We start from the raw sequence: 99,225 nt of genomic DNA, 5'->3' as shown, positions 1-99,225 counted from the left end.
TCATCGTCAGCTCTCTATTCTGAAATATCCCCCGACTAGTTATCTAGCCGGGGGATTTTCTTTGGCTGTGGGTTTTTATGTTACTTATCCTTGTTATATAATTTTTAAACCTTTAGTATTTCGATGCTCAATATGACAAGGAATAATTTGCTATGTTTTTAGATTGTTCAACATTCGACACAGCATTATCTTCTATATGTGAAATATTTGATGTAAGAGAAGATATAGTTTTAACAGCTCTCTCTAAGGCTATAGAATGACGAAGAAAAAGATATTGGAGTAATCCTATCTCATTTATTTTTCAGTAATAAATGAGATAGGATTACCGAACAATACTTTCGAAGTTTTGTGGTTTCATGATACACGTGTAAGAGATATAAATTCATTTTATGAATGTGGAATACTAACTAAAAAAGAAATATATCCCAAACTTTATTTACTGCTAAAGTCTCTATCAGATGGCCTTGAGACTTCAGGAAATTATATTAATGATAGTTCTGTATCTGCTAAATTTAATATAAACGATGAAGGTCCTTTTGCTTTTATGATTAGATGTTTAGCAATAGAAGCTCCTAATTCATATCATAATTATACCAAAGCACCTGAGTTAGTTGAGGACATTGCAGGTAGTCTACTTGGAGAAAACTATCACCAATTAGTTTCACGTTTTCAAGAAAGTACGATTCCTTGCTTAGTTTCATTTACTGCTAAACCAATAGGTAGTGAACTTTCAAGAACATTATTTTTTTTGAAGTTGATTCAAGATGGTAAAAGCGAAATTGAAGCTGGCTCAATTGTAAATATATTTCTAGATTCATGCGGAAAGTCAATAACAGTAGATAGGATTGTAAACATTGAAAAGTTGTGAAAAATGAATAATAACTTCATTCAATGACTTGTACTAGAACCTGCAGTCATATTATTCAGTCGTCTACTAAAACAACTCCCCAATCTCAATCACTTCCTCAAAATCAAACCCCAACTGCTCGCCCTTACGCTGTCTCATTTGCTCTATACGCAGCTTACGTCCTGCGATAAGCCTTAGCACCTCGCGTTGCTGCTCTGTCGTCATATCATGCCATCGCTGGCGCTCCGTTCGACTGCGCAGGCAACCAAAGCAATAGCCTTTTTTATTGCTTTGGCAAAGACCAATGCATGGATTTGCAATCTCAAACAGCTCAAACTGTTGGTTCATGGCGACTCCATGGCTATTATCGTCATTCCTTTGACTTGCATAAAACTATTATGGCAACATTATTATGTCGCAAATACTGACTAATGGTGTGCCGTTTTATTGTTATTATTTTTGTTTGGCGGGTGCTATGCTTAGCGTCACTAGCCTATATAAGATAATCATAACAAAATTAATAAGTGAGATGATACGTGAACTTGATTTATATCCATGGACTGGACAGTGATGCGAACTCTACCAAGGGAATGCTATTAGAAAAATACTGCCAGCATCATCATCCTGATATCAATGTACTGCGTCCCGATTTGAATAAATCGCCACAAGACGTGTTCGATAAATTGATAAGTCTAGTTGAGGAATGGGGCAGAGACTCAAAAGTTGTATTCGTTGGTAGCTCATTGGGTGGCTATTTTTCTACCTTGGTGAGCAATCATACAGGCTGTGCGGCTTTACTATTAAATCCTAGTACTCAGCCACATGTGACATTACAGCGCTTTGCTCATGACTTACTGCTAAATAACGATAGTAATGAAGGTCAAGGCGAAGATAAATTGCCAAAGAATCAAATTCTCTATACGACCACTGGCGGTTGGGATATTACTTCTGCGGATTTGCAATGGTTTGCAGATCATCAGTTATCAGAAATTCATTATCCTAAAAAAATTGCTGTATTTATCAAAGAAGGCGATGAGTTATTAAATCCTGAATTGTCTAAAGCCTTTTATCAACAGCAAGGGAGTACTGTTATTTTACAAGCGGGTGGCGATCATCGGTTTAGTGACTTTGGTGAGCAGTTGCCGATGGTGATAAATATGCTACAAGATTTAGTACGAGTCTAAACAGGCGACATTATATGACGTAAGCGATGGACTATTAACCTTAACGTCGCTATTTTTGGTTATAATGGTTGAATAGAATTAATCAGACATGAATCGTTAAGGATGCATTTGTGAGTCAATATAATGCGCAATCGTTAGAAGTTTTAGAAGGGCTTGAGCCAGTACGTCGTCGTCCAGGTATGTATACCGATACCACGCGCCCCAATCATTTGGCGCAAGAGGTTATCGATAACTCAGTTGATGAAGCGTTGGCGGGTTATGCTAAAACCATCAAGGTGCAACTGCATAGTGATGGCTCGTTGTCTGTCGAAGATGATGGGCGTGGTATGCCGACTGATATTCATCCTGAATTTAATCAATCGGGTATTGAGCTGATTTTAACTCGTTTGCATGCCGGTGGGAAGTTTTCGACTTCTAATTATGAAGTGTCAGGCGGTCTGCATGGGGTAGGTATCTCTGTCGTCAATGCGTTATCAACACGTGTTGAGGTGACGGTATGGCGTGATAGTACACAGTTTGATATGGCGTTTGAAAATGGCGCACCAGTTACGCCGTTGACTGAAGCAATCAGCTCAAACAAACGCAAACGTGGTACCAGAGTGCATTTTTGGGCAGATGGTCGCTTTTTTGATACGCCTAAATTTAATGTAAAACAGCTCAAGCACAATCTAAAAGCTAAAGCAGTGTTGGCAGCTGGGCTGACGATTGAATTTGTCGATGATATTAATAATGAAAAGGTAGTTTGGCAGTTTACTGATGGAGTGGTCGAATATCTAAGCGAACAGTTGGATGGTTTAGAAACCTTACCTGAAGCACCGTTTTATTATAATTACGATGCGAAAGCGGGCGAACGTGCTGCTATTACCTTTGCCTTGTCTTGGTTGCCTGATGGTGGCACGCCGATTCAAGAAAGTTATGTGAACCTTATCCCGACGGCTCAGGGCGGTACGCACGTCAATGGTCTGCGTACTGGTATCTTAGAGGCGTTGCGTGAATTCTGTGATATTCATAATTTACTACCACGGAGTGTCAAGCTAACGGCAGAAGATGTCTGGGATGGGGTGAACTATATTCTGTCGCTTAAATTTTCTGAGCCGCAATTTTCTGGACAGACCAAAGAGCGCTTATCTAGCCGCGAAGCTGCTGGGGCAGTACAGACATTGGCAAAAGATGCTTTTAGTCTGTGGTTAAATCAGCATGCCGATATGGGTACTCAAATCGCAGAGCTGGCGATTAATAAAGCTGGACGTCGTCTCAAGTCTGCCAAAAAAGTCGCCCGTAAGAAAATCACGCAAGGTCCTGCATTGCCGGGTAAGTTGGCAGATTGTCGTGGTGATTTGCGTGATGGTGCTGAGCTATTTTTGGTGGAAGGGGATTCTGCGGGTGGTAGTGCTAAGCAAGCACGCGATCGTCATTATCAGGCGATTTTACCGTTGCGTGGGAAAATTCTAAATACGTGGGAGGTGTCATCAGATACGGTATTGTCAAGCCAAGAAATTCATGATATCGCTATTGCTATCGGTGTCGATCCGGCATCTGATGATTTGTCTGAGCTGCGTTATGATAAGGTATGTATCTTAGCGGATGCGGATTCTGATGGTCTGCATATCGCCACGCTCATCTGCGCCCTATTTGTTAAGCATTTCCCTGCGCTAGTGGATGCGGGTCATTTATTTGTCGCCATGCCGCCGTTATATCGAGTAGACGTGGGCAAAGAGGTGCATTATGCGTTAGATGAGCCTGAGCTTCAGCATATTTTGGCCAATGTGCCGGGCAATAAAAAAGCGCAGATTACCCGTTTTAAAGGCTTGGGTGAAATGAGTGCAGAGCAGTTACGTGAGACGACCATGAACCGTGATACTCGGCGTTTAGTTCAGCTAGATATGGATGACATGGTGTTGACTAATAGCGTGATGGATATGCTGTTGGCTAAAAAACGTGCTGCTGATCGCAAGGTTTGGCTTGAGAATAAAGGCAATTTGGCTGACATATCCTAATGGGCTTGATGGGTATGTCCGTCAATAGCTATATATTTATATAAGTTTATAAACCGGTAAGCTGGCAAGCAATAAAAGCCTATAAAATTCAATTTAGTTGTATAAGCTTAATGTTATTATGTAGGTATCTTTTATTATGTGGTGCCGTCATGACATCAAAGTTATTTAATCGCTCAAAAGCTGCTGCTTCTCAGTCTGTAAACTCTAAAATATTGCCCAAGCTTAGTAAAAAGCAGCTGGGTAGTTTAGTCCCGAAACGCGGTAATAAAATTGCGCCAGTGATTGCCTCAGCTATGCTAAAAGCTGCGGGTTGGCGTACGGTTGGAGAGATTCCAAATATTTCACAAGCTGTAGTTTTAGCGCTGCCGCATACTTCGAATATTGATGGGGTTTATGCGATACCCAGTTTATTCGCCTTAGATTTAAAAATCAGTATTATGGGTAAGCATACGTTATTTAAAGTGCCCGTATTTGCTCAGCTATTAAGCTGGATAGGGGTGATTCCCATTGATCGTAGTGATAAAGGCTCCGTATTACAGGCCAGTATTGATAAGTTCAAAACAGGTAAGCCACTATTTTTGGGTTTAGCACCGGAAGGTACTCGTCAATATACTGAAACTTGGAAATCAGGCTTCTATTATTTAGCAGTGGGCGCTGGTGTACCTATTTTGCCAGTAGCGATGGATTACAAAACCAAAGAAATACGCTTTATGTCGTTGGTTTATCCTAGTGGTGATATCGAAGCAGATTTACCAAAAATTTATGCTCAGTATAAAGGGGTGGTACCAAGACATCCTGAGCGCTTATCTCAACCATTACAAGATATCAATCATTCAGCTGAATAAAGTTTTTAAATGAGTTATGAGTATCTGTATTATATTAAGACCCCCTGACAGATTAATGTCAGGGGGTCTTTTGTTTGTGAGGATGAATCTTAAGAATGGCTAAAAAACTAAGCATTGAGTTAGCTGTTGAACGTACTAACCCCGCCATCAACAGGTAAATTCATGCCAGTAATGATGGCAGCATCATCACTGGCTAAAAACATCACAGCGGCGGTTACATCAAACGGTGTCGCTGTCTTCCCTAGTGGAGAGTGGCTAATAAATGGATTTGGACTGATATCCGTTGCCACCAATCCAGCAGATACGGCATTAATACGTACATTATTTGGTATATTCTCTAATGCCAGCTTCTTTGTAACATCAGTCAAATCCCTTTGCCTAGCTTTATAGGTCTCTATATTCCAGTCTGCTGATATCTCCGTTAGCGTTGATACATTAACGATATTGCCTTGTGTTTTTATCAGTTCTGGAATAACTGACTGATGAATGCCGACCGCAGTATCTATGTTGACCATCACATCAATATGTTTATATTTATCGCGTACATGCTTTATTAATCTTGCCGTTTGGGTCAGATCATTAATGTCACTGGTTACGGTAAGGTGGTTACCTGTATTGATCCATGTATGATCCTGTGGCAGGTCCTCGTAGATGTATTCTAAAATATCGTTATTAATACCAACGATTATACAATTCGCCCCTTCTTGTGCAAATCTAAGCGCCGTTGCACGACCAATATCAGAATCTGCACCTGTTATAATGACAGTTTTCTCTTTAAAGCGCTTCATAACGTTCAATCCTTTTTATTATATGATGGTCATTAAATAATTTTAATAAATGTCTCTAAAAAATGTAATCAAAGGCAGCCCATAAGCGATAAGTTTGACTGCAAATCATGCTACTTTGCTATTATCATAACAACTCATCGCCCTGAAAGCGACTGCATTTAATAAGGCTTATTTTGTTAAGTTTTTCGTTGGTAGCCTGTCGTTATAGTAAAAGAATTTGCGAATATTAAACATGCTCTAGTGTTATGCTCATCAATAGCAACTTACTATACAACGTGTCCATTCGATAATAAAAGGTTAACACTGTGTCTGACTCATCTATTACCCTATCTGATAATGATTGTCTTGTTAATGAGTTGACCTGCTATTTGCAGAAAGATGCTGTAGATATTGCTTTGACCAATATGCAGCATCTTGAGCATAAATATGACGCGTGTTACCGTGCTCAGCAATATCATTATCAATTGCCACTGGGTAACCTCTCATTACTTGAGCTCATATTGTATTTGCCTGCTAAAAGTAGTCTGGTCGATATTAAAGCTGCGCGTATGGCGGTAGTAAAGGCCGCGCTCATATGGCACAAGACATATCTTGCTCAGCATAAAAATAACGACAACATGAGCCATAATATTTTAGTTTTTGATATTCAGCGCACCGATAAAGCTGAAGAAATCAATAAAATTAAGATAAATGACCAGCAACGACAATCCCTAAAACGGCTCACTCATGGTTTTGGTGTCCGCTATTTTATGGAAGATTTGGTGGTGGATATGAGCGACAGTATGCAGCAGCTACAAGTTTTTAGCTGGCATGACTGGCAGGCGATATTAGCAAGCCTACAAGCACCATGCGAGTTATGGCGGTTTTTGCATTATCGTTTAGGGCAATTACAGTATTCAGCCAGTAATCATGTCGCTAGCTTTGAATCAGAAGCAGGTCTAGTCACTCAGTTTTTACATAGCCCAACTTTATTTACGGACGCTATCGCAATAGATAATGCACTCATCAAATACGAGGTGCAAGATGAGCCCAATCCTGCATTAGTCGCTATGACACTTGCCTACAAAAACAAAAGCACGACTGCGCAGATGTATCATCAGCATATGGAGCAAGCGGCAGCTCTGTGGTCGCAGCTAAGTACCCAAATGATAGAGATGCTCGATGAAGAAGTACTAGACAATGCTGATAAAGAGACACTAGGAACAAAACGCTGTTATTGGCAACAGCAGCTATCGGACGAGTCTTTATTTTCGCGCCATGAGCTGGTTCGAACTCTATATAGGCATCCTAAACAAGCACATGGTCTGCAAAAAGAAGGTTATGTCGTCCATCAGCACTCTTATGAAAGCTTGGGACGGCATTATGTATTGATCTTCTATGGGCAAGATGTTGAGAGCCAGCACAGTAAACAGGCTATTCAGCCAAACTTAGCAAAGATTGCACAGGATGTTGCGAGCCGCCTGCCAATAGCCGAGCTGCATCATGTAATTGTGTTGGGCATTGATTTTATTGACGAGTCTAATGACACCTTTATTGATATAGATTTATGGATTCAACCGGTTGATCCGATGACCCAGCGTGAGCGGCAGCTGACCAAGCAACTACAGCGCTTAAACCAACAGCATAAAAAGCAAACGAAAAATAACTTATGAGCAAGTAATTTATCAGCAAGTAAAAATGAGCCAATGCGAATGCAATTAAATTTGAATATACCTGCACGGAAGACCAAGTCCTGAGTATGATTTTGTAGCGAGTCTTTCATAGAAACTAAATTTACGCCATAAAAAAAGACAGCCTAGGCTGTCTTTTTTATTCAAACTATATCGTGAACGATGACTTATTTTAAGTCATTATTATCAATATCAGTAAAGCCTTTATTACTTGGCGCTAGATTTGAACCAGTGTCGATATCGTCATCACTTGTTTCAACGTGAGTGATATCTACATGACCCGTACTAAGATTGTTGGTATCGACAGTGCTAGTAGGTAAGTCACTAGTCATTGTACCTGAAGCAGTAGGAGTGTTTTCTCGAACTGAGTCAGCAACTTTTTCTTGTGTACTTGAGCTAGCATGAAGAGCAGATTTCGCTTTAGCTTCTTCACGTTCTTTGTCCATTTTATCCTGCATTTTACGTAGGAAACGTGCAGCGGCTTCTTGACCACCAAGACCAAATGAAAGGGCAAAGGCTACCGCTACGGCACCTAGTGTTAGACCAAAGGCTAGGTTAACGATAGAGTCAGCAATACCCATCGCTTTTAGACCCATGGCAAGTACTAAACCCATGATTAATACACGGACGATGTTTGCTAAGAATTGTGAGCCTTGCTCAGAACGCTCAACGACACCTGCAATGATATTGGCAAGCCAGAAGCCAATAAATAGGATAATTGCGCCCAAGATAATGTTGGCACCAAACGCAATAAACATGGCGATAATGGCTGAGATAGGCTCAAAACCTAGCAAGTCAGCGGCGGCAATTGAGGCAAATAACATCGCAAAGAAGATAATCGCATAACCAACAAGGTCAGAGACTCTCTTATCGCCCATCGTTTCTTGTAAACCAACTTTCGCAGGCAATTGATTAATCTCAGTGTTTTCGATCAAACCTTTGATGATATTGGCAACCATACGTACCACATAGAAGGTCACGACTAAAATCGCAACCGCCATAAAGATATTTGGCAGTGCTTCCATGATTTTGTTCAGCATGTTTGTCGCAGGACGAGCAATCACTTCAATTTTTAATGCGTTCAATGCAGCAATAATAGTTGGAATGATCACTACTAAAAATGCCAATGAACCAGCGATATTAGGCAAACTGTTTTTTTCGCTTAAGCCTGCTTTTGTAGCCAATTCTTGAACATTAAAAGTAGACACAAGATTGGTCACAATGCCGCGCACCACTTTGGCAATGATATAACCGACGACAAAGACGACACCTGCAATGAGGATGTTAGGGATAAAGCTAAAGATTTTATCAACCATATTCGTCAATGGAGCAAATAAACCATCAAGCTCTAATTTACCCAATACCATCGTCAAAACAACCAACAAGATGAACCAATAAACCATATCGGCAATCGTGCTGCTCATCGGTTTTACACCTGCCTGAGCACTTAAACGCTCATCCATCGACGTTTTCGCCAATGCCGCGTTGATAGCTGTGCGTGCAACGGTAGCCAAGACCCAACCAATAATACCCACCGCGATAGCACCGATAAGATTAGGGATAAAGGCTAAGACTTGATTGACCATATTTGCAAACGGTGTCGAGATTGAGTTCAAATTCAATTGATTCAGCGCCCCAGAAATCGCGATGATAAAGATGAACCAAAATACAATCTTAGAGATAATACCTTCTAAATCGTAGGTCTTACCCGTTGAAGAGTTCATACGTTGGTTCAGATTGACTCTAGATAATACATTACGAACCAGTGCCGCGATACCCAGTGCCACTAGCCAACCAATAATAAATATTAAAATAGCACCAATAATAGAGCCGATCGGCCCACCAAGATAACCGTTAAAAGATGTGTACATTGGATTCATCTTATCCTCCTTTAATCATCATACGAAAGCCACTCAACAATATCATCAGTACAGCTATTGTTGAGCGAAACCAATACATAGATGGTTATAATTAATAGTATTTTTAAAGTAAGTTATGCGGTGATATTATAATTTTTGAGTAGGTAACCTTATCAAAAAACGTTGGTTTCCCTCGTGTTAATTACCTTACTGCCAATGTTAATCATCCATGATAAAGACGTACACTCGGTTACTTATCACCTTAACTAATTTAGCTTAGCTGATGTATTAGTGGATTTAAAGATAGAAAGCTTAACGTGTTACTGTATTTGTGTGATAACTTGTTATTATGATGAGAAATATTAACATAGACTGTACATTCGCCCGATAATTTGACGGCAAACATGGTTCCTAAAACTAAGATTTGTTATTATAGGAACATGTGACATCTCGCCACTATCCTTACAATTTGAGAGTACTTTATGAAAAAAATCACTACTTTAAGCGTTGGTGCACTTGCTAGTGCTATGTTGTTGGTAACAGGCTGTAGCACAAATAACGGTAACCAAGAGACAGCTGCTAAAAGCGTTTCAATCACCGAGCAAAGCTCAGCAAATGAAAAAGTAGGTTATAGCTTAGGCTTCATGATGGCTGAAGGTAACAAAGAAGCGGTCGGTGACCTGAATCTTGATACCTTTGAAAAAGGCTTCCGTGATGGTTATGAAGGCAACGAATCAGCATTGACTCAAGAACAAATGCAGGAAGTGTTGACGACTTATCAAAAAGAGCAAGAAGAAAAGTTCGTTAAAGACATGGAAACAAAAGCTGAAGAAAACAAAACTAAAGGCGCTGCATTCTTAGCAGAAAACGCTAAAAAAGAAGGCGTCAAAGAAACGGCTTCTGGCTTACAGTACAAAGTCATCACCGCAGGTACGGGTAAATCACCAAAATCGACTGACGTGGTTGAAGTAAACTACGAAGGTAAGTTAATCGATGGTACGGTATTTGATAGCTCTTATGAGCGCGGTGAGCCAATTGAGTTTCCATTGAACCAAGTCATCGCTGGCTGGACAGAAGGTCTACAGCTGATGAAAGAGGGCGGTAAATACGAGTTTTATATCCCATCAGATATTGCTTATGGCGAAGCGGGTAACGCAGGTATCGAGCCTAACAGCACGCTTATCTTTACGGTTGAGCTGTTAAAAGTAAAATAATACTTAGTACACACCCTAGTGAACAGTGTTAAAAAATAAAGTCATAAAAAAGCCCTCATAATATTATGAGGGCTTTTTTATGATTAGAAATTGAGGATCTAAAGAGTTTTTTGAAAGACTTTAGAATTACGACCGTTATGGTATTTTTCTTGACGCGATGCAGGTAGCGCGCTGGCCTCGACTTCGGCAAAGCCTTGTTCGACGAACCAATGTGCCGTCCGTGTCGTTAATACAAACAACTTGTGCAGACCATGACTGCGCGCTTGTTGCTCTAAAAATGCCAGTAAGTCCGCACCGCGACTACCGCTACGATAATCGGGATGTACGGCGACACAGGCAACTTCTGCTGATTCTGTATCCAATGGATATAGCGCTGCGCAGCCCAAAATCATACCATCACGCTCGATGACACTATAATTATCAATCTCTTGCTCTAAGCGTTCGCGTGAGCGGCTGACTAATATGCCTTGCTCTTCTAGCGGTGATAATAGCTCAATCAGTCCGACCACATCGTCAATATTGGCACGACGAATCTCTTCGTAAGGGTCATGGCTGATAAGAGTACCAGAGCCATCGCGAGTGAATAACTCTTCTAATAAGGCACCGTCTTTGGCATACGAGATAATATGGGTGCGATGGACGCCTTGGCGGCAAGCCAAACTGGCGCAATTTAAGAAATAATTGATCTCGCAATTTAAATCACGATCACGTAAGAAGCGATCGACTTCATTAGGAATCATCTCCCTTAATAAGCGATCATCGTCATTGATGCCTGCTTCTTCACCTAAGAAGATAAGCTTATCAGCACCCAGTGCCACAGCTGCACTGAGCGCCACGTCTTCAGCTAGCAAATTAAAGACTTCACCAGTCGCTGAATAACCCATTGAGCCTAAAATCACAATATGGTCGTGTAGCAGGTTGTTTTTGATGGCCTCAACATCGATAGAGCGCACTTCGCCAGTCATTTGGTAATCGATACCATCACGAATACCGTAAGGACGTGCGGTCACAAAATTGCCTGAAATGGCATCGATGCGTGAACCATACATAGGTGAATTGGCCAGTCCCATCGACAGCTGCGCTTCGAGTTGCAGGCGAATAGCCCCTACCGCTTGTAAAATAGCAGGCATCGCCACGCGCGGTGTAATTCGAATGTCTTGATGCAGTGGGGATGTAATGTCAGCATCTTTCAAGTTCTTTTCGATTTGCGGTCGCGCTCCATGTACCAATACCAGCTTGATACCTAAGCTATGCAGTAGCGCAAAATCATGAATAAGGGTGCTGAAATTTGGATGATTGACCGCCTCACCACCAAACATAATCACGAACGTTTTGCCGCGATGGGTATTGATGTAGGGGGCAGAGTTACGGAACCAATGGACGTATTCAGGGTTGATTTGGGGCATGGCGCTAGTAGTCATAATAAGGGCAATAGTAGTGAGAATAAGAAAAGGGGCGTAGCAAAAAATGCCTATCGCTAAAGAATTACCATAGCAAAAAACGCCGTTATGAGCTATCTTTTATTTCAGTAGTATCAATCAATTTTTATCACGGATGGACGATATACACAACCTCAACACGGGGTTAGTGTACGTACAAACACTTTTTGCTATGCTAAGCGCTATTGCTTTACAGGCGATGAACGAAGATAATCAATAAAAATAAGAATTTTATACGCTAAGCTTACTAGCTATGACAAGATAGACGCCAGCAGCATAGACGCATGCAGCGCTTGCCATTAGCTGTCACTACAATCAGCAGCGATACTAGGTCTGCCAATACTATAACAGTCGACCATTTATAATGAGTCATGTTTCTTATAACATGTTTCTTATAAGTGGGTATGTTCCGTCTAAATTGTGCTGCCTGTAGACGATTCAATATATACCAAAAGTCATTCAAGTTTTACCAGCTGCGTTTTACCGACATATTAACTAGGGATAATGAAAACCATGAAAAAAAGTAACCAATTTGCTAGCCCATTTAGTGCTTGGAGCGGACATCGCCTATTCCACGTTGTGGCTGGTACGCTCATCGGTGCGATGGTAGTGACGCAAGCCTCGGCAATGCTACCGACGCCAGAACAAGCCGTTGATAGTTCGGCAGCTGTACAGACCAATGCTACTAAAAGCAGTAACTCGAGTGCACAAGCTGTCAATAGTAAAATTACCGCGTCATTGATTAGTGTTGATGCAAACGGTCAAGAGGTTTTAGCTCCGGTGAATGCTAGTACGCGCCTGCAATCAGGTAATGTCTTGGAGTATCAAGGCTATTTTACCAATACCAATGCAGATCGCGTCCGTAAAATGACTGTGACGATGAGTATCCCTGAGCAGGTAGAGTTATTGCGTACAGTATCACCTGAATTTCCATACGGCAGTGCGGACGGCAATACTTTTGCCCGTATGCCATTACGTGGAAAAGTGGATAATCAACTACAAGAAATTCCATTAAAGTATTATAAAGCGGTACGCTGGGATCTAGAGGGTGTTGGTCTTAATGACACCGTAGTGGTTAAATACCGTGCACGTGTGAAATAAGCCAGTCATTTAATATTAAGTATTTTATCAGTGTGATTTCTTTAATACCTGCTTAATATTCGTTTAATCACAAAAAGCATCACGGCTCGTTGCTGTGATGCTTTTTTATGGGTTGTTAACAAGAAATTTTGGTACGTCGTTGCAAAGTGCTTAAAGCGTCGCGTATTTCTGGTTAGATTTTTCTTTGAGTAATTGCTTGATGGCAGCCATTTGTGCGGTAGTGGCTTGCGAGCCTGCAGCTATGAGAGCACGGCGATGGCTGGTATCTAGTGAGCTGATATGACTGACCGCAGGCGTAATCAGCACATCAGCACGATTTCGTTCACGCTGCATCGATGAGGCACGATTGGCGCTTGGCGGGGCTACAACATTACTCTCCAAAAATCCCCAAAAGCTGCTTAATCCGTTGAGGTTTAATTTTTTATCAAGTGTAGACACACCGCTAGTATCGTTAATACTAGTATCTGTCACATCAATGGCAATAACAATATCAGCACCCAAGTCATGAGCGCTATCGACAGGTACTAGGCTGACCACGCCACCGTCGATATATTTTTTACCGACCTTTTCGGGAATACGCGGCGCAATAAAAATATTCGGTACGCTACAGGACGCTTGAACGGCAAGCCCCGCATCACCAGTGGTAAAAATGGCTTTTTTCAAAGTATGCTTCTCCGCCGCGACTGCTGCAAAGCGGATAGGGAAATCCTCTATTACTCGTCCATCGACTTTATCGTTGATAAAGTTCTTGAGTTTGATACCCTCGATGACACCTTGATTGGATAAGACAAAATCTGTCAATTCGCTATCTGTAGTGGTCAGTGCCAGTTGCTCAAGCTGTACTGGTGTGTAACCGCTCGCATATAGGCCACCAACCAAGCTGCCGACGCTGGTGCCAACGATAAGTGTGGGCTTAATGCCATTTGCTTCTAGTGCTTTAATCACCCCAACATGGGCGAAGCCTTTGGCACCGCCGCCGCCCAATACTAACGCCACATTAAGTGGCGCTATTTTTGGTGTTTCAGGTAACGGCTGCGCTGGCGTTAGAGAGCTACAAGCGCTGATAGATAATCCGAGTACGGCAATTAAGCTGATGCATAGCATTCTCATACTATGTCGCACTCTTAGGCTATGAAGAGGTTGTCGGTACTGGGCAGGAGGGAACATAAAAACACCTTATAAAATGACCATAATACGGAAAATAAGACATCAGTTATTGATATGATACAAATGAGCCGTTTGACTTTCAGGCTTTTTGACGCAGTATTACTAAATAGCTGAGCATAAGCAATTGTATTGTCAGCTATAATGAAATGAGTCGGTGTTTTGATGTGTCCTGTTGATGACAGCTGTTTTATAAAAAATATCATCATCTACGGTATATTGAAAATACTTGAATGAGTATATGAAAATTAAAAATAATATCGTTAGGATCTTTGATGTCAGTATCAGTGAACGCTTCTTTAACCAGCCCAACAGACCATATAAGGTCTGAGCTGCCACTCTCAGCGCTAGATATGCCAGTGACGGCACTAGCGGGTGTGGGATTAAAAGTCGCAGAACAGTTGGCACAATTGAATATTAAACGAATATTTGATTTATTACTGCATCTGCCACGTGATTATGAAGATCGTAGCCGATTGCTGTCTATAGCAGAGGTGGGGCACGGGCAGTCTGCGTTGATTACTGGGCGTGTGGTGCACGTCGACACCAAGCGCAGCGGTATGACGGTCGTGGTAGATGATGATACGGGCACCATATCGCTACGGTTTTTTAAGGTTTATCGTGGTCTTGCACAAACCATGAGCTTAGGGACGCAACTGCAATTATTTGGCGAAGTAAAGGTGAGTCGTTATGGTAAGCAAATCCACCATCCTGAATATCAAGTTATCAGTAGTAATGAGACGGTAGTAAATACTGGTTTGCAGCCTATTTATCCAAGTGTTAAAGGTTTGCACCAAAATAAGCTGCGTACCTTAATTAAGCTGGCATTACAGACGGTTCGCAGTGAAGGCTTACCAATGACGCTGTTTACTCCTACAGACTTTGCAGTCGTGGCTGACTTGCCATTAGCACCTTTTGAACCAGCTAAAATACCGATAACAGAGGCAGAGTATCCAGAAGATATATTCTCGACACTGGCGCGTAGTGTGCCAGATAATACGATTGCTCATAGCGTTAGTAGTGTCAATAAAGCCAATGTCTATGATGCCAATAATAATACAAACAGTGATATCCATACAGTCGCTAATAGAACAGTTAATAACAACGTCTATAATCTGACGATATTTGAAGCCTTAGTATTGCTGCATACACCGCCGACTTATACTGACTCCGGACGACAATATCAGCTACTTACCCAATTAAGTGCCCGTACTCATGCGGCATGCCAGCGTTTAATTATTGAAGAATTAACCGCCCATCAGCTCAGCTTGTTATATCGTCGTCAGCAATTACATCAGCATAAAGCGCCCAAATGTGCCATGCAAAGTCCATTGGCTGATAAGCTATTTGCCGCATTACCATTTGATTTAACGGGTGCCCAGCAACGAGTCATGAAAGATATTACGGCTGATATGGCGACTTCTATCCCAATGCTGCGGTTGGTGCAGGGCGATGTTGGTGCGGGTAAAACCTTGGTTGCAGCAGGTGCGGCGGGTTATGCGTTAGATAGTGGTTGGCAAGTGGCTGTTATGGCACCCACAGAAATTTTAGCAGAGCAGCATTTGGTCAATTTTAAACAATGGTTTGAACCGTTAGGTATCGGTGTCGGCTGGCTTGCTGGTAAACAAACGGCGAAGCAGCGCCGCGAAGCATTGGAAGCAGTCGCAGAAAACACGGTGCAAGTGGTCGTCGGTACTCATGCACTGTTTCAAGAGCAGGTACAGTTTGCCAAATTGGGCTTAGTTATTATCGATGAACAGCATCGCTTTGGTGTTGAGCAGCGTATGGCACTGACCAATAAAGGTGTGGCGAATAGCACGCCGCATCAGCTGATTATGACCGCTACCCCGATTCCGCGCACGCTGGCGATGAGCGTTTACGGTGATATGGATACCTCGATTATCGATGAATTGCCACCGGGGCGTACGCCAATTACTACGGTGACCATTGACCGTAATCGACGCGATGAAGTCATTGAGCGGATTGCGATTAATTGTGAAGCGGGTAGGCAAGCGTACTGGGTTTGCTCGTTGGTGGAAGCGTCTAGTGTGCTAGATGCGCAAGCCGCTGAAGCCACTTATGAGGATTTAAATGAGCGCTTGAATATTCGTATTGGTCTTGTTCATGGCAAGATGAAATCCGTTGATAAACAAGCCATTATGCAGGCATTTAAAGCAGGTCAGCTCGACTTGCTAATTGCCACAACCGTCATTGAAGTCGGTGTCGATGTCCCTAATGCGTCGTTAATGGTCATCGAAAATGCCGAACGATTAGGTCTATCGCAATTACATCAGCTGCGCGGGCGAGTCGGGCGTGGCTCAACCAAAAGCTATTGCGTACTGTTATACCAAAAGCCATTATCAGAGACAGGTACAGAGCGCTTAAATGTCCTGCGTGATAGCACTGACGGTTTTGTCATTGCCCAAAAAGACTTGGAGCTGCGCGGTCCCGGCGAGTTATTGGGCAAACGTCAAACGGGTAACGTCGGTTATTATTTGGCTGATCTGATACGTGACGAGCAACTGTTTGCCATTGCTCAGCGTTTAGCCAAACATTTAATTGCAGATCCTACGCGCAAGGCAGATGTCAGCCAACTGATTCACCGCTGGATGCCTGAGGCGAGTCGTTATACCAATGCCTAAGGGGTGTCCTCAATTCAATCGATTATCCTCTAAATGGGCTAAAATGGCTAAATTAATAGCAAAAAAGAGGACAGCCAACGCTATCCTCTTCTATTCTTTGACGTAACGCTATCCTCTTCTATTCTTTGACGTAAAGCCATCATCTCGAAATAAAGCTATTTGGCTTTTTTCGACTTTTTCAATGACTTCTTAAGTTCTTTGAGATCTTTCTTTTTCTGCTTAATTTTTGCTTTGGTGTCTTTAATTTCTTGCTTAAGCTTCTTTACGTCTGATTTATTAGCCATGATGGATTCCTTTATTAGTAGAGTTATCTTAATAATGACAAATTACCCCATAAATACAAGTCTAAACTGTAGGGCGTATGTATCATTAATTTTTACGAGTGATTGTTCCAACTATAATGGTCGCATCTTAATGCATTCAATATGACAGCATATTTTTTCATTGGCTGAATAAGTTTTAAGCAAGGGATTTTGGTGAAGAAGACTTATGCAATGAACTGGGACTGAGCTAGGAATAGGCTGTCTTTTGTCTTTACTTATCGTTCACTTTATAATCTTTGCTACTAATAATCTTTATTAAGTTCAATGTCTTACTACGTCTTGATTATTATATCTTGATTACTATCAACAATTGACTATGTAGATACTTAACATAATTGACCCAATGACGAGATAGTCTACAATGATAAAAGACTATTTTGATAAGCTCTGCCTGTATCATTTTGTTTCCCTTATACTTTTTACGGCGTTAGTACCGTGCTTATTTATAGAGACCGACTATGAGTGATTTTGAACACCCTAATAATAAGCAAGCACCGACTAGCGAGCAAGAAACCAACATTGAGCCACCTCAACCATCTGAGCTACCACCGTATCGCCAGTCTGATAATTTGTCTAAAAAAACCGCTTCAAAACTACCATTATGGTTGTTACCCGTATTGGCAGCCGTGCTTATCATTGGTGTGCTACTTGGAAAGTATTGGGGCGGTAGTGATAAAGCCGCGACCGATGAATCACCAGCTTCTAGTCGTACTTCAAGTGATGGTGCCACTGCAAGCGCTACGAGCACTGAGCAGGCGGTATTATCAGTAGAAACGGTCAGCCCAAGCCAAGATGATATTGGTAATACACTCAGTGCTGATGGCACCATTGATGCCAAAGATACGGCGAATGTCAGTGCCAAAGTAAACGGTGTTGCTATCGAGCGTATATTGGTCGAAGAAGGTGATCGCGTCAAAGCGGGTCAAGTATTGGCGATATTTGACACCGATGCTATGGAGCAGCAAGTCTTGCAAGCAGAGGCAGATGTTGCCGAAGCAGAAGCGACGCTTGCCAATGCCAGCGCTGATGCTGCCCGTGTATTGCCATTGATAGATATTGATGCCATTAGCAAACAAGAAGCCGATCGCTATCGCACTGCAAAACTTCAAGCGCAGGCTGCGCTACAAGCCTCCAAAGCGCGTCTGAGCACTCAGCGCTTGAGTGTAGATAATGCAACAGTGGTCGCACCAGTCAGCGGTGTCATCAGCGAGAAAATGGCGGAGGTCGGTATGGTTGCTGGTGGCGAGCCATTATTTACTATCATTAAAGGTGGTGTTTTGGAATGGCGTGCAGATATTGATCCCAAGCTCGTCGGTGAAGTCAGTGTCGGGACGCCAGTACGGGTGAGCTTACCAGATGGTGATACGGTAATGGGGAAAGTGAGCCGCATAGCACCAACGGCGGACAACAACCGGCAGATTACCATCTATGCGAGCTTGGCAGCCAATGCAAAAGTACGGGCAGGTATGTATCAAACGGGTGAGTTCCTATTAGGCAGTGCCAGTACGCAAACGGTACCCAATAGCGCTATCGTCAGCAACGATGGCTATGATTATGTGATGCTAGTAACCAATGTGACCACTCAAGATGGTCAGACCATGGGTCGTATCAAGCAACAACGAGTGACATTGGGCGAGCGACTTGGCGAAAACGTGGCAGTGCTAGAGCCATTGCCTAGTGACAGTCAAATTGTCAAACAAGGCGGCAGCTTTTTAAATGATGGAGATTTGGTGCGTATCGTTGATGGTGTTAGCCAAACGAGTACAGCAGCGCAGGCACAACCATGAGTTTAAATGTTTCTGCTTACTCGATAAAAAATCCTTTAGTTGCCATTTTGCTATTCATATTACTGACGTTAGGCGGTATTTATGGTTTTATGAAAATGAAGGTGCAGCAGTTTCCTGATATTGACTTACCTGCAGTCGTGGTCACGGTGACTTTACCGGGTGCCGCGCCATCACAGCTCGAAAACGACATCGCAAAAAAGATAGAAAACAAGCTTACGAGTATTGAGGGTATCAAGCATATTCGCACCACGTTACAAACGGGTGCTGCCACCATGGTCACAGAGTTTGTGTTAGAAAAGGATATTCAAGAAGCGGTCGATGATGTGCGCTCGGCAGTAGGCGAGGTACGCGGTGATTTGCCTGCCGCTGCCAATGACCCTATTATCACTAAAGTTTCAACCGCAGGATTCCCCGTTGTCACTTATTCTGTGGCTTCTGAAAACATGAATGTGGAAGACTTGTCTTGGTTCGTCGATGATATGGTCACCAAGCGTCTTTCTGACATACCGGGTGTCAGTACGGTTAGCCGTATTGGTGGTTTGCAGCGTGAGATTACCGTCGCAGCTGACCCGATTACCTTGAGTGGTCTTAAGCTTCCTATCACACAACTATCCAATCAAATCACGGGTATTCAGCAGGACAGCTCTGGTGGTGAAGCAGAAGTGGGCAAAACTACCCAGACGATTCGTGTCCTTGGTGCGGTGGAGCGGGCAAGTGAGCTCAATGATTTACAAGTGGCAATCCCAGCAGGTGGCACGCAAGCGCTTGGACGTATGGCACAAATCACAGATGGCGCGGCTGACCCAAGCTCTATTGCTAAGCTTGACGGGCAAACGGTGGTGGCATTTAACATCACCCGCTCGCGTGGTGCCAGTGAAGTTGAGGTCATGGAGCTGGTTGATGCAGAGCTTGCCAAGCTTTCAGCCGATGTAGGGAATATCACTATTGAAAAGGTCTATGATCGGGCAACGCCGATTGCGGAAGATTATCAAGCTTCTTTACGGATGCTGATCGAAGGTGGTCTGTTAGCAGTCGTCGTCGTATTCTTATTTTTGCGTAATATTCGGGCGACTATAGTTGCTGCTGTCGCCTTGCCATTATCAGTGATTCCCACCTTTTTAGGTATGTACTTATTTGGCTTTAGCCTTAATATTATATCTTTGTTGGCATTGTCGTTAGTGATCGGTGTATTGGTTGATGATGCGATCGTCGAGGTCGAAAATATCATACGGCATTTACGCATGGGCAAGACACCGTATGAAGCGGCGATGGAAGCGGCTGACGAGATTGGCTTGGCGGTAGTCGCGACCACCTTTACTTTGATTGCCGTGTTTTTACCCACCGCCTTTATGGGCGGTATCGTTGGACAGTTTTTCCGTCAGTTTGGCTGGACAGCTGCATTATCGATTTTTGCGTCTTTGATGGTCGCGCGTCTTATCACACCGATGATGGCAGCGTATATATTGCGACCAGAGAAAAAACACGTTGAGAAGCAAAGCGCGCTGATGGGTTGGTATCTCAAAATAGTGGCATGGACACTGCATCATCGCTGGCTGACGATGGGTGCAACTTTAGTATTATTCGTGGCGTCACTGATGCTTGTCAAATTACTACCAACATCGTTTATTCCTGATAATGACATTGACCAAACTCGTGTGGCAATTGAGTTGACACCTGACGTTGCGCTGGAAGACACAGAGCGCGTTGCTGCGCTGGCAAGTGAGCGTATTTTAGCAATGCCTGAAGTCACCAATATTTTTACCTCAGTCGGTGAGGCTCAGGCTAGCATGGACTCAAACTCTAGTGGTGGCAAGGCCGAAAATATAGCAGGTCTAGATATCGTGCTAGCACCGCGTGCAGAGCGCGGCTCTAAGCAAGAGATTGAGCGTCAAATAAGTAGTTTGTTGGCAGAAGTACCAGGTGCGCGCTTTACCGTCGGTTTGTCGAGTGGTGGAGAGAGTGGTTACAACTTCTCTATGACCAGTACCAATCCGCAATTGCTTGAACAAACCGCTCAGCAAATCATGTCAGAGATTCGAGGGCTGCCCAGTGCTGGCTCCGTGACCAGTGACCGCAGTTTACCGCGTCAAGAGTTAACGGTGACGCCAGACAGGCTGGCGATGGCGGATAAAGGAGTGACCACGCAAGACATCGCTACGACGTTACGAGTGGCGACGGTGGGTGACTATGAGCAGCGTTTATCCAAGCTCAATTTGGATACGCGGCAGATTCCTATCGTCATTCGTCTACCAGATGGTGCCAAACAAAATGTCAGTCAATTAGAAGGTCTATATGTACCGAGCTCGTTACCCGCAGGACAGGGCGTACGTGTGGGTGAAGTCGCGTCATTAGACTTTGGCACTGGGCCTGCGCAGATTAGCAGGCTCGATCGGGAGCGCGCCATCAGTATCACGGTGCAACCTGCGAGTGGTGAGCTTGGAGATTTGGTACAAGCGGTTAAATCAGTACCTGCCATGCAACAACTGCCGCCTTCTATTACCGTTATTGATCAAGGTCAAGCAGAAAACATGGCTGAGCTATTCAGCGGTTTTGTGATTGCGATGTCGGTCGGTGTAGTTTGTATTTTAGGCGTACTTATTTTATTGTTTGGGCGTATATTGCAGCCTTTTACCATTTTGATGGCATTGCCTTTATCGATAGGCGGCGCTTTTGTGGGCTTGGTTATTACCAATAGCAGTCTTTCTATGCCGTCGATGATCGGCTTTATTATGCTAATGGGTATTGCCACCAAAAACTCTATCTTATTGGTCGATTATGCACTGATTGCACAGCGACGAGGTTTAGCGCGTTTTGAGGCTATTATCGATGCTTGCCGCAAGCGGGCGCGTCCTATTATCATGACTACTATTGCGATGGGGGCGGGTATGTTGCCCTTAGTCTTCGGTTGGGGTGATGCTGATCCAACCTTCCGTCGTCCGATGGCCGCTGCGGTACTGGGTGGTCTGGTGACTTCGACGTTATTAAGCCTTGTGGTGATTCCAGTGGTTTATACTTTGATGGATGATTTGTCAGGATGGTTTGCTAAATGGCTCGTACCTAGTGGCAAAGAGCAGACAACGACAGATGGTAAAGTATGATTTAATGGATTTATTTGATCATATCTATGACGTAGCGTTAGCAGTGAGAATGCTATGTCTAAAATAGACAAGCCCATACTTATTGATTAAGTATGGGCTTGTTGTCATTATATAAGAGAGCAATTATAAGAGCAGAATCACAAGCACAGTCACAAAGGATGTGATTGCTCTATCATTTATACAGCAAAGGAATGTTACTATGAATCAAATGTCCCTCTCGACAGTCATACTGTCCTCTCGAAAGCCGCTACTAGCCTTATGCCTAATCATGTTAGGTATCGCCAGCAGTCAGGCGATGACTTACGATATTGATCCCACCCATACCAATGTACGCTTTGCTATTGACCATTTTAATACCTCTACCAACACAGGTGGCTTTTATAATATCACTGGGCAGCTAGATTATGACCCAGCGGCTAAGACCGGTAATATCTCGTTAGTAATTCCTCTGAATAGCTTAAATACAGGCAATACAGCATTTGATATTACGTTAAAAAGCGCAGATTTTTTCGATATTGAGCAGTTTCCACTGGCGCAATTTGAGTCTACCAAATGGTATTTTACGACTGATGGTAGTGGCTCAAATGTCAGCAAAGTCGATGGTATGTTGACACTACACGGCAAGACTAATCCCATTACGCTGACGGCTACCAAGTTCAATTGCTACCTAAACCCAATATTGAAAAAGCCAGTTTGCGGTGGGGATTTTACAACGACCATTGATCGAACGAAATGGGGCATTAGCAAATATACATTATTGGGTATTACTGAAAAAGTTCAGCTAAATATTCAGATTGAAGCGGCAAGGTAGTAGTTTGACCGCGTTGAAGTTGAAGAAGTCTTAAGAATGTTTATCGCTAATAAAATCAATAGAAAGCAATTTTCTATTTATATTATCAAAAAAAGGGCTGAGACTTAGAAAATAAGTTTCGGCTTTTTTAATGAGAGAATCCTTAGATTCGTTAGTTAATTTATCGAAATTTTCTTTATGCTTTCTTTAGCGTAGCTCATTTTTCTACAGGCTTATTTTTTGCTCAATGATCCTATCGAGTAAGTCGTACAGTCTCCGCTATCCAATCTCATGTCATACCATAATTTAATTAACATGAATTATATTCATCTTATATTTAAATAGTATCGTTTTTATTCATGTAATAGTTTAGGTATGATTCACCTCATACACAAATTTGGTTTTATCTCAAATAATGAGAGTAGATTAGGGTAGCGGATTATCATGAGTAAAGAATTTAGTTGTGCAATTAAGCGCATTCGTTTTGATGAAAACTATCATCCTGCAAATAGCACGCGTCTGACGACGAACTTTGCGAATTTGGCGCGTGGCGAGCATCGTCAAGAGAACTTAAGCAAAACGTTAAGAATGATCAATAATCGTTTTAATGCCTTGGCACATTGGGATAATCCCACCGCAGATCGTTATTCTGTTGAGGTTGATATTATTTCTGTCGACATGGATGTTGCAGGAAATGGCGATACTTTCCCTATCATCGAGATGCTGCAAACAACGATTGTGGATCATAAAGAGAACACCCGTATTGACGGTATGATTGGTAATAGTTTCTCATCTTATGTGCGCGATTATGACTTTAGCGTGGTCTTATTAGACCATTTCGATAAACATCCATCATCTGCGCCACCAGTAGATTTCGGTGACTTACATGGCAAACTGTTTCAGTATTTATTGAATTCAGACGCTTACCAAGCTAATTTCACCAAGAAGCCTGTGATTTGCTTGAGTGTTTCCACCAGTAAAACCTATCAACGTACGACCAATCAGCATCCTGTATTGGGCGTTGAATACAAACAAGATGGCTGCTCTTTGAACAAAGGATCACTAACCGATGAGTACTTTTCCAAAATGGGCTTAACCGTTCGCTACTTTATGCCTACGGGTAGCGCCGCGCCATTAGCGTTTTATTTTGCGGGTGACTTGCTGAGCGATTACACCGATCTTGAGCTGATCAGTGCGATTAGTACCATGGAGACGTTTCAAAAAATCTACCGACCTGAGATTTATAATGCCAATTCGGCAGCGGGTCAAGTGTATCAACCGAGTTTGAAGTACCAAGATTATTCCCTAACGCAAATCGTCTATGATCGTGCAGAGCGTAGTCAGATGGCAGTGACACAAGGTAAATTTACCGAAGAGCAGTTCATCAAGCCATACCAAACCATTCTTAGTGAGTGGGCAGCAAGCTATGATGTAAATGAGCACGCGGCAGAAGCATGTACGAATAAAGAATACGCTGCCTAAACACGCTCAATCTGTCTGAAATGAGAATACCAATAAATAAGAAGATGAATCGTATGACAATATTATTACCGACACAAAAATTACTACCGACGTCAACGGCTGGCAGTTTACCGAAACCTACTTGGCTTGCAGAACCTGAAAAAATCTGGTCACCATGGGCATTAGAAGGTGAGCAACTGCTTGAAGCCAAACAAGACGCACTACGTTTGACATTGCAAGAGCAAGTGCATGCAGGCATCGATATTGTCAGTGATGGCGAGCAAACTCGTCAGCACTTTGTGACCACCTTTATTGAACATCTGGATGGCGTCGATTTTGAGAAACGCGAGACCGTGCGCATTCGTAATCGTTATGATGCCAGTGTGCCGTCAGTTGTGGGCGCGGTAAGCCGTCAAAAGCCTGTATTTGTTGATGATGCTAAGTTTTTACGTGCGCAAACCGATCAGCCGATCAAATGGGCACTGCCTGGTCCGATGACCATGATTGATACCTTATATGATGGTCATTATAAAAGCCGTGAAAAATTGGCGTGGGAATTTGCTAAAATCTTAAATCAAGAAGCCAGAGAGTTAGAGGCTGCCGGCGTGGATATTATCCAATTCGATGAGCCTGCATTTAATGTGTTCTTTGATGACGTCAACGACTGGGGTATTGCCACGTTAGAGCGTGCCATTGAAGGTCTAAAATGTGAAACAGCGGTGCATATATGCTACGGCTACGGCATCAAAGCCAATACCGATTGGAAAAAGACACTGGGTTCAGAGTGGCGTCAATACGAGCAAGCATTCCCTAAATTGCAACAGTCGAATATCGATATTGTCTCTTTAGAATGTCAAAACTCACATGTTCCCATGGATTTGATTGAATTGATCCGCGGTAAAAAAGTGATGATTGGTGCCATTGATGTGGCAACCAATACCATTGAAACCCCTGACGAAGTGGCAAATACGCTACGCAAAGCATTGCAATTCGTCGATGCGGATAAGCTGTATCCTTCGACCAACTGCGGTATGGCACCGTTGTCTCGACAAGTGGCGCGAGGTAAGCTGCAAGCGTTAAGTGCTGGCGCAGCAATCGTGCGTCAAGAACTGACTGCTTAGGGTTCATTGACTAAACTGATGCAAAATTTAGCTTTTATAGGTTGGGTTTTTAACCCCGCCTATACTAGCTTGTTTAAACTCATGAGTGACCTCAGTTATCAATGAACTTAAAGATTTAAAATTTAGGAGTTAAGTCATGATTGAAGCCACCGATTTTAGAGACGGTATGTCTTTGTTAACAACAGCGGTCAATGTTATTACTACAGAAGGCAGCGCTGGTACTCATGGATTTACCGCATCTGCGGTGTGTAGCGTCACCGATACACCGCCAACCTTGCTGGTTTGCATGAATCAGACATCTCGCTCACATGCCCATTTTATTGAAAATAAAACGTTAAGTGTCAATGTTTTAGGCGCACAGCATGAATCAATATCTAATGCTTTTGCGTCCAAATTGAGTTCACAAGAGCGATTTGAATATGGCTCTTGGTCACCGCTTAAAACAGGCGCTCCCGTTTTAGAAGATGCATTGGTCAGTTTTGATTGTGAGATTGAGGACATTCAGCAAGTGGGCACGCACAGTGTTTTCATGTGCCGAGTGGTCGCCATTAGACAAAGTGAGCAAGAGGAGAGTTTGGTGTATTTTAATCGTGCCTATTCTCGGGTTGGTCAAGTGGATCAAGCAGAAATCGCCTAAGTTGGCTTTTTAACTGATTGATTGTCACTGAACTAAAATAACCATCGTACTAACTCTACATAAGAAGTAAATATCCCTTGGAATTAATCATTTTTTTAATCATAGGCGCGCTAGCAGGATTTGCTGCAGGGCTATTTGGTGTGGGCGGTGGCACAATTATCGTGCCATTATTATTCATCGTCTTTACGCAAATGGGTTACAGCCCTGACAATATCATGCATTTGGCATTGGGGACGTCATTGGCGACCATCATTGTCACCTCTATCAGCTCGTTAATGGCACACAATAAAAAAGGCGCAGTCATGTGGCCTGTCTTTAAAAATCTGGCACCAGGCTTAGCGATTGGTTGCTTTTTAGGGGCAGGGATTGCAGGGCAGATATCTGGGCTGTATCTTCAACTCATTGTTGGGGTGTTTTTGCTGTGGGTCGCCTACAAGATGTTTTTCGGTGGCAAAAAACAGGTTGCTAATCCTGCTAGCAATTCTAGTAGTGCCGACGATGCTAATACACAACTGCCTTCAAAACCTAGGCAATTAGCAGCAGGTGGGGTTATCGGTATCGCTTCTGCCATTTTCGGTATTGGCGGTGGTAGCTTAACCGTGCCTTATCTCACGCGTTATGGTGTGGTCATGCAAAAAGCCGTTGGCACCTCAGCAGCTTGTGGTCTGCCGATTGCTATTGCTGGAGCATTCGGTTTTATGTTCTTTGGGATGCAGCAACGAATTGATGTGCCTAACACTATTGGCTTTGTGCATATTTATGCCTTTTTAGGGATCAGCATCATGAGCTTTTTTACCGCCAAGCTAGGCGCGAAAGTTGCTCATATACTATCACCAGAGCTTTTAAAGAAGTGCTTTTCGGTGTTATTAACGGTTGTGGGGTGTTATTTTCTTTATAAGGGGTTGGTTTAAGTATTTATATTAGCGCGTTTACACTGCAACGTTTAGGTCGTTCAAAAGTCTATTTTGAGTGGTTCTCTTATATCAGTCTGTTTTAGGTGGTCTATTAATGGGTCTAAAGGGTGAAGTATCTGGGTTCTGTTGGGGTATACTCTTTTGTTTTTCAGAATGATCTTTGGAAAGAGAAAATCATTTGTCTTAGAGTCTGATAGCAACTTAGAGGTTAGCAGTACAAGTGCTGGTAGGTTGTTCAAAGAAGGTTTGCTAACCTCCCTTTCTAACCCAAAACTTATCTTATTTTTTATGGCTGTATTTCCGCAATTTATCGATACTGAGCAAACCTATCTTTCTCAATTTCTGATTTTAGCTTCAACTTTTTGCCTATTGGTTTTACTGATCCATTTTTGCTACGCAGAAGCATTTGCTTTAGCCAGTCGATATCTATGGAAAGCTCAAGATAACCTATAGTTAATTACAAAAATAGGCGGTGCAGCATTAATGCTCATTGCCGTTCTATTGTGTGTAAGTGTAGTACTCACTCTCTAAAAGCCTCCTATGGTTAATACGAGATTGTCATAAAATTTTTAAATATAATAATCAGCCATAACTTCCTAGGCCAACTACATGACTCCTATATACACTGCATTGGCTGTACTGGTTACTTTTATTTGGGGTGTAAACTTTACCTTTATTGCATGGGGACTTGAAAGCTTTCCACCGCTAATGCTCACCGCCCTGCGTTTTTTCTTTACCGCTGTGCCACTGGTTTTTTTTCTAAAACCGCCCAAATTTAACCGTACATTACTTATCTATGCTATCGGTACGTTTGTCATGCAGTATGCTTTTGTATTTACTGCCATGCACTTAGGGGCATCAGCAGGATTGACGGCATTATTGCTACAAATTCAAATTTTTATTACCGTATTGTTGGCGTATTTTATACTGGGTGAGGCAGTGAGTCGCATGCAAATCATCGGTATGCTGGTCGGTGTGCTAGGGCTTAGCGTCATCGCGTTGAACCTTGGTGGTGATATGCCTCTGGCTGGGTTTGTCTGTATCTTGATTGCTGCCATAGGCTGGAGCTTTGGTAACATTGCTTCAAAACAGGCGTCAACACAAGCGACGCAGCAAAGATCAGACGGAGCTATTATTCCGTCTAACACTGGAAGGAGTAAGGCATCCGCGTTGTCTGCTCTCGCTCTCGTGGTTTGGGGTGGTCTGATCGCTTGCGTGATTTTAACGCTATCTTCTCTCATATTTGAGACCGAGGCATGGCAGCTGGCGACGTTTACCGAGGCATCGCTTAAGTCTTGGTTATCACTTGGGTTTATCGTGTATGTCTCAACGCTGATAGGATTTGGACTGTGGGCGCATCTGCTTAGTCAAAATACGGCTTCTAAGGTTATGCCGTTTGCTCTATTGGTGCCAGTATTCGGTATGACAACCTCAGTGCTACTTACAGGAGAGGTCGTGACATGGTGGAAAATGCTGGCAATGATATTGATATTGTCGGGGTTGGTGCTAGCGAATATAAAAATGAAACTGGGAAGAAAGCGCCAGCCAATATGATGTTAGCTGTTCTTATTCCTATAACAGCGCTTACGGGAAATAAAAATAAAAATCTAAAAGCTCATAGCCGAAGGTTCAAGTCCTCACTAGGGTACCGAACCTTCATATCTAGTATCAGTATGTCGACTTCTTTGATATGACTATCTAGGATAAACCCTACGCTGTTTAATCTTTAGCGCTGTCTACCCAAGAAAACTCTTCTAAGATACGCATCCATTGGTCGTCTAATTTAGCTTTTAGCAATAATGGCTCACCAGTGACAGGGTGGCTGAGCGCTAAAGTCTGAGCATGCAGCAGCATACGCGTACAATCATAGTGAGTACGAAAAAATCGTGTGTGCCGTATATCACCGTGGCTGGTATCACCCACGATATGATGGAATACATGTCGCATGTGCCGACGCAGCTGATGCTTACGCCCAGTCTCGGGTGTCAAGCGCACAAGACTATAGCGGCTCGTGTCATGCTTTTTTGATACGGCAAATGGTAGCTCGATTTGTGCCAAACTTTGCCAATGGGTCACCGCCTCTTGAGCGGGTTTGTCCAAATCGGCAAACTTATCGGCGATGGCATCGGGCTGAAAGCTCAACGCATAATCAACGGTGCCTTGTTCTGGCATATAGCCGCGCACCACGGCTAAATACTGCTTGGTAACTTTGTGTTCAGTAAAAGCCTCGCCAAGGCTGCGCGCCACGGCTGAGCTCTTGGCAAACAATAATACGCCTGACGTAGGCTTGTCTAACCGATGCACTGGAAACACGTGGCAACCTACCGCATCACGAGTGAGTTGCATGGCAAAGCGCGTCTCGCCTTTATCCAGCCAACTGCGATGCACCAATAGACCAGCCTCTTTATTAATTGCCACCAGAAATTCATCTTCATAGATTATTTCTATTTGACTAGCGATTTGATTGGCGGTGCCGCTTTCGATATCCATGTTCTCATTGTCCATACTGTAGATACTATAATTATATAAGTGACTGATATTTTTCTATTTTGTTATTCACAAAAAATCCTTCGCTATCTTATTCGTACCAGATAGCGAAGGACTAGGTGTAAAAAGCAATTTATTGATAATAAAATCAAATACTTATATTACTCAACAGTCACTGATTTAGCAAGGTTACGCGGCTGATCGACGTCTGTACCGCGCATTACTGCGACATGGTATGACAATAGCTGTACGGGTACGCTATAGACGATAGGGGCAAGCGTCTCGCACACATCAGGCACATAAACCACGTGCATTCTATCTTCTGCAACCATCTTGCTTTCTTCACTGGCAAATACAAACAGCTCACCGTGGCGCGCGTGTACCTCTTGCATGTTGGCTTTTAGCTTATCAAACATGCTGTCTTTTGGCGCTAGTACGACGATGGGCATGTCTTTATCGACCAATGCCAATGGACCGTGTTTCAGCTCGCCTGCGGCATAACCTTCGGCGTGGATATAAGAGATTTCTTTCAGCTTTAACGCACCTTCCAAGGCAATAGGGAACTGCAAACCACGACCTAAGAACAAGCAGCTCTTTTTATACTCAAAATGCTCACTCATGGCTTTGATAGGTGCATCGAGGTTTAAGCTGGCATATAGTTGACCACGTAGCTCTTGTAACTGACCAAGCAAGGTACTCAAATTTTCGCCAGTCATGCGCTCCTGAACGACACCCACTTTTAAGACCAATAGCATTAAAGCGGCAAGCTGAGTGGTGAATGCTTTGGTAGAAGCAACGCCAATCTCTGGACCGGCAAGCGTTGGTAAAAATATATCCGTCTCACGTACCAAAGATGATGTTGGTACATTACATAGTGCTAAGCTGACTAGACCTGCTGGTGTGCTCTTTTGAATATCACGTAGCGCCGATAATGTATCTGCCGTTTCGCCAGATTGAGAAATACAAATGACGAGTGTGTTATCGACGACGACAGGATTGCGATAGCGGAATTCACTAGCGACTTCAACTGAACAAGGCACACGAATAAGGCTCTCAAACCAATATTTTGCGACCAAGCCTGAGTGGTAACTGGTACCACAAGCGATAACTTGGACGTGCTTAACGCCTTTTAATTGCGCTTCGTGACGCTGTAAAAAATCATCGCGTAGTTTAGACGGCTCATCGCTATCTACAGCCATCTCAACAGTACGGGCGACCGCGTCTGGCTGTTCATAGATTTCTTTGAGCATATAATGCTTAAATTCACCTTTATCCGCATTATGTTGGGCCGCGTCAATTTCATGTATCTGACGTTTTACTTCGACACCATCGGCATAAACCTGAATGCTACTACGCGTCAATTTGGCAATATCGCCTTCTTCTAGATACATAAAGCGATTGGTGACCGGCAGGAGGGCTAGTTGATCAGAAGCAATAAAGTTCTCACCGATACCCACTCCAATCACCAATGGAGAGCCTAAACGAACAGTAATTAGCTCTTCTGGGCAGTCGATATGCAGAATACCCAGGGCAAAGGCGCCATGTAATAAAGGAATAACAGCACGAACGGCTTCTAGTAAATCAGGCGTTGTTTTGTAGATATCATTAATTAAATGAGCGACGACCTCAGTATCGGTTTGCGAAGTAAATACGTAACCTTTAGCGATCAATGCTTCTTTTAACTCGGCATAGTTTTCAACGATACCGTTATGTACCACAGCAATCTTGCCTGAGACATGCGGATGGGCGTTACGCTGAGCCGGCTCGCCATGCGTTGCCCAACGTGTATGCGCAATACCAATATGACCATCGAAAAATTCAGGATTGACTGCCACAGCATCGACCAACGCTTGCACTTTACCCACTTGGCGCTCGCGATGAAGTTCGCCATCACGAATGACGGTCAGACCGGCAGAATCATAACCGCGGTATTCTAAACGTTTAAGACCCTCAAGTAAGATATTGGCGATATTACGCTCAGCGACTGCTCCAACGATTCCACACATAACTATTCCTTAAATTCGATGTTTTATGTTTTGATTTTTGACAGCTTCAATGCTTAACAGATCAAATGCTTTGAGAGGCGATAATGTTCAGTCAATAAATAATAGAAATTCATACTATGATAGCTTTTATATTAACAATTTTGACGTTATAAATATAAGGAAGCAGCATCACAAAAATTGTCATGCTGCTTAGTATTACTTCAATAGATACTTTTCAAAATGCTTGTGATTGACCATTGCTATTTTGACTTTTTAGTCGGACGCGGAAAGTCGTTTTTCTGAGTCTGTCGCGCCCGTCCAAAGGCTAATGCTTTACTGTCGACGTTTTCGGTAATCACTGACCCTGCGGCAACTGTTGCGCTATCACCAATGGTTACTGGCGCGACCAGACTGGCGTTAGAGCCAATAAAAGCGTTATCTTCGATGATGGTTTGTGATTTATTGACACCATCATAATTACAAGTAATGACGCCTGCACCGACATTGACATCTGTACCAATGGTCGCATCACCGATATAACTCAAGTGATTAACCTTGCTACCATGGCCGACAGTTGATTTTTTAATCTCGACGAAATTACCGACTTTACTGTTGTTAGCCAATACGGTTTCAGGACGCAAATGGGCGAAAGGACCAACATCAACACCTGCCCCAATCTCAGCGCGATCAATCACGCAATAAGGTTTTATGTGGCAGGCATTACCAATGTGGGCGTTTTTAATGACACAGCCCGCTTCGATATACACATTATCACCTAAGATACAATCGCCCTCAAATACCACACCTACATCGACAAACACGTCCTGACCCGCAGTCAAGGTACCGCGAATATCAACGCGAGTAGGGTCAGCAAACTGCACGCCCGCTTCTTGCAAGTCGGCAACCAGTTTGCTTTGCCAAGTGCGCTCTAAGCTAGCAAGCTGTTGGCGATTATTGACGCCTTCAATCTCAAAGGTATGCTCAGGCTCAATCGCGACAATATTAATGCCTTCAGCGACCGCCATTTTAACGATATCCGTCAGGTAATATTCTTGCTGCGCATTATCATTAGAAAGCTTTGGCAGATATTTATGCAATAACGCATTATCGACGCAGTAAATACCGCTATTAATCTCTTGGATTTTCTGCTCATCGGCGCTGGCATCTTTTTGCTCGACGATGGCTTCGATGTTGCCGTCTTTGTCACGTTTGATACGACCGAGACCAAAAGGATTGTCTACGGTCAAGGTCAACATCGACATGCCGTCAGTATTAGCCGCTTGTAGCGTTGCTAATGTCTGGCAGCTGACTAATGGCACATCACCATAGAGAATCAGGCTTTGCCCTTCTTTGGGTAATTCCGATAGGGTCACTTTAACCGCATGTCCAGTACCTAATTGCTCAGTCTGAGCAACCCAAGTAATAGGCAAGTGCGCATATTGAGCATTGATATCTGCTTGGACTTGCTCGCCACCAAAACCATGAACAATAATGGTGTCGTCAACCGTTAATTGATGACAAGTATCAAGGACATGACCCAATAACGACTTACCAGCCAATGTCTGTAGCACTTTTGGCTTAGCCGACTGCATACGCGTGCCTTTGCCAGCAGCGAGAATGATTACCGAGAGGGGAGTTGTCATAATAGCCTACAAATGTAACAAAATATAATTTAGAATTATAGCGCAAACCGTCATTTAACTAAAACGCTATGTCGTGACATCTTTGTAACTTACGTTGCTTGTCATGGGCTTACCATTTACTGGTAGCTTGCTGATAAATTGGCTATCGTCACAAACGCATTACTAAAAAAGTGGACGAGTCAAAAAAAATGATGGACTATAAACGACAATCGGTTATGAAAGACCGTCGCTTATATAAAAGCGAGGCTAATTTAACAGCTAAAGGATGGTGGTATAAATAATGATCCAGACGGCTGCTGCCATGACCCCTGCGATGATGTCATCAAGCATGATACCTAGGCCGCCCGCGACTTTTTTATCTGCCCAGCCAATCGGTGGTGGCTTAATAATGTCAAAAAAGCGGAACAATATAAAGGCGATAATAATGGCAACAATAGAAGAGGTTTGAGCAATATTTTGCCAAAAATTACCGTCAGCGATATCCATATAAGATAACGGCAGTAGGGTAAGCCACATGCCTGCCCATTCATCCCAAACGATATGCGGGTTATCATGACCACCCATTAGCTCTGAGGTACGACCGCATATCCAACTACCAATCACACAAGAGAGAATGGTAATAATCAAAAATGGTACGAATCCTAAGCTTAGCAATGGTATTGCGACGATTAAGCCACCAACCGTGCCCCAAGTACCGGGTGCACGGCGAGGCAGACCACTACCTAAACCCAACCCAAGCCAATAAACTACGCGGTCAAGCATACTGGCATTGGCGGGTAGCGGCGGGCAGTCATTGGCTTTACGGATATCAGGCTTAGATAGGTTGTGATCAATCATGGGTTAACCTGCAAAATGTTGGTAACCCGTCAGATTGGGCCAAGTAGTAAAGGGGGCGGGATGGGTAGGTGTGATTGGCTGTCCTTGATAAAAAAGCTCTGGTCGTAAACTCTTGGTAGCATCTGGCTCATTTACGGTTATGACTTCGCCGATACAGGTAACAGGCGTGTTGCTACTGTCATTAACAGGTGGTTCAATATGAGCAGGCAAAGTAAAAGCCAATTCATAATCATCACCGCCAGCCAGCTGGCACAACAAGCGCTCGGTTAACTCAGCGTTTGCCAATGCTTTGCTAGTAGGTAGCTGATCAAGATGAATGCGCATACTAACGCTGCTTTGTTGGCAGATATGTCCAATGTCTTGATACAGACCATCAGAGATATCTATCATCGCCGTCGCACCGATTTTTGCCAATGCTGAACCCAGTGCAATACGTGGCGTTGGCATATGTAGGCGATGCGCAAGCTCAATACCGATAGCAGTATCAGGATGCTGTAGCGCATAAGCGGCATCTCCAAGCGACCCTGAGACATAAAGTTTGTCGCCAACTTGCGCGCCTGAACGGTAGACGGCTAGCGTCTCTTTGGTGAGTAACCCTTGCGCGCTGACACTCAGCACTAAATTGTCGCTGCGCGTGGTATCACCACCAATCAGCGTCACCCCAAATAGCTGGCAAGCATGAAATAAGCCTTTAGCAAATTCACTTAACCAGTGCTCATTTGCCAAGCGCTCAGGCAAAGCTAACGCCAATAGAATACTATGCGGAGTTGCACCCATAGCAGCAATATCTGAGACGTTCACTGCCACGGCTTTATAACCGATGGTAAATGCCAGCTTATTTACTTGCTCCCAGTCAGCACTAAAGTGTCGACCTTGAACCAGCGTATCAATACAGCTGACTAATCGCGCGCCTGCAGGCAAGCTCATCACTGCGGCATCATCACCAATGCCTTTTTCAACACTGCCTTTGTCGACACTGCTAGACAATGACTGCGTAGCTTGCATTTGGGAGAATATACGCTCAATCAGCTCAAACTCATTCATGATTAGTCTTTGCTGTCTGCATCAGTGCGGTCTGTTTCAATCGCTTTTTTGCTCGCTTTAAAGTCACTAATATTGGCAGTAGCCTTACTAGCGCTATTGCGTTTGACAGTAGCATTATTGGCACTGATACGAGGCTTGTTTGAAGCAGTTGATTTTTCTTCAATGGCAGCTGTATCAGCACTATCTTCTATATCGGCATTATTTTCTGCATTGGTATCCGCTTTTATTGCAGGTTTAGCAGCCGCTTTTTGTGAGGTGCGTAAATTGGCTTTGCTATCTGCTTCTACTTCAATAGCACGTAGCTCTACCGCCATTTTATCAAGGACGGCATTAATCAATTTATGTGCGTCAGTAGCGCCAAAGTGATTATTCAGCTTCATCGCTTCATCAAGTACCACTTTATAAGGGATTTCTAAGCGGTTTTGTAGCTCGTAAGCACCAATTAAAAGAATAGCGTGTTCAACGGTATCCAATTTATCGATTTCACGGTCAAGATGCTGAGAGATAAGGACATCTAGCGCCTCGATTTGCTCCGGGATGTCACGCATCATTTCATGATAATAGCCAATATGTACGGTATGCATGGCATTGGTCGCGCGTGTACGAGCGGCGATATCATGTGGGGCATTGTCTTTCCAGCCAAGCTTACCATCGATATCGAAGCGGCGGTCAGTGACGAGCCATTCGTATAGACCTTGCATCGCGAAGCGTCGCGCTTTACGGATAGCGGTGTGACTGGTCTTGTAAGAAGACTCACTCATATCGAAGATTTGATCACCCGCACTGCTGCTCGCGATGCGCGTGGCTTCAGCTTGTTTATCATTGGTTTGGGCGGTTTTCGCAGCGCTGATAGCGCGCTTGAGTTGGTCAGTCATAGGGGGTCTATACCTAGTTGCTAAGATAAAAAGTTTTTAAGATAAAAGTTTTAAAATAAAATGTTAAATAGTAGTTAGCTGGCAGGCTTTGCCAGTCGAGTTTTGTAGCGTACTTGGTAACAGTCTTTGTAACACTGACGCTGTGGTCTCGATAAAAACGAAAGCTCATAAGAACCACAGCGCTCATTAAATAACAAACAGCCTATCAAATGACGGCTTGATTAAGCATCTTCACTGTCATCTTCAATATCTAACTGTGATAGTACCGCAAGCATTTCTAGTACAACCATCGCCGCTTCTGAGCCTTTGTTACCCGCTTTCGTGCCAGCACGCTCAATCGCTTGCTCAATACTATCAGTGGTCAATACGCCGTTTGCGACTGGAATGTTGTAATCCATCGCTACCGCGCTTAAGCCTTTTGCAGATTCGCTTGCAACGAAATCAAAATGCGGCGTGCTACCACGGATAATCGCACCTAAAGCAACGATGGCATCAAAGCGATCAGACTCAGCGGCGCGCTGTGCAACCAATGGCAATTCAAAAGCACCAGGCACGCGGATAACGGTAATGTTGCTACCCAATACACCATGACGTAGTAGCGCATCAATTGCACCATCTACCAATGATTCAACCACAAAACCATTAAAACGACCGACGACGATACCAATACGAACATCTTTGTTTTGATGTAAATTACCATCGATGTGAGTCACGTCATTGCGCTGCTGTTGTAGATTTGACATAAAAAATCCTTTGCCGAATGGGCTTTTAATTAAAATGTAGGAATAAATAATGAGCTAAATATATTGCTAGGTTCAAATGGCTTATTATCCGTTAGATAATCAGTTAAATGAACTAAAATAAGTGGTTAGCGCTATGATAACATTTTTTTCTGTTTTATTTGTATTTTACGAGCGTACTATAAGCGCATTTGTATCCCTTGCGCTGCCATATATGCTTTGGCTTCTTGAACTGTATACTCACCAAAATGGAAGATGCTGGCGGCAAGTACGGCATCGACGCCACCTTCTAACACCCCTTCGGCTAAATGTTGCAAATTACCGACGCCGCCTGACGCGATAACGGGCACATTGACGCGGTTAGTGATTTGCTTCATCAATGCCAAATCATAGCCTTTTTTGGTGCCATCGCCATCCATCGAGGTGACTAGTAATTCGCCAGCGCCAAACTCAGCCATTTTGCTCGCCCAAGCCACGGCATCAATGCCCGTTGGTTTGCGACCACCATGGGTAAAAATCTCCCAACGCGGCATAACAATCCCATCAACTTCAATATCTGCAACGCGTTTGGCATCGATAGCAACGACGATACATTGATTACCAAATTTTTGTGCCGCTTCACCAACGAACTCAGGGGTAAATACCGCCGCAGAATTGATCGCTACTTTATCCGCACCAGCATTCAACAGATTACGAATATCAGCGATTTTACGCACGCCGCCGCCAACTGTGAGTGGGACAAATACGGTTTCAGCCATACGCTCAACAGTATGATAGGTAGTATCGCGCTCATCATTGGTGGCAGTAATGTCCAAAAAAGTAATTTCATCAGCGCCTTGTTCGTTGTAGCGTTTCGCTACTTCGACAGGGTCTCCTGCATCTTTGATATCGACAAACTGCACACCTTTGACCACACGGCCATTATCAACGTCCAAACAAGGAATGATACGCTTTGCTAACATAGGGTCTTTCACCTTATAATCAATTCATTCTATAAGCGCTAGTCTAGCAAAATCACTGCCGTATCAGGCAGGTTTTTTGAGCTAGATCGTATTATATGAGGTTCGTATTTCTTCAATTTTTTCGATAATGCCTTGTTTGCTATGTTCTAATGAGGAAGCAATATCCATAAGTTTTATAAGAATAGTTTCGAGTTCATGTAGACTCAAATCTGAGTTACCATTATTAGTATGTAGTTTAGCGACTAGATCCCTATTTGTTTTTTCTATACGACTTAAAGTTTCGGTAGGAAACTTAAGCCACTCTCTGAAGGTATAGTCAAATTCTGGCATCGGATCGTCTAGCTTAAAACCTCTACTTTGCAATAATTTGCTAAATTCTATTTCAAAATCATCAAAGTCTTTTCTTAGCTTGAAGATGTCCTTTTTACAACTATAAGCTAAATCTAAAATTGAGACGGTTAGTCTATGCCTTGATAGCCGTATTTCATCTTCTCTCAGTTGCTGAGCGATTGCTATTTGTTTTTTCGCATATAATGCAGCGATAGTTGCTAGTACAATCACAATCAAGTTCAAGACAACTTGGATTTGTCCAGAATTAATTCCTAAACAGTCCCAAAACATAATAAATTTATTCATTACTATTTGTTCCACTTAAATCCACCTTCCTTAGAAGCCAATGCAGGTTGAATTTAGTTATAATAAGCTAAAATATACTTTTATTTATTCTTTAATTACGATAAGTGAGATGTCATGTCCGTCTATACCCAGTTAACCGATGACCAGTTTGCCACTTTTTGCCACCGTTTTGGCGTAGCGTTCGCGCGTGCCATTCCGATTACCCAAGGTATCAAAAACTCTAACTGGTTTATTCAGACGACTGACGATGTAGATGGCGCACACTCTTATGTCTTTACCTTATTTGAAGAACGTCCACCAGAAGACATCGAGAAGATGGCCGTCATCCTCAATCAACTGCACGGTAAATTACCGGTCGCTGCGCCGTTAGCATTGCTTGATTTAGGCGCTGATAGCGCAGAAAAATGCTATGTCATACGCTATGACAATAAAGCAATTACCTTAGTGCCATGCCTAGCAGGCTCGCATCCACAGCAAACCACACAAGCGATGTGTCATGAAATTGGCGCCGCTTTAGCGATGCTGCATGAGACATTGCAAGCATTACAACCTGCGGAAGAATATGGCGTGCCTTTATACCCATGGAGCGAGGTGCGCGATCGTGAAATGCAGTTTATGCCAGCTGACGAAGCCAAATTGATGAGTGATATTTGGCAGTCTTATACGGATTTGCCGCTTGCCAGCTTGCCAAAAGGCTTATGTCATTTAGATATGTTTGCTGATAACACGCTATGGAACTTATCGTTAAATAATAGCCAAAAAGGTGAAGCGCGTCTGACTGGGTTGTTAGACTTTACCGAAGTTAGCGTCGAGCACTATGTGATGGATATTGCCATTACGATTAATGACTTTTGTACCACGTGGGGCGATGCTGAGCAGGGCGAGTCGGTGAATTTTGATCGCAGTAAAATGGCGGCTTTTTTGCAAGGCTATGAGTCGAAACGCATGCTCGGTGAAGATGAAAAACGTGCCTTACCAGTGATGCTTGCAAAAGCGGCGGTGATTTTTTGGCTATTACGTCTCAACGTTATTCACTACAACCGTACCGAAGGGCGTACGGGCGATAACATCATGGTCAAAAATCCTGACCTGATGAAACGCCTTGCCGCTTATCATTGGTCACATGTTGAAAAAGCGCAAAGTACCGTATTTGTACTAGAGCATGCACGTTATAAAGACGATGATAAAAATAACGATGTCGAAGATTTTAAGATAATCGGTGTGTTTGCGACTGAGCAACAAGCACAAGCTGCTATTGAGCAATTAAAATCACAATCTGGCTTTAAAGATTATCCAAACGGTTTCCATATTGATGCTTATCCGTTAAATCAAATTAATTGGTCACAAGGTTTCGGTTGCTAATAGAATGATAGCAACGAGTTATATTTATAAATATTTAAAAGGAATTTATCATGACCGATCAAGTTGATAACTGGCACAAGCTGGCACGCTACGACACCAATATGCAAGGTGAACTGCATGCCAATCTGCTTCGTAACAATGGTATTACCGTTTCTCTGCAACCGCTGAGTGCGATGCCCGGTATGAATTCTGGGATTGTGCTGTGGGTACAGGATACTGATTTGGCGCATGCACAGCGCATTTTGGCAAATATTGACACCGATGGGGCAACGCCTTATGAGGTGTTTGATGAAACGTCTGCAGCCAAAATTAACCCTACTTTAAATCCTGCACAAGACGACAATAACGGCGGTGAAGTATAAATGTGTCAACTCCTAGGAATGAACTGTAATACCCCAACCGATATTGGTTTTAGCTTTGCAGGGTTTCGTCGTCGCGGCGGCATGACCGATAGTCATGAAGATGGCTTTGGTATTGCGTTTTTTGAGCGTAGTGAGTGCGACTCAGAGAATGCTTCAACTGGTTTGCGTCTTTTCCATGATAATAAACCAAGTCATTTATCACCCGTTGCTGATTTGGTCAATAATTATCCGATTAAAGCCATGAACGTCATTGCCCATATCCGTAAAGCGACCCAAGGGCAGAATTGTTTGGCAAACACCCATCCCTTTGTCCGTGAAGTGTGGGGCGAGCAGTGGGTGTTTGCGCACAATGGGCAAATGAATAGCGAATTTATCAAACGCTGTCAGCGCTTGCAAGACAACGGCAACGCCTCACATTGCCAGCCAGTTGGTTCAACTGATTCTGAAATGGCGTTTTGCTACCTTGTTAATCGCCTAAAAAGCAGCTTTAAAACTCGCCCTGATGACCAAACGCTGTTTAAATTTTTGACCACCCAATGTCGTTATTTATCCGCCAATGGCTTGTTTAACTGCTTGATATCAAACGGTAGCTGGCAATTGGCTTATGCGGGGAGTTTATTGTTTTATCTCACGCGTCAAGCACCATTTGGCGAGGCGAAATTGGCAGATGATGATTTAGCCATTAACTTTGGCGATGTGACGACAGATACGGATAAAGTGACTATCTTAGTCACTGTTCCGCTCACTGAAAATGAGAAATGGCAGCAGTTGGCCGTCAATGAGTGCTTAATATTCCAAGATGGTGATGTTATTTATAGAGACAGCCCAAGCCAGCGAAAATTTTTGACGATTGATGAAGGCATTGCGGTGGCACGAGCGGTTGGGGCGAGTGTTTAGGGGGTGATATGAACCATGATGAGCTTTTAGAGTTACTCGATACTCTTATTGAATGTTGGGAAAATGAAGTTGTCGAATTTAAGCGCGGTAAAAGAGAGTTCTCTTTATCTGATATCGGGAAGTATTTCTCAGCTATATCTAACGAAGCCAATTTGCGAGGGCAAAGTTTTGGCTGGCTAGTATTTGGTATTGATGATAAAACCCGACAAGTTATTGGCACAGACTACAAAGCTAAGAGTTCTGAACGTATACAAGCAGTGAGTCAGCAGATTTCTCAAGATACGCAACCAACAATTACATTTAGAAATATTTTTGAATTGCAACATCCTAAAGGGGGTGTTGTTATGTTTCAAATTCCAGCAGCACCTAAAGGTTCGCCAATATCTTACAACGGGCATTACTACGCTAGAGCTGGTGAAAGCTTGGTAGCACTAGGATTGGATAAGTTAAATGAGATTAATCAACAAGAAAAATGGATAGATTGGTCAGCACAAATAGTATCAGAAGCGACTATAAATGACCTAGATCCCGATGCATTAAATAAAGCAAAGCAAGGTTTTGCTAGAAAAATGGGTCAAAGGCTTGAAAATGAAACAGTGCTTGAGCTAGACGATTTAGATTTTCTAAACAAAGCTAGATTAACTGAAAATGGCAAAATTACTAGATCTACACTTTTACTTCTTGGAAAACCAGAGTCAGCTAGATTTCTTTCACCGCACCCTGCGGCTATGGTATGGAGCTTAGAAGCGGAAGAAAGAGCTTACGAACACTTCTATCCACCTTTTTTATTAACATCAACACAGCTATACCAGAAGATACGTAACTTCCAAATACGAATTTTACCTGATGATGAGCTCATTCCTGTTGAAATCGATAAATATAATCAACGTGTCGTTTTAGAAGCTTTGCATAACTGTATAGCCCATCAGGACTATACTAAAAACTCTAGAATTATCGTGTCTGAAAAAATAGATCGTTTAATCTTTGAAAGTGAAGGAAGCTTTTTCGAAGGCAAACCTGTGGATTATGTAACAGAAGAGAGAAGACCAAAAAAGTATCGTAATTATAAGCTTGCGCAAGCTATGGTTCAGCTCAATATGATTGACACGATGGGTTATGGAATCCATGAAATGTACGAAAAACAAGCGAAGCGCTATCTGCCGTTACCTGATTACGATTTGACTATGCCACAGGCTGTTAAGTTAATTATATATGGTGATGTTGTAGACCCTGCATATAGCAAGTTATTAATTAAAAACACAGATTTATCAATAATGGAGATTATAGCTTTAGATAGAGTTCAAAAAGGTCAGAATATTTCTAAGGGTATGGCTAGAGAGTTACAACGGAAGAACCTTATCGAGGGACGAAGACCGAACTACTATGTATCATCATCAGTAGCAGAAGCCACTAACAAAAAAGCTAAATACATACGTAATAGAATTCAAGATGATACTTTTTATATGCAACTTATTTTAGACTATATAGACAAATATGAATGTGCTACAAGGCCTGATATCGACAGTTTGCTAATACCAACACTTAGTGAAGTTCTTGATGAAAAACAGAAAATCACTAAAATAGGTCATTTATTAACTAAACTTAGAAAAATAGAAAAAATAGAAAACGTTGGGGTGGGTCGGTACTCTAAGTGGGTTATGAAGTGATAGAAGCATTTTAATTGAGAGAGGTTTGAGAGAGAAAAGGCCCAAATGAGAGAGAGAAAGAGCGGTAGTGTTTTTAAGGGTTTGATATATATAGCTTTTATAAAACGAATAATTATAAGTAAACTAGTAATTTGAGAGAGAAACACCAAAAATTGAGAGAGAAACTAACCCAAATAAACCCCACAACACCGCTTAAACTTCTCACCCGACGCACAAATACACGGTTGCTTTTGGCTGACAGTCATCGCAACCGTCGGATCTAAAAAGTACCAGCGCGCATCGTTATTAACTTTGTCTTTTACTCTCACAAAGGCAGACAATTCATGATGCGCCTGCACTTTCTCTTCTAAATTACTTGCATTATTAGTTGGCTTGAAATAAGCCTTAAACTCAACCTTCGCATGGCGTTTGCCTAGCTTTGGCGTATGCGCTACGATTGCTAGTCCTGCCCAATTCGTCTCTTTTGCCCACGATTCAATCGCGTTAATATCAAGCAAGTCTTGCTGCGCGGGTAGCGTAGTCTTGACGATATAGTCTGGCTTAATCAACACAAAGGCACTATAGCGCGTGCGCATGAGACGTTCGGCTGTCTCCGCTTTTATACCCTCTGCTTTGCCAACCTCACCATTATAAAGAGCATCATTATAAACAGCCTCATGATAAGGCTGACAGCAATCTTTATACAGTAGTGGTGAGCTGATAGCGCTTGATGATGGATGAATTTGGCAAGGGCAAACGTGTAGATTAGGTTGCATGTTTCATTCTCATTTTCGTTTGGATTTTACTGCTTTACCGTATCTTTATCGCAGCATGCTTTTTATCAGTTCTGGCAATATGCCAACTTTTAGCTGTGCCCATGGTGCTGGGTCGCGCAGCTGCTGCCAAAACGCATCAAACGGCGGGGCAAAATAGACCAACATGGCGAGCAGTGTATATAGCAATAAATACCACCACTTATCTTTAGGCTGATAAAACTTCATCGCTGTCCCTGATGAGCGCTTCATTTTCATATTCGATAAGTTAACACTATATAGCTCGTCCAATGTCAAATGCACTAGCGCTCCACCGAATAAAAATAAACCGTAAAACCAGCTTGCCGTTAATGGGAGGTGCAAGACATAGTAGCTTAAATAAGTCAGCCCCAAACCCAAAATTGCCATATAGGGCACGGAGTGAATCACGCCGCGATGCACGGTCATGTTGGTAAAAATAGAGAAAACCACATAACGCATAAAGCCGTAGCCTGCTAGCCATAATGCAATCAGGGCGAGCAAACTCAGCTCACTGCGCCAATGCATGACCAAACCAAAGGCAAAAATAAATGAGGTGATATTGAAGCCAAGTTTAATCGGTGTGGAGTTATCAGAATCCAAATCAGGAAGTAGCCCACCGATGGTGCCAAGCGCCACGCAAACTAAAAACCCCGAATCATCAATCAATCCCGCTTTATAAACCGTCAAACTGAGCGTACCACTGACCATGAATGCAACATTCAGGTGGGTGTTAAAATTTGCCATAAAAACTCATCAATAAGTAGCGCGCGAAACGATTGTTTCGAGGCGTTTGCCTAGCGGTAAAAAAGCGCACCATAATAGCATAGCGCAGCCAAACGTCTAAGAGATAAGGCTCGTATGCTGCGACTGGTTTACCCACTACCTTTGATTCTAATATTTTTCTGGAAGATATATTGATACTCAATAATAGAACGTTAACCCCTTGTTACGTTTACGATTATGCCACGATTTGACAACGTCTAGACGTTAACAAAGCGCCGCCGTTTTGTTATGGTAAAAGAGCGTTATTGTTAAGTCCTAAAGAGTCGCTTAGCTATTTTGTTAACTCAACTTTATATTCTATTGTGTCAAATAATAATGATTTTGAATACAACTCGTACAATCATCTATCTAGCCACCAATCCTCAGCATAAACCTATAACCGTTTGGGCTTAGGATCTATAACAACGATAAGGAAGCTACCATGAGTGATATTTTTAATGTAAAAGACACCATTACGGTCGATGGCAAGGAACATGCCTATTACAGTTTGCCAAAGCTGACCGAAACTTTTGAGCACATCAGCAAATTGCCATTTTGCATGAAAATCGTCTTAGAAAACCTATTACGTAACGAAGATGATGGTCAATCTGTCGGCAAAAATCATATCGAAGCCGTTGCCAACTGGGATGCAGGCGCAGAAGCGTCAAAAGAGATTGCCTTTATGCCAGCGCGTGTAGTCCTGCAAGACTTTACTGGTGTGCCGTCAGTTGTCGATTTGGCAGCCATGCGTGATGCCGTGGTTGAGCTTGGCGGTAAAGCTGAGCAAATTAACCCCTTTATCCCAAGTGAATTGGTTGTCGATCACTCTGTACAAGTCGATGCTTATGGCCGAGAAGATGCACTAGACTTGAACGAAAAAATTGAATTTAAACGTAACAATGAACGTTATGAATTCCTGCATTGGGGTCGTAATGCGTTTAAAAACTTTGTGGTCGTACCACCAGCGACGGGTATTGTGCATCAAGTTAACCTTGAATACTTAGCTCGTGTTGTAATGGCTGCTGATGTCAATGTTGATGGTAAAAGCGAGTTGACGGCTTATCCTGATACGGTATTTGGTACTGACAGTCACACGACGATGATTAATGGTATTGGCGTGCTTGGTTGGGGTGTCGGCGGTATTGAAGCGGAAGCGGCAATGCTTGGTCAACCGTCATCAATGCTGATTCCACAAGTGGTCGGCTTTGAGCTAAAAGGTAAATTGACCGAAGGCGTTACTGCGACGGATTTGGTATTGCGTGTGGTTGAAATGCTACGTGCGCATGGTGTGGTTGGTAAATTCGTCGAGTTTTATGGCGAAGGCTTACACAGTATGCCACTGGCAGATAGGGCGACGATTGCCAATATGTCACCAGAATATGGGGCAACCTGTGGTATTTTCCCGATTGACCAAATGGCGATTGATTATTTGCGTCTATCAGGTCGTGAAGAAAGTCAGATTGAATTGGTTGAAAAGTATGCCAAGGCGCAAGGCTTATGGCACGATGCCGATACCCCAGCGGCGACTTATTCAAGTAAATTAGAGCTTGATTTATCATCGGTACAGCCCGCACTTGCCGGTCCGAACTTGCCACAGCAGCGTATCAATCTATCTGATATGCACGAAAAATTTGGCGAAACTTTAGAAAAAATGACCAAAGACCGCAAGTCAGAAGTCGAAGGCAAGGTACGCTTTGATGAAGAAGGCGGCGAGCAAGAGCAAGCGGATAGACTCTATGCTAAGCCTAATGTTTTCTCTGACGTCAATATCGATGATAAGAGCCATAAATTGCGTGATGGTTCTGTCGTTATCGCAGCGATTACCTCATGTACCAATACCTCAAACCCTGCGGTGATGATTGGTGCGGGTTTGGTGGCGAAAAAAGCCGCTGCAAAAGGTCTAAAAGCCAAGCCTTGGGTCAAAACTTCATTAGCTCCCGGTTCGAAAGTCGTCACCGATTATCTTGAAAAATCTAAGTTAATGGACGAGCTTGAAAAAACAGGCTTCTATTTAGTGGGTTATGGTTGTACCACGTGTATCGGTAACTCAGGACCGCTCTTAGAGTCGATTGAAAAAGGTATCGAAGAAAAAGACTTAGTCGCTGCTGCCGTGTTGTCAGGTAACCGTAACTTTGAAGGTCGTATCCACTCGCACGTAAAAGCCAGTTATTTGGCGTCACCACCATTGGTAGTGGCTTATGCGCTGGCAGGTACGGTTGATATTGACTTAACGACGCAGCCGTTAGGACAAGATCAAGATGGCAAAGATGTCTTCTTAAAAGATATTTGGCCAACGTCAGATGAGATCAATGAGCTGATTGCTAATAATATCGATGCGGATATGTTCCGCAAAAACTATGGTGAAGTGTTTGACGGTAGTGCCGCATGGAACGCCATTAGCTCAGCCGATAGCCAGTTGTATCCGTGGAGCGAAGCGTCTACTTATATTAAAAACCCACCGTTCTTTGATGGTATGACCATGGAGCCAGAAGGTATTCCTGATATCGAAGGCGCACGCATCTTAGGGTTGTTCGGTGATTCAATCACCACTGACCATATCTCACCAGCCGGTAATATCGATCCAGATTCGCCAGCAGGTAAGTACTTGCAAGAGCGCGGTGTGATGCAAGCCGACTTCAATAGCTATGGCTCACGCCGTGGTAATGATGCGGTCATGACGCGTGGTACTTTCGCCAATATCCGTATCAAAAATACCATGATGGCTGGCAAAGAGGGCGGCTATACTTATTACTTCAACGGCGATAGCGCCACTCTACAAGACGGCGAAGAAATGGCCATCTATGATGCGGCAATGAAGTATAAAGAAGATAAGCGTCCGCTCGTGGTACTTGGCGGTGCAGAATATGGCTCTGGATCTAGTCGTGACTGGGCAGCGAAAGGTACGATTTTGCTTGGCGTAAAAGCAGTATTGACCAGTTCGTTCGAACGTATTCACCGCTCAAACCTCGTCGGTATGGGTGTGTTGCCATTAACCTTTAAAGACGGTGAAAATGCAGAAACTTATAATCTAGACGGCTCTGAAGTGCTTAGCATCACAGGTCTAGATAATGGCGAGAGCAAGACCGCCAAAGTTACGGCTACGCGTGCCGATGGTTCGTCTGAGAGCTTTGATGTCAATGTCATGCTCCAGACGCCAAAAGAGCGCGAGTACGTGCGTCATGGTGGCGTGTTGCACTATGTACTACGTCAATTGGCAAGCGAGAGCAAAGAAGCAGGCTAGTAATTAGTTAGGCTAAATCAAAAAAAGCCCGATCCCTTATCACTGGGATTGGGCTTTTTTATTTGTTGTTTAAAATAAGTAGTATGATCTATAGTGGGCTATATGCAAAAAATTGATAAAATATTTTAAGTAGAAACTATGTGTACTATCTCTAGGTAGATTTTATTATATTTCAACTAGATATATTATATGATTTAACCTTTATAACTAAATTATAAGTTATACAAAAGCCCATTATTCTGAGTTATAGTAAGTTCTATAATTCTTCGTGGTGACATAAGTTATGCCTATTAAAACTGTTGTAAGCTACAAAAATGCTTGGAAACTGTTTTTAGATTCATATCCTAAAGAGTATCAAGAAATCTTACAGTCCATATCCACTGATGGGTGGAAGGGTATAGAGCAAATAATAGATGACTATCAGCAATCTAGCTTCCTTGTTAAGGCTAGAATGATAAGTAAGGCTAGACTAAGTAATTTAAGTAGTAAAAAGTATAAAGGATTCATTGATAGTTTAAGAAAATTATCTTGGACAGAGAGTGAGGAGCATGAGTTTTTAGTAATATCTAAAAGCAATATCTACATCTGTCTCCCTAATGATATTAATTTGAATCCTAATGTATACAAATGGTTGTTCGATGACGTGGAAAAGATAATAGCAAATAATAATTTAGCTTTTCTGAACCGCCCCGAGTATATCGGAGAGTGATTTACTTGAGTCAGGCAGCAATACCTGACAGGGTTAAGTTATCATAATACTGCTTTTCAAACTCAAAAGGCGAGACATAACCAATCGTGCTATGTAAACGTGTTTTATTGAACCAATCTACCCACTCAAGGGTTGCCAGTTCAACATCGTTGACGCCAGTCCAGTTCTGTTTTAAATAATGAATCACCTCAGCCTTGTACAGCCCATTGACCGTTTCAGCCAAGGCATTGTCGTATGAATCGCCTGTAGTACCGACCGAAGCAATCACGCCACAGTCTGTCATCCTCTCAGTGTAGCGAATGGATAAATACTGAACGCCTCGATCACTATGATGAATCACGTCTTTGGAATTGTTTCTGTCTGCTATTGCTTGGTTCAATGCCGCCATTACCATATCGGTGTTCATGCGATTAGAAACTTTCCAGCCCACAATAGCGCGAGCAAACACATCAATAACAAAAGCAGTATATACCCAGCCGCTTGTCGTCTTGATGTAGGTGAAGTCCGCCACCCAGAGCTGGTTAGGACGACGAGCACTAAAGTTGCGATTGACTAAGTCATCAGCGCGTTTTTGGTCGTCACGACTGTTGGTGGTAATCTTGCTTTTGCCACGCCAGACGCCTTGTAGGTCATGCTGTCTCATTAAGCGCTCTATGGTACACCGAGCAATCTTTAACCCATCAGCTTTCATCTGCTGCCAGACTTTACGCACACCGTAACGGCACTTGCTGTCCTGCCAGATGCGTTTGATTTCACCGATGTAAAAGTCGTCATGCTGTCTGCGCAGTGAACGCTTTTCAGGACTGTTTTCTAGGTCTTTAGCACGGTGATAAGTTGACGGGGCAATCGGTAGCACTCTACAGATCAGCTCGACCCCATAACTACCTCTATAGTCATCAATAAACTGAACCATTACTTGTGTGGGCGGCCGAGCTCCGCCTGGGCGAAAAAAGCAGCAGCCTTACGTATAATCTCATTGGCTTGCTTGAGCTCTCTGTTTTCGCGCTCAAGATCCTTAATACGCTGCTCTTGACTTTGAGCCTGAACATTTGCAGGAATAGTTTGATCGATGTGTTTTTTATGCCATGATCGCAGGGTTTCAGGTGTACAGCCAATCTTAGCGGCAATGGCTTGAATGGCTGACCATGTGGAGGGATAGTCGTTTGCTGCTTCGATCAGCATACGAACGGCGCGTTCTTTAATCTCAGGAGTGTAGGTTTGTCTTTTCATTGTCGTATTCTCTCAGAATATTAAGTCTCCGACAATCCCGGGGCGGTTCATTTCCTATATTAATTACGGATTCTAAAAATAATTTAGAAAGTTTAACTAGTTTACAGTCAATTAATAAAAATTATCCTTTCTTAGTTTTATATGTTACAGGTAATGATGACGATGAACTATCTGTAATAGAACTAGAACAAACAGAAACATTGAAAGATAAGATTGTCTTAGATAAATTTATAGAGTTTCCACCTCAGTATTATCAAGCAGGACTTGGTATATTGAATTATTTCAGTCAGTATCTACATAAGAACTATCCTGATGAAAATGCTACAGTTAAGATCGAACAAAATGGTCAATCCATAAGATTAATAGTTATATCAGAAGATGGTAATACAGATGTGATTGAAAGGGCACTTACTGAGTATGAGATGATTGTAACAGGTAATGGAAATCCAGAAGACTTTACGGAAGACAAAGGATTAATCTTAGAGCTAAAGAGTGAACTAAGAATGTCTCAAGTGAGAATTGAAACACAACAGGATATTATTGGTTATTTAAAAACTGATAAGAACTACCTCTCAGAATTATTAGAAAAAGCCTTAAAGCAAGAAAAGTATACTACCATCGAGATAAATCCTAGTTTTCGGAATAACTTATCAGTTGTTACTAATAATGTAGTTAATGAAGCTCTTCCACTAGTTGAACAGTTAAAGTATATACTTCCTGATAAAAATGACTCTCACGCTGAACTTGAAAGTTTACAAGCTTCCTTAAGAGAAGTTATAGATGAAAAAGATCCTGAAAAACTAAAAAATTCAAAGTCAATGGAGAAATTCAGGAAGTTTATTGAAAAAGTGAATGAAGGTAACGATAATGTTAGTGAAGCAGTTAAAACCTCAGAAAGTGCAATTGAGACTTTTATGAAACTAGCAGGAAAATATAATAAGATTGCTGAATGGTGCGGTATGCCAGTCGTTCCTTCAGTTTTTACTAAATAATTTCACAAATCTAGTTTTCTTTTTATTAGTCAGTCAGTAAAGTGCGCCTTCGACTTGCGCACTTATTCTGTCTAATTTATAAATAAGTCTATACTGTAAAAACTCGAGGTAACAGACTGAATATTCTGAATACCTATTCTGCTCAACCCTTCTCAGTCAACAGCTTAATTCCTAAACCAATAAACACCATACCACTGATTCTATTTAACATCGTTTCGATAGAGGGGTTCTCACGCAAGCGTGTACTAAACCGCGCTGCTAATAGTGCCAAACATAAGCACCATATAAAACCAGTGGTAGCAAAGGTCAGCCCTAGCATTAGAAATGACAACATGCCATAAGCATAACTAGAATCGATGAACTGAGGGAAGAACGCGAGGAAAAATAAGGCGACCTTTGGGTTAAAAGTATTGGTCAACACACCTTGCTTATAGATTTGCCAGCTGTCTACATTCTGTTTATCAATAGTGTGCTCGTCTTTAGATAAACTATTCGCTATTGAATTTGATTTTTTGCTTAGTAGCATTTTTAGACCTAAGTAGCATAAGTAAGCCGCACCAACATATTTGACGACCATAAATGCTGTAGGAGAGTTGGCAAGCAATACTGACAATCCTAGCGAAGCCAGTAGCGTATGCACCAGAATGCCTGAAGTAATACCCAACACAGAATAAAACCCTGCCGTTTGCCCCTGCGAAATACTACGGGTAATGATGTACATGCTATCCGTGCCTGGGGTCAGGTTTAACAAGATGGCGGCTAAAATAAACCCTAGATAGTTCTCAATACCGAACATGGTTAAAACGTCCTTGTGTTAAGCCTAAAATTTGTATGTTATAAAGTATTTATACATTTTATAAAATTCTTATAGGATTAATGGTAGCGAGGATCTTACGGGTTGGCAATAGAATAAATCATTCAATAAATACTGATATTAAAAACCATAAAGTAGGTTATGGCTTCAGTCTTTATCAAAATCAATAAAACGTAAATATCTTATAAAATCGCAGATACCGCAATGTGAACTCTGATAAGATATCAGAGATTAATAAGACATTTGTTGATAATAAGGATTTGAGATGAAACGTTTGGCTTATACCATTGCTGTATCTGTTTTTGCTACGACAGTTGGGATAAATGCCGCGCATGCCGAGAGAGTTTGCAAAGTAACAGATCCGACGGGTACTCCACTAAACATTCGCGACGAGCCTAATGGCAAGATTATTAATAAGCTGCGTAATGATCGCGAGGTGTATGTCACAGATACCACTTATGATAATAAAAATCGTCCGTGGGTATATTTAGCAGGCTACTACAAGGGCGAATACAGGCATTGGGGCTGGGCGATTAGAGAGTTTGTCTCTTGTTATGATCGTTGATATATTAATTTCAGCTTATCCAAACTATAATGAACTGGATATAACAAAACCAACAGACATAAAAAATCCCAGTCACCGTATGATGACTGGGATTTTCTATTGTTCGCTTATTAGTCTAAGCTGATGCTTAAAGATGCTAAGCAAAAGTGCTAATAAGTGACGCCGAATAGTGGCGTCCCCAGGGGGATTCGAACCCCCGTTACCGCCGTGAAAGGGCGGTGTCCTAGGCCTCTAGACGATGGGGACGCATAGAGTGTTATAACCAATGGTTACAACGGTACTTCACAATACCAGATAGCTTAATAAATAAGCATTGCCTAGGTGCTGATATCGTCCTACTAGCGAGTATTTATGGTTACGTTTCAGTAGTACTGAGCGTTGCAATAAATAGTATGGTGGAGCTAAACGGAGTCGAACCGTTGACCCCTTGCATGCCATGCAAGTGCTCTACCAACTGAGCTATAGCCCCTCGCTAAGAGTGTGCGTATTTTATGTAAGAGCGGCAGTCTTGTCAACTACTATTTTAAAAATAATCTATAAATATGCAAAAAAAAGCGTTTTAACCTGTTTTGATGGCTTAACAAGGCCAAATTAGCGTGGATTTTGCTTGATGGCAATCTCTTTAATGGCTTTATCGGTAAAGAATTCTTCTTCAGTACCGTCAGAGAAAATAACGGCAGCACATTCTGTGGGGATATATTGCCCCCCTTTTTGTTGTACTGTACTGATACCTTCAAAGCCAACGATGTCAGAATCGCCTAATTTATCGACATTATGATTGGTATAACCATAGTAAGTGGTGTATATCCACTTTAAATCTTCAAAGTCCTGACCCTTTGTCAGGGTAAGTTTTGCATTATAAAGCTCTTTTACGATCGCATCATAGTATTTCTGCGCTTCTTTGAGCGTGTTAAAGACATAATCTTTGCTTTCGATGGTGACGGTCTTGGCGGCCATGTTTGTTTCCAATTAAAAGGTTTGATACAGGATATTTAATAGTTGAAGAGTAGTAGTACCTATTAATGACAAAAAAAGGGTCAGAATTGACCTGACCCTTTTTTCTTCAAAAACTTTCAACCAATTTATTACTCAGCTTCTAAACTATTCAGCTGCTAAAAAATCTGGCAATTCAGCTGCTTGTTTCTCAAGTTTTTTCAGTTTCTTTTTACCGAGGCCGCCAAGTACATCAACTGCATGGCGCAAGCGAGTCAAGGTCATATCAGCGCCGATGATTGCCATAGAATTCATGACTGGTGTCGATGAGGTGCTACCAGCGATAGCGATAAAGAACGGTGCCATAAAATCACGCATCTTAATATCGAGGTGAGCCGCAAGACCTTTTAAGGTGGCGTAGATATTTTCTTCTGACCACGTTGGTAAGGTTTCTAGCTGCCAAAGCGCCAGTTGCAGCATCTCAGTAATTTGCTCAGGGGTGAGCGATTTATGAGTAAAGCTCTCAGCATTGATATCAGGTAAGTTTTGGAAATAGAAACCACCCCAATTAACTGCATCAGATAACAGCTCAATACGAGGCTGAATCGCCGCTGCGATAGCGGTTAATTTATCGCTGTTACTTGCCCAGTCGAGGATTTTGTTTTTGAGTTCTTCAGGGGTTAGCGCACGTAGCCATTCGGCGTTAAGCCAATTGAGCTTTTCGATATCGAAAATAGGGCCGCCAAGGGACACACGCTGAATATCAAAGCTGGCAATCATTTCCTCTAAGGTAAATTTCTCCGCTTCGTCAGGCATCGAGTAGCCCATACGACCAAGGTAGTTAAGCAGCGCTTCAGGTAGTACACCAGCATCACGATAGTAAGTGATAGAGGTTGGGTTTTTACGCTTAGACAGTTTTGATTTATCTGGGTTACGCAGCAGTGGCATATGGCAAAGCACAGGCATCTCCCAACCAAAATACTCATAGAGCAATTGATGTTTTGGCGCAGAATTCAGCCACTCTTCACCACGCAATACATGGCTGATGTCCATTAAATGGTCATCGACAACGTTGGCTAAATGATAAGTCGGCATGCCGTCGGTTTTTAGCAGCACTTGCATATCGACTTGCGTCCAAGGAATCTCAACCGTACCGCGTAACATGTCATGTACTTGACAGACGCCTTCGGTAGGCACACGCATACGAATGACATGCGGTTTGCCCTCACTGACTAATTGCGCAGTTTTTTCAGAGGCTAAATGGGCACAACGACCGTCATAACGTGGCGTTTCACCATTGGCCATTTGCGCAGCACGCATGGCATCGAGCTCTTCACTGGTACAAAAGCAGCGAAACGCATGATCGTTTTCTATGAGCTGTTCGGCGTGCTTTTTATAAATATCACTACGCTCGCTCTGACGATAAGGCGCGTGCGGTCCACCAATATCTGGACCTTCCGCCCAGTCGAGACCGACCCAGCGCAGCGCATCCAAAATCATTTTTTCAGATTGTTCGGTTGAGCGCGTTTGATCCGTGTCTTCGATACGCAAAATAAATTCGCCGCCGTGGGCTTTAGCAAAAGCTAAATTGAATAGGGCAATATAAGCGGTGCCGACATGCGGAAAGCCAGTAGGCGATGGTGCAATGCGGGTGCGGACAGGGCGCGTGCTGTTAGTTGAAGTCGATGATGGCATCATAAAATTCTCAGAATAGGCTAGTTAATGAATATGGCAGTGAAACATGAAAAAAAATAGCGGTTAAAAATATTAATAATAAATGTGAATAACACGTTTGAATAAAAAATACGGCACAAACAATAGCCGTCAATGTAGAAAAATAGCGTAAAATATAGCGCTAGTATAACAGAGAGATGGAATATTTTTAACGAAATGCCCGTCTAGCGCTTGACTACCCGTGTATCCTTGCGATAATAATGTTAGACAAGTCATAACTTGTTTATTTTCATCTGATTTTTCACTCTTACTGACCAAAATGGTCGTCATCTACTGAGTCGTTTGTGTCCATATTGAATAATAATCCAAAAATTACGCCGAATACTAAGCAAGATTCTAAAATAGATTCTTCTTTAGCCACTGTTAATGCTGCATCAGTGGCTGAGCTGTCTGCTGTGGAAAACGATTTTGTGGTAGAGAATGACTCTACTAATCAGCTGAATCAAGAGTCTGTCACTGATAAAGCCAACTCTGATGAATTGAGCTTTGTTCATGATGCGGTGCTATTGCAAGAAACCGTCGCGGCAGTGCTGGGTGTCAAAGCGCTACCTAAGCAAACAGACGATGCAGAACAAAGCAGTGACAACCAAAACAGCTTGCAGATGAGTGGCGTCTACGTTGATGCAACCTTTGGGCGTGGTGGTCATAGTCGATTATTATTAAGCCAGTTAGCCGATGATGCAACCTTGATTGTTTTTGATAAGGATCCAACCGCTATTAGCGTTGCTCGCGAATTGGCAAAGACCGATAGTCGCGTAAAAGTGGTGCACGATAGTTTTGCGACGTTGACGAATAGTCTAGCGGCAATGGGTATCATGCAAGTTGATGGCTTAATGGCAGATTTGGGTATTTCATCGCCGCAAATTGATGATGGCAGTCGTGGTTTTAGTTTTATGCGTGACGGTGCGGTCGATATGCGTATGGACACCAGTCGTGGGCAGTCGGTCGCTGAGTGGTTAGAAAAAGTCGATGATGAAACCTTGGCCAATGTGCTTTATGATTTTGGCGAAGAGCGTCATAGTCGCCGTATCGCCCGTGCTATTAAGCAGATGGACAGTTATGACTCTACTTTGGCATTGGCTGAAGTGATTAAAGTGGCGCATCCTAATTGGCAGCGCGGTAAGCATCCAGCGACTCAGAGTTTTCAGGCGATGCGCATTTTTATTAACAATGAGCTTGGCGATGTTGACGACTTTTTAGAACAAAGCATTCCGATTTTAAAGTCAGGCGGGCAGCTGGCAGTGATTAGTTTTCACTCATTAGAAGATCGCCGTATCAAGCAGTTTTTGCAGCGTCATAGTAAAGGGCAATATCCAGAGGATGAGAATTTGCCGATGCCGCCCAATCGTCCACGCTACTTTAGCAAGCCTAAACGCGTGGGTCCAAGCAAAGCTGAAACCAGTCAAAACCCACGCGCGCGTAGTGCGTGGTTGCGCATGGCGACTCGTACTGATACCGACTATCTACACAGTGTCGAGCAATAACACAGGTAGCGTGATGTTATAGAAAGGGTGTTTGGTTGCGTTGCTGGTGATTGGTTGCTGGCAATTAAGTAGGATAGAAAGTCTGAATACTTACGCGGCTGTTAAAAATCTGTAAACATTATCTGCTAGGCTCGGCTGTTCCTTTTTCGTTTGGTTTTACTTTATTGATGGTTCTGTACAAAGCGTCTTACCGCTCTAAAACAGTTGCCAATTTTCATACTTGAAGTCCACTTTTTGAGAGCGTCATGGCAATATCTGACAAACCCGCAAACCGTCGCGCTGCAATGCCGCATAACACCGATATCGGCGAGCTATTTGTGCGCCGATTTAATGTGGTTAGTATCTATGTAGTGGTGCTATTGCTGTTAGCAGTGGCGATTGTGTGGAGCGGTATCAAAACAGCCGAAGGCGTTCAGCAATATCATCAGGATTATAAAACCTTGCAAGACATGAAAAAACAAGAGCGTAATCTGCAAGTCGAACATCAACGTTTGCTCATTGAACAGCAGACTTTTAGTGCGACGCCGCAAATTGCTAGCCGTGCGGTGGCTGAACTGGGCATGTTTTCACCGACGCTAAAAGATAAGCTCATTATCCAGCCGGGTGTTGCCACAGCACAGGTGCCAGTCGTTGATACTGACTCAGATGAGGATAAGTCTGACGTTATCGAACCACGAGCTTCTACGGATATATCGCCTGACGCTCTTATCACCGATGCCACGGTAGCGGAGGCAGGACAATGAGTGATAAAAAACCTAATGCCAATAGCGGTAAAACGACCGCGAAAAATGCGAATAAAAAGCCAACTAGCGGTAAGGTGACTAAGCCCTTACGTCCTGCCAGTGCAGCCAAATCGGGACAAACAGGCAGTACGGCTGAACAAAAATCCTCTGGCAACCGTAAGGCTAAATTGTTTGATCGATTGAAAAAGAGTGAAGAGCAAGGCGCTTATACCAGTGTCAAAAACCTGAAAAATAAAAGAGGATTTTTGGGTAAAGCGTCTGGCGCTTCCTCTCGCGGCGGTTTTGAGCAAGACAAAAACCGTTTCCGTACTATTTGGGTCATTGCATTGGTTGTCTTGGGTTTGCTGATAGCCCGTGCTTATTATTTACAAGTTGCCAATGCCCAGTTTTATCAAGACAAAGGTGATGAGCTTATCACTAGCGTGCGCACGCAAAAATCCTATCGCGGTATGATTACCGATCGCAATAATTTGCCACTTGCAGTCAGTGCACCACTGGCGACGGTCTCTTTTAGTCCGCATGATTACGCGCGCGAATATTACGAGCTTAAGCGTATTATTATCACCAATCCTGAGAGTCCACAGCTGGTTGCGCGTATGCAAAAGCGTTTGGATAATATGGATCTGACCACACTTGCAGCTGCTGCGAATATTTCGGTCACTGAGCTAAAAAAAGTTACCGCTATCGACGATAGTATTGATGTAACCGATGAAGCAGCAGTTAAAGCAGCGCTGCCATCGGGTGCAGGCTCGCACTATTTGCCGCTACTGAATAAAGTAACGCCTGAGATTGCCCAAAGTGTCAGCACCCTTGATTTTCCTGGCGTCTATGAAAAAAACTTTTTCCAACGTTATTACCCGCAGCCACAACCAAACTCGCAGCTATTGGGCTTTATGGGACAAAATGTCAGCGACCCTGAAGGTGGTTACGAAGGTCGTGCTGGTATCGAACGCCAATATGAAACTGAGCTGGCAGGTGATGATGGCAAAGTGTTGGTGCTAAAAGACGCCAAACAAAACAGTTTAAAAGAAATTAAACAGATTGAACCAGAAATACCAGGTAAAGATGTGGCGTTGACCATTGATTCGCGCCTGCAGTATTTGCTTTATAAAGAACTAGAGAAAGCAGGGCGTTTGCAAAAAGCGCGCTGGTCAACAGGCATGATTGTTGATGTGCAAACGGGTGAAGTGCTTGCCTTGTCAACATGGCCATCTTTTAATTCTAATAACCTGAATGAGATGACGGGTGAAAACCAACGTAACCGTGCGCTGCTCGATGTCTTCGAACCCGGTTCAGTTATGAAGCCATTCACCGTTGCAGCGGCTTTAGACTCAGGAAAATATACCGCCACTACCTTGATCGATACCAATCCTGGCTCTATCCGTGTCCGTGGTTATACCATTCGTGACCATAATAATTTAGGGCGGATCACGATGGCAACGCTATTACAGAAATCTAGTAACGTCGCCTCGACTAAGATTGCGTTGTCTTTACCCGCTGATGGCATTACCAATATGCAAAAGCAATTTGGTTTTGGTTCAAAGACACCGCTACAATTCCCAGGGGAAGGTAGTGGGCTGGTGGTCACACCAAAAGAAAAAGAAACGTCAAGACGTGCAACGGTCAGTTATGGTTATGGTCTACAGGTAACATTGGCTCAGGTCGCGCAGGCTTATTCGGCGCTGGCGGCAGGCGGTGTGATGCACCCATTGACCCTCATTAAAGATGACAAGCCGCAGCCAAGCAAGCGTATCATGGCACACGAGCAAGCGATGTCTATCGTACAAATGATGGAAAGTGTCACCGAACCGGGTGGTACGGCTAAAGGTGCTGCGATTGACGGTTATCGCGTCGCTGGTAAAACAGGAACGTCGCGCCGTATCAATCCAAAAGGTGGCTACTATACTGACCAATACCGCAACGTTTTTGCGGGTATGGCACCAGCGTCCAACCCTAGGCTGGTCGGTGTGATGCTCATCGAAGACCCGCGTGGTCAGATTTATGCTGGTTTAACAGTCGCGCCAGTCTTTCATAATGTCATGAAAGAGGCGCTGCGTTTATACAATGTACCCTTAGATAAGCCGTTAAAAACGGAAGATCTATAGGCTTAAACGTAAGTTTTTTTAATGTTCAGTTTTTAACTATTTGATATGTTTTAACCGTATAGGATTTGCCAATGACCCTGTCACCCTCGTCGCCAAGCATCACCCCAGTCACCTTGCAGCAGCTGACTGAATCTAGTAGTAGCAATAGCAGGCATGGTGTAGGTATAGAGCAGGCGTTGCAAAAACTATCGACTCAGACGACTTTGATTGGGGCGGATTCAAAACCAATGAATTCGTTTCTTGATATTCCATTCCTGCAGTTTCGTTTAGACAGTCGTCAGCTAGAGCCGAATGATGTGTTTGTGTTATTAAAAAGCCACATACCAAACTGTCAAAAAAGCCGTGACTACCTCTATCAAGCCGCTGAACATGCGGCTTTTATCCTATCAGAAATAGATCCCACGGCTTTACTTAACACGACTAGTGTATCAAATCATGCCGATATCACTTTACCAAATGATAGTACTGCTAAAGCGCAGCAGCAATTAGCAGCACTGTCTTGCCCCGTTTTACATGTGCCCAATATTCGTGATTTTTTAGGGACACTCATTCAAGCACGTTTGCAGTATCAGCAGCCCGTGACATTACCAACGGTGGTCGCGGTGACGGGCACCAATGGCAAAACGACTATCAGTCAATTGGTGGCGCAATTGACGCAGCTGACAGGTATGAGCAGCGCAGTTATGGGCACGGCAGGTAATGGCAGGCTTGGTGCTTTGGTGCAAGCCAGCCATACCACGGGTGATGCCTTAGCGGTTCAGCAATTTTTATATCAAATGGGTTCAGAGAATGCTGAATTATTGGCATTGGAAGCCAGCTCACATGGTTTAGATCAGCAGCGTTTACAAGGTATGCCAGTGTCGGTGGCGATTTATACCAATCTTAGCCGTGACCACTTAGACTATCATGCCGATATGGCAGAGTATGCAGCAGCAAAAGCTAGACTGTTTGATAAAGCGCATTTTCCAGATTTGACACACGCTATCATTAATATCGATGATGACTCTGCCCAGATTATGCTCGACACCGCACATGCCAGTGATTTAACGGTCTGGACGTATAGTTTAGAATCATCAAAATCAGCGACCTTTTTTGCGGCTGAAATCAAACCAAGCTTAAAAGGTGTCGAGATTAGCCTACGTACTGATTTAGGCGATGGCGAAGTTAATCATTTAGGTATCGTCAGCCCATTATTGGGGCGCTTTAATGTTGCCAATTTGCTTGCTGCCATCGCTGCTGCCGTCGCTTTAGGTATTAGCCTTGAGCGTGTTACCGCAGTGGTGCCGCAGCTACAAGGTGCGGTTGGGCGTATGCAGCGTGTGCCGTCTAATGATGGCTGCTTTATCGTTGATTATGCGCATACGCCAGATGCCTTAAGCCAAGTGCTTGCCAGCCTAAAGACCCATTGTAAAGGTCAGCTGTGGGCAGTGTTTGGTTGTGGTGGCGACCGTGATGCGGGCAAACGTCCTTTGATGGCGCAAGCAGGATTGGCAGGCGCGGATAAAGTTGTGTTAACGGCAGACAATCCACGCACCGAAGATCCCAATATCATTTTGCAAGATATGCAAGCTGGTATGACGAGTGAGCAATATCAGCGTACCTATATTGAGCCTGCGCGCCAAACCGCCATTGAATATGCAGTTAATAAAGCAGCGCCTGATGATATTGTCGTTATCGCTGGCAAGGGTCATGAAACCTATCAAGAAATTAACCATGTTCGTTATGATTTTGACGACCGTGTTATTTTGCAAAACGCCTTAAAACAAGCAGGGCGCGTATAGCCTTGATAAATAAATAGTAGCGCCGAACATCCATTTTATATGCTTCTTAAGAAGCATGAGTCGTTAACGATAAAAAATAAATAAGTAGTCATCATATATAAGGTAATCATTATGACAGCCGACAACGATAACAGCATTCAGTCGCAAGGGCTGTATGTTTGGCGAGCAGACAACCTGCTCGCAGCAACCGCAACACTGGGTGGACATTGGCAACTGAGTGAAGATCAACCCGATTCAGAAAACACTTCAGTAAATGATGTCATGAGCACTCGTATCGCCACCGATACCCGTACGATAAAACCTGGTGATATATTTTTAGCGTTATCGGGTGATAATTTTGATGGTCACGATTATATCGATACTGCCATCGCGCAAGGTGCGGTTGCGGCTATCGTCACTCGCCCTATTGCTACCGCTGATGCAAATAGCATTCCGCAGTTAGTGGTGAGCGATACCCGTTTAGCGTTAGGACAATTGGCTGCGTATCGTCGTCAACAGCATCAAAATTTAACCGTCATTGCTATTACTGGCTCTAGCGGTAAGACCACCTGTAAAGAGATGCTGGGTAGTATCTTTGGCAGACTAGCACCGACATTGATTACCCGTGGTAACCTAAATAATGACTTGGGTGTGCCGATGATGTTGCTCGAATTATCCGACCATCATCGTTATGCCATTCTAGAGCTTGGCGCAAACCATATTGGCGAAATTGCTTATACTACCGAGATTGTAAAGCCAGATGTCGCATGTATTTTAAATATTGGCACGGCGCATTTGGGTGAGTTTGGCAGCCGTGAAGGGATTTGCCAAACCAAGGCTGAGATTTACCATACCTTGAATGACAGCCAATTTGCGATCGTTCCTGATAAAGATGATTTTACCAATCAATTACGCCGTATCGCTGAAAAGCATACGTCACACGTGATTGGTTTTGGTAATACTGATGTCAGTGCCAGCCATTTAGATGTCGAGCCTGAGCGCAGTGAATTTAAGCTGCATATCGGCAATCAAGTCCATGATATCAACTTGCCACTAGCGGGCGAGCACAATGTCAATAATGCTTTAGCTGCTGCTGCTTGTGCTCATGCACTGAATATCGATGTTAGTGATATCGTCGTCGGGCTTGAAAATGCGCGTCCTGCTAAAGGGCGCTTGAACAGTCAGCTGTTAGGCATGCATCGCTTGATTGATGATACCTATAATGCCAATCCGCATTCGGTGCGAGCGGCAGCAAAAGTATTGGCGGCGCAAACGGGCACGCAAGTCATGGTGCTGGGCGATATCGCAGAACTTGGAGAGGCGGCGGTCAGCGAGCATCAAAGCTTGGGTCGTACCATTGCGACAACGGGCATCAATGTGCTGCTGTGTGTTGGTGAATACGCGCCTTTTACCGTGGCGGGTGCACAAGAGGTTTCTGATATCAATGCCCATGCGTTTACCGATAAAGACAGTTTATTGGCGTATTTGAAGCCGTATTTGCAAGCGCAGCAGGCGCAGCCTTGTACGGTGCTGTTTAAAGGTTCTCGTTCCATGCAAATGGAAACCCTTATCAATGCGCTAATCGAGGAGTAGGCGGTGTTAGTTTGGTTGTTTGGCTGGCTTGGCCAGTATTACACGCCGTTTTCTGCGGTTTCTTCGTTGACGCTGCGAGCGTTACTCGCGGTCATTACCGCCCTCGCATTTAGCATGTTTTTTGGTGGGCGTGTCATTCGACGTCTGCGTGCACTGAAATATGGTCAAGCGATTCGCAATGATGGTCCGCAATCGCATTTGGCGAAAACTGGTACGCCGACCATGGGTGGAGTACTGATTTTAAGTGCGATTGGCGTGTCCACCTTACTATGGGCGCGATTGAACAATCCATATGTGTGGATTTTGCTCATTGTCATGATTATCTTTGGCGCGGTCGGCTGGGCAGATGATTGGCTAAAAATTAAGTATAAAGATCCCAAAGGCTTAATCGCCCGCAAGAAATATTTTTGGCTCTCTATGGGTGCTTTGTTCGTCGGTGTGTCTTTGTATTATATCGCCACCTTGCAGCCAGATATCGCGACCACGCGTGAGATGCAGGATTTGCTGCTACCGATTTTTAAAGATTGGATGATTCCTTTTTCGGCAGTGCCGTTTGGTATTGGCTTTATTATCTTTACCTACTTTGTGATTAATGGTGCTTCTAACGCCGTCAACTTGACTGATGGCTTGGATGGTTTAGCTATTTTGCCCGTGGTCTTGGTCGCGGCAGGTTTGGGCGCGATGGCTTATGTATCAGGTGATGTACGCTTTGCTGATTACTTGCATGTGCCTTATATTGCCTATAACTCCGAGGTTCTCATTGTCTGTGGTTCGATGATTGGTGCAGGGCTTGGTTTCTTATGGTTCAACGCCCATCCAGCCCAAGTATTTATGGGTGATGTGGGGGCGCTTGCTCTCGGGGCGATGCTTGGTACGATTGCTGTTATGACCCGTCAAGAGATTGCTTTTGCAATTATGGGTGGTCTATTTGTCGCCGAAGCATTATCGGTCATGCTACAGGTTGGCTCGTATAAGCTGCGTAAAAAGCGCGTCTTTCGGATGGCACCATTGCATCATCACTTTGAAGAAATTGGCTGGAAAGAGACGCAAGTGGTGGCAAGGTTTTGGATTATTGCCATTATTCTCGTCATCCTTGGGCTCATGACCTTAAAACTACGTTAACACAGCCATATCGCTTGAACATTAATATGAATATCGTTTATGCAAAAGCCATCTCACTTTAGTTGAGGTGGCTTTTTTGGTTGCTAATAGTTTGTTTTTCGCATTTTCTTTCCTGCATTGTTTATCGCGCCTTTTATCACGCAGTAAGCCTGAATTTTGTTAAAATGGCAGCCATATTGCGATGACGTTGAGATATTTGTGAGCTTATTTATTTGTCCCCTTTGCCAATCACCATTACAGCCTGCCGCAGATACGTGGCTCTGCGATGGCAGCTTGCACCCAAAACACACGGCTCATCCATTTGATGTGGCACGTCAGGGTTATGTTAATTTACTGCCCGTACAACAAAAAAAATCCAAAGCACCGGGCGATAGCCAGCAATCAATTGATGCACGCAAACGGTTTTTAAACGCTGGACATTATCAGCCATTGCAGACGCTTATTTGCCAAAAAATGAGGGAATTGTTGGCGAAAAATGAGTCGATCGCTGATTCAGCAATTGAGCCGATAACTACAAAGGATAGCAAGACAATCAATTGGTTGGATATTGGCTGCGGTGAAGGATATTACACGCAAGCAATGGCACAGACAGGCATGGATACTCTCATCGCCGCAGATATCAGTAAACCTGCTGTGGTAGAGCTTGCGAAAACGTGCAAAGCGACGGGGCGTCTTTGGTATCAGCAAGCTAAAGACAGTGTTACTAATGCGACAGCCAAATCGGCAGTCATCTATCCGCTTGTTACCAGCGCTGCCCATTTGCCGTTACGCGCGCATAGCATAAAGGGTATTAGCAGTATTTTTAGCCCTATCTTGCCAGCCGCGTTCAATGAGGTATTGGCTGCAGACGGTTATTTAATCATTGCCAAGCCAGATATCGGGCATCTAGCGACGATGCGCGAAGCGTTATTTGATAACGTCCGCGAGCATGATTCGGATAAGTTTTTGCATGAGTTGGCTCCATATTTTACGCTAATGGGTACGGAGCATGTCAGTACCGAGATGACGTTGTCAGCCGCTGATTTGGCTGATTTGATGACCATGACGCCTTATGCTTATCGCGCGCTTAATGAAAAAAAACAGGCGCTACTAGCAGCGGTCGAAACAGAACCCTTTACGACACAAGCTAAGTTTGTCATCTATATTTTGCAGAAGACAGCAGCTGAATAGAATGGCTTAAGGTCATTAGCTCGTTTAGATATGATCAATTGAATTGAGGACACGCCCTAATAATGGGTTATAAGACAGGTCCCATCGTGGCGACAATGTTATTCCAGATTTTATAAGATAACGGCCAGTTTTCAACTTGCTCACGAGTGACCTCTTCAGAATCAGCGATATACTGGTATTGTCGCTCAACGATGGCCGCTGTGAGCGTTTTATCGCTAAACACAATGTTGTTTTCATAGTTCAAATCAAAGCTACGCAAGTCTAAATTGGTCGAGCCAATCAGACTGATTTCGCCATCGATGGTCAAGGTTTTTGCGTGTAATAGACCGGGTTTATATTCGTAAATATTGACCCCCGCTTCAAGCAGCTGCCAGTAATAACTGTGACTGGTAGCAGCCACGACTATTGAGTCGTTATTCTTTGGGAAAATCATGGTTACTTGTACACCGCGATAAGCGGTCGCACACAAAATGCTGACGAGCGAATAATCAGGCACAAAATAAGGCGTTGAGATAATCAGGGTTCGTTTTGCCTGACCAATTAAGACACCTAAAAATTGTGGCGTGGTGCTGCGTCGTTGGGTAGGACCATCAGAAAAAACCTGTGCAGCAAAGCCTTTTGGCGGCAATGTGACTGGTAAAGGTGGCGGTGATGTTATTGGTAAAGGCTCCTCAGTTTCTGGCTGTGGGGATTTTTGTTGCTTTGGTTGAGGGTCAATAAAATAAGGAAAGCTGTCAAGCGGCGTATCAGGATTTTCAGTCAGCCAATCACTGGCGAACAACATCTGATTCTGTGCCACCACTGGTCCTTCGACTCGCAGCATAATGTCTACCCACGGCGCAAATTTTGGCTTTACACGAAACTCAGGATCGGCGCAGTTGCGACTGCCACAGTAGCCGATTTTGCCGTCAATAACCGTAATCTTGCGGTGATTTCGCAAGTCAATCCGGCTAAACATGAGTACCTTTAAAATATTACTAATTGGTAGGGCAACACTGACTTGTACGCCAGCTTCTATCATTTCCTGCCATATCTTTGAGCCGACCATTTTTCGTGAGCCCATACCGTCAACCATTGCTCGGCATATGACGCCGCGCCTTGCCGCTCGTATGAGCGCTTGAGCAGTATCGATTCCCATACCATCGATTAGCCAAATATAATACAGCACATGAATATGATCGGTCGCTGCATCAAAGTCGGCAATCATACGTTTGCGCGTCTCAGCCGCATCTGCCATTAGCTCTGCGTGATTGCCCACCGTTGTATGATAGCCAGTTGCATTGGCAGAGTAGGCAAAGGCCGCTTGGTATTCAGGTTTGATGGCCTCCGACAAAGCGATGTCATTACCAAGCACTTCAGGACTATGTGCGCTTAATTTATCGATAATTTCTTTACGTTTGCGCGTAAAATCGCGTCCTAGATGCACCTCACCAAACATCCAATAAATTACAACCCCCAGATAAGGCAAAATGAACAATATCACGAGCCAAGCGAGCCGAGCGGGCGAGGTCAGATCATGGCGTGCAAGCACTCGCAAAGAGATCAGTATCAGCAGCATGAAATGAACAGTTAAAAAGATATCCAATAGCATAATGCGCTCCATCATTATTATTTTTATTTGCAGTATTTATCAGTGGTTCTTACTGATTATAACGCACTGTAAAATTACCACCGTTTTGATTGGTAAAAACAGCAATACGGCAACGTTGGAGCGATGATACTTAGCATGAAATATACACCACCATTAATATTCTCCTAACAGCCAGCCACTGACAAAGGCAAAATACTCGCGAAACCAAGCGTTGTAACGAATGGATAAAGGCGTGGGACTGGCGACGGTGATCGGTTGTGTATAGCCCTGATGTCGCGCAATGCTGGCCGCGCGAATGCTATGAAAGTCACTGGTAACGATGGCGATAGGATCAGTGATAGATAGCCCTTTTGCTTCTAACAACGCTCGGCTGTTAGCGAGGTTTTCTTCCGTACTGGTACTTTTACCTTCTTGTAAAATGCGTTCGAATGGCACGCCATGTGCCTCATGCAAATATGTGGCCATGATATCGGCTTCGCTACGTGTACGCTGAAAACCAACGCCACCACTGGTTATCACCAAAGCATCTGGTTGTGTCTCGATAAGGGGCACAGCGGTGTCCAAGCGCTTGGCGAGCGTCGGTGTCGGCTTACCTGCAACCGTGCCAGAGCCTAATATAATAATCGCTGCCACTGTCGGTGCAGGCTGCTTGCTAAGCGCAATCTGCTGTTGTAATGACCAAATAAATAGAGCGAAGCTCAACAACCAAAGTATAAATACAGCCCATAACCCATACCAAAGGCGGTTAAAGCCATAATGTTGGCTACAAAACCTGCGTATTGCATGCCAAAACATCCCATGTATGACAAAAACCATGCCGAGTAAAAAAGGTAAAACCGAGCCGAAATTAACTTTACCGACGACCATCAATGCAGCGCAATCGATGATAAGTATGATGCCGATAACAGATAAGAGGCCACGAGTAACGGAAATTAAACCTTTAGACATAGTGAAAGACGCTTTTATTCAAGTGAATGGAATTTCTGATAGTGGCTTATAAAAGTAGGCGGTAATGAGGTATGTTTTAACCCATTATTAATCTATTTTTAACCTGTCTTTATAAAATATAGTGATTCTGGACATATTGAATGCACAGTTCATGAAACGCTTGTGCTGGCGGTGAGATCGTTTTATTTGCCAATTTAAAAATACCAATTTGTCTGTCTAAGGTAGGTTCAAGTAAGTCGAGCCATACCAATTCTGGCTCATTCGACGGAAAGGCGAGCTTGGGTAAGGTGGTGATGCCAAGATCATTGCGTAATAATGAAAATAAGGAAGTAATATTCTCGACCGTGTAACGCGCATTACGGTTGAGCACCTCGGCTGGGGTGTTTTCGAGCAATCGGCAAGTGCCATTATAAATAAAAGGCTGGGTCATCAGTTGTTGCCATTTAAGCCCTGTTTTTTGATGGTTTCTTGACGGTTTTATTGGTTGATTTAACGAGTTGCTTTTTAAGCAGACCACGCCAATCGGGTCAGATATGAGCAAGGTGAAATCTATATTTGATTGGTCGATACTAGTGCAGTTGCCCAATGCTAAATCGATTTCACCTGCCAATAAACGATTGGCAACACCGATAGAGTTATCATCTATTAGCACAATCTCGACATCAGGATATCTCTTGGAGTACTCAACCAACACACTAGGCAAGAGTTTTGTCACCAGTGATGGCACGCTTGCAATCCTTATTTTGCCTTTATCGCCAGCGGCTGCTCCTTTTAAATCATCCTCTAGCGCTTGATAAATCGTCATAAACTGCTCGATTTTGGGTAAACAAGTCTCTCCAAAAGGCGTGAGTGTTGCTTTATTTCCTCCTTCAAATAAGCGCTGATCTAGTATTTTTTCCAATTCCTTTATCGAGGCAGACAACGCCGCTTGCGAGCGATTGGCGCGATCAGCCGCCGCCCGAAAGCCACCTTCCTCTACCACGCATAAAAAGTGACGTAATTGCTGTAATTTCATACGCTTATTCCTCACCACTATTAATATATAAGATATAGAATATGATAGATTAAATCTATCATATTCTAAATTTAATTAGTTAGATTTATCATTAGTACTTGGGTAGGATACCTCTATAGCAATCGCTGACCAATCATTGATCAAAGGATATGACGACATGACGACTCATTCAACCAAACAAGCCATCAGAACCTCACTTTATGCGTCTAAAGCCCCTTTAGAGTGGGCGATCACTAGCAACGGTACGTTGTACACCGCGCAGATTCCTATCGATGAAAATGGTGATGTGGTTGCAGGTGGTATCGAAGCGCAAACTCGTCAAACGCTAGACAATCTCAAGCACACACTAGAATGTGCCAATGTTGGTATGGATTCGGTACTACAGGTCATGATCTATGTGACCGATCGCGACTATCTAAAAACGGTCAATCAAGTCTACGCCGAATACTTTGAAGCACCATACCCAAATCGGGCAGCGCTGGTGATAGCAGGGCTGGCTCGTGAAGAAATGCTGGTTGAGCTGGTTGTATATGCCGCTGTGCCTTAAAACTAATTTTAATATTCCATCTTTTAATACTTTATCAAGGAAGCTCTTATGTCAGCTCACACAGCCCAACAGATATTGCAGCAAGACCCAACCAAATCACTTTATATCAATGGTGAATGGCAGGCAGGCGTAAATACCGTTGCCAATATTAACCCATCTGATATCACTGACACTATCGGTGAGTTCGCACAAGCCAGTAGCGATCAAGTCAAAGATGCTATCGCTGCAGCGCGCCAAGCTCAGCCAAAGTGGGAAGCAACTCCTTTAGAAAAAAAGCAGTCTATCCTACAAGCGATTGGCGATGAAATGATTGCTCGCTGTGATGAGCTAGGTACGCTGTTGTCTCTTGAAGAAGGCAAGCCGTTTGCGGAAGGTCGCGGCGAGATTTACCGCGCAGGTCAATTCTTTCATTACTATGCCGCTGAAGTATTGCGCCAAATCGGTGATAACGCTGCCTCAGTACGTCCTGGTGTCAAGGTTGAAGTTACTCGTGAAGCGGTGGGTGTGGTCGCGATTATCTCGCCTTGGAACTTTCCAACAGCCACTGCTGTGTGGAAAATCGCGCCAGCGCTAGCGTTTGGTAACACTGTCATTTGGAAGCCTGCGAATTTGACGCCAGCCAGCGCAGTGGCATTGGCTGAAATCATTCACCGTCAAGGTATGCCAGAAGGGACGTTTAACCTACTATTGGGTGGCGGTTCGTCAGTCGGTGATGCGCTCATCAATTCTACAGATATTGATGCCGTTAGCTTTACGGGTTCTGTACCAACAGGTCGCAAGGTCGCTGCTGCGACGGCACCGAACTTTATCCGTTGCCAGCTTGAGATGGGCAGCAAAAATGCCTTGGTTATCGCTGACGATGCCGATTTGCAAGTCGCTATCGATGCGGCAGTGGCTGGTGCGTTTGGCGGTTCAGGGCAAAAATGTACCGCTTCATCACGACTCATCGTAATGGACAGTATTCATGATGCCTTTGTCGAAGGTGTGGTTGCCAAAATGAAAACCTTAAAAGTCGGCCATGCGCTTGATGAAGGTATCTTTATGGGCCCTGTTGTCGATGACAAGCAGCTGGCATCAAACATGGACTGGATCGAAAAAGCCAAGCAATCTGGTGCCAATTTAGCCTTTGGTGGTGAGCGTTTAGAGATGCCGCATGACGGCTACTATATGTCACCGACGTTATTTACCGAGACGGACAACAGCTGGGATATCAACCAAGAAGAGGTTTTTGCTCCGCTGGCTTGTGTCATGCGTGTCAAGGATTTGGACGAAGCGATTGCGATGACCAATGATACGCGCTTTGGTCTGACGGGCGGCATCATCACCCAAAGCTTGCGTAGTAGTGCGATGTTCAAAGAGCAGGTACAAGCAGGTTGCGTGATGGTCAATCTAGCGACTGCAGGAACCGACTACCACGTACCATTTGGTGGCCGTAAACAGTCAAGCTTTGGTCCGCGTGAGCAAGGTCAATATGCTAAAGAGTTCTATACCATCGTGAAGACCGCTTATCAAAAAGCGTACTAGAACTATCTTAACAAGACTGCTCGCCGCTATCGAAGCGACACGGTGTGAAAAAGCACTTAATAGCCAATGATAGCGGCTACTGATAAAAGTATTAAAGGGAATTGATATGTACCAAGACCATATCGTCATTGACGGATTACAGTATAGCTATTGGGATCGTGACTACTTTAAGATGCTACAAGCCAGTGGTATCAATGCGGTACATGCCACCTTGGTCTATCACGAAGATGCCCGTCAGACCATGAGCCGCTTTAGCGAGTGGCACACACGCTTTGAGCAAAATTCAGATCTTATATTACCCGTGTACTCAGTGGCTGATATCAACATGGCAAAAGAGCAGGGTAAAGTGGGCATCTTCTTTGGCGCACAAAACTGCTCGCCAATTGATGACGAAATCGGCCTGATTAGCGTGATGCGCCGCCTAGGTCTATTGATTATGCAGCTGACTTATAACAATCAGAGCTTACTGGCGACAGGTTGTTATGAGCAGAATGACAGCGGCATCACACGTTTTGGTCAGCAAGCCATTGCTGAGATGAATCGTGTCGGTATGATTATCGATATGTCACACAGCGCTGAGCGTTCAACGCTTGAGGCGATAGAAATCTCATCGCGTCCGATATGTATCAGTCATGCCAATCCAACCACGGCTCATGACGCGCTACGCAATAAATCGGATACGGTTATTAGTGCATTAACTCAAGCAGGCGGGTTGCTAGGTTTCAGTTTATATCCGTTTCATTTGCCGAATGGTAGTGATTGTACGCTTGATGACTTCTGTACCATGATTGCCAATTGCGCTGATAAATATGGCGTCGAGCATTTATCCATTGGTAGTGACTTGTGTCTCAATCAACCACAAGCCGTGCTTGAATGGATGCGTAATGGTCGTTGGTCAAAAGCGATGGATTACGGTGAAGGCAATGCCAATAATTCAGGTTGGCCAGATACTTTGCTATGGTTCGCTGGTAAAGACGGTATGGAAAATATCTATAACGGTCTGCTCAAACACGGCTTTAATGAAAGCGATGCTGGAAAAGTCATCGGTCAAAACTGGTTTGATTTTCTTGAGAGTGGTTTAAAGCCTTTAGCTTAAAGGCTCATTCCTAAAGGATAATTCTAGCAAGTCATCGCTAAAAATCGTTATAAGACGACAGACTTTTTATAGCGCATACCCATTTGAAATAGAGAGCTTTGAAATCAATAATATAGTGAGGTTGTCTGGTTATATCCTCATTGCGATACCTCTGATTTAAAACGCAACATTAGCCTTAGCATATGGAGCCACATCATGGCCGATTTAAAGGGACTTAACCAAGGTGAGCAAGGACGCTCAAACGCTGCCAATAGCACAGCGGATAAGGTCAGCGCTGTACCAGCTGCTGCCGATATTGATGCGTTGGGGCTAAAAAACCCTGCCTTTTGGTATAGTGGCGGGTTTATTACGATTTTTGTGCTCATGGCGATTTTTGCAGAAGCACAGTTAGCAACGATTGTGGATGTTGGTTTTAAATGGTCGGCCAATATCTTTGGCCCTTTTTGGCAAATTCTGCTTCTCGCTACTTTCGTCATCGCTTTAGCGGTTGGTGCAGGTCGCACGGGTCGTGTGATTTTGGGCAACTTACCAAAGCCTGAAATGGACAATTTCAAGTGGATGGCCATCCTGTTTTGTACATTGTTGGCTGGCGGTGGGGTTTTTTGGGCGGCGGCAGAACCTATTGCTCATTTCGTGTCAGCGCCTCCTTTATACGGTGAGTCACCAGACTTGCAACAACGAGCATTTAACGCCTTATCACAATCTTTTATGCATTGGGGATTTTTGGCGTGGTCGATTGTCGGTAGTTTGACCGCGATTGTGGTCATGCATTTGCATTATGACAAAGGTTTGCCGCTGAAACCTCGCACACTTCTTTATCCTATGTTTGGTGAGCGCGTACTTACTGGTCAAACGGGCGCGATTATCGATGCTTGCTGTATCGTCGCCGTGGCTGCGGGTACGATTGGCCCTATTGGTTTTTTGGGTCTACAGACCAGCTATGCACTGAATGAATTGTTTGGTATTCCTGATACTTTTGCCACCCAGCTTATCATTATCATATTCGCGATTGTGCTTTATACCTTATCAGCGATCAGTGGTCTTGCTCGAGGCATGCAATTGCTCAGCCGCTTCAATGTCATATTGGCAGTTGCGCTGATGGTCTTTATTTTGATATTTGGACCGACCAATTTTATCGTCAATGGTTATATTCAAGGTGTCGGCACGATGGTCGATAACTTTATTCCGATGGCCACTTTTCGCGGTGATGAAGGCTGGCTTGGCGGTTGGACCGTGTTCTTTTGGGGTTGGTTCTTGGGTTATGGCCCGATGATGGCGATATTTATTGCTCGTATCTCACGAGGTCGTACGATTCGTCAATTGATTACCACGGTTTGTATCATTGCGCCACTCGTTACTTGCTTTTGGTTCACCGTCGTTGGTGGTTCTGGTCTGGCGTTTGAGATTGCCAATCCGGGCAGTGTCAGTAGCGCGTTTGAAGGCTTTAACTTACCTGGTGCACTATTAGCAGTCACCCAGCAATTACCCTTTCCTTTAATTACCTCGATATTATTTCTAATTTTAACCACCGTTTTTATCGTCACGACAGGTGATTCGATGACCTATACCATCAGTGTGGTCATCAGTGGCGAGCGTGAGCCAAATGCCATGATTCGTACCTTTTGGGGCATCATGATGGGGGTAACAGCGATTGTTTTAATCTCGCTTGGTTCAGGTGGCGTGACAGCGTTGCAGTCTTTTATCGTGATTACCGCTGTGCCTGTCTCCTTTATCCTGCTGCCATCGCTATGGAACGGGCCACAAATTGCCCAGCAAATGGCGCGAGAGCAAGACTTGTATCGACCTAATCAGGTAGAGGTAAGACATAAAATTAGCGAAGAAAAACTCGCTAAGGAAAAGCTTACTCAAAAAACTGATTGACTACCAAACGGTCAAGGTCAAAACAACGATCCTCAAAACGGCTGAATACTTATTTACCGATAGATATCATCATTGGCATTATTAACGAAGCTGCTGGCTCAATATATTAGGTAAGGTAGTGAAATTATGAATATGATTCATGCAAATAATGAAAGAATTAATATCAAGCCGCCGCAACTTAGCACTGAATTTCGTACTCGTGACGTGATTATGAATGCAGAAAGGTTGGGCGCGATGCACCAAACTCGCATTAGCTTTGTGCGCACGTTACTGCGTAAGATTGATAGAGAGCAATGGACGCTCAGTACCCATTTGTGGGATTTTGATGAGCAAGGCTATGGCACGGTTATTTATCGCCTCAATACTCCAGAGCATCTGTATCATCTGGTGGTATTTTGTAATGAGCTGGCTGATGAAGAGCGTAATGATAGGGTGATTGCCCAAAAATGGGATGTGACCTTTGGTTTGGTCTTTGGTGAGATAAGTGAGGAATTACTGGGTAATCTACAAGCCAACGTACCGCTGCAAGAAGCAGGTCGCAACTCTAATATGGTGATGGTGCTGGCAAGAGCAAATAAGAGCGTACGGGTCTTTGATCATATCGTTAGCTCACTCGCCGTTGGTCAGCAACCAGATTTAGATATACTTGCGCAAGTGGGTTATATATTGCGCACTACTGCCGTGTATGGCAATGGTAAGTTTGGTATTTATGACTTCAAACCGTTAGATCACAGTGCAGATTTTGATCAATCCTTTCGAGCGCAGATGTGTGCCGTGTATTTGCTGCGTGAGTTTAGCTTAGATTGGGTCGATTATTTGGCAAAGCAAAAAGGCGGTAACAACGCCGCTGTGCTGCATCCAGAGATTAAGCGTTACTTGGGAGTTGGTAACGCCACCGGTCTGGGCATGGCACCGTATCTAATCAACCATCCTTGTGTCGTCGATCAATGGCTAACTACCCGTGAAGAAGCGTTGCAAGTGACACTGATCTGCCAGATTGAACCCAAAAAAACCGTATATTTTGCCAGTTTAATCAAACGTGCTATTCAGCATTTTAGCGAGATTGTCACTATCAATGAGTCGCAAATCAAACTCAATGAAGCGGTCGTTGCAGAGTTAGCCGTATTACAAAATACTTTGATGGCAACCATTAATCACTACAGTACATGGGCGGAGTTCTTACAAGCTCACCATCATCTAAGCCTTGAGAGCCAAGAGGTGATTATCTCTTGCTTGATGGAACTCTATCCTGAGCGTGTCGATGAGTTTCAAGAAAAAATAAATGCCGATGAAACGCTATCGTTACCGAAAGGCAAGGTGATCCAAGATTTAATCGATGTATTAGAGCTACATTATCAGTGGGCGATTAATATTGATTTTAGCCAGCCCGATAATAGCTATTGGTTTTGGTATCGTTCGGTGGATAAAGAAGAGCCAAGGATGGGCGTGCGCGGGCAAGAACCGGGTGCTGATCGTGAGCTTGCATTAGACATCGCACGGCAAGCGAATAAGCTGTATCTCGCGTTGAAACCCACCGATCCAAAGCAGCTCATTTCAGAGTTCATCTTAAATCAGCCAAAATATCGCTCGATTGCGCGCCGCGTTTGGACGATGGGAAATAAGCCACTGGGCGATATTCAGATGAATGTCTTGCATAAAACCGCATTACCCATGCACCTGTTACGGTGTAAATTATCGATGTTTGGGGCAACCAAGTTCGATCCCAGATCAGATCGCTGGGTGCGGATCACCTTGTTTCAAGGTGCGCCTTTGTTTGCAGAAGTGCATAGTGATGAATGGCTGTTTCCTTTATTACCCGATTTATCAAAAGAGCAGGGAGGTTTGACTCATGATCGTATCGCATAATGAAATCGTGACGATAGTACACAAAGCCTTTACTGGGATGCACCGAGAAGTAGGCGAAGCGGATGTGATTGCTACTATGGTTGCTGAGTTACAGATGGCGGGCTTGGACGGTATCAGACACTTTAACAATGCCAGTCCGTATATCTTAACTGAGCACGATACGCCAATCGATATCGTCCATCAACAAGACGGCGCTATTCGTTTAGATTTGCATGGTAGCAGCTTGGCTTGTCACTTGCCGACTATCATTGACTATGCTCTGGAAAAAATGGGTGATTTGGCGCATTTTCATATTTATTTACAGAACTGTCATAACCGCTGGTTGGCTTATAGCGAGCTGGTGGGGCTGGCTGCCAAAGGCTTTGCTTGTCTGGCTAAATGGGACAATGGCTCTGTGCCCAAGCATACATTATTTACGTTAAATCAAGGTTTTGTGTATCCTGATTTATACTTTTTTGACCAAGCACAAGCCAATTATAATACCAATGATATGATTATTGAAATTGCGACCCAAAATTTTGATATTGAACAGGACATACAGCATTTCAATCATAAAATATCGACAGATGAGCTATTTGAAACCCATCAGCGCGCATGGAAAGAAGGCATCTATGTCGACGATGAGCAGTGGGCGATACTCAAAAAAACGGCTGCGGCGATGTTGGTAGAAAATAGCGAAACATCAAGTAAAGGTGCGGGAGGGGCGTAAGCGAGAGGAATGTAATAAATAAAAGGTTACAAAATGACATAGGCAAATAGATTAAGCCAAAAAGAGGTTTGTAATTAAAAATTTCAGAAAGTATTTTGGATTAAAAGGTATTTCGGAGTTGTTTGAACAGATGGGAAAAGCTAGAGGCTTTGATTAAGCAGAATAAGATTGGCGGTGAAGGAGGGATTCGAACCCTCGATACGCTATTAACGCATACACACTTTCCAGGCGTGCGGTTTCAGCCACTCACCCACTTCACCGTTTTTAGACGGCTTAGTATAGCGGATACTGTCTAGAATGTCACGACTTGCACCTTATCTTTCTTTATTTACAAACGCCTGCTACGATAGCGTATACGTAATGACAAGTATAGATGGTTGAAAGTTGAATGATAAGTTTCGGTAGGCTCAATGCCCGTTTGAAAAACAGTATTACAATGACCGTGATGGCGGTGGTCGTAAGCATAACTTCAGCGCATGCTGATGACTTTACTCAGTGTAGCGAGTCTTTTTATGGCGGTGTCTATCCTGAGTTTATTAATACCAAGCTAAGCAACAAAACCCAAGCTTTATGCATGGATGGTTTTGCCGTTATGTATTCTGGCGTATCGCGTACACCGCTTTGGTCGGCAGAATATTTGGATCGCAAGCGTTTACAACAAGCCAAAGAAATCGATCGTGAAGACAGCTTTCATGAAGAAAGTAGGTTACCAAAATCCGCACGTGCTTCATTGTCCGACTATTCAGGCTCTGGCTATGATCGCGGGCATTTAGCGCCCAATGCCGATATGGCGAATCGCAGTCAACAATATGATAGCTTTAGTCTTGCCAATATCGCCCCGCAGTCACCGCGCAACAATCGCTATATCTGGCGTAATATTGAATCAGCCACTCGCTATTTGACCCAGCAATATGGAGAGGTTTATAGCATTACTGGAGTAGCCTTTACTGGAAAAACAACCAAGCAATTGGCAGATCGTGTACTGGTGCCCAGCCATTTTTTCAAAGCCGTCTACATACCAGCGATTAATCAAGCAGGGGTCTATTATGCACCCAATGATGAGTCAGAGCGCATAGAGGTTATTAGTGTTGATGAACTCTCGACCAGGATTGGTATCGATGTGCTGCCCGTCTTGGATGCCAAAACCAAAACACAGGCATTTGATCTGCCATTAAAGGCGGGTGAAAGCTCCGAGTTGCCGGATGAGCCAACAGAAGAGCCGGCTTGGATGCTGTTTGTTTGGGCGATTCTTGAGTGGGTAATCGCCCAATTGCAAGCATAATGCCTTTATGACACGAGTCTATATATAATAAAAGGTACAAAAAATCCAAAAATTACGCAAGATATTGTTAATAAAAAGGAGAATCAAATGATTGATCCATTTGCCAATGACCACCAAAGCATGCAAATTGGTGAGCTGGTCATCGAAAACCAAACAGATAAAATTATTATATATGGCGATATTGATTTGACTCTTGATGCTACTGGATATGAGCAAGCACAACAGTTACATGAACTAACAAGCAAGATTATTCAGGCATTTGAAAATAATTCCATTTACAATAATAGTCAGCATAAGTCAAAAGAAAAAGATGACCGGTTGGATAAAAATATTGACAATCCTTTTTTGTAACTATTTGATATAGTTCAATTTTTATAGAAATAATAAACTATAAAAAAATTACTAGGCAAAAGCTTAAAATTGCTTATAATGAGTCAAGACATCGCTTATGTCGTATAAAATTTTGATGAGCAGTTTTTTTAGATGCGCTAACCACTCCCAAAGAGTAGAAAGTCGCATAGCTGTTAATAGGGATTTTAGCGAAGGATAAGCCTAGGAGATCAGAAACATAACGTTTCGAGTAATCATTGTATGAAGGGAATCAGTCTATGAAATTATTTACCAAAACCACTCTAGCTGTTGCAGGTATCAGTTTAGCAAGCATGGCATTCGCCGCTGATCCTTTGGCCAATACCACGTGGCAGACATTTGATGAAGGTAAGCCAAAAGGTACCGTAAAGATTACTGAGTCAAACGGTGTACTAACAGGTACGCTTATCGCTACCAACTCAGCCAAAGGCAAAAAGCACGTTGGTACGACCATTATTAAAGGTTTAAAGTCTGATGGTGGTGGCAAATATAGTGGCGGTACGATCACTGATCCTGAAAAAGGCAAAGACTATCGTATGACCGCAAATTTGAGTGGCAACACCTTAAATCTAAAAGGTTATATCGGTCCATTCTCACGCAGTCAAACGTGGAAAAAGAAATAAACCGATAGTTTATTTTTAGTATTAGACCTAATATTTATAAATAAAAATCCCGCAATACCTTTTGGTAATGCGGGATTTTTAGTACATATATTTGAATATTGGCTGAAGAGCTTATCTCACAAATTCTGGATATGCTTCCATACCACACTCTGCTATATCCGCACCTTCATACTCATCTTCTTCAGAGATACGCAGACCAATCACTAATTTGATAACTGCCCAGGTGATTAAGCTGGCGATAAATACCCAAGTAAAGATAGTGGCTGCACCAGCAATCTGACCTACGAACGATGCTGCTGGGTTGGTAATTGGTACGATAAGTAGACCGAACAGACCGACTACACCATGCACTGAGATAGCACCCACTGGATCATCTATTTTTATTTTATCCAATGCTAAGATAGATAGCACAACGATAACGCCAGCGATCAAACCAAACAGTGTTGCTTGTAATGCAGATGGGGTTGAGGGTTCTGCTGTGATAGCGACTAATCCTGCGAGTGCACCATTTAAGAGCATGGTTAAGTCAGCTTTGCCAAAGATGATGCGTGCTATTATTAAAGCACCAATTGCACCGCCTGCCGCTGCTGCATTGGTATTCAAAAACACCATAGCAACCGAGTTAGCACTGGCAATATCACCCAGTTTTAGCACCGAGCCGCCATTGAAACCGAACCAACCCATCCAGAGAATAAGTGTTCCAAGCGCTGCCAGTGGTAAGTTGGCACCTGGAATGGCGCGTATTTCACCATTAGGGCCATACTTGCCTTTACGTGCACCTAATAATAATACCCCTGCTAATGCAGCCGCAGCACCCGCCATATGGACGATACCAGAACCTGCAAAATCAGAAAAACCCATGTCGCCTAAATTGAACATACCAAATACATCATTGCCACCCCACGTCCAGCTACCCTCTAATGGATAAATGACACCAGTCATCACCACAGAAAATAATAAGAACGACCACAGCTTCATGCGCTCAGCCACCGCTCCTGAAACGATCGACATACAGGTTGCAACAAACACCACTTGGAAGAAAAAATCAGACGCAGCGGAGTAAACAGAGTCACCGTCAAAGCCGTTTTCAGCGGAGGCTGCTAGAGCATCTGCTACCAGCGTTTCATTACCCGCGATACCGCTCAAGAATAGGTTGCCACCATACATAATGGCATAGCCGCATATCATGTACATGGTACAAGCGGTGGCAAAAAGTGCGATATTTTTGGTTAAAATCTCAACGGTGTTTTTTGAGCGGACGAGTCCAGCTTCTAACATGGTGAAGCCTGCTGCCATCCACATGACGAGCGCCCCGCACATTAAAAAGTAAAATGTATCAAGTGCGTACTGGAGCTCGAAGATTTGATTTTGCATGTTAATTCCCCCTTGAATTGATGCAATACAGCTATCGGTATGATCTATAAATCTGTGTCTATATGGCCTTGCGCGTTAGATAGCGTCAGGGCCTGTCTCGCCCGTACGAATACGAATAACTTGCTCGAGTGCAGTGACAAAGATTTTGCCGTCACCAATCTTGCCCGTGCTAGCGATGCGAGTGATGGCTTCGATAGCAGGTTCGACCATCTCATCAATAACAGCCACTTCGACTTTTACTTTAGGTAAGAAGTCCACCACGTATTCTGCGCCGCGATAGAGTTCTGTGTGACCTTTTTGGCGACCGAAACCTTTGACTTCAGTAACAGTGACACCTTTAACACCGATGTCAGAAAGCGCTTCACGTACATCATCGAGCTTAAACGGTTTTAAGATCGCAGTGATTAGCTTCATAAAATATTCCTTATTTGTGTGATGCCGCAGGTTGATCGAAGCATTGTGGTGCATCGTATCGCTGCCATGCTTACTATTAGTCATTCAAGAACTGTGCCAATTTACTCAAGGGGGATAGGTAAGATTGGATTTGTTTGTTCAAAAACAGCCATAGTTATGGCAAAAAATACTGGTTATGCTGCAATGGTATAAACCATCGTTATGAGCATAGAGAATGCGAATTAACCTTTAGCGTTGAACTGACGAAAACTTTATTATAACCAACTTTTTAGGTGCTTGGGGAGACCATCCATCTATTTCCTGTGATGATTTGCTAACCTAGTTTGGTATATGAAACGAATCACTTGAGGAGAAAGTAGGGAAAATTGTGTGATACGGCACGCGGCAGAGCTTAACATGGATGTATAGGCTCTGCGCTCAAAGAGAGAGGGGTGGCTGCGTAGATCGGCTAGAGCCTATACCTTTGGGAAGAGTAGGTAGGGGGTTTTGGTGCTACCGAGCAGCTTTTTTGTGTCGCTACCTTTTAGAAGTTCACGCAGACGAGATTGGCCAAAAGCACCGGTCATCAGCATACCGATATCATTTTCATTTTGATAATAATTCAAAGCCGAAGTGACATCGCGGCAGTCCAGCAATGCTTTTTTAGACTTGATGCCTGCTTGTTTGAGCCGCGCATAAGCTTCGCGTAGCGCATCGCAATTTTCAGAATTTTCTTTACCGACCATCACGATATGAACGGTTAATGCGCGAACCAGTGAGGTTTTGCAGAGCCAATTGAGCAATTTATGAGATGTTGGACTGTTGTCAAAAGCAAACAACGCGGTCGTAGGGGGCAAAAATGGTGCATGAGTCACCAAAATGGGGCAGTGACTGACTCTAATTAACTGGCTCAATGTCGATTTGCAGGTGACATTGTGACCTATAACGATCAATTGTGCTTTGTCATCGACGTAATCGATACTTTCATTGAGGTGTTCATGGCGATGCAGGGTATAGGTTTTTAGTTTTTGTCGCTGCTGTTCGCAATAGGTGGTGGCTTGATGAAGTAAAAGCTTGCCTTGGGCTTTTAGCTCACAATTACTCAAGTGCTCCTTGGTGGTGAATTGCTCAAGCAGCATGTTTTCATCATCGATATTCAGGCACCCTGAATAATTCACAGCCGCTTTTTGTTGCAAGCTCGGTACAGAATGCAACAGTCCAACAGGTGCTTGTAGACGAGTCGCGGCCCACATGCTGGCTTCTAACACTGCTTGCACGTGGTCTGGGCAGTCCAAGCAGGCAATCACACTATCTGGTTTTAAATTACTCATAAGACCACCACATTATTCCAATATTAAAAAGACAGAATAAAAAGACAGCTGCTTGGCTCAAGGATGGGGCAATAATGCTTATGCCCAACCCTTTGTACCAATGCAGCTGTTTATTCAACTGTCTATTTATGAGCGGTTAATCAATATTAACTCAATAAATAGACGTGGCTTTGTTTAATCCAATAAGCCAATATCTCGGCGATCGTGGATAGAGAAGCGATCAATCAGTGTTCGGCTCGCATTATTGAGTCCCACCACTTTGACATCAATGCCCTCACGTTGCAAGCGCATGACCAGTTTGTCCAAGGTGTCTACGGCACTGACATCCCAAAAATGCGCTTGGCTGACATCAATTTGAATACTATCTAAAGCTTCTTTGGTATCGAAGCTGTTTAAGAACTGGGTCGTAGAAGCAAAGAATACTTGTCCTTGTACATAATAATAACGGGTATTAGTACTCTCATCATACTCACTAAATACCGTTAAGAATTGACCAATTTTATTGGCAAACGCCAGCGCTGATAGCAGCACGCCCACGCCCACGCCATAAGCTAGGTTGTGCGTAAATACTGTGGTCAAAACAGTCGCTAGCATGACAATATTAAATGACATCGGATGCGTTTTAAATTCGCGAATAGACTGCCAGTTAAAAGTACCAATGGAGACCATAATCATCACAGCGACCAGTGCCGCCATGGGAATTTGACTGACCCATTCACTTAAAAACACTACCATAATGAGCAGTACGATACCTGCCATCAAAGTAGACAGACGCGTACGTCCGCCAGATTTGACGTTGATCATAGATTGACCAATCATGGCACAGCCTGCCATGCCACCGAAGAAACCTGATACGACGTTGGCAATCCCTTGACCGCGACACTCGCGGTTTTTATCGCTTGGCGTATCTGTCAAATCATCGACGATAGTCGCTGTCATCATCGATTCTAATAAACCAACGATGGCAAGTGCGATAGAGTACGGCGCGATGATCAGTAAAGTATTTAGGTTCAAGGGAATGTCAGGTAATAAGAACATTGGTAATGAATCAGGCAAATCGCCCATACTGCCGACATTACGAATATCGAGATTCATGTACATCGCGACAGCAGTCAAACCAACGATACAGATCAGCGGTGACGGAATCACGCGACCGATTTTAGGAATCAGCGGAAACAAGTAGATAATCGCTAAACCCGCCGCTGTCATGATATAAACCGTCATGCCAACGCGCTCAGTCATTGGGTTAAGCTCAGGCAGCTGGGCAGCAAAGATCAATATCGCGAGCGCATTGACGAAGCCAATGACTACCGAACGCGACACAAAGCGCATCAAATTACCGAGCTTTAGAATACCCATTATAATCTGAATCCCACCGCACAATAAGGTGGCAGCTAGCAAATACTGCAAACCATGCTCGGCGACTAAGTCAACCATCACCAATGCCATCGCCCCAGTTGCTGCCGAAATCATGCCTGGACGACCACCGACGAAACTGATCACGACCGCGATACAAAATGAGGCATACAAGCCGACTTTTGGATCAACACCCGCGATAATAGAAAAGGCAATGGCTTCAGGAATCAGCGCTAAGGCAACGACCAAACCAGATAAAACGTCGCCGCGAACATTGGAAAACCACTCGTCACGTAAGTTATCAATAAAAGATGTCATAAGTAAACTGCATAGGGTTAGAGGCAAAAAAAGTAATCATTACTCATTCATAAAATGATCGCATCGCTATAAAAGTAGCTATTCGTCTTTCTTTTACGGCAACATGTGCTGTGTCATATTGCGGTATTGAGTTATTAAAGGTCAGTAATAAGTAGGTCTACTGAATTACTTACTGGTATCGCTAATACGCTCACCAATAATTGATACGATGATAAATTCAGTGAGACTACCTAAAAAAATAGTTAAAATAAGGTGCTTAAAGCAGGGCATTTATAAGAGCACCTACAATAACGAATAGCGTCAGCAATGATATGCTGCGGTAGAGGGTAATAAATAATCTATCAAATAAAAATAGCCGCTCGACATGACCAGTCTATAGTAGTAACTTTGCCAAACAGAAGTGACAATAGCGTGCTAACTGTGACAACATGCTAAACTAAAATGCTTGGGTAAATACCCAGTCACTTACAGATTAAGGCAACTATTATAGCATTAGCCACTTAATATAAAAACAGGCGCATAATAGCACATCGTCATAAAAAACCAGTACCGAAATCTGAACGATACCGTTATGATGCGTCTCATCTTGATGGCATCATTTTGCTTCTTTATATACTAGTTTTGTTTGATGCCATTTTGCTCGTCCAACAGAAGGAATAAATATGACCACCAACCCTGCAACAGATGCCTTACTTCACAAAGGCAGTGGTCTACAAGTCGTGGTCGGTTTGGGACAATCTGGATTATCAGTTGCGCGCTATTTGGCCAATCAAGGCTATCAGGTTGCTGTTACTGATGCTCAGGTGACACCTAGCTTAGCAGATCAACTACCCGCTGAGATTAGTATTCGCCAATTTGGTGAGATTGACGCAGAGCTCTTGCAGCAAGCGGCACGTATTATTATAAGTCCCGGTATCTCACTTGCTACCGAAGCTGTCGCCGCTGCCCGTCAAGCGAATATTCCCGTGGTTAGTGACATTCAGCTATTTTGTGAGGCTTGTACCGTACCGATAGTGGCGATTACTGGTTCTAATGCTAAGAGCACCGTGACCACCTTGGTCGGGCAAATGGCCGCGGATGCTGGTGTCAATGTCGGTGTCGGCGGTAATATTGGCGTGCCAGCGCTGACCTTGCTTGATAATACTGATATGGAACTGGCGGTGCTTGAGCTGTCGAGCTTTCAGTTAGAGACAGTGACCAATTTGGGCGCGCAAGTGGCAACCGTTCTAAATATGTCACCTGACCATCTAGATCGCCACGGCGATATGCTGGGCTACCATCAAGCCAAGCATCGTATCTTTCAGGGTGCTAAGTCCGTGGTTATCAATCGCGAAGACGCCTTGACGCGTCCGCTAGTGGCTGATAATTTGCCAAGAGTGAGTACCGGTATACATGCTCCTGATAAAGGTCAATATGGTCTTATTACTACTCCTGAAGGCCAGATTTATCTTGCCCACGGTACAGAAAAACTACTGTCGGCAGATAAACTGTTGATTAAAGGTCGTCATAATCTGCTCAATGCACAGGCAGCCTTGGCATTAGGCGAACTTGCTGGTTTGCCATTGGGCAGTATGTTAAATACCTTACAGCAGTTTACTGGACTTGAGCATCGTTGCCAGTATGTGGCAAATGCTGCAGACATTGATTATTTCAATGATTCAAAAGGCACCAATATCGGCTCAACGATGGCAGCTATCGAAGGGCTGGGCGCAGTCTACGCGCCAAAGGACGGTAAACTACTATTGATTTTGGGTGGACAAGGTAAAGGTCAACAGTTTGGTGAATTGACGCCGTTTATCAATCAGTATGTTAGCCAAGTACTGTTTATTGGTGAAGATGCGCCGCTGATTGAACAGCATCTGCGCGCGGCTAAGATAAGCGCCGATGTGGCGTTACATCAATGCCAAACTTTAGAAAATGCCTTTACAACCATTCAACAAGTCACGACAAGCAGCCTATCGCAAGTGCAAGCGGTGCTATTGTCACCTGCTTGTGCCAGCTTTGATCAATATAGTGGCTACGCAGCTCGCGGTGAGCATTTCAGTCAGTTGGTTGGTCAATTAGCAACTGAGTCGTCAGATATGATGACTGCGGAATAAAAGGTTTGGTGATTTAAGCCTTTGCATGATAAGTGCTTAGCGAATCTCAGCATTTAATAAAGAACTCATGTATTTAATAAAGAACTCATGTATTTAATAAAGAACTCATGTATTTAATAAAGAATAAGGGCAATGCAATAGGATTGCCCTGAATTGACTTTTACGACGCGCGCGCATTTTCTGTATAAATGATTGTTTTGCTTATAGATTGCTGCTACTGTCAATCATAGCCAGTCAGCAACATGAATGGTCAGCTTATTTGCTTAGTAATCTGTCTGGTACTGTCTATTTTCTATTTTTTAAACGGTGGCGTTTAATAGACGCCGTGTTTTTTCGTTCGTTAGTGTATATAAAATTATGGCGCTCTCTTCTATTTTTCGTTCCTCGTCCCAACCGAAGCAAGCATCTGGCTCAGATGGTATTCTTTCTATGCCGTCAGCACGCGCCATTCTCCTATCGAGTGTTGGCTGTATGTTGGTGCTCAGTTTATTGATGGTGGCTTCTGCTTCTATTCCTTTTGCGCTCAGTCGCGGCATGACAGAGCTGCACTTTTTCAAAAACCAGCTGCTGTATATGATGATCGGTTTGACGGTCGCTACGGTTTCTTATTACAGCGTGTCTTTGCGAACACTATATAAGACTGAAACCCAATTTATCTTATTGGGTATCACTGGCATGCTGCTAGTGGCAACCTTGTTTAGTACGCCTATTAACGGCTCCAAGCGTTGGCTGAACCTAGGGGTATTTAATTTTCAGGTGGCAGAGTTGGCCAAGTTGGTGATGATTGTCTTTGTCTCTGATTTTGTGGTGCGTCGCTCTTTTGAAGTTCGTAACGGCTTAGACGGTTTTTTGCGGATTATGTTGGTGGTGGCACTCATCACCATGCTGCTATTGTCACAGCCAGATTTTGGTTCTTTTGTCGTTATTTTAGGTACCATCTTTGCGATTTTCTATATCGCTGGTGCGCCTTACAAGCACTTTTTAGCACTGGGCGCGGCAGCCATTGGTGGTGCGGTCTTGATGGTGACGACAGCGCAGTACCGATTGGTACGTGTGATGTCATTTATGGATCCGTTTGATGATGTGCAAGACACGGATTATCAGTTGGCACGCAGTTTGATTGCCTTTGGTCGTGGACAGTTTACAGGTGTTGGTTATGGTGAGAGCGTACAAAAACTGTCGCATTTGCCTGAGGCACATACTGATTTTCTATTAGCCATTACAGGTGAAGAGTTAGGCTTTGTTGGGGTTACCATGGTATTGGTACTCGAAGCGTTGATTATCGGTAGCGCGATGCGTATCAGTTATAACGCGCTCAAACGTCGGCAGATGCGTATGAGTTATACCGCCTTTGGTATCGGTGTGGTGTTCATAGCGCAGACAATTATCAATGCGGCGATGAATATGGGCGCGATTCCAACCAAAGGATTGACCATGCCATTCTTCAGTTATGGCGGCTCATCAATGTTGATTAGTTTGGTAATGGTTGCATTATTGCTAAAAATTTATAAAGAAAGCCCTGAAATCGAAAAAAGCCAATGCCGTTATTATTGATAGGTTGAGCATTAGTTATAGGCTCGATGCATCATGACTGGCATTATCCAAAGAAGCGTCGCTAAATAGTGGCGCTTTTTGCTAGCTGATTCTTATCCACTGTGCATATTTAACTGTTGCTTGCCTTGTAACGACGTACTGTCCCATTGAGCAATGGCTTGCTTTAACATACGAGTAGGTGTGTCTCTATCGACGGCTGGTTGCTGTAATAGTTGTAAAGCATCGGCGATAAGTTTACTTGGATCCCGTGTATCAATGGGTTGTGCTAGGTTTTGCTTGGAGAGTTTTTGTCCATCACCATGACATATCAGTGGCAAGTGATACCAGTGATCGATGGCAGGTAAGCGTGCGGCATCCATGATGCTGATTTGCGCTGTCGTCATGGGTAGGATATCTAGACCGCGCATAATATGTGTCACCTGTTGCAGTCCATCATCAAGGCTGGCAGCCAAAATATAATTGATCATACCATCTTGGCGACGCACCACCATATCACCCAATGTCTGCTGAGGATTATCCCACTGCAATCCTTGAATACCGTCGTTAAAACCAATCTTATAATTCGGTAGCTGTATGCGTAGCTTATGTTGCTCTCTATCAAGGTCAGCGCTGACACAGCAGCGTGGATAACGTTTCCTGTTTGGTTGCAATGGGTTAGCATCATAAGCTGGGCTCAGCTCTTCTTGCGCCCAGTATTGCTCCAAGTCTTTACGCGAGCACTGACAGCCATAAGTGAGCGGATGCAGGGCTGAGTGTAGATAATCATTATAAATATCAATACGCTCAGATTGATAAATGATATCACCGTCCCAGTACAATCCAAGCGCTTCCAAATCAATCAAAATTTGCTCAGTAAATTGCTGATCACAGCGTTCGGTATCAGTGTCTTCAATACGCAGTAGCCATTTACCACCAATGGATTTTATATGGCAAAAGCTGGCAAGCGCAGTCGTCAATGAGCCAAGATGCAGTTCACCAGTCGGTGAGGGAGCAAAACGACCAATCGGCTGTACTGGTATGATTGGAGTGGGCATAGGAATAAGGTTAGTTTTCAAAGTAGGAAATTATCGGTAAAAAAGGTAGAAGATAGAATAATAAATATATCCGTAAAAAGATATTTGTGAAATGAGTCTGTTTTGTTAGCAAATCAATATGAGCAAGCTTAAAGCTCTGTATCAGCCATGATTTATTGACTAAAAACCAGCCAGCTAAAACGCAATAAGCGACCATGTTATGGTCGCTTATGCTTACATTCTACTATTGAGATGAATCGTAATTCGCTTAAGCGCCTTGATTTTGGCGTTCTTTAATCTCAGACAGGGTTTTACAATCGATACACTGGGTAGCCGTTGGGCGCGCTTCGAGACGACGCAGACCAATCTCTACGCCGCAAGTTTCACAAAATCCATAATCATCATTTTCAATTTCTGACATAGATTTATCGATTTTGCGAATGAGCTTACGTTCACGGTCACGCGTACGCAATGCGAGGGCAAACTCTTCTTCTTGGGTGGCGCGATCATTGATATCTGGCATAGCACTGGACTCGTCTTGGATATAAGTCTTGGTGCGATCCGCTTCGCCAATCAGTTGGCTCTTCCAATCCAATAATATAGCCTTAAAGTGCTCTAACTGCGCATCAGACATGTACTCTTCGTCTTTGGCAGGCACATAAGGAGTAAACTTAGCTTCACTCGGATTCGTGGTCAGGGTGCTCATATGGGTATCCTACTTTTTTCAAATTAATTCAATAAAACGACGTATCAAAAGACAAGACGCTATCAATGTCATAAACGCTATAATTTGTCCCTTTATAAAACGTTTTACCACTTGGTAACACAAGTAACACAGCGGATCTAATAGTACAGTTATCTTGATATGCTTAAAGCAATCTATCAATGGTCGGGTATATGGTTATGCATATTTTTATTTAAATAGCGTTGTCTTAATAATGCGACAAATCACTGACTGTGAAGACTTAGCTGTGATCGATTTAGCCATCCTAGCTATTATAATTCTACCTAATACCAGATACTAGGCAGTCCTCATTTCGTTTTATACGTTGTATCATTGTTTCTGACAATAATGAAGTCATTTTTCATCATCATGTCGCTTTTACCGTGCCAGTCATTGTATTCTGAACTCAGAAATATCAGTCAATAGCTTGAGGTATAAGGGCTCACATCAATATTGGTGTCAATAAATCTGGGCGTCAAGTATCCAGTCTTTCTACCCAGCTTGCAACCTTTCCATTGTTGGCTAATTGCAACCAACGGTAACCGGGCGGGACGCTTTTATCATAGGAGAAATCATTCTCATAAGGCTTGAACTGGTAGCAAGTAGATGGCGTACTATAGACTGTGACTCCTTGACGATGGCGGACCTGCTCTTGGTGCGTATGACCACTGATAATGACCTTGAGATGGTCAAATCCTAACAGATGCTGCCAAAAGGCCTCACTATTCTCTGCCATATGTGTGTCAATCCAGTCAGAGTCTACGGGAATGACGTGATGATGTAGAGCAATCAGCGCAGGCTTATCACAAGCATCGAGTCTCTCGCATACCCAGTCAATATCGGTAGGCGTTATCTCGCCCGCGACTTTGCCCGTGATGGATGAGTCTAATAACAACAGCTGCCAACGATCAGTCTCAATGACATGCCGGCTTAGCAAACGCGGGTCAGCAGGTTGAGCAATCAGTTCGCGCTCAAAGAATGGTAAGTCACTGCCTATTTCATCCGTCACATCATGATTGCCTGCGATACAAGCAAAAGGAATATGGGTCGCTTGCAATACCTCAAAAATATGATCATAAATAGCGGGTTTGACTTCATTGACTAAGTCGCCAGTCACGATAATCAAATCGCAGCGAATGTCGCTACTCAATGCTTGCTGTAGTACTGTTTCAAAGCACTGCTGACAGGCAGAGGCTTCGCTATTGTTAGTATCGCCATCAACACTAGAAGAAACAGGCGTTGATAAATGCAAATCTGTGATTTGTAGTATGTTTACCTGTTCATCTGGTGTGCTAATGTTATTAACAGGATAGCTTAGCATTGGGTCAGTCCCCCATCGAATCGAAACAAGTGATGCTGTTAAAACGAATGATAGATAAATGGATGTCCTGCATCGAGTAGACTAATGAATTTTGGTCTGACCAATATGTTTTTTGGCTTGACGCCGCTAGTATGTCGATGATATTAGGGCAAGTTTATAACATAAAGTCAATGAAAGCTCTATCATATTGATGAAATAAAGTTGGATAAGAGGATAAAAAAACCAGCGGCTTTATGTGAACCATAATGTGTCTAACGGCGCGCTGACCAAATTTTTTCAGTGCTGAGCTTTGAGAAAATCAGCGCGATAAAAAATAAAATGGCTAATATTAATACGATAGCAAGTCCTGTCTGAATATCTAGCCAGATGCTTCCCCAAACGCCTAGCGTCACGCCAAGCTGTGCGATCAGTAGCGATATAACGACCATTTGTTTTGGCGATGATGACCATAAACGTGCCGTTAATGCTGGTAATACCAATAAACCGCTGATTAGTAAACTACCAACCGCTTGCAGGGCAATCGCACAAAATCCCGCCAATACGCCCATAAAAAACAGCCGCTGGCGTGTCGGATTAACACCTTGAATACGCGCCAGTGCTTCATGAGTGGCAAGCTTAATTTGTGCAGGCCATATATACATAAGTAGACCGAGCCCTACCAACACGCTACCGGCAAGTAAGGGCAAGTCTGCCCAATCAAGCTCTAGCAAATTACCAAACAAAAACCCCAGTACGTTTGCTTGTTGGTCAGTCAACTGGGTCAAAGCCAATAAGCCTAAGCATAATAATGACACCGCCACGACCGCCAAAACCGCATCGACAGGCAGGCGCTCATCATCGATTAATACCAGCCCTAGCACTACCATGACGCTGACCAAGGCAATGCCAATGCCCATAGGTAATTGCCACCATACTGCTAAAGCCACGCCAAGCAAGGTACCATGTGCTAAAGCATCAGCAAAAAAGGCCATGCGTCGCCACAAGACTAAGCAACCTAAAGGCGCTGATAGTAACGCTAAAATACTGCCAGCGATCCAAGCGGGGGCAATGATGGCTAACCAAGCAGTCATAATAAATATCCGTAAAAGTTTTTATAAAGCTCAACGCTCGATATGTGTTTGATGTATCAAGCTTCGATATATTTTATATTTGTGAATGTTCAACGCGCCTTAATGATTATAATTCGCTTGGGGCGTGATGCTCACAGGCATGTGGTTGATGCACATAAGGCTGCTCATAATGATGCCCAAATAGCTTTTGAAACTCACTACTAATGGCAAGCTCGCTTGGTTGTCCCTCACAGCAAATATGCTTATTAAGACAAATCACGCGTCGACTGCCTTTCATGACCCAATGCAGATCATGCGATACCACCAGCATGGCACAACGCAAAAACTCTGGCAGCTCATCAATAAACTGATAGAGCCAAACTTCAGTATCAGGGTCCAGTCCTTGCATCGGCTCATCTAAAATCAATAAGTTGGGTTTGTCTAACAATGCGCGCGCGAGCAAGACTCTTTGTGTCTCACCACCCGACAGGTGCAGCATTTGTCGCGATAGTAAGTGCGTCAATGACAAGTTATCAAAGATAAATTGACGCTGCTCAGACGTTAAACGCCTTTTATCCGCTTGTGCCAATAAATCGCAGACTCGTAATGGCAATATCGGCGGTACAGCAAAGCGCTGTGGCACATAGCCAAGCTGTAACTTTTGATGAGAGTTAATGTGCCCTTTAGTTGGCTCAATCAATCCCAAGATAAGTTTAACCAACGTTGACTTACCAGCGCCATTAGGTCCAATAAGACTGACTGTTTCATTAACCGCAATGTCAATATCAATATGTGAGAGTAAGCGTTGATGCCCAATGTCGTAGCTGACATCGCTTAGGCTCAGCAGTTTACTCGCAGTGTTAATGGTGTTGCCATCAACAGCGGAAAAGTTCGGTTGATTAGACGGTGAGGTAGACAGGCTCATAGTATGACAACCAATAAGTGAATAAGTAATACAAATAAAAAACGGATGACAAAGACTTACGCTTCAGTGGTTAGGGTGTGTTACTGGCACGCTTGGCAACGACCACTCAGCTCAATCACACTGCGTTCCACAATAAAGCCAACGTCTTGCTCAGCAAAACTCATCATTTCCTGTACGGGCACACTGCTACATTCTTGTACACGCTGACATTGACCACAGATTAAAAATGCTGCGGTATGCTGCGCGCGTGGGTGACAGCAGGGCACATAAGCATTGATAGAGGTCAATTGATGTATCAAGCCTTCACTCAATAGAAACTCCAGACTGCGATAGACTGTAGGTGGCGCGACATTTTTTGGCGCTTGTTTTTTAGAGCTAATTTCTTTAGATGCTGCTTTCATTGGGTGCTGTTGCGAGTTAAGCGCTTCGCTGCTGTCATCATTGTTATTAGGCTCTGATAAGCGCATTTGCTGCAATTGCGTGATCAAATCATATGCACCGATAGGCTTATTGGCTGCCAATACCAATTGATATATTTGCTGGCGCAATGGGGTAAAGCGTGCACCATTCAGGCGACATTGTTCTTTTGCTGCCATTAGGCGCTCGGTCACGTCATGCGGCGTAAAGTCCTGCACATCATGTAAATGTTCGCAGACTGATAAACTGGTGGACATGGTGCAAGCTCCTACAAAAAAAATGGCACTGTTATTATAGTAATTTACTATGTTATAGTATAACATACTAAAAATAAGAGCAGATAAATGATCTTGGCTTATTTATTGATACCTTGATGATCACTCAGATACAACGGCGATAACGTCTAAATGTTTCCACTTATATTTTATCTTTCATACATTAAAGAATCTATTATGAACTCAGTTTTCAAATATTTTTTAAGCTCAACCATTATACTACAGCGATGGCTCATTACGGGCATAGTTGCATTAGGCGTCTTTACTGTGAGTGCACAAGCGGCAACAGTCAGCGTGAGTAATTATCCATTGTTTTTATTGAGTCAAGCAGTGACTGAAGGTTCACCGCCTGCCAAGCAGTTATTGCAAGCAGGGGAGGTAGGTCATCATGGCAGTATCAGCCCAGGCGATATTAAAGCCATTCAGGACAGTAAATTTGTCGTGTGGTTTGGTGAGCCATTAGAAAATAACTTGGCGGCAAGCCTTAATACCGCACCCAATGCGATTGCCTTATTTGAATTTAATGCCTTTAATCGTCATCCGCTACGTGACGTTCAAGGCAAGCCTATTGCTGGCACCTTGGATCCACATATATGGTTAGATCCTGAAAATGCCAAAGCCATGACTCGTGCCCTTGCCGTGATTCATAGCCATGCCAATCCGCAATATAAAGCACTTTATCACGCCAATGCGCAAAAATTTGCTCAGCGAATGGATAGGGGAGTGGCATCTTTCGTAAAACAAGCTAAAGGCAAGCAGCAAACCCAGCCTTATTGGGCTTATCATGATGCTTATCAATACATCGAATCCAGCACAAACCTAAAGCTTGCTGGCAGTTTAAGCACTGACCACCATTTGGCACCACGAGCAAGCCAAATACGCTGGCTAAATGAGAAGCGTCCAGCCAAGCAAATGTGTCTGGTTAGCCCAAGTCAACCAGCCAAAGGTCTACTCGCTAAGTTACAGCCTGTAAAAACCACTGTGCAACCTGAAGATATGAGCAATAGTAAAGACTTTGTGAGTGGTTGGCAGACGATGGCACAGCAAATCTATCAATGTATATCGTAGAATAACTGATTAACCATAGTGGCTTGCAACGCTTTAGCAGCCATTATGTAGTCATACTTTGGGTGTTATCCATTGGTCAGTAACTGTGATGTCTATGAGTGATTCAGCTAGGTCACTGATAAAAGGTATATTTTTCTTGCTTAACGGTGGTATGCCCCTTATAATAAGTGGCGTTTTATTTTGGTTAAAAGGTAACACCTGTAGAGTGAGCCGTTCACGGATAAAAGTGTCGCGACGATGTTATATTGCCACCTTATCCCAATGCTGTAAGGCTATAGGATTGCATTACCGATGACCAAGCCTGCCAAACGCACACAAAAAGATAAAATTGGCATCTATATCAAACGCCAAGCGTGGATATTATTTATCCTTATTATTATTGCTTGGGCTTTAGATACCAGTTGGCTACATAGTGAGCTTACTGTCGCAAAAAGCGCCGCTATTGGTGCGCTACTCAGTTTTGCAACCCAAGCTGTATTTGCTTTTTTTATCTTTTGGTACACTGGATATCGCGCGCGCCAACATATTGTTAGCCAGCTATATCGAGGTCAAATGGCCAAATGGCTATTGACTGTGTTTGGTTTCGCACTAATTTTTATTACCGTACAACCCCTATCTGCACCTGCGCTGTTTATCGGTTTTATGGTAATGCAAATTAGTCACAGTTGGATGTTGTGGCATATACGCTAGCATTAATAGACGATGACTATATCAATAGTTGAGTGCTTAATAGTGCTAGGCAAGTCACCCTGCCGTCCAGCTTCTCTATGACTGATTTCATAAGAAAGTCAAAACATACAAAACTGTCTAAAGACAGCGCCAATGATCATAAAGACTGTGATATGAGCGTTTAAATGAGTATAGCGTGTGATGATGGAGTCGATAGCCAATTATTAGCTATCAGTATTGCCTCTAATTAAATTCTTACAATTTAATTAATCACGCAAAGCTATGTTAGTAAACGTTAATAGTAGCTAACTTATTCATACAGTGCATAAAAAAGTCATAATTGACTTTACACGAATACAACGCTGCATTAATATAGGCAGCTAAATATTTTGCTTATAAACGCTGTATTAAGCGTCGATCGTGGAAACGCGGCAGTAAGTAAACACAGATATAATAATTTCGCGTACATATACAAGGGCTATTACTGAATCATCATAAGCCCTTTTTTGATAGCTAAAATTTATCTTACGTTATCAAATTGCGCACTAGTAATAGAACTATGGGTTGGATGTTATTGATTACATGAGTGCTTTAGCATGGTTCATCGGCTTGCTAGCAGGTCAAATAGGATCGTTAAAACCTCATCAGATGACAACCATATTTTTGGTAGTTGATTAAATCGTTGATTAATAAGAAGCTGACATTATGGCAGGCGAGCAAACAACAACAGACTATATCTCTCACCACTTAACGAACTGGACGTACGGTTATCTGCCGGGCGAAGGCTGGAAAGTTGCCTATACTGCTGAAGAAGCTAGTGCAATGGGCTTTAAAGCCATCCACCTTGATTCTATGCTTTGGTCAATTGGTCTAGGCATTGTTTTCTGCGCCATCTTCTGGATGGTCGCTAGAAAAGTCACTTCAGGCGTGCCGGGCAAAACTCAGGCCGCGGTTGAGATGATCGTTGAGTTCGTTGATAACAACGTTCGTGATTCGTATAGTGGTACCTCAAAGCTGATTGCGCCTTTGGCGTTGACTATCTTTGTATGGATATTCTTAATGAACTTGATGGATTTACTACCCGTCGATTTTATTCCTATGATTGCTGGCCAAATCGGCGCAATGATGGGACATGATCCACATCATGTGTTCTTTAAGATCGTTCCAACGACGGATCCTAATATTACGCTTGGCATGTCTTTTTCTGTCTTTATACTGATTCTGTTCTATAGTATCAAAGAAAAAGGTTTGGGCGGCTTTGTTGGCGAGCTAACACTGCATCCGTTTAGTGCCAAAAACCCTATCGTACAAATTATTTTAATACCCATCAACTTTATCTTAGAGTTTGTTACTTTGATAGCGAAACCTATCTCTTTAGGTCTGCGTCTATTCGGTAACATGTATGCTGGTGAGTTGATTTTCATACTGATTGCTCTAATGCCGTTTTGGATTCAATGGGCGTTATCAGTACCGTGGGCTATTTTCCACATCTTAATTATTACACTTCAAGCGTTCGTATTTATGATGCTGACGATAGTTTATATGTCACTTGCATCATCAACTGAACATTAATTAGACATTCAATAGGTAAATGAGGATACATCCATGGATCCAGTATTAGGTGGTTACACAGTTATCGCAGTAGCACTACTTATCGGTTTAGGTGCACTAGGTACAGGTATTGGTTTTGCTATTCTAGGTGGTAAATTCTTAGAAGGCGTTGCGCGTCAGCCAGAACTTGGTTCACAGCTGCAAACTCGTATGTTTATCGTAGCAGGTCTTCTTGATGCTATTCCGATGATCGGTGTTGGTATTGCTATGCTATTGTTGTTCGCTAACCCTCTAGCAGGTTAATCAGAAAGCTCAGTTGTAAATGTTTGGTAGTCAAAGTTTGTATCTTAACCATAGCCAAAGTTTGGCTATCAAATATGATCAATGAAACTGATTTTTCATTAACAAAGAGGTGATCACGTGAATATCAATTCTACCCTCATCGGTCAAGCCATTGCTTTTGCAATCTTTGTGATGTTCTGCATGAAATTCGTGTGGCCACCACTTATTGGTGCCATCAATGAGCGTCAGCGTAAAATTGCTGAAGGCCTGAATGCCGCAGAGAAAGCAAAAGCAGATCTGGCGACCGCTGAGCAAGACGTCCAGCAGGAGCTTGATCTTGCAAAGACCAAAGCTGCTGCTTTAATCGAGCAAGCGAACAAGAGTGCCAACCAGCTTGTCGAAGATGCAAAAATGCAGGCCCAAGTGGAAGGCGAGCGCATTCGTCAACAAGCGCAAGCGTCTATCGACCAAGAAATCAATCAAGCGCGTGAATCATTACGTGCCCAAGTTGCTGAACTGGCTGTACTTGGTGCAGAAAAGATTTTGCAAGACAAAGTCGATGTGCAAAAACATGCCAGTATGTTAGACCAACTGGCGGCAAAGCTGTAACTGTGAGGATATAATGGCTGACTTATCAACCTTAGCACGACCCTACGCTAAAGCCGCGTTTGACTATGCCAACGAAAACGGGGCCGTAAACGAGTGGGAAAATTTCTTGTTTGTCGCCAGTGCAATTGTCAATGACAAAGCGTTCCGTACATGGCTAGAAAATCCAGCCGTTACGGCTGAGCATAAGTCAGCTGCTTTGGTTGATCTTTATGACTCACAAGTGGCTGGTGATAGCGACTCTGCTTTTAAACAGCTACTAGGCGAGAGCAAAGGCTCTCGTTATGGTAATAGTATTAGCTATCCTAAAGTGTCACCAGCGCTCAATAATTTTATTAAGCAGTTGGCGCAGCAAGAGCGTCTGGCGCTGCTTCCTGAAGTTTATGAGCATTATCGCCGCCACAAGGCAATAAGCTTAAAGCAGCTTGATGCTTACGTGACCTCTGCCTATCCATTGACTGACGCTCAGCGTGAAATGCTTCAAACGCGCCTTGCTGCATCGTTAAATGCTAGTGTGGTGATTCATGAGTCGGTCGATCCAAGTCTATTGGCAGGCGCTACCATCAAAGTCGGTGACAAAATCATTGATGATTCGATGCGCGGCAAGTTACAACAGTTAAAAACACAGCTAACGGCCTAATGCCATTTACCAGCGCAGTCATCTATGATCTGCGTGAAAGTAAGAGCATTTAAGTCAGTGGGCGGGTTATCATAAATTAAAGGAAACAAGGCAATGCAACAATTGAATCCAGCGGAAATCAGTAACCTGATTAAGCAGCGTATTCAAGACCTTGATGCGGGTGCAACTGCAAAAAATGAAGGCACGATTGTCAAAGTATCTGACGGTATCGTGCAGATTCATGGTCTTGAAGATGCCATGTACGGCGAAATGATTGAGTTTGAAGGCGAAATCTATGGAATGGCGCTTAACTTAGAGCGTGATTCTGTCGGCGCGGTAGTACTTGGTGATTACCTAAAGCTGCAAGAAGGTCAAAAAGCCTATTGTACTGGTCGTATTCTTGAAGTACCAGTAGGTCCTGAGCTGCTAGGTCGTGTTGTTGACGCCTTGGGAAATCCTATTGATGGCAAAGGTCCTATCGATGCCAAAATGACTGATAAAGTCGAAAAAATCGCCCCAGGCGTTATTGATCGTCAGTCAGTAGATCAACCAGTAATGACGGGTTATAAAGCCGTTGATACTATGATTCCAATTGGTCGTGGTCAGCGTGAGCTTATCATTGGTGACCGTCAGACGGGTAAAACCGCGATGGCTATCGATGCGATCATCGCGCAGAAATCATCTGGTATCAAGTGTGTATACGTCGCAATCGGTCAGAAACGTTCTACCATTGCAAACGTCGTACGCAAGCTTGAGCAAACTGGTGCATTAGCATATACCACGGTTGTGGTTGCATCAGCATCAGAGCCTGCCGCACTACAGTATATCGCACCGTATTCAGGTTGTACGATGGGCGAATACTTCCGTGACCGCGGTGAAGATGCACTGATTGTATTTGATGACTTATCAAAACAAGCCGTTGCTTATCGTCAAATTTCACTATTGCTACGTCGTCCGCCAGGTCGTGAAGCGTATCCTGGTGATGTATTCTATTTACATTCACGTTTACTTGAGCGTGCATCACGCGTAAACGCGGCGTACGTAGAAAAATTCACCAATGGTGAAGTAGTTGGTAAAACCGGTTCTTTAACCGCACTGCCAATTATTGAAACCCAAGCTGGTGACGTATCTGCATTCGTACCAACCAACGTGATTTCAATCACCGATGGTCAGATTTTCTTAGAATCAAGCCTATTCAACTCAGGTATCCGTCCAGCAGTTAACGCTGGTATCTCGGTATCTCGTGTGGGCGGGGCAGCTCAGACTAAGATCATCAAAAAGCTATCTGGTGGTATCCGTACTGCACTAGCTCAGTATCGTGAATTGGCCGCCTTTGCTCAGTTTGCATCAGATCTTGATGACGCGACTCGCGAACAGCTTGATCATGGTGAGCGTGTGACTGAATTGATGAAGCAGAAGCAGTATCAGCCAATGTCAATCTCTGAGCAAGCAGCCGTTATCTATGCATCGAATGAAGGCTTTTTAGCGGACGTTCCTGTCGAAAAAATCGGTTCTTTTGAAGAAGCTTACTTACGCTATATGCATGATGAGCAAAGTGAATTGATGCGTGAGATTGATGATACTGCGAATTATAATGATGATATCGCAGGTCGTTTGAAGTCATCTTTAGAGACCTTTAAACAAAATCATAGTTATTAATTTAACGGGTTAAGCCGAATTGGTTAAGGCTGTCTTTGATGGCTAATAAAGTGGCGCATTGTCTTGTATTTTTTTATTAAGACAGTAGCGCCACTATTCTAACCATTGACGGTATTAGATCGTGTCATGCACAAAATATATAACATTAATCTGTTAGATTGATGTTATATACTAAATAATTGTCGCATGCGCCAATGCTTTTTAACCCTCTTATATTGGAATCATTATGGCAAGCTTAAAAGAGATACGTGCCAAAGTCACCAGTATTAAAAGCACCCAAAAAATTACTCGTGCTATGCAAATGGTTGCGGCAAGTAAAATGCGCCGTGCCCAAGAGCGCATGGAAGTGGGTCGCCCGTATGCTGATAGTATGCGCCGGGTTATTTCACATTTGGTGCATGCCTCATCAGACTATAAACATCCGTATATGGTCTCGCGTCCAGTCAATAAGGTTGGCTATATTGTCATTACCTCTGATCGCGGTCTGGCGGGTGGTTTGAATATTAACTTATTCAAAGCTTTATCTAAGAGTATCCAGCAGTATCAAGATCAATCTGTACAAACTGAGTTTGCAGTTATTGGCGCTAAAGGTGTGAGTTTTTTCAAAAACTTTGGTGGTAAAGTGACCTCGGCAGTAACCGATTATGGTGATAAGCCAACGTTTGAGCAGATAAACGCACCGGTTCAAGCGATGCTTGACGATTATACTAACGGTAAAATAGACCGCATCTATGTGGTTTATAATAAGTTTGTTAATGCGATGACCCAAAAGCCGACTGTCAATCAGTTGGTACCTTTACCAGAAAGTGCGTTTGGTGAAGAAGAGAGCGGCATTCAAACAGAACTGAGCTGGGATTATATCTACGAGCCTGATATCAAAACATTGATTGATGAGTTGCTTGGCCGCTATATTGAGTCGATTGTGTATCAAGCGGTAATGGAAAATATTGCCTCTGAGCAGTCCTCACGTATGGTTGCAATGAAAGCGGCGACAGATAATGCTGGTGACCTAATTAACGATTTACAGTTGGTTTATAACAAGCTGCGTCAAGCGGCGATTACC

Annotated in this window: 85 protein-coding genes, 3 tRNA genes and 1 other annotated feature; of the genes, 51 read left to right on the top strand and 37 right to left on the bottom strand. The window is 43.5% G+C overall.

From position 1 onward, the window contains the following. Positions 1-346 precede the first annotated feature (346 nt). The gene (locus tag JMW64_RS13095; RefSeq protein WP_201555233.1) at positions 347-868 is read left to right on the top strand and encodes a hypothetical protein; all 522 of its coding nucleotides are present in this window, start codon (positions 347-349) and stop codon (positions 866-868) included. 66 nt (positions 869-934) lie between these two features. Here JMW64_RS13095 and JMW64_RS13090 read toward each other — a convergent pair whose 3' ends face one another. Continuing rightward, positions 935-1,195: a DUF1289 domain-containing protein gene (locus JMW64_RS13090; RefSeq protein ID WP_201555232.1), complete on the bottom strand. Its 261-nt coding sequence runs from the start codon at positions 1,193-1,195 to the stop codon at positions 935-937. Between the two features lie 188 nt (positions 1,196-1,383). On the opposite strand from JMW64_RS13090, the gene JMW64_RS13085 reads away from it, so the two are divergent. From JMW64_RS13085 to JMW64_RS13075, 3 genes are all read left to right on the top strand, one after another. Beyond that, complete coding sequence (locus tag JMW64_RS13085; protein ID WP_201555230.1) at positions 1,384-2,031, top strand: YqiA/YcfP family alpha/beta fold hydrolase; 648 nt, start codon at positions 1,384-1,386, stop codon at positions 2,029-2,031. A 110-nt stretch (positions 2,032-2,141) separates the two neighbouring features. Beyond that, entirely contained in the window at positions 2,142-4,028 is a 1,887-nt protein-coding gene (gene parE, locus JMW64_RS13080) for a DNA topoisomerase IV subunit B (protein ID WP_201555228.1), read from the top strand. A 149-nt stretch (positions 4,029-4,177) separates the two neighbouring features. Continuing rightward, positions 4,178-4,873: a lysophospholipid acyltransferase family protein gene (locus tag JMW64_RS13075; protein ID WP_227685363.1), complete on the top strand. Its 696-nt coding sequence runs from the start codon at positions 4,178-4,180 to the stop codon at positions 4,871-4,873. A 119-nt stretch (positions 4,874-4,992) separates the two neighbouring features. On the opposite strand, the gene JMW64_RS13070 is transcribed toward JMW64_RS13075, so the two are convergent. Continuing rightward, positions 4,993-5,661, bottom strand: coding sequence for an SDR family NAD(P)-dependent oxidoreductase (locus JMW64_RS13070; RefSeq protein WP_201555225.1), 669 nt, complete (start codon positions 5,659-5,661; stop codon positions 4,993-4,995). Between the two features lie 305 nt (positions 5,662-5,966). On the opposite strand from JMW64_RS13070, the gene JMW64_RS13065 reads away from it, so the two are divergent. Further along, complete coding sequence (locus tag JMW64_RS13065; RefSeq protein ID WP_201555224.1) at positions 5,967-7,313, top strand: hypothetical protein; 1,347 nt, start codon at positions 5,967-5,969, stop codon at positions 7,311-7,313. 185 nt (positions 7,314-7,498) lie between these two features. Here the strand turns inward: JMW64_RS13065 and JMW64_RS13060 are convergent, their stop codons facing one another. After that, positions 7,499-9,211, bottom strand: a complete 1,713-nt coding sequence (locus JMW64_RS13060; RefSeq protein WP_201555223.1) for a mechanosensitive ion channel — start codon at positions 9,209-9,211, stop codon at positions 7,499-7,501. A 461-nt stretch (positions 9,212-9,672) separates the two neighbouring features. On the opposite strand from JMW64_RS13060, the gene JMW64_RS13055 reads away from it, so the two are divergent. Next, positions 9,673-10,404, top strand: coding sequence for an FKBP-type peptidyl-prolyl cis-trans isomerase (locus JMW64_RS13055; protein WP_201555222.1), 732 nt, complete (start codon positions 9,673-9,675; stop codon positions 10,402-10,404). Positions 10,405-10,502: 98 nt separating this feature from the next. On the opposite strand, the gene argA is transcribed toward JMW64_RS13055, so the two are convergent. Further along, positions 10,503-11,825, bottom strand: coding sequence for an amino-acid N-acetyltransferase (argA, locus tag JMW64_RS13050; protein WP_045445754.1), 1,323 nt, complete (start codon positions 11,823-11,825; stop codon positions 10,503-10,505). 531 nt (positions 11,826-12,356) lie between these two features. Here argA and JMW64_RS13045 point away from each other — a divergent pair. After that, entirely contained in the window at positions 12,357-12,944 is a 588-nt protein-coding gene (locus tag JMW64_RS13045; protein WP_055125406.1) for a hypothetical protein, read from the top strand. Positions 12,945-13,094: 150 nt separating this feature from the next. Here JMW64_RS13045 and JMW64_RS13040 read toward each other — a convergent pair whose 3' ends face one another. Beyond that, positions 13,095-14,054 carry a patatin-like phospholipase family protein gene (locus JMW64_RS13040; protein WP_201555221.1) on the bottom strand — a complete coding sequence of 320 codons (960 nt, stop codon included), beginning with the start codon at positions 14,052-14,054 and terminating at the stop codon, positions 13,095-13,097. A 329-nt stretch (positions 14,055-14,383) separates the two neighbouring features. Here JMW64_RS13040 and recG point away from each other — a divergent pair, with 329 nt between their 5' ends. Then, entirely contained in the window at positions 14,384-16,750 is a 2,367-nt protein-coding gene (gene recG, locus JMW64_RS13035) for an ATP-dependent DNA helicase RecG (RefSeq protein WP_227694297.1), read from the top strand. Between the two features lie 155 nt (positions 16,751-16,905). Here the strand turns inward: recG and JMW64_RS14190 are convergent, their stop codons facing one another. Further along, on the bottom strand, positions 16,906-17,034 hold the full coding sequence (locus JMW64_RS14190; RefSeq protein ID WP_264298302.1) for a hypothetical protein: 129 nt from the start codon (positions 17,032-17,034) through the stop codon (positions 16,906-16,908). A gap of 497 nt (positions 17,035-17,531) precedes the next feature. Here JMW64_RS14190 and JMW64_RS13030 point away from each other — a divergent pair, with 497 nt between their 5' ends. The 9 genes from JMW64_RS13030 to JMW64_RS12990 all read left to right on the top strand — a co-directional run bounded on the left by JMW64_RS13030 (position 17,532) and on the right by JMW64_RS12990 (position 28,435). Continuing rightward, positions 17,532-18,860, top strand: a complete 1,329-nt coding sequence (locus JMW64_RS13030; RefSeq protein WP_201555220.1) for an efflux RND transporter periplasmic adaptor subunit — start codon at positions 17,532-17,534, stop codon at positions 18,858-18,860. Further along, a complete protein-coding gene (locus JMW64_RS13025; protein WP_201555218.1) occupies positions 18,857-21,958 on the top strand; it encodes an efflux RND transporter permease subunit in 3,102 nt (1,033 codons plus the stop codon). Before JMW64_RS13030 ends, JMW64_RS13025 begins: the two co-directional genes overlap by 4 nt. A gap of 199 nt (positions 21,959-22,157) precedes the next feature. Beyond that, entirely contained in the window at positions 22,158-22,769 is a 612-nt protein-coding gene (locus JMW64_RS13020; protein ID WP_201555216.1) for a YceI family protein, read from the top strand. Positions 22,770-23,192: 423 nt separating this feature from the next. Further along, entirely contained in the window at positions 23,193-24,230 is a 1,038-nt protein-coding gene (locus JMW64_RS13015; protein ID WP_201555215.1) for a DUF1852 domain-containing protein, read from the top strand. A 53-nt stretch (positions 24,231-24,283) separates the two neighbouring features. After that, a complete protein-coding gene (locus JMW64_RS13010; RefSeq protein ID WP_201555214.1) occupies positions 24,284-25,330 on the top strand; it encodes a methionine synthase in 1,047 nt (348 codons plus the stop codon). Positions 25,331-25,466: 136 nt separating this feature from the next. Next, complete coding sequence (locus tag JMW64_RS13005) at positions 25,467-25,967, top strand: flavin reductase (protein WP_060492047.1); 501 nt, start codon at positions 25,467-25,469, stop codon at positions 25,965-25,967. Positions 25,968-26,044: 77 nt separating this feature from the next. Continuing rightward, entirely contained in the window at positions 26,045-26,878 is an 834-nt protein-coding gene (locus JMW64_RS13000) for a sulfite exporter TauE/SafE family protein (protein WP_201555213.1), read from the top strand. Positions 26,879-27,034: 156 nt separating this feature from the next. Next, positions 27,035-27,334 (top strand): LysE family translocator, encoded by a 300-nt coding sequence (locus JMW64_RS14290; protein ID WP_055125398.1) that lies wholly within the window; start codon positions 27,035-27,037, stop codon positions 27,332-27,334. A gap of 156 nt (positions 27,335-27,490) precedes the next feature. Beyond that, positions 27,491-28,435, top strand: a complete 945-nt coding sequence (locus JMW64_RS12990; protein ID WP_055125397.1) for an EamA family transporter — start codon at positions 27,491-27,493, stop codon at positions 28,433-28,435. A gap of 165 nt (positions 28,436-28,600) precedes the next feature. On the opposite strand, the gene truC is transcribed toward JMW64_RS12990, so the two are convergent. The 9 genes from truC to JMW64_RS12945 form a co-directional block, all read right to left on the bottom strand. Next, the gene (gene truC / locus JMW64_RS12985) at positions 28,601-29,371 is read right to left on the bottom strand and encodes a tRNA pseudouridine(65) synthase TruC (RefSeq protein WP_087815064.1); all 771 of its coding nucleotides are present in this window, start codon (positions 29,369-29,371) and stop codon (positions 28,601-28,603) included. A 158-nt stretch (positions 29,372-29,529) separates the two neighbouring features. After that, the gene (glmS, locus tag JMW64_RS12980) at positions 29,530-31,374 is read right to left on the bottom strand and encodes a glutamine--fructose-6-phosphate transaminase (isomerizing) (RefSeq protein WP_201555212.1); all 1,845 of its coding nucleotides are present in this window, start codon (positions 31,372-31,374) and stop codon (positions 29,530-29,532) included. Between the two features lie 239 nt (positions 31,375-31,613). Further along, the gene (glmU, locus tag JMW64_RS12975) at positions 31,614-32,996 is read right to left on the bottom strand and encodes a bifunctional UDP-N-acetylglucosamine diphosphorylase/glucosamine-1-phosphate N-acetyltransferase GlmU (RefSeq protein ID WP_201555211.1); all 1,383 of its coding nucleotides are present in this window, start codon (positions 32,994-32,996) and stop codon (positions 31,614-31,616) included. 258 nt (positions 32,997-33,254) lie between these two features. Continuing rightward, positions 33,255-33,833: a phosphatidylglycerophosphatase A family protein gene (locus tag JMW64_RS12970; RefSeq protein ID WP_201555210.1), complete on the bottom strand. Its 579-nt coding sequence runs from the start codon at positions 33,831-33,833 to the stop codon at positions 33,255-33,257. A gap of 3 nt (positions 33,834-33,836) precedes the next feature. Beyond that, positions 33,837-34,877, bottom strand: a complete 1,041-nt coding sequence (thiL, locus tag JMW64_RS12965; RefSeq protein ID WP_201555209.1) for a thiamine-phosphate kinase — start codon at positions 34,875-34,877, stop codon at positions 33,837-33,839. A gap of 2 nt (positions 34,878-34,879) precedes the next feature. After that, positions 34,880-35,752, bottom strand: coding sequence for a transcription antitermination factor NusB (nusB, locus tag JMW64_RS14120; protein WP_227694295.1), 873 nt, complete (start codon positions 35,750-35,752; stop codon positions 34,880-34,882). Between the two features lie 221 nt (positions 35,753-35,973). After that, a complete protein-coding gene (gene ribH, locus JMW64_RS12955; protein ID WP_045445783.1) occupies positions 35,974-36,495 on the bottom strand; it encodes a 6,7-dimethyl-8-ribityllumazine synthase in 522 nt (173 codons plus the stop codon). Positions 36,496-36,671: 176 nt separating this feature from the next. After that, positions 36,672-37,454 carry an imidazole glycerol phosphate synthase subunit HisF gene (gene hisF / locus JMW64_RS12950; RefSeq protein ID WP_201555207.1) on the bottom strand — a complete coding sequence of 261 codons (783 nt, stop codon included), beginning with the start codon at positions 37,452-37,454 and terminating at the stop codon, positions 36,672-36,674. An 81-nt stretch (positions 37,455-37,535) separates the two neighbouring features. Next, positions 37,536-38,105 carry a hypothetical protein gene (locus JMW64_RS12945; RefSeq protein ID WP_201555206.1) on the bottom strand — a complete coding sequence of 190 codons (570 nt, stop codon included), beginning with the start codon at positions 38,103-38,105 and terminating at the stop codon, positions 37,536-37,538. A 99-nt stretch (positions 38,106-38,204) separates the two neighbouring features. On the opposite strand from JMW64_RS12945, the gene JMW64_RS12940 reads away from it, so the two are divergent. Genes JMW64_RS12940 through JMW64_RS12925 form a run of 4 tightly spaced genes read left to right on the top strand, consistent with a single transcriptional unit; the run spans position 38,205 to position 42,378 of the window. Continuing rightward, a complete protein-coding gene (locus JMW64_RS12940) occupies positions 38,205-39,452 on the top strand; it encodes a homoserine kinase (protein WP_201555205.1) in 1,248 nt (415 codons plus the stop codon). 50 nt (positions 39,453-39,502) lie between these two features. Then, a complete protein-coding gene (locus JMW64_RS12935) occupies positions 39,503-39,814 on the top strand; it encodes a putative signal transducing protein (RefSeq protein ID WP_227694293.1) in 312 nt (103 codons plus the stop codon). Next, positions 39,815-40,711 (top strand): class II glutamine amidotransferase, encoded by an 897-nt coding sequence (locus tag JMW64_RS12930; RefSeq protein WP_201555204.1) that lies wholly within the window; start codon positions 39,815-39,817, stop codon positions 40,709-40,711. An 8-nt stretch (positions 40,712-40,719) separates the two neighbouring features. Next, entirely contained in the window at positions 40,720-42,378 is a 1,659-nt protein-coding gene (locus JMW64_RS12925) for an RNA-binding domain-containing protein (protein WP_201555203.1), read from the top strand. 164 nt (positions 42,379-42,542) lie between these two features. On the opposite strand, the gene JMW64_RS12920 is transcribed toward JMW64_RS12925, so the two are convergent. Together JMW64_RS12920 and JMW64_RS12915 are read right to left on the bottom strand one after the other, a co-directional pair. After that, positions 42,543-43,133, bottom strand: coding sequence for a YchJ family protein (locus JMW64_RS12920; protein WP_201555202.1), 591 nt, complete (start codon positions 43,131-43,133; stop codon positions 42,543-42,545). Positions 43,134-43,178: 45 nt separating this feature from the next. After that, positions 43,179-43,895, bottom strand: coding sequence for a metal-dependent hydrolase (locus tag JMW64_RS12915; protein ID WP_193007540.1), 717 nt, complete (start codon positions 43,893-43,895; stop codon positions 43,179-43,181). A 460-nt stretch (positions 43,896-44,355) separates the two neighbouring features. Here JMW64_RS12915 and acnA point away from each other — a divergent pair, with 460 nt between their 5' ends. Beyond that, positions 44,356-47,154, top strand: a complete 2,799-nt coding sequence (acnA, locus tag JMW64_RS12910) for an aconitate hydratase AcnA (protein ID WP_201555201.1) — start codon at positions 44,356-44,358, stop codon at positions 47,152-47,154. Between the two features lie 283 nt (positions 47,155-47,437). Further along, the gene (locus tag JMW64_RS12905) at positions 47,438-47,863 is read left to right on the top strand and encodes a hypothetical protein (protein ID WP_201555200.1); all 426 of its coding nucleotides are present in this window, start codon (positions 47,438-47,440) and stop codon (positions 47,861-47,863) included. Positions 47,864-47,873: 10 nt separating this feature from the next. Here the strand turns inward: JMW64_RS12905 and JMW64_RS12900 are convergent. Further along, positions 47,874-49,093, bottom strand: a protein-coding gene (locus JMW64_RS12900; protein WP_406947509.1) for an IS3 family transposase whose coding sequence is annotated in 2 segments (ribosomal slippage) — positions 47,874-48,817 and positions 48,817-49,093 — 1,221 coding nt in all. Because the reading frame shifts where the segments join, the coding sequence is not laid out codon by codon here. Then, positions 48,702-48,818, bottom strand: a sequence feature (AL1L pseudoknot). (Overlaps the previous gene by 117 nt.) On the opposite strand from JMW64_RS12900, the gene JMW64_RS12895 reads away from it, so the two are divergent. Further along, positions 49,093-50,085 (top strand): hypothetical protein, encoded by a 993-nt coding sequence (locus JMW64_RS12895; RefSeq protein ID WP_201555197.1) that lies wholly within the window; start codon positions 49,093-49,095, stop codon positions 50,083-50,085. The two genes, JMW64_RS12900 and JMW64_RS12895, sit on opposite strands and share 1 nt — an antisense overlap. Positions 50,086-50,227: 142 nt before the next feature. On the opposite strand, the gene JMW64_RS12890 is transcribed toward JMW64_RS12895, so the two are convergent. Further along, the gene (locus tag JMW64_RS12890; protein ID WP_201555196.1) at positions 50,228-50,881 is read right to left on the bottom strand and encodes a LysE family translocator; all 654 of its coding nucleotides are present in this window, start codon (positions 50,879-50,881) and stop codon (positions 50,228-50,230) included. Positions 50,882-51,164: 283 nt separating this feature from the next. On the opposite strand from JMW64_RS12890, the gene JMW64_RS12885 reads away from it, so the two are divergent. Next, positions 51,165-51,464, top strand: coding sequence for a hypothetical protein (locus tag JMW64_RS12885; protein WP_201555195.1), 300 nt, complete (start codon positions 51,165-51,167; stop codon positions 51,462-51,464). Positions 51,465-51,634: 170 nt separating this feature from the next. Here the strand turns inward: JMW64_RS12885 and JMW64_RS12880 are convergent. From JMW64_RS12880 to gltX, 4 genes are all read right to left on the bottom strand, one after another. Beyond that, positions 51,635-51,710 (bottom strand) — tRNA-Glu (locus JMW64_RS12880). A 147-nt stretch (positions 51,711-51,857) separates the two neighbouring features. Then, a tRNA-Ala gene (locus tag JMW64_RS12875) sits at positions 51,858-51,933 on the bottom strand. A gap of 122 nt (positions 51,934-52,055) precedes the next feature. Next, positions 52,056-52,421 carry a hypothetical protein gene (locus JMW64_RS12870; RefSeq protein ID WP_201555194.1) on the bottom strand — a complete coding sequence of 122 codons (366 nt, stop codon included), beginning with the start codon at positions 52,419-52,421 and terminating at the stop codon, positions 52,056-52,058. 144 nt (positions 52,422-52,565) lie between these two features. Next, on the bottom strand, positions 52,566-54,095 hold the full coding sequence (gene gltX, locus JMW64_RS12865; RefSeq protein WP_201555193.1) for a glutamate--tRNA ligase: 1,530 nt from the start codon (positions 54,093-54,095) through the stop codon (positions 52,566-52,568). 320 nt (positions 54,096-54,415) lie between these two features. Here gltX and rsmH point away from each other — a divergent pair, with 320 nt between their 5' ends. From rsmH to JMW64_RS12830, 7 genes are all read left to right on the top strand, one after another. After that, positions 54,416-55,615, top strand: a complete 1,200-nt coding sequence (gene rsmH / locus JMW64_RS12860) for a 16S rRNA (cytosine(1402)-N(4))-methyltransferase RsmH (RefSeq protein WP_406947508.1) — start codon at positions 54,416-54,418, stop codon at positions 55,613-55,615. Positions 55,616-55,860: 245 nt separating this feature from the next. Beyond that, on the top strand, positions 55,861-56,358 hold the full coding sequence (gene ftsL / locus JMW64_RS12855; RefSeq protein ID WP_201555192.1) for a cell division protein FtsL: 498 nt from the start codon (positions 55,861-55,863) through the stop codon (positions 56,356-56,358). Next, a complete protein-coding gene (locus JMW64_RS12850) occupies positions 56,355-58,463 on the top strand; it encodes a peptidoglycan D,D-transpeptidase FtsI family protein (protein ID WP_201555190.1) in 2,109 nt (702 codons plus the stop codon). The genes ftsL and JMW64_RS12850 overlap by 4 nt, the downstream gene beginning before the upstream one ends. Before the next feature lie 71 nt (positions 58,464-58,534). Further along, on the top strand, positions 58,535-60,244 hold the full coding sequence (locus JMW64_RS12845) for a UDP-N-acetylmuramoyl-L-alanyl-D-glutamate--2,6-diaminopimelate ligase (RefSeq protein ID WP_201555188.1): 1,710 nt from the start codon (positions 58,535-58,537) through the stop codon (positions 60,242-60,244). Between the two features lie 111 nt (positions 60,245-60,355). After that, positions 60,356-61,816: a UDP-N-acetylmuramoyl-tripeptide--D-alanyl-D-alanine ligase gene (locus JMW64_RS12840; protein WP_201555186.1), complete on the top strand. Its 1,461-nt coding sequence runs from the start codon at positions 60,356-60,358 to the stop codon at positions 61,814-61,816. 3 nt (positions 61,817-61,819) lie between these two features. Next, entirely contained in the window at positions 61,820-62,938 is a 1,119-nt protein-coding gene (gene mraY / locus JMW64_RS12835) for a phospho-N-acetylmuramoyl-pentapeptide-transferase (RefSeq protein ID WP_055125376.1), read from the top strand. A gap of 198 nt (positions 62,939-63,136) precedes the next feature. Further along, the gene (locus JMW64_RS12830) at positions 63,137-64,108 is read left to right on the top strand and encodes a putative RNA methyltransferase (RefSeq protein ID WP_320158185.1); all 972 of its coding nucleotides are present in this window, start codon (positions 63,137-63,139) and stop codon (positions 64,106-64,108) included. A gap of 67 nt (positions 64,109-64,175) precedes the next feature. Here the strand turns inward: JMW64_RS12830 and JMW64_RS12825 are convergent, their stop codons facing one another. The 3 genes from JMW64_RS12825 to JMW64_RS12815 form a co-directional block, all read right to left on the bottom strand. Continuing rightward, positions 64,176-65,699, bottom strand: a complete 1,524-nt coding sequence (locus tag JMW64_RS12825; protein WP_201555184.1) for a phospholipase D-like domain-containing protein — start codon at positions 65,697-65,699, stop codon at positions 64,176-64,178. A gap of 153 nt (positions 65,700-65,852) precedes the next feature. Beyond that, on the bottom strand, positions 65,853-66,647 hold the full coding sequence (locus tag JMW64_RS12820) for a YdcF family protein (RefSeq protein WP_201555181.1): 795 nt from the start codon (positions 66,645-66,647) through the stop codon (positions 65,853-65,855). Positions 66,648-66,756: 109 nt separating this feature from the next. Then, positions 66,757-67,662 (bottom strand): LysR family transcriptional regulator, encoded by a 906-nt coding sequence (locus JMW64_RS12815; RefSeq protein ID WP_201555179.1) that lies wholly within the window; start codon positions 67,660-67,662, stop codon positions 66,757-66,759. Positions 67,663-67,819: 157 nt separating this feature from the next. Between JMW64_RS12815 and JMW64_RS12810 the strand changes: the two genes are divergently transcribed. The 6 genes from JMW64_RS12810 to JMW64_RS12785 all read left to right on the top strand — a co-directional run bounded on the left by JMW64_RS12810 (position 67,820) and on the right by JMW64_RS12785 (position 75,285). Then, entirely contained in the window at positions 67,820-68,209 is a 390-nt protein-coding gene (locus tag JMW64_RS12810; RefSeq protein ID WP_045452370.1) for a RidA family protein, read from the top strand. A gap of 48 nt (positions 68,210-68,257) precedes the next feature. After that, entirely contained in the window at positions 68,258-69,733 is a 1,476-nt protein-coding gene (locus tag JMW64_RS12805; protein WP_201555177.1) for an aldehyde dehydrogenase family protein, read from the top strand. Positions 69,734-69,839: 106 nt separating this feature from the next. After that, a complete protein-coding gene (locus JMW64_RS12800) occupies positions 69,840-70,829 on the top strand; it encodes a membrane dipeptidase (protein ID WP_201555175.1) in 990 nt (329 codons plus the stop codon). A gap of 195 nt (positions 70,830-71,024) precedes the next feature. Continuing rightward, positions 71,025-72,710, top strand: a complete 1,686-nt coding sequence (locus JMW64_RS12795) for a BCCT family transporter (RefSeq protein WP_201555173.1) — start codon at positions 71,025-71,027, stop codon at positions 72,708-72,710. Between the two features lie 126 nt (positions 72,711-72,836). Next, positions 72,837-74,576, top strand: coding sequence for a hypothetical protein (locus JMW64_RS12790; RefSeq protein ID WP_265089824.1), 1,740 nt, complete (start codon positions 72,837-72,839; stop codon positions 74,574-74,576). Continuing rightward, the gene (locus tag JMW64_RS12785) at positions 74,560-75,285 is read left to right on the top strand and encodes a DUF3726 domain-containing protein (protein ID WP_201555171.1); all 726 of its coding nucleotides are present in this window, start codon (positions 74,560-74,562) and stop codon (positions 75,283-75,285) included. The genes JMW64_RS12790 and JMW64_RS12785 overlap by 17 nt, the downstream gene beginning before the upstream one ends. A 169-nt stretch (positions 75,286-75,454) precedes the next feature. On the opposite strand, the gene JMW64_RS12780 is transcribed toward JMW64_RS12785, so the two are convergent. Continuing rightward, a tRNA-Ser gene (locus JMW64_RS12780) sits at positions 75,455-75,545 on the bottom strand. Positions 75,546-75,673: 128 nt separating this feature from the next. Between JMW64_RS12780 and JMW64_RS12775 the strand changes: the two genes are divergently transcribed. From JMW64_RS12775 to JMW64_RS12765, 3 genes are all read left to right on the top strand, one after another. Beyond that, positions 75,674-76,567, top strand: coding sequence for a DNA/RNA non-specific endonuclease (locus JMW64_RS12775; RefSeq protein WP_227678975.1), 894 nt, complete (start codon positions 75,674-75,676; stop codon positions 76,565-76,567). An 87-nt stretch (positions 76,568-76,654) separates the two neighbouring features. Then, entirely contained in the window at positions 76,655-76,918 is a 264-nt protein-coding gene (locus JMW64_RS12770) for a hypothetical protein (RefSeq protein ID WP_055125367.1), read from the top strand. A gap of 257 nt (positions 76,919-77,175) precedes the next feature. Further along, entirely contained in the window at positions 77,176-77,559 is a 384-nt protein-coding gene (locus tag JMW64_RS12765; protein WP_045445845.1) for a DUF2147 domain-containing protein, read from the top strand. 111 nt (positions 77,560-77,670) lie between these two features. On the opposite strand, the gene JMW64_RS12760 is transcribed toward JMW64_RS12765, so the two are convergent. The 4 genes from JMW64_RS12760 to JMW64_RS12745 form a co-directional block, all read right to left on the bottom strand. Then, on the bottom strand, positions 77,671-78,933 hold the full coding sequence (locus tag JMW64_RS12760) for an ammonium transporter (RefSeq protein ID WP_201555170.1): 1,263 nt from the start codon (positions 78,931-78,933) through the stop codon (positions 77,671-77,673). 75 nt (positions 78,934-79,008) lie between these two features. After that, positions 79,009-79,347 carry a P-II family nitrogen regulator gene (locus JMW64_RS12755; protein WP_010197981.1) on the bottom strand — a complete coding sequence of 113 codons (339 nt, stop codon included), beginning with the start codon at positions 79,345-79,347 and terminating at the stop codon, positions 79,009-79,011. 455 nt (positions 79,348-79,802) lie between these two features. Then, positions 79,803-80,657 (bottom strand): universal stress protein, encoded by an 855-nt coding sequence (locus JMW64_RS12750; protein ID WP_045445851.1) that lies wholly within the window; start codon positions 80,655-80,657, stop codon positions 79,803-79,805. A 174-nt stretch (positions 80,658-80,831) separates the two neighbouring features. Beyond that, positions 80,832-82,331 carry a SulP family inorganic anion transporter gene (locus tag JMW64_RS12745; protein WP_045445854.1) on the bottom strand — a complete coding sequence of 500 codons (1,500 nt, stop codon included), beginning with the start codon at positions 82,329-82,331 and terminating at the stop codon, positions 80,832-80,834. 662 nt (positions 82,332-82,993) lie between these two features. Here JMW64_RS12745 and murD point away from each other — a divergent pair. Both murD and ftsW read left to right on the top strand, forming a co-directional pair. Continuing rightward, positions 82,994-84,430 (top strand): UDP-N-acetylmuramoyl-L-alanine--D-glutamate ligase, encoded by a 1,437-nt coding sequence (murD, locus tag JMW64_RS12740; RefSeq protein WP_201555169.1) that lies wholly within the window; start codon positions 82,994-82,996, stop codon positions 84,428-84,430. A gap of 357 nt (positions 84,431-84,787) precedes the next feature. Further along, positions 84,788-85,984 carry a putative lipid II flippase FtsW gene (ftsW, locus tag JMW64_RS12735; RefSeq protein WP_227694291.1) on the top strand — a complete coding sequence of 399 codons (1,197 nt, stop codon included), beginning with the start codon at positions 84,788-84,790 and terminating at the stop codon, positions 85,982-85,984. A gap of 92 nt (positions 85,985-86,076) precedes the next feature. Here ftsW and gluQRS read toward each other — a convergent pair whose 3' ends face one another. From gluQRS to JMW64_RS12705, 6 genes are all read right to left on the bottom strand, one after another. Then, the gene (gluQRS, locus tag JMW64_RS12730) at positions 86,077-87,018 is read right to left on the bottom strand and encodes a tRNA glutamyl-Q(34) synthetase GluQRS (RefSeq protein ID WP_201555168.1); all 942 of its coding nucleotides are present in this window, start codon (positions 87,016-87,018) and stop codon (positions 86,077-86,079) included. Between the two features lie 247 nt (positions 87,019-87,265). Next, on the bottom strand, positions 87,266-87,703 hold the full coding sequence (dksA, locus tag JMW64_RS12725; protein ID WP_045445865.1) for an RNA polymerase-binding protein DksA: 438 nt from the start codon (positions 87,701-87,703) through the stop codon (positions 87,266-87,268). 493 nt (positions 87,704-88,196) lie between these two features. After that, complete coding sequence (locus tag JMW64_RS12720; RefSeq protein ID WP_201555167.1) at positions 88,197-89,042, bottom strand: metallophosphoesterase; 846 nt, start codon at positions 89,040-89,042, stop codon at positions 88,197-88,199. A 251-nt stretch (positions 89,043-89,293) separates the two neighbouring features. Then, positions 89,294-90,112, bottom strand: a complete 819-nt coding sequence (locus JMW64_RS12715; RefSeq protein WP_201555166.1) for a metal ABC transporter permease — start codon at positions 90,110-90,112, stop codon at positions 89,294-89,296. A 106-nt stretch (positions 90,113-90,218) separates the two neighbouring features. Continuing rightward, complete coding sequence (locus JMW64_RS12710) at positions 90,219-91,016, bottom strand: metal ABC transporter ATP-binding protein (protein ID WP_201555165.1); 798 nt, start codon at positions 91,014-91,016, stop codon at positions 90,219-90,221. Between the two features lie 80 nt (positions 91,017-91,096). After that, positions 91,097-91,690, bottom strand: a complete 594-nt coding sequence (locus tag JMW64_RS12705; RefSeq protein ID WP_201555163.1) for a Fur family transcriptional regulator — start codon at positions 91,688-91,690, stop codon at positions 91,097-91,099. Between the two features lie 195 nt (positions 91,691-91,885). On the opposite strand from JMW64_RS12705, the gene JMW64_RS12700 reads away from it, so the two are divergent. From JMW64_RS12700 to atpG, 8 genes are all read left to right on the top strand, one after another. Next, positions 91,886-92,776: a metal ABC transporter solute-binding protein, Zn/Mn family gene (locus JMW64_RS12700; protein ID WP_227694289.1), complete on the top strand. Its 891-nt coding sequence runs from the start codon at positions 91,886-91,888 to the stop codon at positions 92,774-92,776. A 291-nt stretch (positions 92,777-93,067) separates the two neighbouring features. After that, complete coding sequence (locus tag JMW64_RS12695) at positions 93,068-93,466, top strand: ATP synthase subunit I (protein ID WP_045452420.1); 399 nt, start codon at positions 93,068-93,070, stop codon at positions 93,464-93,466. A 684-nt stretch (positions 93,467-94,150) separates the two neighbouring features. Then, positions 94,151-95,017 (top strand): F0F1 ATP synthase subunit A, encoded by an 867-nt coding sequence (gene atpB, locus JMW64_RS12690; RefSeq protein ID WP_055125357.1) that lies wholly within the window; start codon positions 94,151-94,153, stop codon positions 95,015-95,017. 33 nt (positions 95,018-95,050) lie between these two features. Next, positions 95,051-95,299, top strand: a complete 249-nt coding sequence (atpE, locus tag JMW64_RS12685; RefSeq protein ID WP_010197960.1) for a F0F1 ATP synthase subunit C — start codon at positions 95,051-95,053, stop codon at positions 95,297-95,299. Between the two features lie 117 nt (positions 95,300-95,416). Continuing rightward, positions 95,417-95,887 carry a F0F1 ATP synthase subunit B gene (locus JMW64_RS12680; RefSeq protein WP_045452424.1) on the top strand — a complete coding sequence of 157 codons (471 nt, stop codon included), beginning with the start codon at positions 95,417-95,419 and terminating at the stop codon, positions 95,885-95,887. A gap of 13 nt (positions 95,888-95,900) precedes the next feature. After that, complete coding sequence (locus tag JMW64_RS12675) at positions 95,901-96,524, top strand: F0F1 ATP synthase subunit delta (protein ID WP_045445877.1); 624 nt, start codon at positions 95,901-95,903, stop codon at positions 96,522-96,524. Positions 96,525-96,617: 93 nt separating this feature from the next. Further along, on the top strand, positions 96,618-98,162 hold the full coding sequence (gene atpA / locus JMW64_RS12670; RefSeq protein WP_055125356.1) for a F0F1 ATP synthase subunit alpha: 1,545 nt from the start codon (positions 96,618-96,620) through the stop codon (positions 98,160-98,162). A gap of 226 nt (positions 98,163-98,388) precedes the next feature. Beyond that, positions 98,389-99,225, top strand: an 837-nt coding sequence (gene atpG / locus JMW64_RS12665) for a F0F1 ATP synthase subunit gamma (RefSeq protein ID WP_201555159.1), incomplete at its 3' end; no start/stop codon positions are given.

Source organism: Psychrobacter immobilis, assembly GCF_904846065.1.
GTDB classification, from domain to species: Bacteria; Pseudomonadota; Gammaproteobacteria; order Pseudomonadales; family Moraxellaceae; genus Psychrobacter; species Psychrobacter immobilis_H.
This window is presented reverse-complemented; position numbering and strand designations above follow the sequence as displayed.

Coding starts and splice junctions, on each gene's coding strand:
- JMW64_RS13090 (WP_201555232.1), bottom strand. CDS start 1,195: ATGAACCAACAGTTTGAGCTGTTTGAGATTGCAAATCCATGCATTGGT.
- JMW64_RS13075 (WP_227685363.1), top strand. CDS start 4,178: ATGACATCAAAGTTATTTAATCGCTCAAAAGCTGCTGCTTCTCAGTCT.
- JMW64_RS13070 (WP_201555225.1), bottom strand. CDS start 5,661: ATGAAGCGCTTTAAAGAGAAAACTGTCATTATAACAGGTGCAGATTCT.
- JMW64_RS13060 (WP_201555223.1), bottom strand. CDS start 9,211: ATGAATCCAATGTACACATCTTTTAACGGTTATCTTGGTGGGCCGATC.
- JMW64_RS13055 (WP_201555222.1), top strand. CDS start 9,673: ATGAAAAAAATCACTACTTTAAGCGTTGGTGCACTTGCTAGTGCTATG.
- argA (WP_045445754.1), bottom strand. CDS start 11,825: ATGACTACTAGCGCCATGCCCCAAATCAACCCTGAATACGTCCATTGG.
- JMW64_RS13045 (WP_055125406.1), top strand. CDS start 12,357: ATGAAAAAAAGTAACCAATTTGCTAGCCCATTTAGTGCTTGGAGCGGA.
- JMW64_RS13040 (WP_201555221.1), bottom strand. CDS start 14,054: ATGAGAATGCTATGCATCAGCTTAATTGCCGTACTCGGATTATCTATC.
- recG (WP_227694297.1), top strand. CDS start 14,384: ATGTCAGTATCAGTGAACGCTTCTTTAACCAGCCCAACAGACCATATA.
- JMW64_RS14190 (WP_264298302.1), bottom strand. CDS start 17,034: ATGGCTAATAAATCAGACGTAAAGAAGCTTAAGCAAGAAATTAAAGAC.
- JMW64_RS13030 (WP_201555220.1), top strand. CDS start 17,532: ATGAGTGATTTTGAACACCCTAATAATAAGCAAGCACCGACTAGCGAG.
- JMW64_RS13025 (WP_201555218.1), top strand. CDS start 18,857: ATGAGTTTAAATGTTTCTGCTTACTCGATAAAAAATCCTTTAGTTGCC.
- JMW64_RS13020 (WP_201555216.1), top strand. CDS start 22,158: ATGAATCAAATGTCCCTCTCGACAGTCATACTGTCCTCTCGAAAGCCG.
- JMW64_RS13015 (WP_201555215.1), top strand. CDS start 23,193: ATGAGTAAAGAATTTAGTTGTGCAATTAAGCGCATTCGTTTTGATGAA.
- JMW64_RS13010 (WP_201555214.1), top strand. CDS start 24,284: ATGACAATATTATTACCGACACAAAAATTACTACCGACGTCAACGGCT.
- JMW64_RS13005 (WP_060492047.1), top strand. CDS start 25,467: ATGATTGAAGCCACCGATTTTAGAGACGGTATGTCTTTGTTAACAACA.
- JMW64_RS14290 (WP_055125398.1), top strand. CDS start 27,035: ATGATCTTTGGAAAGAGAAAATCATTTGTCTTAGAGTCTGATAGCAAC.
- JMW64_RS12990 (WP_055125397.1), top strand. CDS start 27,491: ATGACTCCTATATACACTGCATTGGCTGTACTGGTTACTTTTATTTGG.
- truC (WP_087815064.1), bottom strand. CDS start 29,371: ATGGATATCGAAAGCGGCACCGCCAATCAAATCGCTAGTCAAATAGAA.
- glmS (WP_201555212.1), bottom strand. CDS start 31,374: ATGTGTGGAATCGTTGGAGCAGTCGCTGAGCGTAATATCGCCAATATC.
- glmU (WP_201555211.1), bottom strand. CDS start 32,996: ATGACAACTCCCCTCTCGGTAATCATTCTCGCTGCTGGCAAAGGCACG.
- JMW64_RS12970 (WP_201555210.1), bottom strand. CDS start 33,833: ATGATTGATCACAACCTATCTAAGCCTGATATCCGTAAAGCCAATGAC.
- thiL (WP_201555209.1), bottom strand. CDS start 34,877: ATGAATGAGTTTGAGCTGATTGAGCGTATATTCTCCCAAATGCAAGCT.
- nusB (WP_227694295.1), bottom strand. CDS start 35,752: ATGACTGACCAACTCAAGCGCGCTATCAGCGCTGCGAAAACCGCCCAA.
- ribH (WP_045445783.1), bottom strand. CDS start 36,495: ATGTCAAATCTACAACAGCAGCGCAATGACGTGACTCACATCGATGGT.
- hisF (WP_201555207.1), bottom strand. CDS start 37,454: ATGTTAGCAAAGCGTATCATTCCTTGTTTGGACGTTGATAATGGCCGT.
- JMW64_RS12940 (WP_201555205.1), top strand. CDS start 38,205: ATGTCCGTCTATACCCAGTTAACCGATGACCAGTTTGCCACTTTTTGC.
- JMW64_RS12935 (WP_227694293.1), top strand. CDS start 39,503: ATGACCGATCAAGTTGATAACTGGCACAAGCTGGCACGCTACGACACC.
- JMW64_RS12930 (WP_201555204.1), top strand. CDS start 39,815: ATGTGTCAACTCCTAGGAATGAACTGTAATACCCCAACCGATATTGGT.
- JMW64_RS12925 (WP_201555203.1), top strand. CDS start 40,720: ATGAACCATGATGAGCTTTTAGAGTTACTCGATACTCTTATTGAATGT.
- JMW64_RS12920 (WP_201555202.1), bottom strand. CDS start 43,133: ATGCAACCTAATCTACACGTTTGCCCTTGCCAAATTCATCCATCATCA.
- JMW64_RS12915 (WP_193007540.1), bottom strand. CDS start 43,895: ATGGCAAATTTTAACACCCACCTGAATGTTGCATTCATGGTCAGTGGT.
- acnA (WP_201555201.1), top strand. CDS start 44,356: ATGAGTGATATTTTTAATGTAAAAGACACCATTACGGTCGATGGCAAG.
- JMW64_RS12905 (WP_201555200.1), top strand. CDS start 47,438: ATGCCTATTAAAACTGTTGTAAGCTACAAAAATGCTTGGAAACTGTTT.
- JMW64_RS12890 (WP_201555196.1), bottom strand. CDS start 50,881: ATGTTCGGTATTGAGAACTATCTAGGGTTTATTTTAGCCGCCATCTTG.
- JMW64_RS12885 (WP_201555195.1), top strand. CDS start 51,165: ATGAAACGTTTGGCTTATACCATTGCTGTATCTGTTTTTGCTACGACA.
- JMW64_RS12870 (WP_201555194.1), bottom strand. CDS start 52,421: ATGGCCGCCAAGACCGTCACCATCGAAAGCAAAGATTATGTCTTTAAC.
- gltX (WP_201555193.1), bottom strand. CDS start 54,095: ATGATGCCATCATCGACTTCAACTAACAGCACGCGCCCTGTCCGCACC.
- ftsL (WP_201555192.1), top strand. CDS start 55,861: ATGGCAATATCTGACAAACCCGCAAACCGTCGCGCTGCAATGCCGCAT.
- JMW64_RS12850 (WP_201555190.1), top strand. CDS start 56,355: ATGAGTGATAAAAAACCTAATGCCAATAGCGGTAAAACGACCGCGAAA.
- JMW64_RS12845 (WP_201555188.1), top strand. CDS start 58,535: ATGACCCTGTCACCCTCGTCGCCAAGCATCACCCCAGTCACCTTGCAG.
- JMW64_RS12840 (WP_201555186.1), top strand. CDS start 60,356: ATGACAGCCGACAACGATAACAGCATTCAGTCGCAAGGGCTGTATGTT.
- JMW64_RS12825 (WP_201555184.1), bottom strand. CDS start 65,699: ATGCTATTGGATATCTTTTTAACTGTTCATTTCATGCTGCTGATACTG.
- JMW64_RS12820 (WP_201555181.1), bottom strand. CDS start 66,647: ATGTCTAAAGGTTTAATTTCCGTTACTCGTGGCCTCTTATCTGTTATC.
- JMW64_RS12815 (WP_201555179.1), bottom strand. CDS start 67,662: ATGAAATTACAGCAATTACGTCACTTTTTATGCGTGGTAGAGGAAGGT.
- JMW64_RS12810 (WP_045452370.1), top strand. CDS start 67,820: ATGACGACTCATTCAACCAAACAAGCCATCAGAACCTCACTTTATGCG.
- JMW64_RS12805 (WP_201555177.1), top strand. CDS start 68,258: ATGTCAGCTCACACAGCCCAACAGATATTGCAGCAAGACCCAACCAAA.
- JMW64_RS12800 (WP_201555175.1), top strand. CDS start 69,840: ATGTACCAAGACCATATCGTCATTGACGGATTACAGTATAGCTATTGG.
- JMW64_RS12795 (WP_201555173.1), top strand. CDS start 71,025: ATGGCCGATTTAAAGGGACTTAACCAAGGTGAGCAAGGACGCTCAAAC.
- JMW64_RS12790 (WP_265089824.1), top strand. CDS start 72,837: ATGAATATGATTCATGCAAATAATGAAAGAATTAATATCAAGCCGCCG.
- JMW64_RS12785 (WP_201555171.1), top strand. CDS start 74,560: ATGATCGTATCGCATAATGAAATCGTGACGATAGTACACAAAGCCTTT.
- JMW64_RS12775 (WP_227678975.1), top strand. CDS start 75,674: ATGATAAGTTTCGGTAGGCTCAATGCCCGTTTGAAAAACAGTATTACA.
- JMW64_RS12770 (WP_055125367.1), top strand. CDS start 76,655: ATGATTGATCCATTTGCCAATGACCACCAAAGCATGCAAATTGGTGAG.
- JMW64_RS12765 (WP_045445845.1), top strand. CDS start 77,176: ATGAAATTATTTACCAAAACCACTCTAGCTGTTGCAGGTATCAGTTTA.
- JMW64_RS12760 (WP_201555170.1), bottom strand. CDS start 78,933: ATGCAAAATCAAATCTTCGAGCTCCAGTACGCACTTGATACATTTTAC.
- JMW64_RS12755 (WP_010197981.1), bottom strand. CDS start 79,347: ATGAAGCTAATCACTGCGATCTTAAAACCGTTTAAGCTCGATGATGTA.
- JMW64_RS12750 (WP_045445851.1), bottom strand. CDS start 80,657: ATGAGTAATTTAAAACCAGATAGTGTGATTGCCTGCTTGGACTGCCCA.
- JMW64_RS12745 (WP_045445854.1), bottom strand. CDS start 82,331: ATGACATCTTTTATTGATAACTTACGTGACGAGTGGTTTTCCAATGTT.
- murD (WP_201555169.1), top strand. CDS start 82,994: ATGACCACCAACCCTGCAACAGATGCCTTACTTCACAAAGGCAGTGGT.
- ftsW (WP_227694291.1), top strand. CDS start 84,788: ATGGCGCTCTCTTCTATTTTTCGTTCCTCGTCCCAACCGAAGCAAGCA.
- gluQRS (WP_201555168.1), bottom strand. CDS start 87,018: ATGCCCACTCCAATCATACCAGTACAGCCGATTGGTCGTTTTGCTCCC.
- dksA (WP_045445865.1), bottom strand. CDS start 87,703: ATGAGCACCCTGACCACGAATCCGAGTGAAGCTAAGTTTACTCCTTAT.
- JMW64_RS12720 (WP_201555167.1), bottom strand. CDS start 89,042: ATGCTAAGCTATCCTGTTAATAACATTAGCACACCAGATGAACAGGTA.
- JMW64_RS12715 (WP_201555166.1), bottom strand. CDS start 90,112: ATGACTGCTTGGTTAGCCATCATTGCCCCCGCTTGGATCGCTGGCAGT.
- JMW64_RS12710 (WP_201555165.1), bottom strand. CDS start 91,016: ATGAGCCTGTCTACCTCACCGTCTAATCAACCGAACTTTTCCGCTGTT.
- JMW64_RS12705 (WP_201555163.1), bottom strand. CDS start 91,690: ATGTCCACCAGTTTATCAGTCTGCGAACATTTACATGATGTGCAGGAC.
- JMW64_RS12700 (WP_227694289.1), top strand. CDS start 91,886: ATGAACTCAGTTTTCAAATATTTTTTAAGCTCAACCATTATACTACAG.
- JMW64_RS12695 (WP_045452420.1), top strand. CDS start 93,068: ATGACCAAGCCTGCCAAACGCACACAAAAAGATAAAATTGGCATCTAT.
- atpB (WP_055125357.1), top strand. CDS start 94,151: ATGGCAGGCGAGCAAACAACAACAGACTATATCTCTCACCACTTAACG.
- atpE (WP_010197960.1), top strand. CDS start 95,051: ATGGATCCAGTATTAGGTGGTTACACAGTTATCGCAGTAGCACTACTT.
- JMW64_RS12675 (WP_045445877.1), top strand. CDS start 95,901: ATGGCTGACTTATCAACCTTAGCACGACCCTACGCTAAAGCCGCGTTT.
- atpA (WP_055125356.1), top strand. CDS start 96,618: ATGCAACAATTGAATCCAGCGGAAATCAGTAACCTGATTAAGCAGCGT.